This window comes from Saccharospirillum salsuginis (genome assembly GCF_014651855.1).
GTDB lineage: Bacteria > Pseudomonadota > Gammaproteobacteria > Pseudomonadales > Natronospirillaceae > Saccharospirillum > Saccharospirillum salsuginis.
Genome location: NZ_BMXR01000007.1, coordinates 173015 through 285666 on the forward strand (window position 1 = coordinate 173015; position 112652 = coordinate 285666).

A 112652-nucleotide genomic window follows, 5' to 3' on the forward strand; every position below is an offset into this window, starting at 1 on the left:
GGTCCAGGGCACCTGCCTGGCGGAGGCCGGTCACGATGTAATGTGTGTCGACGTGGACGCGAACCGCGTCGAGAAGCTCAAGCAAGGCATTATCCCGATTTACGAGCCGGGCCTGGAGCCCATGGTGAAAGACAACCATCAGTCCGGCCGCCTCAACTTCACCACCGACGCCGCCGAAGGCGTTGCCCACGGCGACATCCAGTTCATCGCCGTCGGCACCCCGCCGGACGAAGACGGCAGCGCCGATTTGAAATACGTGCTGACCGTCGCCCGCTCCATCGCCGAGCACATGGACGGTCACAAGATCATCATCAACAAGTCCACCGTACCGGTCGGCACCGCTGACAAAGTCAAAGCCGCCGTCCAGGAAGTGCTCGATACTCGCGTGGGAGCGCACTCCGTGCGCGACAATCTCACTTTCGACGTCGTCTCCAACCCCGAATTCCTGAAAGAAGGCGCCGCCGTCAACGACTGCATGCGCCCCGACCGTGTCGTCATCGGCACCGACAGCAAAGCCGCCGAAGAAGCCCTGCGCGAGCTTTACGCCCCGTTCAACCGCAACCACGACAAGATCATCGTCATGGACGTGCGCAGCGCCGAACTGACCAAGTACGCCGCCAACTGCATGCTGGCTACAAAAATCAGCTTCATGAACGAGATCGCCAACCTGGCTGAACGCCTCGGCGCGGACATTGAAGCCGTCCGCCAGGGCATCGGCAGTGACCCGCGCATCGGCTATCACTTCATCTACCCGGGTGTCGGCTACGGCGGCTCCTGCTTCCCGAAAGACGTCCAGGCGCTGATCCGCACCGCCGACGGCATCGACTTCAACGCTGAGATCCTAAAAGCCGTCGAATCGCGCAACTACGACCAGAAGACCACCCTGTTCCGCAAGATCCAGGCGCACTACAACGGCGACCTGAACGGCAAGACCTTCGCCGTCTGGGGCCTGAGCTTCAAGCCGAACACCGACGACATGCGCGAAGCCCCGAGCCGGGTGCTGATGGAGGCACTGTGGGAAGCCGGCGCCAAAGTGCAGGCGTTCGACCCCGAAGCGATGGAAGAGACCCAGCGCATCTACGGTGATCGAGACGACCTGATGCTGTGCGGCACCAAAGAAAGCGCGCTGAAAGGCGCCGATGCACTGGTCATCGTCACCGAATGGCAAGCGTTCCGCGCACCGGATTTCGACCTGCTCAAGCAGCAACTGGCCGAGCCGCTGGTGTTCGACGGGCGGAATTTGTACGAGCCGGGGCGGATGAAGAAGAAGGGGTTTACGTATTATTCGGTGGGGCGGCAGGTGGTGTAGGAGCGCACGCCGTGCGCGACCTCTATCATATGGTGCCACGGAACGATGTCGCGCAGGGGCCTGCGCTCCTACAAATCGCGCACGGAGTGCGCTCCTACGGGGGTCACTCCATAGAAATCTCGGGCCCCTCATCCACCCCCTGCAACGCCAAAACCGCCCCGGTCTTCCGCGCCAGGCTCAAATAATGCGCCGTCACTTCCCCATCCGGCTCGGCCACTACCGTCGGCTCACCCCCATCGGTCTGGGTCCGAATCGCGATATCCAGCGGCAGGCTTTCCAGCAAATCCACGTCATAATCCGTCGACAGGCGTGCACCGCCCCCTTCACCGAAAATGTGCTCCACATGCCCGCAGTTGGAGCAGACGTGCATGGCCATATTCTCCACGACACCCAACACCGGAATGTTCACCTTGCGGAACATCTCGATGCCTTTCTGGGCGTCGAGCAGGGCAATGTCCTGGGGCGTGGTCACGATAACGGCACCGGAGACCGGAACCTTCTGTGACAGCGTCAGTTGGATATCGCCGGTGCCCGGCGGCATGTCGATGACCAGATAATCCAGATCGTCCCACAGGGTCTGGGTCAGCAACTGTTGCAGTGCTCCGGAGACCATCGGGCCGCGCCAGACCATCGGCGTTTTTTCGGTGACCAAATAAGCCATGGACATGCTCTGCAGGCCATGGGCTTCGATCGGCAGGAAGAATTTTTCGTCCTTTGTCTTGGGTCGGGTGCCTTCTTTGACGCCCAGCATGGTCGCGACACTGGGGCCATAGATATCCGCATCCAGAATACCGACACGCGCACCTTCGGCTTTCAATGCCAGTGCCAGGTTGACCGCCGTCGTGCTCTTGCCGACGCCGCCCTTGCCGGACGCCACGGCGATGATGTTCTTCACACCATTCATGCCCGGAACGCTGTCGCGCAGGTTTACCGCTTTCACATCGCATTTTACCGTGACCTTGGCGTCCAGGCCGTCGATCTGGGAATCCAGATGGCTCTCGACCAGCATCGCCAGACCGCGCGCGTACTGTTCCGCCGCGTAGGGCAGGGTGATGGTGATGTGGGTCGGCTGGCCTTCCTGAATGTCGATGTCCGCCAGCTCGGGTAATGGGCGGTTGGCATTGGGGTCGGTTAAGGTGGCGAGGGCCTGGTGAATGCGTTCGGTCGACATTGAGGGTCCTTACGTTGGGTTGGAAATTATGGGAGAGAGTGGGGGCGATGGCTGTGATTTAAACGTTGTAGGAGTGCACGCCGTGCGCGATCGGTAGGATGTGGTGCCTCGGAACAATGTCGCGCACGGCGTGCGCTCCTACGGGGCAGTGTAGGTTGGATCGGTCCGACGGTTCGGTAGCGCGTTAGCGCGTGATCCAACCAACTAACCAGTTCCTCTTCATGTAGGAGCGCACGCCGTGCGCGATCAGAGTGTACGTTGCCAGGGTATGATGTCGCGCACAGAGTGCGCTCCTACGAAGTACGTGGTCGACCCCGGATTGATTCAGCTCCGACCATACCGATCCGTAAACCGAACAATATCATCCTCCCCCAAATAGGTCCCCGTCTGCACTTCGATCAACTCCAGCGGGATCTTCCCGGGGTTTTCCAGTGCATGCACGGTCCCGATCGGGATATAAATCGACTCGTTCTCGCTCAACAGCTGCGTCTTCTCGCCGATGGTCACGTTCGCCGTCCCGTGCACCACAACCCAGTGTTCGGCGCGATGATGGTGCATCTGTACGGACAACTTCTCGCCCGGTTTGACGGTGATCCGCTTCACCTGATGACGCGGCCCGGCGTTGATCGTCTTGTACGAGCCCCAGGGCCGATGCACGGTGGCGTGTACATGGTGTTCGCTGCGACCCTGCTCCTTGATCCGGTTCACGATGTGTTTCACATCCTGGGCCCGCTCGCGCGGGATCACCACCACGGCGTCGTCGGTTTCGATAATAGCCAGGTCCTGCACACCCACGGTCGCGACCAGGCGGTGTTCGGCGCGGACCAGGTTGCCGGTCGAATCCAGACTCATGACATCGCCTTGCAGAACGTTGTCGTCCGCGTCTTTCTCGCTCAGATCGTACAACGCCGACCAGGCGCCGATGTCGTTCCAGTCGCCATCGTAAGGCACAACCAAGGCACGGTCAGTGTGTTCCATGATGGCGTAGTCGATCGAGTCCGACGGGCTTTGCGCGAAGGCCTCGGCATCGACGCGGACAAAGTCGAGGTCGGCGTATTTATTCGCCATGGCCTGTTCGACCGCTTTATAAATGGCCGGCTGGCGCTGCTTCAATTCGTCGAGATAGACCCGCGCCTTGAACACGAACATGCCGCTGTTCCAGTAATAGTTACCGGCGGCGACATAGCGTTTGGCGGTCTCCAGATCCGGCTTTTCGCGGAACGCTTTGACCGGGCTGACAGATCCGATTTGTTCGGCTTCGATGTAGCCGTAGCCGGTTTCCGGATAGCTGGGTTTGACGCCGAAGGTGACCAGCTTGTCCTCCGCCGCACCGGCGATGGCTTTGTCCATCGCTTCGGTGAAGGCGTCGATGTTTTCGATCACATGGTCCGCGGGCAGCACCACCAGCGTCGCCTCCGGATCCCGCTCGATCGCCTGAAACGCCGCCAGGGCGATGGCCGGTGCCGTGTTGCGGCCTTCCGGCTCCAGGATAATATCGCTGCGCACGCCCAGATCCGCCAGTTGCTGGGCAATCAAAAAACGGTGCTCGTCGTTGCAGACCAGAATCGGGTCCGCGGAGAGTTTGGCCTTTTGGGCGCGTTCAACCGTTTGCTGGACCAGACTGCGGTCCGGCCGGGTCAGATTAATGCACTGTTTGGGAAAGAGTTCGCGCGATACCGGCCAAAGGCGGGAACCCACGCCACCGGCCAGCAGAACGGGGATGATCACCGTTCGGGTCTCCTCGGAGAAAATTTTGGCAAGAATATCATTTGGCTTGTAGGAGCGCACTCCGTGCGCGACCCGCATTGATGAAGTCTCTGTACCGGTTCCCTAGGGTGGGCACTGCCCACCAATTTATACGGTGGCATCGGCCAGACCATGGTGGGCGGTGCCCACCCTACGAGGCTCTTCGATGTCGTGCACGGAGCCGCGTGCGGACCATGGCTCCTACAGGGTGTCGCGCAAGGGCCTGCGCTCCTACAGCAGGGCGTGCCCGTTTCTCATCCACCCGACATCAGGTAAACTGTCGGGCCCTTTCCGGCGGGCGTTGCCCGTTCGGTCAAGTCCATCCACCTTCGAGGAAGTGCGTACAGATGAGCGAACCCCGCAAGATACTGGTGACCAGTGCCCTGCCATACGCCAACGGCCCGATCCACCTGGGCCACATGCTGGAACATATCCAAACGGACATCTGGGTCCGGTTCCAGAACAGCATGGGCAACATGTGCACTTATGTCTGCGCGGACGATACGCACGGCACCGCGGTCATGCTGCGGGCCGAAAAGGAAGGCAAAACCCCGGAAGACCACATCAAGGCCATGCAGGAAGAGCATGTCCGGGATTTTCGTGGCTTTTTAATCGACCACCACAACTATTACAGCACCCATTCCGAGGAAAACCGCTATTTCGCGGAGCTGATCTACACCCGGTTGAAGACCAACGGCCACATCAGCACGCGGACCATCCGTCAGCTGTTCGACCCGGAAAAAGAGATCTTCCTGGCGGACCGGTTCGTCAAGGGCACCTGTCCGAAGTGTGGTAGCGAAGATCAGTACGGCGACGCCTGCGAAGTGTGCAGCGCGACCTACGAGCCAAACGAACTGGTCAACCCCAAGTCCGTCTACACCGGTGCCACGCCGGTGGAGAAAGAGTCCGAACACTACTTTTTCACGTTGCCCGAGTTCCAGGGCATGCTGCGTGAATGGACCCGTTCCGGCACCCTGCAGGACAGCGTCGCCAACAAGCTGGCCGAATGGCTGGACGCCGAACTGCAGGAATGGGATGTCAGCCGTGACGCCCCGTACTTCGGATTCGAAATTCCCGACGCGCCGGGCAAGTATTTCTACGTCTGGCTGGACGCACCCATCGGCTACATGGCCAGCTTCAAGAACCTGTGCGACCGCCGCGACGACCTGGAATTCGACGAATACTGGAAGAAAGACTCCAAAGCCGAGCTGTACCACTTCATCGGCAAGGACATCATCAATTTCCACGCCCTGTTCTGGCCGGCCATGCTGGACAGCGCCGACTTCCGCAAGCCGGACGGGGTGTTCGCGCACGGCTACATCACAGTCAACGGCGAGAAGATGTCCAAATCCCGCGGCACCTTCATCATGGCCAAGACCTACCTCGAGCACCTGAACCCGGAATACCTGCGGTACTACTATGCCGCCAAGCTGGGTGCCGGCGTCGAGGACATCGACCTGAGCCTGACCGACTTCGCCCAGCGCGTGAATTCCGACCTGGTCGGCAAGGTGATCAACATCGCCAGCCGATGTGCCGGGTTCATCAAGAAGGGCGGTGGTTCGCTAAGCGACAACGTGGCCGAACCCGAGATGCTGGCCGCCTTCCAGCAGGCCGGCATCGACATCGCCGGGGCCTACGAGCGCCGTGAGTTCAGCAAGGCCATTCGCGAGATCATGGCCCTGGCCGACCGTGCCAACGAATACATCCAGTCCAAGGCCCCCTGGGTGATGAGCAAAGAGGAAGGCCGTGAACAGGAAGTTCAGGACGTTTGCTCCATGGGCATTCACCTGTTCCGGTTGATCGCCATCTACCTCGGCCCGGTCCTGCCGGCCATGAGCGACAAGGTGAAGGCGTTCCTGAACGTCGACTCGCTGAATTTCACCGACCGCGAGACCGTCCTGACCGGCCACGCGATCAACAAGTTCAAGCCGTTGCTGACCCGCATCGAGATGACCCAGATCGACGACCTGATCGAAGCCAGCAAGGAAGACGCCGCCGCCGAAGCCAAACCCGGCCCGAAAGCGGCCGAGAAGAAGAAAGCCGAGTCCAAGCAGGACAAGCCGGAAGAGGGAAGCCAGGAGATCGAATTCGGCGACTTCGCCAAGGTCGACCTGCGCGTGGCCAGGGTGATTGAAGCCGATCACGTCGAAGGCGCGGATAAACTGCTGAAACTCAAGCTCGACGTCGGCAACGGCGAGACCCGCCAGGTGTTCTCCGGTATCAAGAGCCATTACCAGCCGGAAGACCTGACTGGCAAGAACGTGGTGCTGGTGTACAACCTCAAGCCCCGGAAGATGCGGTTCGGTGTGTCCGAAGGGATGGTGCTGGCCGCCGGTGGCGGAGATGAGCTTTGGGTGATGGAGGCGGATTCGGCGGTGAAGCCGGGGACGAAGATTAGTTAGGGCTTGTCGCGCACGGCGTGCGCTCCTACGAAAGCCTGGTTCGCGTGCGCTCCTACGGGAAATGTAGGAGCGCACTCCGTGCGCGACCCAATCCCTATTCCCATCCCCCACCCAAATCCGTCATAATCCCGCAACGCAACCGTCATAAGGTTAAGTCTCGAACCCGACCGAACCTTGGACTATAGTGGCTAACCACACTCCCAAAACCTTCAAGGATGAGAGCATGACCGAATCGATGGATTCCCCCTACGAAATCAAAGACCTCGACCTCGCCTCGGACGCCGTTTGGCACAAACACGCCGTCAGCCCCACCGACCGCGCCCGTCTGATGCAACAGACCCCGCGCTGCATCTGGCTGACCGGGCTGTCCGGTTCCGGCAAGTCCACTGTTGCCAACGCCCTCGACGTCGCCCTGCACAGCAACGGCGCCAAGACCTTCCTGCTCGATGGCGACAACGTTCGCCACGGCCTGAACAAGGACCTGGGCATGACCGAGACCGACCGGGCCGAGAACATCCGCCGGGTGGGCGAGGTATCCAAATTGATGGTCGACGCCGGCCTGATCGTGATCTGCGCCTTCATTTCCCCGTATCAGCGCGATCGCCAGATGGTCCGCTCCATCTTCGCACCGGGCCAGTTCCTGGAAGTGTACCTGGATACACCGTTGGAAGTGTGCGAAGAGCGCGACCCGAAAGGCCTGTATAAAAAGGCGAGGGAAGGGGTGATCAAGCAATTCACCGGCGTCAGCGACCCCTATGAAGCACCCGAAGCGGCCGAGGTGGTGATCGATACGTCCAAGGTGAATGTGGAGAAAGCGGTTAAGACCGTACTGAATGCGCTGGCATAGGATCCCAGGTAGGAGCGCACTCCGTGCGCGACCTATATCCAAGGCACCGTATTCTACCGGTCGCGCACGGAGTGCGCTCCTACGATATTAGCCATGACTTTGGAATCAATTCTCACACTCACCGGCCTCATCGCCATCATCATCGGCCTCTATTCCAACCGTGGCCGCCCGGCCTACTGGTTCGTCACGGTCGCGGTTGTCCTGTACCTGGCCGGTGTGCTCACCCTGCCGGAGGTCCTCACCGGCCTGACCAACGAAGGCGTCGTCACCCTGGCGTTGCTGATGATCATCGCCTTCCTGGTACAGGACAGCGGCCTGCTCGAAAAACCCATCGAAGCCATGCTGAACCGCGCCAACCGCAATGGGGCCGGCTTTATCGGGATTCTGGCGCCGGTGGCTCTGGTGAGCGGCTTTCTCAACAACACGCCGATCGTCTCCATGCTGGTGCACCCCATCCGACAATGGGCACTGGACCGGGGGATGGCACCCAGCCAGTTCCTGATGCCGTTGAGCTATGCCGCCATCGTCGGCGGGACCCTGACGTTGATCGGCACCAGCACCAACCTGGTGGTGTTCGGTCTGGTCAAGGATATGGAGCTGGACCATTCGCTTCATTTGCTGTCTCCGGCCTGGGTCGGGCTGCCGCTGACAGTGCTCTTTCTGATCTATTACTGGTTCGCCCGCCATCGGCTGCCTAATCGTACACCGGCGGACACCCGCAGCCAGACGGTGACCCATTTCCAGATCCCGGCGCGGGTGACCGACGCCATCGCCGGCCAGTCCGTGCAGGACGCCCAGTTACGGAACCTGAAACATGGCTATCTCTATCGTCTGGTGCGCGCCACCGACGAGGTGCTGGAAGTCGACAGCCAGACCCGGCTGCATGCGGGGGACCAACTGGTGTTTCTGGGCGCCCCTCAACTGGTTAAGGAGCTGTCCCATCTCAAGGGTGTCGAATTCAGCAACCACGACACACTGGAAGGTGCCGAACCCACCCACCTGGTCGAAGCGGTCGTCCCCATGGGGTCGTCGCTGATCGGTAAAACGGCCAAGGAGGTCGGCTTCCGCAAGCGATTCGGCAGCGTCATCGTCAGCATCGCCCACCAGACCGAGCAGCGTTTCGGCAAGCTGGGGCAATACACGCTCAAGGCCGGCGACCTTCTGTTGCTGGAAACCCAGAACGACCATAAAACCCGCATTGCCGCATCCGACCTGATGGTGCTCAATCGCTACCACAGCGGGCAGCCGCCACAGGCCCGGCGGCGCAGCTACCTGACATTGCTGGCGTTCCCGGCTATGGTGTTACTGGGCAGCGCGCTCGGTTTCCCATTACTCGACATCGCCCTGGTGTTCATCGCGCTTGCGCTGCTCACCGGCCTGGCCCGGCCCAACCAATTGCCCAAGGGCATTGAGCTGGAACTGTTCGCCATCCTCGTCGGCGCTCTGGCCCTGGCCCGAGCGGTTGATAAAACCGGGCTCGCCGACGCCGTTGTCAGCCTGCTGAACGGCCTGCCGCTCACACCGCTGTGGGCCCTGGCCGCGATTTTTATGTTGACCTGGCTGATGACCGAACTGCTCACCAACAACTCCGCCGCCGCCCTGATGCTGCCCTTTGCGTTACCGATAGGCGCTCTGTATGGTTTGAGCGTAAATCAGGTGGCCATCACCGTCATGATTGCCGCCTCCGCCAGCTTCGTGACACCGTTCGGATACCAAACCAACCTGATGGTGCTCTCAGCCGGCAACTACAAACCGATCGACTACGTGAAATTCGGCCTGCCGCTGGTAGTAATATCGGCGGTGACGACAGTAACAATCGTGTATTTATTACTGTAGGAGCGCACTCTGTGCGCGACCAACCAATCTAAAAACGGAACCCAACATGCAAAACATCCCCTTCAACGACGTCATTCAACTCGCCAAGGAAGCCGGCCAGGCCATCATGGCCATCTACGAACGGGACTTCGCCGTCGAAGAGAAGGACGACAAAAGCCCGTTGACCGAGGCCGACCTGGCATCCCACACCGCCATCATCCAGGGGCTTGAACACATCACCCCGGACATTCCCGTCCTTTCCGAAGAAAGCAGCGAATTGCCCTGGAGCGAACGGCAACAGTGGAGCCGCTATTGGCTCATCGACCCGCTGGACGGCACCAAGGAATTCATCAAGAAAAACGGCGAATTCACCGTCAACATCGCACTCATCGACAACGGCGAACCGGTCTGGGGTGTGGTCTATGCCCCGGCGCTGGAGTGGACCTATTACGGCGGCAGCGTCCAGCAGGGCAGCTGGAAAGAGCAGGGCGACAAGGTGCACACCATCGAAGTAACCGAGCTGCCGGAAGACAACACCGGCTGGCGCATCGTCGGCAGTCGCTCGCACCAAAGCGAGGAGTTCAAAACATTCATCGAACGCTTCGACAACCCGACGATTAAAAGCATGGGCAGCTCCCTGAAAATCTGCCTCGTCGCCGAAGGCGAAGCCGACCTCTACCCACGCCTGGGCCCGACCAGCGAATGGGACACCGCCGCCGCCCATGCCGTGCTGACCGGTGCCGGTGGCAAGATCGTCGAAGCCGAAAGTGGGCAGACCCTTCAGTACAACCAGAAAGACTCGGTACTGAACCCGTTCTTCATCGCGGCCCCGGCGGGGTATCACTTGTAGGAGCCATGGTCCGCACACGGGTCCCTGCGCGACATTTGTTCCCTCTCCCGCTGGGAGAGGGGTAGGGAGAGGGGGAAACGGTAATGTAACCCTCCTTGTGACAACCACCCACCAGCCATACACTGTCCCTAAGCCCAACCAGAGCCCGAGCATGCACGATCCTGTCCTGAACAGTCTGATCCGGTTGATCGAGAAAGCGCCGGACGTCACCACGCTGTGGCTGTACGGCTCACGAGCCCGAGGCGACCACCATTCGGGGAGCGACTACGACCTGGCGATACTCTTTCGGGAACCGGTAAAAGACCCACTCGACCGGAGGCTCAGGCCCGAAGAAAAGGCTTTGGAATGGCAGTCGACGCTTAACCTGCCCGAAGACAGACTCAGCGTGGTCGACTTGGCCATAGCACCCATTCCACTGGGCGTCAGCATTCTTGAACAGGGATTGTTGTTGGTCGATAAAGCGCCTGAAGTCCGCATCGTGCTGGAATCCCGCATCCTGTCCAAATGGGAAATCGACTATCTGTACCACCAGAAGAGGTTTGGCTGATGGCCTACCGTGTACCGGCGCAATACCTGGCGTCCATCCAGGAACACGCGAGCGAATGTGAAGCCGATATAGACCGACTGAAAGCGCGGTTAAAAGACCTCCCCTGGGGGCGATTCGAGGAATTAGCCGCAGAACGGACCCTGCAAACCCTGATAGAAGCGGCCATTGGAATCGCCAAGCACTGGTGTAAAGCTGAAACCGGTCACGTGGCCACCGAAGCCCTGCAGGCATTCAAGCGGCTGCAGGCGGAACGATTGATCGAGGAAAGCGACGATTGGCGCAAAATGGTCGGTCTTCGCAATGCCCTGGTACATGACTACCTGGATATTGATGACAGCATCGTCCGTTCCGTTATCGAGGACGGCCACTATCGTAGACCGCTGGCGTTTATCCGTACCGCCATCCAGGCATTGAGCTGAAACAGTTTAATGACCGCCCCAATGGCCTAACACCTGTAGGAACCAAGGTTCTATACTATAGTCCTCGAAAATTCCACCGGATATCACGCATGACGGATGCCGACACCTTGGTTCGCCTGAAGGCGGAACTGGCCGAGTGGCCGAACTTGCAAATGGCGTTGTTGTTTGGGTCCGTGGCCAGGAACCAGGCCACGGCGGACAGCGACCTGGATCTGGCCGTGCAAATGCACAAACCCCTGACGGCTGAACAAAAAATAGCCTTGATTACCCATTTAGCCGAGGTGTTTGGCCGTCCGGTCGATGTGATTGACCTTAGGGAGGCCGGGCAACCCCTATTGAGCGAAATCGTTAGTACCGGGGTTCTGGTACACGGAAGTAGCAAAGAAAAGGGTGATTTGCTCTTCCGGAGTATCATGGATCAGGAAGATTTCGGCGCGAATCAGCAACGCATTTTAAGAGGCCGGCAAAAGCAATGGATAGAGCACTGATCGATCAAAAGCTAGAGTCGCTGCGGCGTTACATTCAACGAGTGAACGACAAGTTGCCCGGAACTGTCGATCAACTTGAAAAGGACTTGGATGCTCAGGATATCGTAGCCTTGAATCTGACCCGTGCTGTACAGCTGTGTGTCGACATAGCGTCTCATTGGCTTGCCGAAAACGCCGGTGTCGCCGCCCCGAAAACCATGGGGCAGACATTTGATGCCTTGAGAGAGGCAGGATTGATTAACGATGATTTGGCATCCCGCCTTAAAAAGGCCGTGGGTTTCAGGAATGTGATGGTGCACAGCTACGATGAAATCGACTGGGCCATTGTACACGCCATTGGCCATCATCATCTTGGTGATTTTAAGGCCTTTGCGCGACTTTTCCTTGAAGACTGAGCACGCGACATCGATGTCTCCTCTCCCATTGGGAGAGGGTTAGGGAGAGGGACAAGTAAAAAAACGCTACGACAACAACCCCACTACATCCAACACCTTACTCCGCCCCCGAATCGCCTCAATCTCCTCAACGAACGCACTGTGCTTCACCAGCACACACACCACATCCGCCTCATCCAGTGCCCGGGCCAGCGGCGTCAGCGTGACATTGTCCCGCTCCAGTCTTGAAGGCAACTTCTTGATGTTCGGTTCGACGATCATGACCTGGCAGCCGAGCCCGGCGATGGATTCGGTAATGGAGAGTGCCGGGCTTTCGCGCAGGTCGTCGATATTGGGTTTGAAGGCCACGCCCAGGCAGGCGACCTTGATATCCTGACGGGTCTTGCCGGGTTCGTCCGCATGAATGCCGTCCAGTTGCTGGCGCACTTTCTCAAGCACCCATTGCGGCTTGTAGTCGTTGATTTCCCGCGCCATGCGGATGATGCGGGCTTCTTCCGGACAGCTGTCGACGATGAACCACGGGTCCACCGCAATGCAGTGGCCGCCCACGCCGGCTCCCGGGGTCAGAATGTTCACGCGCGGGTGGCGGTTGGCCAGGCCGATCATCTCCCAGACGTTGATGTCGAGCTTGTCGCACAGCATCGAGAGTTCGTTGGCGAAAGCGATGTTCACATCGCGGAAGCTGTTTTCGGTCAGCTTGGCCAGTTCGGCGGTGCGGGCGGTGGTGGTAATGCAATCGCCTTGTACAACCTGCTTGTAAAGCCGGGTGGCGACTTCGGAGCATTTGGGCGTCATGCCGCCGATGACCCGGTCGTTCTCGACCAGTTCACGAATCACCTGGCCGGGCAGCACCCGTTCCGGACAATGCGCCATGCGGATGTCCGAACGCTCACCGTGAGTATGTGGGAAGGTGAGATCCGGCCGTTCCTCCGCGAGCCAGGCCGACAATTGCTCGGTTGTACCCACAGGGGAGGTGGATTCCAGAACGACCAGATTACCGGCAGCCAAGACCGGTGCGATCATCTTTGCGGCCGCCTGTATGTAGGACAGATCCGGAACCCGGTCGTCCTTGAACGGCGTGGGTACGGCGATCATAAACGCTTCCGCCGGCTCGGCGTGATTGGTGGCGCGCAGATACCCCTCGGTCACCGCCGCCCGCACGATGATGTCCAATGACGGCTCCACGATGTGGATTTCGCCCCGGTTAATGGTATCGATGGCTTCCTGGTTTACGTCCAGGCCAATCACATTCATACGGCGGGAAGCGAATACAGCGGCCGTGGGCAGGCCGACATAGCCCAGGCCCACAACGGAAATGGTATTGAACGACATGAAAAACCCTCCTTAGTTCGATGGGTCGAGATAAAGCGGTTATAGAGACGTCTCGGATAACGCCTGGATAATGCGACGGCACGCCTGTCCGTCCCCGTAGGGGTTGTGGGAGAGGCTCATGCGTCGATATGCGTTTTCGTCGTCCATCAATTCCTGGACGGCGCTGGTGATCAGGCCCGTATCCGTTCCCACCAGTTTGACGGTACCGGCGGTCACGGCTTCTGGCCGTTCGGTGGTATCGCGCATCACCAGCACGGGTTTGCCGAGTGACGGAGCCTCCTCCTGGATGCCACCGGAATCGGTCAGGATCAGATAGGCGCGGTTCATCAGGTAGACGAAAGGCAGGTAATCCTGGGGGGCGATCAGAAAGACATTGTCGATGTCTTTCAGTAAGCGGTTGACCGGCTCCTGAACATTCGGGTTCAAATGCACCGGGTAGAGCACCTGGGCATCCGGATAGCGCTCGGCGATTTGTCGGAGCGCCTTACAAATGTTCTCGAACCCACTGCCGAAGCTCTCACGGCGGTGGCCGGTCACCAGAATCAACCGCTTGTTCGCGTCCAGGAAGTCAAACTGGCCGGCCAGTTCCGCTTCGAGCTCGGGCTGGCGCCGGATTTTGTCGGTCACATCCAGCAAAGCATCGATCACAGTGTTGCCAGTCAGATGAATCGACTCATTGGATACGCCTTCGTTCAGCAGGTTCTGACGGGCTGTATCCGTCGGCGCGAAATGCAGACGGGCGAGGGTGCCCGTCAGCTTGCGGTTAGCCTCTTCGGGCCAGGGCGAATACAGATTGCCGGTACGCAACCCGGCCTCCACATGGCCGACCGGAATGCGCTGATAAAACGCAGCGAGTGTGGTGATGAAGGTGGTCGTCGTATCCCCGTGTACCAGCACCAGGTCCGGCTTGAAGTCCTCCAGTACGGACTGCAGACCGGTCAGAATCGCGGCCGTCAGCTCAGCCAGCCCCTGGCCGGGCTTCATCAGGTTCAGATCGTAATCCGGAGTGAGGTGGAAGAGCCGCAACACTTGGTCGAGCATATCGCGGTGTTGAGCGGTGACACAGACACGGGCGTCGAAACGGCTGTCATCAGCCAAACGAAGCGCCAATGGCGCCATCTTGATGGCTTCCGGGCGGGTCCCGAATACTGTTAGTATTCTCATGCAGCGCCTTCCTTAGAGCAGGGATCGATTGTCCAACTATTATCGACCCTAAGGCGCCCAACCTTCAAGTACGATTGTGCCAAAACACTGTAGGAGCGCAGTCCCTGCGCGACATATATCCCCTCTCCCACTGGGAGAGGGCTAGGGAGAGGGTCAAACCTCAAAAAACCATAAAGGACCACCCATGCAACCAACCCTAACCCACCACGGCGCCATCACAGGCGTAACCGGCAGCTGCCACCAATACACCCAAACCAACACCAGCTATCTGATCGACTGCGGCCTATTCCAGGGCGCGGAATCCAACCGCCCGCTCAATGCCTTCGACTTCAACCCGAAAACCATAGACGCCCTCATCGTCACCCACTGCCACATCGACCACGTCGGCCGCATCCCCTGGCTCATCGCTGCCGGCTTCCGGGGCCCCATCTTCTGCACCGAACCCACAGCCCAACTGCTGCCCATCGTTCTGGAAGACGCCCTGGGCATTCACATCCCGGACGATCAAGCCCTGGTCGAACGCGCCATCGACCGCATCCGCCGCCAGATCAGGCCCATCCCCTACGGTCACTGGCACGACCTGCCCGGCGAACAACCCGTCCAACTGCGCTTCCAATCCGCCGGCCACATCCTCGGCTCCGCCTACGTCGAATTCGACCACCAGGGCCACCGAACCGTCTTCAGCGGGGACCTCGGCGCCCCCGGCGCCGTCTTCGTCGACCCACCCCAACCCCCGGAGCGGGCGGACATCCTGGTGCTGGAAAGCACCTACGGAGACCGCAACCACGAACACCGGGAAACCCGCAAAACCGAACTGGCCAAAGCGATCGAGCGGTCATTGCGGGATGGCGGGACGATATTGATACCCGCGTTCAGTCTGGGGCGGACACAGGAACTGCTGGCGTTTATTGAAGACCTCACTGTAGGAGCGCACTCCGTGCGCGACATCAAACCCGGGCAAGACACTGTCGCGCACGGAGTGCACTCCTACAAGGACCTCCCAATAATCCTCGACTCTCCCCTCGCCCAAACCCTAACAACAGCCTACCGCCAACTATCAGCTCACTGGCGCGAACCCCTACAAACCAAACGCACCCAAGGCCGCTACCCCCTGGCTTTCGACAACCTCATCACCGTTCAAAACCACCACGACCACCTCAACCTGGTCAACCGCCTCGCCAAAACCGGCCAACCCGCCATCGTCCTGGCCGCCAGCGGCATGTGCCAGGGCGGCCGCATCGTCAACTATCTGCAATCCATGCTCGACAAACCCCAAACCGATATCCTCTTCGTCGGCTACCAGGCCAGAGGCACGCTCGGCAATCGCATCCAGCGGGCGAGGGCAGGGGAGGTGATTGACCTGTTCGGCGAACGCCGCGCCGTCAACGCTCAAATCCACCGCCTGTCCGGCTTCTCCGCCCACGCGGACCAAGCCGGCCTGATCGATTTCGCCACCGGCATGGCCCAGCCCCCGGGCGCCATTCGGCTGGTGCATGGTGACAATGGGGCTAAGCGAGCACTGCAAAACCTGTTGAAACGGGCTCTGCCTGACATAGACCTCACGATTCCATGAGAAACGGGAATGGAATGCACTGCTACAAACCCCCAACATTCACTCAACCACGACATCTTGACCAATCCCTGCAAACCTCCCTACCATGCGTCAGTTCAACAATTGAACGTTCTTGGTGTGCCCTGTACCCGGCCGGGCGGTAGCGTGCCTGAACGACCAATTCAGTTGAGCAGTTCATGACGAACCAACACCGACTCAAGCCTGAAGCACCGTTCGAATGGCGGGTGGTGAAAATGTGACGGACCTCACGTATAGTTGACGGCTATGTCCTTCATAGGTATGAGTAACCAGGAATGCCAGATCAGTCTCGCTTTTGGATTTCAAAGTCCGTTATAGTCCGCCGCCCAAGGCAGTTGCATCGTTTCAAACTAAGGAAGGGCCTATGACCACTTCGCGAAAGACACCTTACGAAATCAAAGATGTAGACTTGGCCTCTTCAGCTGTGTGGCACCACCAAACAGTCTCTCCATTGGATAGAGCCGACCTTTTGAGACAGTCCCCCCGCTGCATCTGGTTAACGGGATTGTCCGGTTCGGGAAAATCCACCGTGGCGAATGCGCTGGACGCAACGCTCCATGCCAATGGCGTAAAAACCTTCCTGCTGGACGGTGACAACGTACGCCATGGGCTGAACAAAGATCTTGGAATGAGCGAGGCCGACCGGGCCGAAAACATCCGCCGGGTAGGGGAAGTCGCCAAATTGATGGTCGATGCCGGCCTTATCGTCATATGCGCTTTCATCTCTCCTTACGCCCGGGACCGACAACAGGTTCGGTCTATTTTTACCCCAGACCAATTTATTGAAGTCTATCTGGATACTCCGCTCGAGGTGTGTGAGCGCAGAGATCCGAAAGGGTTGTACAAGAAAGCCCGTGAAGGCGTGATCAAGCAGTTCACCGGCGTCAGCGACCCCTATGAAATACCGGAATCCGCTGACGTGATCATCGATACGTCGCAATCCAACGTACGCAACAGCGTTTCATCCATCCTCAAAGCACTGGGTTAAGGTTCACACGTGGCACACCAATCCGACCTGATCGGTACCGACATCGAAGCGTACCTGCACCAACATGAACACAAAGGCCTGCTGCGCTTCATCACCTGCGGCAGCGTCGATGATGGCAAATCGACCCTAATCGGCCGTCTGCTACACGACTCCAAGATGATTTTCGAAGATCAGCTTGCCGCCATTACCAACGACAGCCGCACCATGGGCAAGGCCGGTGAAGGCGAGCTGGACCTGGCCTTGTTGGTGGATGGTCTGGCCTCCGAGCGTGAACAGGGCATCACAATCGATGTTGCCTACCGGTTCTTCAGTACCGATCGGCGTAAATTCATCATTGCCGACACACCGGGCCATGAACAATACACCCGCAACATGGCTACAGGGGCATCGACAGCTGAAGCCGCCGTCATCCTGATCGACGCCCGTCACGGTGTGCAAACACAAACTCGCCGCCACAGCTTCATTTGTTCGTTGCTCGGCATACGACATCTGGTGGTCGCCATCAACAAAATGGACCTGGTGGATTTCAGACAGGACCGCTTCAAAGACATTCAGGATGACTACCGCGCCTTTGCCCGGCAACTTGGCATAGAGCAGATCGAGTTCATTCCCATGTCCGCGTTGAAAGGCGACAATGTTGTAACCCCCAGTGAACATATGGGCTGGTACACCGGCCCGACCTTGACCGAATGGCTTGAATCCGTCGATCTCGAAAGCGATTTTCCAACGGACTTCACCCGCCTGCCGGTCCAATCCGTCGTACGGCCGGATCTCTCCTTTCGAGGCTTTACCGGCACCCTGGAAGCGGGTGCGCTGGCCATTGGCGACGAGATCACCGTCTTTCCCGGTGGCCGCAAAACCCGGGTGGCGCAACTCTATCTTGCGGGAGACCCGGTCGAAGAAGCACACACCAACCAGGCGGTGCTGCTGACCACAACGGACGAGGTGGACATTTCCCGTGGCTCCATGATCGTAAAAGGCACTGTGCCCACCCAGGCCAGACGGTCGGAGGCCGATTTGGTCTGGATGACCGATACACCGCTGGTACCCGGCAAGGAATACCTCATCAAGTGCGGCACCCTGGTTACCCCGGGGCGGCTCGAACGTCTGTCTTCCAGGACCGATGTCAATACATTGGAGCGAGCACCGGCCGAACGACTTGAACTGAACGAGATCGGTACAGGCGTATTGAACACCAATGATCCATTGATTTTCGATGCCTACGGTAAGCTGCGCGCGACTGGATCCTTCATCGTGATCGACCGCATGACCAACATTACCGTGGGGGCCGGTCTACTGCGAGCAGAGGCTGAGGACAACGGCGACGCGGAACCGATCGGGCGGGACTACACCGAAGCCGAACGGGCGTTGAACGCCTACATTCGCGAACACTTTCCGGAATGGGGTTGCAAGGCTATATAAATGGACGGGTTCTCAATAGCGATAACCTGTTTCGGCCTGCTCACCGTTCTGGTGGGCTTGTATTCCGGCCGGGGTAAGCCTGCCATCTGGTTTGTGGCTGTAGCCATCGGCCTGTATCTGTCCGGTGTGTTGACCCTGGGGGAAACATTGAGCGGGCTCACCAACGAGGGCGTCGTCACACTGGCGGCGCTATTGGTTATCGCACATCTGGTGCAGCAAAGCGGCCTGTTGGAGCGCCCGATCGAAAACCTGCTGACCCGGGCCAATGGCCAACGAGGCGGGTTTATTAACGTGTTGGCTCCGGTTGCGGTCATCAGTGGGTTTTTGAACAACACACCGATTGTTTCCATGCTGTTGCATCCGGTTCGGGAATGGGCTATTCGACGAAACACTGCCCCCAGTCGCTACCTGTTACCCCTCAGTTTCGCGGCCATCGTGGGCGGAACACTCACATTGGTGGGTACCAGCACCAACCTGGTGGTGTTCGGGTTATTGGGTGATTTGAACGCCGAGCACAGCCTGAGCCTGTTGAGCCCGGCCTGGGTGGGCGTACCTCTGGTGTGTCTGTTTCTGGTGTATTACAGCCTCTCTCACCGCTGGCTGCCCAACCGAACGCCAACGGATACCAGTTCCCATGGGGTGACCCAGTTTCAGATTCCCGCCGCCATCGGTAGGCCCTTGATCGGTAAAACGGTGGAAGCCGCCAAACTGCGTAACCTGAAACACGGCTACCTGTACCGGGTTCGGCGTGGGCCGGAAGAACTGCTGGAAGCCACCGGCGAAACACACCTGAAGGAAGGCGACATCCTCATCTTCCTCGGCGCGCCCCAACTGGTGAAAGAGCTCTCTCACATCAAGGGCATTGATTTTCCCAGCGGTTATTCATTATCCGATGCCGAACCGACCCATCTGGTTGAGGCCGTTGTACCGCTCGGGTCTTCACTGATCGGTAAAACGCCAAAAGAACTGGGGTTCCGGAAACGCTTTGGCAGTGTGATTGTCAGCATCGCTCACCAGACCGAACAACGCTACGGCAAGCTGGGTCAATACCCCCTGAAAGCCGGCGACCTGTTGCTGTTGGAAGCCTTGAACAACCATACCTCAAGCCTGCCGGCCTCTGAACTGATGGTGTTGAACCGGTACCACAATGCCCTGCCGTCCAACACCCGATGGCGCGCATACGGCTTATTGGCGGCGTTTCCGATTATGGTGGTGGGCGGCAGCGCCCTCGGGCTGCCGCTGTTGAACATTGCGCTGGTTTTTATTGGCCTGGCATTACTGATTGGGTTGGCTCAGACTTCCCAACTCAGCGCCGGGCTAGACTTGGAACTGTTTTCGATACTGATCGGCGCGCTGGCGCTGGCAAGAGCCATCGACAAAACCGGGCTCGCCGACCAAGTGATACAGCAAGTGGCAGCGGTACCACTGACCCCGATGCTGGCCATCGCCGCGATCTTTGCGGCAACCTGGCTCGTGACCGAACTGTTGACCAACAATTCAGCCGCAGCCCTGATGTTGCCCTTTGCTTTACCCTTGGGCCAATACTACGGCCTGAACGTGAACCAGATAGCGGTAACGGTGATGATTGGTGCATCCACCAGCTTCATCACCCCCTTTGGCTACCAAACGAACTTGATGGTGCTCTCTGCCGGCAACTACAAACCGCTGGATTACGTAGCGTACGGCCTGCCGCTGGTGGCCATAACGGGAATTACGACCACAACCATGGTCCACAACTTTCTGTAGCAAAAACGCCCTCTCCCTCTGGGAGAGGGCCGAAGCCCAAAAACACTCCTTCTCCCCGGGAGAGGAGAGGGCCGAAGCCTAAACCCCCTCTCCCTCTGGGAGAGGGCTGGGGAGAGGGCAGTACCAAAATGTAGGAGCGCACGCCGTGCGCGACAAAAAACCAACACAGATTAAAAAATGACCAAAAACCTAACCCACCTAAAACAACTGGAAACCGAATCCATCCACATCATCCGTGAGGTGGCGGCCGAATTCGAAAACCCGGTCATGCTCTACTCGGTAGGCAAAGACTCCGCCGTCATGCTGCACCTGGCCAGAAAAGCCTTCCTGCCGGCCAGGCCCCCCTTCCCGTTGATGCACGTGGACACCACCTGGAAGTTCCGGGAAATGATCGAGTTCCGCGACCGCATGGCGGCCGAGATGGGCATGGAACTGATTGTGCATATCAACGAAGAAGGTGTGGAACAGGGCATAGGCCCCTTCACCCACGGCAGCGCCGTGCACACCGATGTGATGAAAACCCAGGCGTTGAAACAGGCCCTGAACAAACACCGGTTCGACGCCGCCTTCGGCGGCGCCCGGCGGGACGAGGAAAAGAGCCGCGCCAAGGAACGCATCTATTCGTTCCGGGACCAAAACCACCGTTGGGACCCGAAAAACCAACGCCCGGAACTGTGGAAACTGTACAACGGCCGCGTGAACCGGGGAGAGAGCATTCGGGTGTTCCCGCTGAGCAACTGGACGGAGCTGGACATCTGGCAATACATTCACCTGGAGAACATCCCCATCGTGCCCCTGTACTTCGCCGCCAAACGCCCCGTGGTGGAGCGGGACGGCACCTTGATCATGGTGGACGACGACCGCATGCCGCTGCACCCCGGTGAAACACCGGAACACAAAATGGTGCGTTTTCGCACACTCGGGTGCTACCCATTGACGGGAGCGATTGAGTCCACCGCGGCCACACTGCCGGAGATCATCCAGGAGATGCTGCTGACTAAAACCAGCGAGCGGCAAGGCCGGGTGATCGACCACGACCAAGCGGCGAGTATGGAAAAGAAGAAGCAGGAAGGGTATTTCTGAGCCATTTACGGACGACGAAGACACCGATGTTAGCGAGCCACACCTATAGACAAGAAATTGGAAACCCATGAACTCATTGCAATTCATCAGTTTGGTGGACACACAGGCCCGTATGGCCTTGAAGGCGGAAGCCTCGAAGCTCTATCTGAGCTACCTTTGGTGGGTGCTGGAACCCATTTTGTTTGTACTGGTCTTTTACTTCGTGTTTGAAGTGTTGCTGAATTTTGGTCGTGAGAATTTCCTGCTGTTTCTGATGTGCGGGAAAATACCATTCCTTTGGTTCTCCAAGTCGGTCAACACCGGGTCGAATAGCATTGTGCAAAATAAAGGGTTGATTAACCAGATAGACATTCCGAAAACCCTTTTCCCGTATACCTCAATTCAAGAAGCTCTGTACAAGCAATGGGTCGTCTTTCTGGTCCTTTTCGCTATGGTGATGTTTTACGGCCATTGGCCTAGCCTTAGCTGGCTATGGTTGCTTCCGGTCATACTGGCTGAGTACCTACTAATATTGCTGTGTACTTTGCTGGGTGCTTACTTGGTGGCTTTCGTAGGTGATTTTCGAATGGTCATTCAAATGGGAACCATGTTCTTGATGTTTTCTTCCGGTATATTCTGGGATATTAACAGTATTGGCGATGGACAGCTCCGAGAGTTATTGATGATATATAACCCTTTGGCATTCCTGATAGACGCCTATCGTCAAGTTTTGATGGAAAATGCCATGTATGATTTACAGCACCTGGCGCTGCTCAGTGCGGGATTGATGGCCGGCATACTGATGGTGCAGATTGTTTATCGTGTCCAAAGCCGGACCATAGCAGCTAAGGTGGTAGCCGGATGAATACGGACAAAAAGACGTTGCTCGCTGCGACGAATCTTTCTATGACTTACAAAACACGTTCCAGAACTTTCCGTTCTTTTGAACACCATGCTTTAAAGGGATTGACGCTAGAGGTAAAGCGCGGAGAGACACTTGGAATTTTAGGTCGCAATGGCTGCGGAAAGAGTTCATTGCTACGGATTCTCGCAGGCATCGTTCATCCTACTAGTGGCCAATTGGAGCTACAGTCCGGGTTAACCCGGTCGTTGTTAACACTGGGGCTAGGGTTCCGACCAGACTTGAGTGGAAGAGACAACGCCATTTTAAGTGCGATGTTGCAAGGAAAGTCAAAAAAGCAGGCGAAAGCAACGCTGGAAACAATTCAGGAATTCGCTGAACTAGGTAAATTCTTTCATCAACCAGTGAGAACATACTCCGCCGGGATGCGCGCGCGATTGGGATTCGCAACCGCATTAAAAACGGATGTGGACGTTTTGCTCATTGATGAAGTGCTGAGTGTGGGTGACACCCACTTCAAGCATAAAGCCGAGCAGGCGATGTTAGAGAAATTGAATGGACACCAAACAGTAGTATTTGTAAGCCATAACGCTGGTCAGATTGACAAAGTATGCAATCGGGCAATCTGGATTGAAGGTGGAGTAATCCGGGGCCAAGGAAACACAAAAGAGGTTGCTAAATCGTATCGGCAATTTATGAATGAACTGGATAAAGAGAAGGGGGTTTAATGAGTGCCGTCACACGAAAAGGGCTTATACTGGCAGGAGGTTCTGGAACACGCCTGTACCCGCTGACCAAAGGTGTGAGTAAACAATTAATGCCGGTGTACGATAAACCGATGATCTACTACCCACTCACCACATTAATGTTTGCTGGAATCAAAGACGTATTGATTATCACAACGCCCCACGATCAAGAGTCGTTTTATCGTTTAATGGGTGATGGTAGCCAGTGGGGCATGAATATTCAATATGTCGCCCAACCTAGCCCCGATGGTTTGGCTCAAGCATTTATATTAGGTGAAAATTTCATAAATGGTGACCCAAGCAGTTTGATTTTGGGGGACAACATTTTTTATGGCCATGGTTTTTTAAAGCTTTTACACAAAGCCAAGAAAAGAAAGTCCGGTGCCACTGTTTTTGGGTATCATGTGGATAACCCTACTAGTTATGGCGTCGCCGAGTTTAATAACGAAGGGCGGGTTGTTAGTTTAGAAGAAAAACCTGATAAGCCAAAGTCAAATTATGCTGTTACCGGATTGTACTTCTATGACAATCAGGTTTGTGATATTGCGAAAAATATAAAGCCCTCCTCCCGAGGAGAGCTTGAAATTACAGATGTGAATATGCATTACCTTAAAGATAATCAATTAAATGTGGAAATAATGGGTCGAGGTTATACCTGGTTAGATACAGGGACGCATGAGAATCTATTGAATGCAGCTCAATTCGTACAGACCATTGAAAAGCGCCAAGGGCTCAGAATTTCTTGCCCCGAAGAAGTCGCATATCGTCAAGGCTTTATAAGCGATACAGAATTGGAGAACTTGGCGGGAGAGCAGATTAAAAGCGGGTATGGAAATTATCTATATAAAATACTTAATGATGGTAAGCGTCCGTGTGGGGATTTGTTGAAACGATTTGAGGGGTGAAAATGAGGATTATTGATACAAAAATACCAGATGTGAAAATTCTGGAGCCAAAAGTGTTTGGCGACGACAGAGGCTTTTTCATGGAAAGTTTTAGAGCTTCATGGTTCCGTGAAAATGTCGCTGATGTGGAGTTTGTTCAGGATAATCATTCAAAATCCAAGAATGGTATTCTTCGAGGTCTGCATGTTCAGAAAAAGCAAACACAGGGAAAATTAGTTCGTGTCACATCAGGTGAAGTATATGATGTCGCTGTTGATATTCGGAAAAATTCAAAAACTTTCGGGCAGTGGGTTGGTGAGTTTTTAAGCTCTGAAAATAAACGGCAATTGTGGGTGCCGGAAGGTTTTGCCCATGGTTTTTTGGTAGTTTCTCAAGATGCAGAGTTCTTGTATAAGTGTACGGATTATTATCATCCAGAAAGCGAAGTAAGTATTCTCTGGAACGATGTTACTCTAAATATCGATTGGCCAATAAATAAAATAGACCAAGTGTCGTTGTCAAAGAAAGACCAAGAGGGAATCAACTTTGGCGATGAGGTTGCTATTGAATGTTGAATAAAATACGATCGAGGCTAAAGCTTCCAGGCATCAAAATCTATCTGGGTGTGAAGTCCTATTTAAACTGGATAAGGTCGCTATTTAAAAGTGACAATGTAATTATTTATTCCGATACTAAAAAGCCCGAAAAGGTTTTGCTGATCGCCTTGTTTGAAAAAGGTGAGGTTAGGCCTGATGTTAAAAGGCTGATTGAATCAGCGAGAAGTAAAGGGTTTTGGATTATCGGTGTCAATACTTTGAAATTGACAAACAAGGAGGAGCTGTCGAAGTTATTTGATGTTTATATACAAAGGTTTAATTACGGAAGAGATTTTGGTTCTTACAAGTGTGGTGTTGAGTACTTGTATAAAAACGCTGTCATAAATGGGGATACAAACCGACTGATAATTCTGAATGACAGTGTTTATTACGATTCTGCCAAGGTTGATGATTTTCTGACCGATCTTTGCAATGCCGACTATGAAGTGCTGGGGGCTACGGAGAATTCCGAGATTCAATATCATATCGGATCCTTTTGTGTCTCTGTTGATGGTGGTATTATTAATTCCAATAAATTTAAGAAATATTGGAGACAATACAAAAATTCGGATATACGACCCAAGGTTATAAAACGCGGCGAGCTTGCTTTGTCTAAGTGTTTGCTTAGCTCGGCGTCTAGCCCAAGTAAAGTTGACGTTATATATAATTCAAGAGTGTTAAGACAAGTACTTCAGGAAGATAATAACCTTGAGGCTGTAATTGCACTCGTAAGAAGAAGTGATCGGGTTCAATGGCCAAGATTTAATCTTAATGCATTTACAAATGCATGGTTGTCCTCTTATATAATGGCTGATATTGATGCTAAATTGGGTGGGAAAACATCCACTCTTGAGATATCAGCAGATATATATCAATCAAGCAAGATGGTTGAACTGAGAACGTTGAATGATGTTGAAAGTTTGTTTGAATACCTCAAGCTTTCTAATGGTTTGTTTCAGGAGTATAAAAGAGATTTGATATCAAATCTGATATCGGTTTCTATTAAAGGAAGTCAGATACACCAGAATGCAATGCTATTTCACTATATGGGGCTTCCAATAATTAAGTTGGACGCGTTATATAGAGGGATGCTCAATGAAAGTGATGTGCACTTGTATTCTAAGAACATGAAGGAAGATTGCTATATTGAGCTAGAGAAAATTTTGTTTTCAAAACCTTATGGTGGTGAGTTTTTATTTGGCTGGCAGCGCATTGCCTTTTTTCATGGTTTGATATGACAGGGTTGTATATGAGAATTGATTATAGTCCTAGTTTTATGATCGGGGGTTATGAAAGAGGGGGGACCACTCTTCTATCTGAATTGTTTAGAAATAATGGTTTTAATTCTGGTTTCGAATGCGGGGTGCTTTTGTGTGAATCACCTTTAAAATTCAAGGACTATAATCCTTATTATCAGATGATGTTATCAGGCTGGGATTTAAGTGAAGAATCCCTTGGCTCTGCATGTGAGGAAGATTTTAAAGGGTTCTATTCTAAAGTTTTTTCATCTGCCTTTGGCGATGTCAATGAATCTCAAGGGTTCTTCGATAAAACACCCGCATACATGAAGAAGCTTGGGTTAAGCTTATACAGAGCATCTCCAATTTTTTCCAAAGCAATTATCATATATAGAGATCCGCGGGCAATCTTTTTTTCTTGGGCGAAGAGAGCTGTAGGAGTTGAAGGTGTCAATGAATATATCATGGACAACATAAAAGCTCTATCAAATAGATATATTTCGTACTTTAACGGCTGTGTTAACCATTTTGATAACCCCGACGTGTTGTTTATTCCGTTTGAAGAGTTTGTTACTAGGGAAGAAGAGTTTCTAACTTACCTAAGCATCTTTTTAGGTTTGAAAATGAAACTGATCAAAAGGGCGAGTAAGCCGAAGTATGGAAATGTGACTGATAATAAAATGGATTTCGGAAAGGTAGAGGGATACTCTGATGTTCTATCAGGAAAGACTCAGGATATTATTCTAAATGATACATCAATTGCTGCTCGGTTTTTTTCCGATACAAGACATCGCATACAATACAGTGGTAAGTACTCAGAATTGGACGAGAAAGTAAAATATTTATTGAGCCACTTCGGTTTAAATGAACGGCACTATTTGGTTGATGGGCATTACTTTGAACCGCGAACCTATTTGTTCAGGTATCCAGATCTGGTGAAGCATAGTGTTAACCCTGTTGAACACTTTAGAAAGCACGGTATAAATGAAGGCCGGGAAGGGTGTTAAAATGAAAAGCGAAACTACTATTACTCAAAAAGAAGTTGATGTGGTGCTTCATGTTGGAGCACCTAAAACTGGATCTTCGGCACTTCAAGTTTTTTTATTGGAGAATGTAGAAGCCTTATTGAAGAGTGGATATTACTACCCAGAACATGGAGTGGATGTTAATAGAGTTTCAGGGGGGCACTCAGATATTGGAGTTTGTTTATTCCAAGGTAAATATAAAGAGGCTGAGGGTAAAATTGCGAAACACTTGGCAGTAGCGCAAAGTAAAAATGCAACTCTTGTGTTAAGCGGCGAGTCATATTATGGATTTCCGGAGTTCTTTAAGAATGCACTTAAAGATTATCGAGTAAAAGTAATTTGCTTTTATAGAAATGTAAAAGATGCAGTGCCTTCATTCTATAATCAGTTGGTGAAAAGGCACTTTTATTCAAAACCTTTTGAGGAGTATATTCTTGCCCCTTCTTCTGTAGCTGAAAATCCTTCAGTTAACGGCGATAATATTTTATTATGGTCTAAAGAATTTAAATCAGACTTTTTGTTGGTACCATATGAGAGACAGCAATTTCCAGATCAATCGATTGAAAAGTTCTTTATGAGCATGATTGGTGTAGCGGGGGGATTTGAGTTTAATCCTGCACATGTAAATAGTAGCTACAATGCGTCATCCTTAGAGCTAAAACGTAGATTCAATTTTCTGTTGTCTCAAAAAGAAATGAAGTTGAATGGTGCTCTTGATCGATCGCTTCAGTGGTTTTCAGATAATTACGAAGAGCCAAGAATGAATTTGTATGCTCTCTTGAACGCTGAGCAATTACAAAAGGTGAATGATGTTTTTAAGGCTATATATGAAAGGGTTTATCAGAATGTCGGAAGTAATTTTCTCTGGGAGCCCGAATTTGTAGTTGAGGCAGTAGTTTCAAGTCACGGTGGGCCAATGCATTATATGTATTCATTTCCATTCGTTGCATTTAGTGCGAAGAGTAAGTTTCCTGAGGAGTATGCCCAGTTAAGGTCTTTTTTAGCTAAAGCCTCAATGGGAAAACGGTCTGACTATAAGGTGAATTCTTTGTGCGAAGCATTTAATTTAGACAGTTCTTCTGTAGATTATTCCGAGTGGGAGTTGTTGGTTGAGAAGTTATTGAAAGATGAAGCAAAAATCCCGGATATGTTAAGGGATGTTGGGAAGTATTCACTAGATATGGGTGATGTTGAAGGTGCATCAAAGCTAGTAAAAAAAGCGCTTGAGAGACGACCGAATGGGAAATATATTCAAAAGTTGGATGCCCATATTGATATGTTGCTGAAAAAAAGTCGTGAACATAATCTAATACGTCAGGAGTAATCTAAGGTATGAGAGTTATGATTACAGGGGGGGCTGGGTTTATTGGCTCGGCTGTGGTGCGTGAACTGAGCAAAAATGCTGATTGTAAGGTTAGTGTCTTTGATGCATTGACTTACGCGGGAAATCTCGATTCTATTGGAGAAGCCCAGAAGATTGGAGATGTAGCGTTCTTTCATTCAGATTTATTGAATGTTGATGAAGTGAGACAGTGTCTGTTTTCAATAAAGCCTAACATAGTGATGCATTTGGCTGCTGAATCCCATGTAGATAGGTCGATTGATGGCCCAAAGCAATTTCTAGAAACTAATGTTGTAGGGACCTTCAACATATTGCAAGTTGCGGTGGAATTCTACAATAGCATATCAGTTGACGACAGAGAGAGATTCCGCTTTCATCATATATCTACAGACGAGGTTTATGGCGATCTGGAAGGAACCGATGAGCTGTTCACTGAAGAAACCCCCTATGCGCCCAGTTCTCCCTATTCGGCCACCAAGGCCGCATCGGATCACTTAGTGCGTGCCTGGGGGCGAACCTACGGCCTCCCGGTCATCATCACCAACTGTTCCAACAATTACGGCCCCTATCATTTCCCGGAAAAGTTGATCCCGCATATGATACTGAACGCACTGGCGGGTAAACCCTTGCCGGTGTATGGAGACGGCTCGCAAATTCGTGACTGGCTCTATGTGGAAGACCATGCGCGCGCCTTGATCCAAGTCGCGACCGAAGCCAAGCCGGGGTCGACCTACAATATCGGTGGGCACAATGAAATCAAGAACATCGATGTGGTCCGTAACATCTGTGAGTTGCTGGAAGAGTTGGCGCCCGAAAAGCCGGCGGGTGTGAACCGCTACGAAGATCTGATTACGTTTGTGAAAGATCGGCCAGGCCATGATACGCGCTACGCCATCGATGCCTCGAAGATCAAGCGGGAGCTGGGCTGGGAACCGCAGGAGACGTTTGAATCCGGGTTGCGGAAAACGGTTCAATGGTATTTGGATAATCGCACCTGGTGGGAGCGGGTGTTGAGCGGGGAGTATCGGTTGGGGCGGCTTGGGGTTGGTGAGAAGTAAGAAGATTGTCCCTCTCCCTAACCCTCCCGAAGCGTCGGACCGCCCTGAGGGAGAGGGGGCTAAAACCCTAGGGACTAAGACCCTATAGGAGGTTTTCTTGTGAAAGTATTGGTAACGGGTTCCGGGCAGTTGGCTTGGGAGCTTGAGCAAACCGTTCCCGCGTCCGTTGAGTTGGTGAAGGCACCTCGGGCTGTGTTGGATATTACGGATGACATGGCGTGTGAGCGTGTGTTGTCCGAGGTACGGCCGGATTGGGTCATCAATGCGGCGGCCTATACCGCGGTGGATAAGGCGGAGACCGAGGTTGAGCAGGCTTACGCCGTCAATGAAACCGGTGCGGCGAATCTGGCTCGGGCGAGTGCGCGGTGCGGTGCCCGGTTGATGCATGTCTCCACGGATTTTGTTTTCGATGGGAACACCAGCCGTCCCTATGAGCCGGGTTCGGACGTCAACCCGCAGAGCGTCTATGGTGCTTCCAAGTTGGCCGGTGAGCGAGCGGTTCTAAAAGAATTGTCGAGCGCTGTCATCGTGCGTACAGCCTGGGTGTATTCGGCGCACGGCCAAAATTTCGTGAAGACTATGCTGCGCCTGATGCGGGAAAAGCCGGAGCTGGGGGTTATCGTGGACCAGGTAGGTACGCCCACCTGGGCCCGAGGCTTGGCGGAGGTGCTGTGGCAAGGGGTAAGCCGTGCCGTACCGGGCGGAGTATACCACTGGTCCGATGCCGGCGTGGCGTCCTGGTACGACTTCGCAGTGGCCATTCAGGATGCCGCGTTGAAGCGCGACCGGTTGCACCAGGCCATTCCCGTAAAGCCGATTCGAACCGAGGCATTCCCCACGCCCGCCAAACGGCCGGCGTACAGCGTGTTGGATAAGGCGTCGACCTGGGAAGCCATTGGTGTGGCGCCGGTTCATTGGCGGCATCAATTGGAAGCGATGATGGATACGCTGGCCGATTAAGGCCGGCGTCGGTCAGAATGGGGCGCGAACCAGCGCCTTGCTACCCTGCAACCAGGTACGCATCCGGACCCAACTGAAACGGACCGCGCTGGTTACATGCCACAGAAGGTAGAGATTGGCCGCCTTGCGGCTGTCCCGGCGGCCGTCGTGGGTCGCCTTGATGTCCGGCAGGTAGTAGGTCGCTTCGCCTTCCAGATGCAGGGCGCGCCAGCAGATGTCGATGTCTTCGCAATACAGGAAGTAACGTTCATCGAAGCCGCCCAGACGCTCGAACAGGTCGGCCCGAAAGGCCAGGAACGCGCCGGATGCCCAATCCACCGATGTCGGTTCGGTTATGGCTTTCCGGTCAACCGTTGTCCGGCGGGACTTGAGCAGAAAAGAAGTGATGAAGTCCCAGGGGTAGGGGAACACCCGGATAGACCCTTCGTAGATGCGGTGGTCCGTATCCTTAAACAAATTGGGAGCGGCCAGTCGAATTTGACGGGAGCGCATGGTGGCGACCATGTCCAGCAAGGTTTCAGGTGCTACGCGGACATCCGGGTTAAGCACGATGAACCAGTCGTCCGGTTTCAGGCCCAGTTGGGAACGACAATAGGTGTAATTGTCATTATGGTTGTGCCCGAAGCCCTGGTCATCGCCGTTCGTCAGGTATTGGATGTTGTGGTGCGCACAATAAGCCTTTAGCCGCGTATCCGGCCGGTTGTCCTTGATGACTACCTGGATGCCCGCCGCCCTTAGTCGGTGCGGTTGCAAGCCATCCAGAATGTCATCGGTATGTTCATGCGATACGATGGATACGTATAGGGCCACAAAATTGCCTGGTTCAAGGTGTGGGTTGCTTGCCCGACCTGCAGCGGAGTAATGCGATACTCAGCCACAACGTCAGCGTTCGACGCGTATCCTTACGTACAGGGTGCCATTTAAGCAGAAAGTACAGACGTTTCAATAGGTTGGAGGGTAATGCTTTACTCAGGGCCGTAAAGAAGGCCTTTTGTTCCTCATTTGTTGCCTCGGCGTAACAGTCGGCATAGGCCTTGGCTTGCAAAAGCACTGTTCGTGCCGCTTCGGACTTATCACGCAAACGGGCCAGCCAGGGGCCGGAGCGCCGGCCTTGCTGGATGCCCACCTGGTTGGCGGAGTGCTGACGGTAGAGCAGAGTCGGCGTGCGAATGATGGAGACCCGGCCTTCGCCGGCGGCGATGAGCCCCATCCACCAGTCGTGCATGGCGATGTCGGGGTGGGGTTTGATTCGGGCGATCAACGCCTGGTTGATGCACACGGAAGCCCCCTGGATGCAGTTGTGGAACGCCAGTTTGCGAGGGTCGTAGGCGTGTTCGGGTACCAGGCCGTCCAGTTTCCAGAACGACTGTCGTTCATGGGTTTCCGGGAACCATACCCAGGCGTCCGAGAAGATCAGGTGGGGGTCCGAAGTCACAATCATCTGCTCACTGAACAAACGCGCTTTGTGCTCAAGCCAAATGTCGTCCTGATCGGCGAGGAACACGTAGGGCGCGCATGTGTGGGTTAATGCAAACAGAACATTCTTGATGATGCCTTCACCAGGCCCGGCGATTACTCGGATGAGGTCAGGGTGCTTCGCCTGATATGAGGCGAGCAGTCGGTGTGTTTCATCCGTCGAGCCGTCATCGCTGATAATGACCCGGCTCGGTTTGGGCCGTTGGGCCAGTATGCTGTCCAGTTGGGCTGCCAGGTACGGAACTCCGTTATGAGTACAGACCACCACCTCATAATCCGGATGGAGATGGTCTGAAGCAGGGCTGTCGATCATGAGGGTGGCTTGGGTCGTTGTTTGCTATGGCTCTAGCATGAGTGATCCGGATGTCTCTGGCAACGACCTACGTTTCCAAAACGGTTCGGTCGTTGCAGTCTCCAGGTCTAACCGGTACTCTATGTTCAATTGTTGAACGCTATGAATGTCCGGTTGGGGCCCACTACATATGACTCTCCGGGAAGACTGTCCATGTGAGAGGCAGCGCGAGCTGTCGAAATGCCCGGGTGCGGCTCAAGGGTGGTATCTGGTCCAATGCAAGCCTCGCGAGGGGTTTAAAGCTGAACAGCATTTGAGGAATCAGGGGTTTCAGTGTTTTCACCCAACCATTCAAAACCAAAGTAAGCGGCGCGGAAAGGCTCGCTGGGTTGTCGAGAGTTTGTTTCCTTATTATTTGTTTTTGCACGTCCGGGCAGGGCAGGCTCTCTCGAATGTTCGCCATACTCGGGGTGTAGTGAAACTTGTTGGGTTCGGGGAGGGGCCGCGTCCGGTGTCTTCGGGCATCGTTCGCAGTCTTATGCGATATTGTCGCGCCATACGGTACGATCAGACCGAGGAGTTATTACACCCTGGGGATTCAGTGCGCATTGTTGACGGATGTTTTAACCAACTGGATGCTGTCGTAAAAGCTGGCAAAGGTGAAGACCGAGTGGTGGTGCTACTGGATATTTTAAATCGACAACAGGAGCTGGAGCTACCCCTATCTGAGGTGCAGCCTAGTTGAACGGATTCTTCTGAATGGAAAACCGTTGGCTACTCGTTGTGGGAGTTTTAAACATTAAACGCTATGCTGAATGATGAAATAAGATACAAGCTCCTTAAGTTACTTGAGTCGAACCCGAATCTCAGCCAGCGGGAGTTGGCAAAAGAGTTGGGGATCAGCCTGGGGAAAGTCAATTATTGTTTGAAGGCTGTTCTGGAGCGAGGTTGGATCAAGGCGGAGAATTTCAAGAGCAGTACTAATAAACTGGCCTATGCGTATGTATTGACACCTCGTGGCTTGGAAGAAAAGGCAGCCGTCACAGTACGGTTTTTGAAACGCAAACTGGATGAACACCAAATGATTGAGGATGAAATCAAACGGCTTCGTTCAGAAGTAGAAGAAACTCGGTCGCAGGTTACTTTCTCTTCCCCTCAAAGAGATGGCTAGGAAGTGGAGTCTGCACTTGGTTATATTTGGTTTGATATAATTCGAAAGACATATAATGTTTTAAAAAGTGGAATTTAATATGCTTAACAATTCAACAATTCTGATAACTGGCGGAACTGGTTCATTCGGCCATACTTTCATTCCGATGACTCTCGAAAAATACAATCCTAAAAAAATCATCGTACTGTCCAGAGATGAAATGAAGCAATGGGAAATGGCAAAGTTGTATCAAGGAGATGACCGCCTGCGTTTCTTCATTGGTGATGTACGGGATCGTGAACGCTTGTATCGGGCGTTGGATGGAGTTGACTTTGTGGTGCATGCCGCAGCGACAAAAATTGTACCGACGGCGGAATACAATCCATTTGAATGTGTGAAGACAAATGTTCTGGGCGCGATGAACCTCATAGATGCCTGTATTGATAAAGGTGTAAAAGGTGTGGTTGCATTGTCGACCGATAAAGCCAGTAGCCCGATTAACCTTTATGGTGCAACCAAACTGGCATCTGATAAGATGTTTGTGTCGGGTAATTCTTATTCAGGCTCTCATAAAACTCGGTTCTCGGTGGTTCGATATGGCAATGTCATGGGCTCTCGAGGTTCAGTTATCCCATTTTTTATGTCCGTTAAGGAGCAAGGGGTTTTACCCATTACAGACAATCGTATGACCCGATTCATGATTTCTCTTGAGCAAGGCGTCGAATTGGTATGGCACGCGTTTGAGGATATGGAAGGTGGGGAGATTTACGTTAAAAAAATTCCTTCCATGAAAGTGACGGATCTGGCACGGGTTGTAGCTCCGGAGGCGAAGCAGAAAGTAGTTGGAATTCGCCCTGGAGAAAAGCTGCATGAGCAAATGATAGGTGCGGAAGATGCTCCTTTTACTTATGAATATAAAGAGCACTTTAAAATTCTCCCTATGATTCACGAATGGGATAAGGATGCAAATCGAATAAAAGATGGTAAGAAAGTTTCCGATGGCTTCATCTATTCAAGCGATACTAATACCGAGTGGATGACGGATGAAGAGCTTCAAAAATGGATTGATGCGAATAGAGATAAGATCGGAGCCATCTAAGTATGATTCCATACGGTAGGCAAGATATTACTCAGGCTGACATAGACGCCGTTATCGATGTTCTTGGTTCTGACTTTTTGACCCAGGGCCCCAAAGTTCCGGCCTTTGAAGCTTCGCTGGCGGAAAAGGTGGGAGTACATCATGCCGTGGCGGTAAATAGTGCTACCTCGGCACTTCACATTGCCTGTCTGGCACTGGGATTGGGCCCAGGGGACCACCTATGGACGAGCCCGGTTACGTTCGTCGCATCGGCTAATTGTGGTTTGTATTGTGGCGCTAGCGTTGATTTTGTCGATATCGATCCCGTTACTTATAATTTGTGCCCAAAGGCTCTGGAGATCAAGCTGATCGATGCCGAGCGGGAAGGATGCTTACCGAAAGTGATCGTGGCCGTACACTTGAGTGGGCAGCCTTGTGATATGGCTGCTATCCAAGAGTTGGCTCAACGCTTTGGTATAAAAATTATTGAAGATGCGTCTCATGCCATTGGCGGTCGCTATCGTGGGGACTATATTGGCAAGTGCCAGTATAGTGATATAACCGTATTTAGTTTTCATCCGGTAAAGATTATCACCACAGCCGAAGGTGGCGTTGCTGTAACCAATGATGACCATCTCGCACAGCGTATGAATTTATTCCGCAGCCATGGTGTGACACGTGATCCGGCTCTTATGACCCATGAATCTGATGGCCCATGGTACTACCAGCAAGTGGAATTAGGATTCAACTACCGTATGACAGAGCTGCAAGCCGCACTGGGGTTGAGTCAATTGGAGCGTTTGGACAGCTACGTCGCTCGTCGCCACAGCTTGGCTAGACGTTATGATCAGCTTCTGGCTGATCTGCCTTTAACATGCCCTTGGCAACATCCGGATAGTTATTCCGGATTGCATTTGTATATTGTTCGGTTGCACCTCGCTGAGATATCCAGGTCTCACAGAGAAGTATTCGAAGCTCTGCGTGAAGCAGGTATAGGCGTTAATTTGCACTACATTCCGGTGCATACCCAGCCGTACTACGCCGCAATGGGGTTCGAATCGGATGATTTTCCGAATGCTATGGCTTATTACCGTGAAGCGATCAGCCTACCGATGTTTCAGACGATGACCGAGCAGCAACAGGATGAAGTTGTTGAAGTGCTGAAACGGGTGCTGACCGCATGAAGCCAAGTCGAATTGCAATCATTCCCGCCCGCGGCGGCAGCAAGCGTATTCCTCGCAAGAATATAAAACCGTTTTGTGGCAAACCTATGATTGCCTGGTCCATTGCAGCAGCCAGAGCTAGCCAATGTTTCGATGAGATTCTGGTATCCACCGATGACTTCGAGATAGCCGAAATAGCGCGACAGTACGGTGCCAATGTTCCATTTATACGCCCGGAAAGCCTGTCAGACGACTTTACCGGGACTATTCCTGTTGTTCGGCATGCAATCGAGTGGTTGCAGGATCAGGGGAATACCATCGATGTCGCTTGCTGTATCTATGCAACCGCGCCTTTCATACAGCCGTCTGACTTGACTCATGGCTTGGAAAAGTTGATGAAGGAGGAGTGTGACTTTGCGTTTTCAATAACCAGTTATCCTTTCCCGATTCAGCGAGCACTCCGCCAAACAGATGAAGGCCGGGTACAAATGTTCAACCCGGACCTATTCGAAACTCGATCTCAGGACTTGGAAGAAGCATGGCATGATGCCGGTCAATTTTATTGGGGAACAACCGAATCGTGGTTGGAAGGTCGACGTATTTTTGATGTTGGCTCAGTCGGAGTGTCCATACCCCGCCATCGTTCCCAGGATATTGACACCCTGGAAGATTGGGAGAGAGCGGAATGGTTGTTTAAGGCATTGCTGGAAGCAGAGCCTTCCTCTGGTGTGTCATGAAGGTTGTATTTCGAACAGATGCAGCAGACTGGATTGGTACTGGGCATGTAATGCGCTGCATTACACTGGCACGTGCTCTGCGCGATGAAGGAGCAACGTGCACTTTTATTTGCCGTGCATATCCGGGAAATCAAATTCAACGTATCAGGGAGCAGGGCTTTGGTGTCCATACCTTGTCGGCGAGCAACCTCAAGACCCTACCGGATTCAGACAGTAGCTCTCAAGATGGACACGAACACGCTCACTGGCTTGGCGGACCCGAGTCAGACGATGCTAATCAATGTAGGGCATTGCTGAATTCAGACCCTCCGGACTGGATCATTGTGGATCACTATGCATTGAGTGCGGAATGGGAGCGTGCGCTGAATGGGTTGGGCAACAAGACCCTGGTAATAGATGATCTCGCCGACCGACAACATCAATGCGACATACTGGTTGACCAAACATACGGACGAAAACAGACAGATTATCAAACTTTGACTCCCGAGCACTGTAGGATCCTGACTGGCTCAGAGTATGCTTTGTTGAGGCCGGAGTTTGTTGTGCTAAGAGATCACAGCCGGAGATCGCCTAATCCACCTGGTACCTTTCAGGTACTTGTTAGCATGGGTGGTGTTGATCAGAGTAACGCTACGGGGCAGGTACTCAAAGCGTTGTCGTCGATAGAGTGGCCTCGTCGAACCATAGTGAAGGTTATAATGGGGTCATTGGCACCCTGGCTGTCAGAGGTGCGTGAACAAGTGGCTGATTTGGCAGTGCATTCGGAAGTTATTGTTGATACTCCTGATATGGCTCACATTATGGCCAAAAGCACAATTGCGATTGGAGCGGCGGGTTCCACGGCTTGGGAGCGTTGTTGCCTTGGTCTTCCTTCGCTGATTGCTGTGTTAGCTAACAATCAAGAACTGGTATCAAAACAATTGACCGAGGCTGGTGCCGCTGAAAAGCTGGACTTGGAAGACACGGAATCCATGGCTGTTCAAATATCTGGTATGTTGCATGATGAACCGAAGCGACTTCAAATGGGAAAAAGAGCTGCTAATCTAGTTGATGGCTTGGGAGTATCTCGCATTATTGAAAGTATGAGGGGGCTCTGAGTGGATAGCAAGCACTATAGGGTTCGGCCCATGGAAGAGCGTGACCTTGAAGAAGTACTCAGTTGGCGGAATCATCCTGATGTTCGTCGATATATGTACTTTCAAGACGAAATTACTTTGGAAAACCATAGAAAGTGGTTTTCTTCAACCAAGCAGGACGCAAATCGGCATTTATTAATATTCGAGACCGACTTAGTACCAATGGGTTTTGCTAACTTGGCTGTACAGAAGCAGCACGGGTTGGTTGCCGATTGGGGGTTCTATGTTGCGCCCGGTACAGAAAAAGGAACGGGCACGTATCTGGGCAAATGCGTCTTGGAGTTTGCCTTTTGCGATCTGGAGCTACACAAAGTATGTGGAGAAATATTGACTTTTAATAGCAAGTCAATTCGATTTCATAAAAAACTGGGCTTTGTGCACGAAGGTACTTTGAGGCAACATCATTTCGATGGAGTGGAGTACCAGGATATCGAGTGTATGGGCTTGTTAAGGCATGAATGGCAACGATTTAAGGGGACGCCCCATGAGTAATATACCAAACATTAAAATTGCAGGCCGCGAAATATCTGCTAGTCAACCTCCTTATATCATCGCGGAATTGTCAGCTAATCATAATGGTAGGTTGGAAACTGCCCTTAAAATAGTGGAAGAAGCAAAGAAAGCAGGTGCGGACGCAGTCAAGCTTCAAACATATACAGCAGACACTATTACTTTAAAATCAGACTCAGATGATTTCCAAATACACGGAGGGCTATGGGACGGAAAGACACTGTATGAATTATATGAACAAGCTCACATGCCATGGGAGTGGCATAAGCCTTTATTTGATCGAGCTCGTGAGTTGGATATTACCATGTTTAGCTCGCCTTTTGATAATACAGCTGTCGACTTGCTTGAAGACTTGAACGCGCCAGCGTATAAAATTGCTTCATTTGAAGCGGTCGATCTGCCACTTATTAAGTACGTTGCATCGACCGGTAAGCCAATGATCATATCAACAGGCATGGCTGATGCTGAAGAAATAGAAGAAGCAATAACAGCTGCGCGAGAAGGAGGTTGTAAGGAGTTGGCAATTCTTCACTGCGTCAGTGGTTACCCCGCTCCTGCGGAAGATTACAATCTAAGAACTATTTCCGATATGAAACAGCGCTTTGGTCTGGTAACGGGATTGTCCGATCATACCCTGGATAATACTACAGCCATAGCAAGCGTAGTACTCGGTGCAGACCTTATAGAAAAACACTTCACATTGGACCGTAATGGTGGTGGTCCTGATGATAGTTTTTCTCTTGAACCACATGATTTGAAAGCGTTATGTCAGGATACGAAAACAGCATGGAGTTCACTGGGGCAGGTAGAATACGGGCGTAAATCAAGTGAAGTTGGTAACGCGCAATTCAGACGATCGCTGTACTTTGTGAAAAGCTTGAAAAAAGGCGAAACAATTACCAGAGATTCAATCAGGAGTGTACGGCCTGGGTTTGGAATGTCTCCCAAAATGCTTGATAGCGTTGTGGGAAGAAAAGTGGCTGAGAATGTACCAGAGAACTCTCCAGTTCTTCCAAGGTACGTTGAATGAGATTTTATTCGAGTACCATGGCAGTTAACAATATGTCATTCAGTAGAAATTCATTGATTCGTAGTGTCAATGTGCTATTGCGTGCAGCCGCAATGATCTTGAAATTTATAATTGTACTGTTCATTGCCAAGTACTTCAGTACAGAGGAGTTGGGCCGGTATAGTTTAATCTCAGCTGGAGTAATGTTTTTCGTGTTGGTTGTCGGAGGGGATTACTACACCTATTCAAACCGGGAATTGATGTCTTCCTCAAAAGAGTTGTGGCCTGAAATACTGAAGAACCAGGCGTACAGCTATGGGCCGCTTTACTTGATTCTATTACCTGTCGCGACCGTGCCATTTATAGTGGGGTTCATTGACAGTAGGTATCTACTGTTTTTTTTAGCCATCTTGGTGTTGGAGCATTTCTCCACTGAATTAAACCGACTTCTAAATGCAATGCAGTTGCAGCTAAAAGCTAGTTTGATTCTCTTTTTGCGTGTTGGCGTATGGGTTCTACCGGCTATATGCATTTTGTGGCTAATGCCTGAGTCTCGCGAGCTGGAATACATTTTAATGTTTTGGATCTCCGGGTGTTTGTTGTCACTTTTAGTTGGTATTTATTTTGTAGCCAAGCACGTTCCGGATATTAAATTTAACAAGCCGAATTACTCGTGGATCATGAAAGGTTATAAAGTAGGTTTTACCTATTTGTCAGGCAGCCTTATCTTAAAGGCTTTGACGACCTTGGATCGATTTTGGCTGCAAAGTTTGTCAGGTGAGTATGCCGTTGGTATCTATGCATTTTTCTTCAGCATCATACTGGGAGTATCTACTTTTTTTCATGCGGCCGTCACTGTTTTTTCGTCTCCGAAAATAGTTCGGAGCTATAGCCAAAAAAACATGAGTGCCTATAAAGCCAATATGAAAGTATTTGGTTTTTTAATGATTGCTTTTTCTATAAGCGTCATTGTTTTACTGCTAGTGTTTATGCCTCACCTGCTTGGTTGGATTGGTAAGTTAGAGTATAAAGAATATTATCCCATATTTTATATTTGTCTTGGTTCTGGAGTGTTGTTGATATTTTCAAATTATCCTCACACATATCTATATGCTGCTCAACACGACCGAATGATATTGTTGTCACATGTAATATCGATTGTCATCTTTTTTTCGGTAATGCTGGCAATGTCTGATTTCATTGGGATTTATCGAGTTTCGTTGTCAGTGCTAGCTAGTATACTGGCTCTTACGGTATCGAAGTTACTTCTTTTTATTACCCTTTCCCGGGTCGATCGCAATTTTCAGGAGGCCGAATTATGAATAGTATTAAATCAGGTAATATGACTGTGCTAGATTGCACGCTTAGAGATGGTGGTTATTATAATAATTGGGATTTCGACTTTGATTTGATCAACAAGTATATTCAGTGTGTTAGTGAAGCTGGTGTGGATGTGATTGAGATAGGATTCCGTTCTCTATCGAAATCAGGATTTAAAGGAGCATGTGCCTACTCGACCGACGAATTTATAGATATATTAAACATACCTGACAACCTAATGATAGGAGTAATGGTCAACGCTTCTGAACTGTTAGTCCGTGATTCAATCGATCAGGTTTTGCCTATATTGTTTCCTAGAAGTCCGGGGGAATCTCGCGTAAACCTGGTTCGTATTGCGTGTCATGCTCATGAGTTTACGGCTGCGTTAGAAGCCGTCCCGTGGTTAAAAGAGAGAGGCTTTAAAGTCGGCTTTAATCTAATGCAAGTCTCGGAGAGGACAGACCAGGAGTTGTATGAATTAGCTGCTAAAGCTTCCGATTTCGATGTGGATGTACTCTACTTCGCTGATAGTCTGGGAAGTATGAAAAGCAAAGATGTAGCCAATGTCATCTCCTCTTTGAAGAAGGGATGGAAAGGTGACATTGGCATTCATGCCCACAATAATATGGGCCAGGCATTGGACAACACGCTCGCGGCGATGGAGTACGGGGCTCGCTGGATAGATGCTACAGTAACAGGTATGGGTAGGGGCCCGGGCAATGCTAAATTAGAAGAGGTATTGTTAGAGCTCTCTAGTCTGGAAGAAAGGCCGATTAGACTGATTCCTTTAACGAACATTGTAAATACTGTGTTCGAGCCTTTAAGGAAACAATATGGTTGGGGAAGTAACTTTTTTTATTTTTTGGCAGGAAAGTACAGTATTCATCCGACATACATTCAGGAAATGATACAGGACGCGAGGTATAGGGAAGAAGACATACTAGCTGTCATTGAACATTTACGTCAAGTAGGGGGTGAAAAATTTAAGTCCGCTACATTAGATGTTGCAAGAAGTTTTTATAACGGTGAAGTATGTGGTAACTGGTCTCCAAAAACATCGTTGAAGGGAAAGGATGTATTGATTCTAGGGGCAGGCCCATCAGTTAGTAAACATAAGAAAGCGATTGAGTCTTTTATTGATAAACACAAACCGGTTGTAATCGCATTGAATACTCAGTCCGTAATTCAATCAGAAAAGGTCGACCTTCGGGCTGCATGTCATCCGGTTAGATTGTTGGCCGATTGTGAATCTCACTTAAGGTTTAAACAACCTCTTATCACACCTTATTCAATGTTACCGGATGATGTTAAAGACTCTCTTATCAACAAAGAGGTGTTTGACTTTGGAATATCAGTAAGCTCTGATGGGTTTGAATTTTTTGATACCTATTGCATTGCTCCGAACTCATTGGTAATGGGTTATGTGTTATCTGTTTGTGTGTCAGGTCAGGCTAGTAAGTTGTATCTTGCCGGGTTTGACGGGTTTAGCGCTGAAGATCCAAGGTATGAGGAAATTCAGTCTATGCTGAGTAAATTCTATGAGTCTGAAAGCACTATTCCTATGGAGTCCATAACACCCACGCGGTTTACCATACCGATGAGATCAATTTATTCATTCTGAGGAGAGAGCAATGAAAGCAGTAGTCATCATTCCTGCCAGATATAAGTCTTCACGATTTCCGGGGAAACCATTGGTTAAATTGCTCGGGAAAGAAATGATTTTATGGGTTTCTGAGGTGTCAGCAGAAGCGGTTGGCAAAGGCAATGTTTATGTGGCCACAGAAAATCAGGACATAGTAGAGGTTGTTGAAGGAGCAGGCTTTAGCGCTATTATGACTTCAGGTGAAGCGCTAACAGGTACGGACAGAGTTGCTGAAGCAGCAAAACACATTGATGCGGATATATACGTCAATGTTCAAGGTGATGAACCATTGCTTGACCCTTCGGATATCAAAAGAGTAATAGAAGAAAAGGCCGAAAAACCCAACTCAGTTATAAATTGCTTCTCTTATGTTTCAGACCGTGAAGATCCTAATAGCGTAAATATTCCAAAAGTAATAACTTCCGAAAGTGGGTATATGGTGTACATGTCGAGATCACCTTTACCTGCGTATAAGGATGTAAAGTTAAAACCCGAAGAATATAAAAAGCAAGTATGTATTTACGCATTCAATAAGAATGAGTTGGACGATTACCTTGCGTTTGGAAGAAAAAGTGTACTGGAGATGTCTGAAGACATTGAAATTCTTAGGTTTATTGAGCTTAAACGCAAGGTCTATATGATAGAAGCCAGCCCAGGTTCTCATGCCGTGGACGTCCCTGAGGATGTAGCTGTAGTCGAACAATACCTTAAGGGAAATTAAGAAATGAAGTTTACTGAATATGATGTCATTTTTTTTGATTGCGATGGTGTCGTTTTAAATTCAAATTCAGTGAAAACGGATGCATTTTATCGCACTGCTCTGCCATATGGGGTCTCAGCAGCTGAAAGGTTGGTAGAATATCATGTTAATAATGGCGGAATATCTAGATATAAAAAGTTTCGTGTGTTCATGGATCAAATATTAGAGCTTGACGGTTGTGATCATGGCTTGGAATATGAGCAGTTATTGAGGAATTATGCCAGCTATGTAAAAGAAGGGTTGTTGTCTTGTGAAGTTACGCCATATTTAGAGCAACTTAGAGAGCTGTCGCCTGGCGCTGAATGGATGATTGTGTCGGGTGGAGATCAAAACGAGTTAAATGATGTTTTTAAAAAAAGAGGATTGATTGACTTATTTGATGGGGGAATATACGGAAGTCCGGACTCAAAGCATGAGATTTTATCCAGGGAATTGTGTAATAGAAAAGAGAATATAAAATCTCTCTTTCTGGGAGACAGCCGGTATGATCATCAAGTGGCCAGAGAATTCGGTGTTGATTTTATCTTCATAAGTGGTTGGAGTGAGTTTTCAGGTTGGGAAGATTACTGCAAAACCAACTCTATATCTCAAGTTGAGTTAGTTAAGGACATAATGGTACCCTGAAATTATGAAGCGTATTTTAATTTATATAAATGATTCTCTGGGAGAGTTGGATTGGATTACTCCTTTTTTACTATCTGATGAAGCATCCAAGTATAAGTTTTTTATTTACTTTAATAATGTAGGCAGTGACTTGGAAGCTAAGAAAAGGATATATTCTGAGTATTCTCTTACTCGTGATAATATCACTCTTCTCAATTCAAAAGAGAACCATTTTCCAAAGTTGAGTAAAATAGACGATTTTGTTAACAGGGCTCTGAATAAAATAAAAGGAATTAACTATCATTTGTTTGAATGGTCTAGAAATGGTATGGATTTTTTGCGTGTGTTTGTAGCTAAATTCATTCCAAATAGCTATCGTTTTGATGTGATATTTAGAGATTATAATCTAAAGGATAGCTTCGCATTAAGAATCCTAGCGAAGAATAGTTCGAATGCTAAGTTTGTGATCTTCCCACATGCGGTTGGCATACAGCGCGTGATACCGGGGCATACTAGAGAACCGATTAAATCCACCAAAGTTGACTTATGGCTAGAGAATACAGAAATTTCAGATTATGCAGCAGAAAAGTATTCCAACCAGCTTTTTGTTTCAGGTGCTCCTGTGTTATCGGATAACTTTAAAAAGGAGAGCATGTTTGATCCCGAATCCAGTCGAATTCTAATATTAACTCGTATTTGTTCTCCGGAATATGGTTTTACTCTTGAAGATTCCTTGAGTGTTTACAGTGACATTTTGTCCTGGTGTAGTGGTAACAGTTTTAATGTGATGGTGAAACACCACCCTAGGGATAAAAATCTAAAAGTGTGGCGAAAAATTCAAGAAAGGTTCTCAAACGTTGAGGAGTATACAGACAGTCTGATGAATTTAAGCGATAAATTTAGTGCCTGTCTGAGTTTTTTTTCAACAGCTGGTCTGTTTTTAACCTCTCGAAGAGTTCCCGTTTTCGATATTAGCCCTTATGAAGAGTTAAAAGAAGCCGTTTCTTATCCTTTTCATTTTAATGGAGAGGACGGTAGATTGACACATGATTTAGTGGAACAGGGTTGTTTTAGTCGTCTGGAAAATTACGATAAAATAAAAGATATCTCCTTTTTAAGTGATTCTTCTCGTAGGCAATATAATTGCTGTAAACAGCTTTTTCCTGAAGAAGCCCATAAAAGAATCCAACTAAAATTAGATGAAGTTTTGGACTGATTTTAAAAACCGGTGATAAACTAGTGAAGAGGCTAAACCTGAAATGGGTATTGATTTACTGCTAATACCACAGAACTCGAGTCATGCTGAGAATTTTGCATTCCTGACAGCTTGGTGTCAGCAGAATCAACTAACATATAAGGTATTGATCTTAGATAAATTGATGAAGCAAGAGACAGTTGGATATTTTGATAAATCTGATTGTATTGTGATCGATGCGGCACCTGAAATGTCTTTTTATAGGATGGGATATTTTGAGAGAATAAAGTTCTTAGTCGGCAATAGAGAGAAAATATTGGAATCCGTACCTATGTCTAAAGTTATTGTTGCCGGAAACGATGGGGCGATTCAGCGATTAATATTTAATAGTAGTGCTGGGACAGATGCCCTGAAAATACTTATGATAGATGGAAACCTGACACCTTTTTGCTCAAATACATTAAAGTGGAAGGCTAAAGCTGTAACATTACTGCACAATGGTCTGGGTTTATTAGGATTGGGTTATTTGTCTCCCAGTCTTGTAGGCCACTCCAAAGTGGATAAAGTATATGTGATGAATAAACATGTAAAAGAAGTTCTTCAAAAACAGGGCAGTAAAAATGATATCGATGTTTTATTGCCGCCGCGCTTTTATAAATTCCTTAGTATTAAGAGTTTACAAAAAAAGCATGGAAGGGTAAAGAATATCCTATATGGGACCACTGCATACTCATGGCATCGATTATGGACGTTTAGCGAATTACAGAAAAAAGAAGTTTATTATCTCTTGAACTGTGCAAATCAATTTCCGGAGAAGCAGTTTCATATCAGAGTTCACCCTAGAGATGATAAAAGTTTTTATGAAAATCTTTCGTTACCGGCGAATGTAAGTGTTGGGTTCTCGGATGTTACGTTGAGCGACGATATAACATGGGCGGATTTGTTATGGATATCGAGATCGAGTTTGGCTTTTGAAGCCAGGCTTGCCGGGTTGCCCTGTATTATTAGTGAGGAGTATTTTCCAAAGCCAGACGTGTATGATTATTTAAGTAATGATGATAATATTACCTATGTCGATGACATTGATGAATATTTAAAAAATATATATATTTCTTTTTCAAAAAGTGTAAGTGAACCTACGGGCGAGAAAGCATATGAGGAATTTAAAAGTTGGTTTCAAGAGAAAGCATAGTTAACGCTCTACTTTATTGTTTTTTAATCTTTGTCTTGTTTTCAGGCTATCTTTTTATTGACTATAGTGACAACAGATTGAATCAAAATTTCACGATCAGAGCTATGGTTCTGATTGGGGTTTTTCTGTATTTAGTTGTCTCTCTTGCCATTGTTAATGCAAGGTTGGATAAACTGCCGATCGAGCTGTATATATTTCTTGCATTCTTTGTATATGTGGTGGGCGTTTCAATTGTATCAAATGCGTTTTTAGAATATATATCACCTGTGATCAGGTATTTGATATATTTTTTGGCATTTTTGCTCGCGTATCAAGCCGGCCGTAGCTATAGCTTGTTGAGAAGCACGGTGCTTTTGGTATCTATTCTCATGTTAATACAGTGTCTGTTAGACATTATTTTAGAGCGCGGTTTAAACATTAATAATGCTTGGCGTATAGGTGGAAGTGTAGGCAGCGCAATAGGCTTCTCTGCGATTTTATACATAATTCTGATTTTTAGTTTTTATTTTCTGATAAGAGAGAAAACTTTTCAATGGATGATTTTGACGCCACTTCTTTTTTTAGGTATTTTGCTAACGGCTACAAGGTCTGTGACATTTGCGTCGTTAGTGAGTTTGCCTGTCATATATATAATGAGTAGAAGAAATATCCAGTCTAAGGTTTTTTCACTACTGGTGGGTTCTATACTGTTTTTCTTGTCGATTTACTTGATACTGCAATTTTCCGAAATAGGGTCTCGTGTTGATGTGGATTCCTTGGATGGGGATTCGTCTACTCTCTACAGGCTTTATATATTTAATACGTATTTTAGCAATGTTTCATTGTTTGACCTGTTTTTTGGTCTTGGACTCGGTGGTTTTCCAGGATGGTTTGAGGTTGTTACTGGTGAATCTGGCATTGCCCCTCATTCAGAGTTGTTGTGGCTTATATCTGAAGGAGGCGTAATTGGGGTTATATTATTGTCAGTCGCATATTTTTCTTTCGTTGTAAGGTTTTTTTTGGAAAGCAAAGCTGTAAAAATTGATAGAGAGCTTGCCTATACAACATTATTTTTGGTTTTTTCTCCCCAGTTAGCCTTTCAATTAGCTAATCCTCTTTATTTCTACCAGGTTAATATTGTAACGGCGGTTCTATTGGGGTTGGTGTATCGCGAATACAGATATCTGAAGTTTCGGCAGGGATAAAATGTCAAATTATAAAAGCATATACGATATAGAGTTGTCAAACGAGAGGCAACGACTTGAGATTCTTGGTTGTCTAGGTAACAGCTCGGAAACTAGACTTGTTACTTTTTTAAATCCTTACTCTATTCAGAAGTTTGAAAGCAAAGAGAACTTGGAATTAATATATCATTTTGACTATATTTTTTCGGACGGGACTCTTTTGGTAAAGTTCTATAACATTTATCGAAAGAATAAAATCATACCCGTCAGTTTTGATTTTTCATCGTTTGCCGTCGATGTATTTGAATTGTGCGATAGAAATAGCCTTAAAATGGCATTGGTTGGTGGTAGTGAGGAAGAAGCTGAACGTTCAATCGAAAGACTTGCTGCTCGGTTTGAAAATATACAATTTGTTTATTATAGGAATGGCTTTTTCTCCAGTTCTGATGATTCAAATGAATGTATTAAAAAAATAAGCTTGGCAAGGCCAGATGTGGTCGTTTGTGGTATGGGCACACCATTGCAAGAAAAGTTTCTTCTTGAGTTATCGAAACACACCGATAACCCGTTTCTTGGTTTTACATGTGGTGCCTTTCTTACTCAAACGGCCTATCGTGATAGCTATTATCCTGGTTATATTAAAAACCTTGGATTGAGGTGGCTCTATAGAGCCATGAAAGAACCTCATGTCAGACAAAGGCTGTTAATAGATTACCCCCGGTTTGTTTTTAAATATGTAAGTCATATGTGGAGTGAAAGATAAGTCAATTAGCTCAATATTGTTTTAAAATTATAAAATGAATTATCTTGTTTTCCTAAAGGTTCTTTTAATCCACTTGGATGCTTTAAAAGAATGCTTTATGAATTCAAGGTAAGCAAAGAATAAAACAGCAAAGAATATAAAGCTGATGTAATCGGAGTGGATTGTTGTTTCAAGAACTACACCTATTGTTACCGCTATTGAATGGAATGCAAGTATTACCAATAAAGTATTTCTTCTTGAAAGGCCAGCTTTCATAAAAATATGATGAACATGGGTTCTGTCTGGATGAAAAGGACTTCTCCCATGTCGAATTCTTCGAATGCATGTAACAAATATGTCCATTAATGGTACGGCTACTAACCATAAACCGGTAACGGGCATCATGATCTCTTTAATACCCTGAGAGTAACGGATCAGGAATGCTGTTATGGTAAACCCTAATACCATGGATCCAGCATCACCCATAAAAATTTTGGGTGTCCACTTAGGAAATATATGTAGGTTCATTATTAGATAAGCTGTTAGCGCACCTATCATGAGTAGAAGTATGTTGCTGGCGCCATCCGCTATTCTATCACCAATCAAAAAGTAGAGGGCCGTAACTGTTATCAAGCTTAATCCACCAGACAATCCATCAATGCCATCAATCATGTTGAACGCGTTAATCATTCCGATGACGGCAACAATGGTTATGGGGATGCTCAGAAAGCCCAGTTTAATATCTCCAAAGCCAAATATGTCACCAAAGCTCAACAAGCTTGTGTTTGCTCCCCATATCATAAGACAGGCTGATAGGGCTTGTACTCCCAGTCGAAGCTGATAGTGCAAGTCGTACCTGTCGTCTATGGATCCGGTCATGGTCAACAACGCACAAGCGGCCAGTAGGAAACCCATCTCACTTGACGCCGGTACAAAAAAAAGTGCCGCGAGCGCAGTTGTGGCGAACATGGCAATGCCACCCACCAGAGGGATATTCCCGTCGTGTAATTTGCGATGGTTTGGAGTATCGACCAATCCAAGTCGATTAGTAATAGGTGTTAATACCAGAGTGGCGAAGAATACTCCAAAAAAAGATACTGATGCTTCAATCATACTTGTCAGCCCTGACTTGAATGTGTAAATGGTTTATTTTTAACCACATCTGGGGAGGTTTGTTGGCTGAGTATGGCTGCATACGGTATTACCAGTGTGACGGTAATAACGTAGATGCCACTCCAGAAAAAGAAGTAACTTTCAAAAAAGTTCATTACCAGCAATAAGGCTATAGAATAGATACTAAATGTCTTTATCCACTGAGGTGAGGTATGGTCTAATCGGTTTATACGCCACAGTAGTTGGGTGAACACGCCTAGAAGCAGAAGTAGGCCAACTAAGCCATATGCTAGGCTGAATTCTAAATAGCTATTATGGAAATGGCCAAATCGATCTCTGACCCATTCAGGGAACCTTTCCGCCTGATCGATAATAACTTTCCTTACATTTCCTCCCCATCCCGTCACTGGTTTATCTGCGATCCAGCGTGTGGCCTCAATCCAGGTGTTGATTCGTATACCTATACTGGTATAAGGGATATTCTCCCAATCGCCACTGATAATGTGGTTCAAGGTGCCCTGTTCGGTCTGAATTCGCTTCACCACAGTATCGCTGAACTGATAACCTATAAAGCCCGATATAGAGGTAAATATCAGAACCGATATTAGGAATTTCCCTCCCGGCTTTTTATACCGGTACCGCCAACCAAGCTGAATGATCCATATGCCGGCGCAAGCCATTAAGGCAAGCCAAGCGGCACGGGTTTGAGTTCCCAGCACCACTGCTATGCAAATAATCAATCCTGCGACATACAATAGTGGTTTCCAGGTGTCTTTGACTGATTTGGTGCTGCTGATGACGAGTTGGGTAACGCTTAACAATCCAATAAAAGCTATTGAAAAATAAAGTGCTACGTGCTGAGCATTCAGGATGTTGAAGTCCACTCGCTTACCTTGCGCCAGTGCTGTTAGGGTGGCCGGTAGGTTTGGATCCAACAGGCAGGCCAATAGCAATCCGCTAAAGGCGGTAGTCAAGTACCACCCTAAGGTTCGGGTGTTGCCACCAAGCCACCAGGCAATCGGCACGAACAAAAACAATCGTGCAAGGTTATCCATTTTCCGGTATTCGAGCGCGGTTTCGGGGTCTTGGAGGTAATGGATGCCAAAGGCGATAACTGGCCACAGCAGGGCAGCGAAGAAGAGCTGGATGATTCGATCTTTTTTCAGCCAGTGGAAATTCTTGTATAGCGCAAAAAAGAACGGCAGGGTATACAGCGCTTCAGGAATGCGATTGATACTGATGGGGGTCCACAGTTTAATGAAAATTGCGATGAAGCTGGACGCAATGCCCAGCCACACTAACCAGTTCGGGCCCCGGTCCCAGGTTGAGGGAAACCAACGGTTAACATCGGTCATGGGCAGACTGGAATACTGCGGCGCCTGACTCACTGTGACGGTCATGCGTGGGCCCTCTGCGGTTCAGGCTGGTCGGGCTGCGGTGTCGTGAACTGGAAGTAGTTTCTCAGCGCATCCCACTGTAGTCGGTTGTGGTCTTCCCGGATGTTGGATTTGGCCAAGGTGACGCTTTGCGTGCCGTGCACGGGAACAGGCTTTTCACCTGGTTGGCCGGCGCGACGGCACAGGGTGCCATTCAGGTACGACATGGCCTTGAACCAGAGGTCGTCCGCCTTGGGGGTCAGTTTCAGGAACAGGTCCGCGTTCGTGGCTTCCGGGCGCAGGCTGTGTGGCGGGTACAGCACGCCGCCGTAGCCGGCCGGCATCAGCGCCAGGCTGCAGGTGCCCGGAGGCACCTGCTTGATCCAGTCCCGGTAGGGCAGGGTGTTGCCGTCGCTGTCGTAGGTGATCAGGTTGCAGCGGTTGGCGATGATGTCGTCCGGGTGGTCTTCATGCTCTCGCCATAGCCGGTCCAGCCAGTTCGAAGGGTACATTACGTCGTCATCTGAGGTGACGATGCACTGGTTCGGAAAGGCCTCCAGGCTGTGAATTAGCTTCCGGTGCGAACAGGTCAGCGGTGAATAACGGATCTCCAGCAGGTCACCGGTCAGGCTCGTCAGGCTCTGGGGAAGTTGGTCTTTCAGGTCTTCATTCAGCCACAGCACAATGGAAATCGGTCGCACGCTTTGCGCCATCAGGCTGCGCAGGGTCAGGTGAATCTGTTTCAGTCGCGATGGAATACTGGTCAGTGAGACGACAACGGGCACCTCGGGCCGTTGCCGGTGGTTCAGGGCGTTGTGGTCGAGCCGTTTCAACTGGGTGGCTCGTTTGATGTACTGAATGTATTCCTTCGGCTTCATGCGCTCTGCGAGTACCGCTGTGGTTGGGGCCGTTTTTGGGTCAGGTCGGCCAGGGCTTGGTACAGATGTGTGTAATAGGTTTCGGCGTCCAGCCAGTGGCGGACGTGCTCCAGCTCCGGCCGTTGGCCGTGTTGGTTCAGGTGGGCCATGAACACCTCGTCGCCGAACCGATGGTGGCCGCCCCACATGGGGTTCAGTTCCAGAAAACACAGGCCGTTCGGGGTCTGGAAGAACTCCACGGCACCGACCTGGGCCCCAAGCACCTGGCAAGCCAGTATAATTTGCCGGCGCAGCTCGGGTGTTTGGATGATGTCCTGAAATGTAGCGTTTTGTTCTACGAAAGCGTCCCAGTGCGTCACGGTCACATCGCGCGCGTGCACCACCGGGCCGGAGCCGACCAGTGCATAGCCCCCCAGTATATTATCGCCCACGACATGTGCGCGGAAGACGTGCGCAACGCCCGATGCCGTTCGGGTGTCGATGGGTTCTACCGCCATCAGGCGGGATTGGCTGACTTTGTTGGTCAGGCTGCGCCAGCGCAGGTGGCGGATGGTGCGTTTCACATCCGCCGAAGTGGCGTCGGCCGGTAGGTAGTGAATGCCTTTGCCGGAATCTTCATTGCTGGTGCGCAGATACAGCCCCTGGTAGCGCTGCAACAATGGCATCAACGTTTCAACCAGACGGTGTTGTGGAGTCCAGGGGGATTTAATATGGAACCCGGGGCAGGGCAGGCCCGCTTCGCGCCAATGGGTGAAGCATTGGGCTTTGTCCGCATAGCGCTCGAAGTGGGTGGCACTGTTCACGATAACGGCTCGTTCGGGCACCCGGGCTTCCGCCCGCTGCACCCGCTTGAGGGCGCGTCGGTTCACCCGTTCCGGGTTGATGCGGGTGTAGACCAGGTCCGCCCGGGAAACGTCATCCGTCTTTTCCAGGCCGGAAGCGGCGAGGCCCGCTTCTTCGCCCTTGCGTGGGCGTTCGAGCGTCCACCCGCCGTCGTATTGGCCGGCCCGACGGTGGTCGGTGCCTTGTTTGCGGCCAATAAAGGCGATGCGGGTGGTGTCGGTCATAGGTTGAGTGGTTCGCTCGGCTGGGTGAATCGGTGAATCGGTGAATGGCGGGCATTTTACGGGAATGTGATGGAATTAACAGGTCTTGACGGGTGGTGGGAGGTGTGGTTTTCGGGTGGGTGTGTTTCGGAGGTGTAGCGCGGGTATTGGGTATAGTTGTGATCGGGTTGGCTTGATCGGTGTTTGGGGGGTCTGTAGGCTGTATGTTTATACAGTCATTGCGGGCGGACCTGCCGAACATGCGGTGGGTGCCGGAAGACAAGTTTCGGGTGTACGCCCAGGCGATTCGGGGGCTGCTGACGTTGGAGCCGGACCCGGAGCGGCAATTGAAGTACATCGACTTCATCGACATCTATTCGACACTGGATGATAATGAAATGCGAGAATATACCGAGAGATACCCTCAGGAGAGTACGGCGATGGCGACTTTGTCCGAGCGGCTGAGGCAGGAAGGGCACCATCAAGGTGAAGTGGATGTCATTATTCGGCAATTAAGCAAGCGTTTCGGTAAGTTAAGCGACTCGGATGTGGCCAGGGTGCGTTCTGCCACACCCGAAGAACTGGCAATCTGGGCCGAAAACCTGCTGGACGCGCGCAGCCTCGAGGACGTCTTCACCCGGCATTGATGGCCGGGTGAGTTGCTTATGGATACCACACCACCGATTTCCGATGGCCAATCTGACCGCCGTATGAAAACTTCCCTGGATCACCTTCCCGAACACAAACAACAGCAGTTGCGTGACGCGACGGACATTATCTTGAAAGCCGTCAAACCCGACCTCTTGATTCTGTTCGGCAGCTACGCCCGGGGTGACTGGGTGGAGGAGCGGGAGGTGGACGGCATTCACTTCCGCTACCAAAGCGATTTCGATTTATTGGCCGTTGTGAAGAACCGGGCCCTCGCCCGGAAGATCGAATGCAAGGATTCTCTGGACACCAAGCTGCTGCGGGAGATCGAGACACCGGTCAGCCTCATCGCCGAGGATATTCATTTCATCAACGCCCGCCTGTCCAAAAATCAATATTTCTTTCTGGATATTGTTAAGGAAGGCGTGCTGCTGCACGATTCCGGCAAGCTGGAACTGGCTGAACCCCAGGAGTATTTGCCACCGGCCGAGCGTCGGCGGTTGGCGCAGGGTGATTTTGATTATTGGTTGAGTGAAGCCATAGAAGACCTGGAAATTTATGAACTGATGATGGTCCGGAAGTCCTACAATCGGGCTGCTTTTTCCCTTCATCAGGCGACCGAACGCCTGTACTCGATGATCCTGCTGGTCTTCACCCGCTACAAGCCTAAGACGCACGACATCAAGAAACTGCGCGCCCTCACCGCCAGTGTGGAACCCGAGTTCCTGTCGGTGTTCCCCCAGGGCACGGTGGAGGAGCGGAAACGCTTCAAGTTGCTGCGCCACGCCTATGTCAGTGCCCGTTACGATCCGAATTACAGCATCACGCCTGATGAGCTGGAGTGGTTGGCGGAACGGGTGCGGGTGTTGCAAACCATGGCGGAGCGGTTGTGCCGGGAGAAGATCGCCGGTTTTCAGTAACGGGTCTTATTCTGGGTCGTCGGCGCTGCCCTTAACAACTCTGTTGTCAGTTTGGCTGGTCGAACTTGTCGCCAAGGTATTCTCGATATTCGTTTTTTGAATCCACTTCCGTAGGCAGTCCACCGACGTGCGCTTCCAGCCACTGTATGACGTGGTCCTGCACGGCGGGCGTTGCCTGGTCCAGGCTTTGGACGCACAGGAAGGCCGTCCGACGGGATCGGCTCAGCCGATGCAGTGCCCAACGGATGCCTGGAACCGTGTAGTTCTCCGCTTTGAGCAGCGCGAGTTTTGGATGTCGGGCGAACATGGCCCGATCGTCCTGTATGGCCTGGTGAGTGGCGAGCGAAAAACTCCATATTTGGTCCGGGTGGCGGAGTTTGTGGCGGATGTTATCTCGCAGCCAGTCAGGGTGGGCTTCGAACAGGGCTTCCATTTGGTGTTTGAATGCCGGGTGGGGCTCGTGCGGGATGTTGAAGTAGCGGCCGTTGAAACCCATGGCGCGGGCGCTCAGTTCCTGCATGCGCAGGTGGTTGGCGCGGTTGGGTCTCAATGGCGTTGGTCGCAGGGCCCGAATGGGGCGGCTACGCTTCAGACGAAACAGCCATTGCTGGTGCGTGTGCCGGGTCCAGTGACCGCGCAGCACCAGTTGGTCGTCTTGAAAGAAATCCGTCGGGTCCACCGGGCGGGTGAGCATCATGTCGTCGTTGAAGTAAATGAACCGGTCCGCCAGTTCCGGTATGCGCCAGAGCACGGTCTCGATAGGGCGGCAACTGAAGACGGGCAGCACATCCTCATAGCCTCGGAATACCGTGGTGTGGTCCACCAGATTGATTTTGTCCGCCAGGGCGCGGCCGGTATCGCCTTCCAGAAACGGAGGTGTCTGGTTATCCGTCACGATGTGGATGGTGCGGACCCAGGGGGCGAACCGCAGGATGGAGGCCACACAATATTCCAGTTCCCCCCGTTCCCGAAAGCGCGTCGGCGCGGCCGAGCCCGGAATGTCGCGGCCCAGCGTCTTAAAATAGGCGTGCAGTTTGGCTTTGTGGGCCGGGTCGTCGCCGTCGACCCAGGTGATGATGGCATCGATGGGGGAGGTGGTGTGAGGCATTGGATAACTTAGAATATTAACGATATGTCTCGATCGGCCGGTAAGACCCTGACTAAGAGCAGCTTGGTAGTCGTAGCTTGGTAGTATAAAACGTACCGCTGGACTGGAAAGCACTTCAGTCCGGAGGCTAGATCTTCCCGATTACGGCCCAGTTCCGGGAATTCTGCCAACTTGAGGGCTTTTTCAAGGAGTTTATCCAGGAACCGGTCTGCATTGATGGGTTGGTCATCGGCAATATAGAGCCAAATATCCAGCAAGTCGTTCTCGGCTTCGGGTGATGTTTCCAGCTCAAGCATCAGTTTGTGGACCCACGAAGCCTGGCACGGCCTTTGGCCTTTATCGCCTCTATATCCAGAGGTTTACCTTCACCATTTTCGAGTGAGCCCAATCCCTTATTGATGTCGTACCGTAATGATTCCAGACGCACGGCTTGCAGGGCGTCCCGCTCTTCCATCAATCGAAGGGCTTCCCTCATCACTTCACTCGCTGAGTTGTACAGACCGGTCTCGACCTTGGATTTTACAAAGCGTTCCAATTCGGCTGTCAAAGAAACATTCATGACGTCACCTCGCATCACATTATTCTGCGGTCGAATTATAACCAAGTATGCTAAAGATTGTTATATCTGGTCGGCGACTCTCTCCTGATTCTTGTTGCATGCTTCTATAAGTGTGATTGAGTCGGCTTGATCGGTGTTTGGCTTCCCAGTAGTCTGTATGTATATACAGTATGTGCTAGGATTGGGAATGGCAAGGATTTGAAGCCGCGCGCAGCCTTGAGGAAGTCTTCACCCGGCATTGAGGCCGGTTGAGTTACTTATGGACAGCCAAGAACCTTCGTTCCTGGCAGATATGATCGTAGTTTTTGCGCGGATAATCGACAAAAAGCCGATTTTATATGTAAAACCTACGCATGAGACTTGAGCAGCAGCTACAACGATTCCAAAGCCTTCCTTTTACCCGCTCTTCGCTATTGTCGGTGCTTCGGGGTTATAGTCGCCCAAACGATAAAATAGCCAAGTTGATTGAGGCGGGCGTACTGGTGCCACTGAAGAAAGGTCTGTACGTCCTGGGTCCGGAATGGCGGCAGGGGCCCCTGAGTCTGCCATTAATTGGCAACCATCTGTATGGCCCATCTTGCGTTTCGCTGGAGTGGGCGCTTGCCTGGCATGGTGTGATTCCTGAAGGGGTTATTAGTGTGACGTCAGTGACTTCACGCCGTGGCAAGCATTATGAAACCCCGGTTGGGCATTTTTCCTACCAGCACGTCCCGGTATCGCTGTTGTTCGTGGGGGCCAGGCTTGAAGAGGTCGACGAACGAACCTTCTGCCTGTTGGCGGGGCCCACCAAAGCGTTGTGCGGCAAGGTGCTGCCTACCCGGAACCTGCGCTTGTTTTCCGCGTTTGGCTTTGAATTGACGCTGTCAGCGAAGAAAAAGAGCGTGCAGACTGAGGTGGAATCGGCTTTTCTAAAGAAGACCTCCAGCCTCTACGACTTGGCTGCTGCGGGAAAGAAAACGATTAAAATCAAGTTGGAAGTCGATAAGGATCCACCACAGGGGTTTGCTACCGAGGAACGTCTGCTTATCCAGCCATTTTCGTTTTACACAAAGTGCTTTGCTTTGCCGGATCTTTTTGCGGATAAAATGCATGCGTTGTTGTACAGACAGTGGAAGAACCGGGTAAAGGGCCGGGATTGGTTCGACTTCGAATGGTATGTCCGGCAGGGAGTTCCATTGGGGTTGAAGCATTTTGTCGAGCGAGGTTGTCAGAGTGAAGACCTGAAGGCTCACAGTCTTTCAACCGATGAGTTTCTGGCACTGTTGCATGAGCGCATAGATTCCCAGGATGTGCGCTCTGCACGGCAGGATGTTATCAGTTTTGTTCCCGATCCGGGCGCTGTTGAGATATGGTCTCGGGATTACTTTCACACACATGCGGATATGGTTCGCTTCGCTTGATGGCCTGGAGCCGTCACAGAACATTCACGTACCTATGGTGAACTGGCCGTTTTCAGAGCAAAACAGGCTGGCTCACCATGACTGCTCGCGCTCGATATCACCACACGGATTTCTGGGGGCTTCTGGTTCGTCGCTGGTATCGGCTGTCCCAACCGCCCAAGCTGCGCCATATGGCGCGAACGCTGCCCTATTTGAAGCTGAAGCCCGCCGGCGATGCCTGGGATGTGTACTGGAAAGGCCGAAAAGTCACCCGGACGGCACCCTGGTCCGAGCTGAAAGCCGGGGCGCCCGAGCGGCTCTACGTGATTGGTAGCGGGCCATCCATTCGGGAGCAATACATTGACCGTTTGGCCGGTGAAGCCTGTGTGCTGTTGAACGGGGCTATCGCTCTGACGTTGGACGGTACTCTGGGCCGGCCCTTTGCCGTGATGGTGGAGGATGCGCGTTTCATCCTGGAGAAGGGCGATATGCTCAAACGCCTGCCCAGAGGGACCCGGTTGTGCCTGGTGGGCAGCGCCTTGCGTGCCCTGGGCGAAGTGGACCCTGAGCTGTTCTCGCATTTTCGGCTCTATTTCATTCAGGGGTTCGAGACGCCCTATGGACGGCCCCGGCGTTCGCTGGAGGCCGTCGACCCGCGTCACTTTCGACAATCCGGCCGGGCCAAGTTGAGCCTGAATATGGAGGAAGGCCATTTCGGGTGCGGCACGGTGATGTATTGTGGCATTCAGTTGGCGTTCTACCTTCGGGTGCGCGCGCTGTTTCTGGTTGGGTTCGATATGACGAATTTCGAGCAGCCCCGGTTTTATGAAAGCGAACGAAACGCCGCCTGGACAGGGTTGGTCAAGGCTTACCACGGCCGGGTTTTGCCGGCGATGGAACTCGCCGCGCACACCGCCCGGGACGTCGGGATGACGATCGAAAACTGTTCTCACACCTCCGCGATTCCGCGCACCCTGTTCCCGTTTAACGACCGGTTGATGTAATCCATGTCCAGAACGCCGCATTTTGTCTGTTTCCGTTGGGGGACACTGTACCCCGCTGTTTATGTCGAACGCTTGTACCGGTCTGTCTGCCAGTGGTTTCCGGAACCGTTCGAGTTTCATTGCTTTACGGACCGCCCGCTGGAACTGCCGTCCGACGTGCATCAGCACGAGCTGGTGCTGGGGCAGCCGTTCAGCGGGAACTGGAACAAGGAACGGGTGTTCAGTCGGGGGTTTCTTGGTTTGGAACCCGGTACGCCGATCATCGTGATGGATCTGGATGTTCTGGTGACCGGGGATCTGGGCTTTCTGGTGAACGATCTACCTGACGAACCTCTGGTGATGGCGCCGGACGGGTACAAACGACGCCAGGGCAAGGGGCATGGTTCGGTGTTTCGGGTGTGGGCCGGGGCCTTTCCCGAGGTTTGGGAGGATTTGCTGGCGGCGGATTATGACGCCCTGACCCGTGAACTGGGTGGCGAGCGGGAGCAGAAGTGGCTGGACCGGTACTTTCCGGCCGGGAAGGTGGCGTTGTATCCGGCCGGGCACGTGGTGTCGTACAAATACCATTGTGGTTCCATGGGCGCGAAGCCTTTGGGAAAACGGGCGGCGCATTGGGGGGTGACCAGTGCCGTGTGGGGGCAGGCGCGGGTGCCGGATGGGGCTCGGGTGGTGTGCTTTCATGGGAAGCCGGATATGGAGGATGTGGCGGATAGGCGTTGGGGGTGGTGGCGGTGGGCGCCGTTTGTGAGGGAGTTTTGGTTGGTTTAGGTCGCGCACGGAGTGCGCTCCTACGGGGTGAAGAGTTGTCGCGCACGGAGTGCGCTCCTACGTGGTAAGGAATTGTAGGAGCGCACTCCGTGCGCGACCGTATTAGAGGCGGGTTTTGAGTTGCCAGGCGGTTAGGCCGACGAAGATTCCATGTGGAAGGAAGGTGGCTAGCCAGGGCATGAGGCCGATGACGAGGGCGAGTGAGCCGGCGGTGTCGATGAGCAGTTGGGCGGCAATGGCGAGGGCGGTGGCGCGGAAGGCGGTGTCGCCCAGGGTGCGTTGGCGGAAGCTGCCCAGGGAGAAGGCGAGGGCCAGGAACAGCATGCCGATGTATTCCAGCGGGAACCAGAAACGGGACCAGAATTGCAGCGACAGATCGCCTTGTTGCAGGTCTTGTTGATAGGAAAAGTTGACCTGGGTGAACAGCTGGCCAAGCGTCAGTTTGTTGGTATCCAATGCGAGGATTTTCAGCAGGTCGGCATCGAAATTGTCGGGGGTCCAGGTCATGTCCGGGCTTTGGCGGTACGACACCTGGTCCGAAAGGAACTCGGTGACGCGGACGTCTTTCAGTTGCCAGTCCCCGTTGTTTGGCGTGGCGGATTGGGCATAGATGGCGCGAGCCAGTTCGTTGTTGTCGAGCTCGAAGAGGGTGAGGCCTTTGATGGTCTGGTCCGGGCCTACGAATTCGGTGTTGATCACCCAATGTCCGTCCCGGTACCACTCGCCTTCCAGGGTCGGCAGCCCCCAGCGTCGTTTTTCGGCGCGGTAGACATCCGCATCGACGGCGAGTTGCGGCGCCAGCCATTCCCCGATGGCGAATACCACCGGCAATAACAGCAACCCCGGTAAGATCAATCGAAACACCAGCCCCTTGGCGCTGCGAGACACCAACTGAATGATGACCAATTCGTTGTTTTTGCCCATGCCACCGACGGCGATCAAGGTGCCGAGCATGACCATGGGGCCGACGAACATGTAGATTTCGGCCGGCATGCCGAGCGCTTTGTAGACGAAGGCGTTCCAGGGCGAATAGCGATCGCTGGCGCGACGGCTGACTTCATCGGCGAAGCCCATCACCAGCAGCAGCCCGCCGATGGCCAGTATTACGATAGCGATGAACAGCGCGGTTCGGCTGATGATGTAGCGGCTGAGGATATGTCGAGTCATCGTGCCGATTTCCTGAGCAGATAGACGCCCACCAGGAACAAGCCAAGGTGCAACCACCAGGGGCTGGCTTCCAGGGGGATTTGTCCTTTGGCGACCGCGGCCTGGGCGGTTCGGTACCCGAAATTGAACAGAATGTAGAGCACGATGCCGAACGCCAGTGCGCCGACCCGGGCTTTACGCGGTTTGACACGCGTCAGCGCCACGGCCCAGATGCACAGAACCGGAATCATCAAACCTTGCAGCGTGCGGTAGACCACTTCACTTTTGGATTTTACCTCTCCCTGCCACAGCTCGGCCGTGCTCCGGGTTTCCAATCGATCCGTCGAAAATTCTTCTTCACTTTGCGGAATGTAGAGGTTGTAGCGTTCGTAGTCGATGCGTGTGGTATTGCTGGGTGCCAGCGAAAATACCTGTTGTTGGCCGTCTTGCAGGGAGAGGTATTGACGGTCGTTTTCGACCTGGATGCGGGCGCGGTCGGCGGTGTTGATGGTGATGCGGTCGTCTTCTGTTCGGGCCATGAAAACGGTAAGCAAGGATTCACGGCCGGTGTCGGCGCTGCGGGCATACAGTGTTGCCTGGCGCTCGGACAGAGTGAAAAATTCACCGGCCTGAACCAGTTCCGTCAGCGGCCGGTTTTGTTGCTGCAGGATGAATTGGGCCAGGCCTTTCTCGGCCATGGGGGCGCCCAGGTGGCTGAACCCGAGCAGCAGCAGTGTGACGGGCACTGCGGTAAACACAAACAGACGCCGGAAGAGGGAAGCGTCGTTGATCCCGATTGCCATCAACACCGTCCGTTCGGATTCCTGGCTCATGCGATTCATGGCGATCAACAACGCCAGGAAGTAGGCTGCGGGCAGCAGCTCGGGCAGCATGATGGGGAGTTGGTAGCCCAGGATGACGGCGATGGCCCAGTCCGAGTATTGGCCGGAGATGGCCTTGGCCAGGACATTGCTCAACTCTTCGGCGATGAACAGCACCGTGAGAATGAGGGTGATCAAGGCGAAGGGTTTTAGGGTTTCTCGGCAAAGATAGCGAGTGATCAAGTCGGGTGCCCCGGGGCTGAATCAACGGGTGGGGATTGTAGCGAATGGGGGAGAGGGGGACTAGTGGGGTGGCGTAGGAGCGCAGGCCTCTGCGCGAGGTTTGTTCCTCTCCCTAAGGGATTGTCGCGCACGGCGTGCGCTCCTACTTGGGTGTGGGTTGCTGCCGGTTTAGGAGTTGTCGCGCACGGCGTGCGCTCGTACGAAGCAGGCGGGTCAGGAGGACGGTTGGGGCGGCCAGGAGCATCATGCCGTCGGCGATGTAGTTGAAGGCGTTGCGGCTGATGCCGGGCCAGGCGAGCCAGGCGAGCAGGGTGGCGATGGTGAGCCAGAACCAGCGGCTGTGTTTGAGTTTGATTGTCAGGCCGGCGCCGAGGAGCAGGAGGAGCCCGGCGGTGCTGTGGTAGCCCCATTCGTAGCCGTTGACCGGCCAGGCGAGGAAGGGCACCAGGATGATGGCGTTGACGAGGGCGAGGCTTGCCCAGGTGCGGGTGGAGAGCGGATGTTTGCCGTCCTGTGCCAGAGCATATAGGGCGACGGCCAGAGTGGGGATGGAGGCCATGCCCAGCCATGCGGCGAAATAAAATATCGCGTTGTGGCCGAACCAGACCGGTGTGGCCAGGATCACGGTGGCGGCGATCAGCCGTGCGGTTCTGGATACGGGCAGGGGGCGCAGCAGGGCGGACAGCAAGGCCAGCCAGACGAGGAATTGGCCGGTCCAGAGGTAGAGGGTAAAACCGTTGATCGTCTGCATCATTCCGTCAGCCCCGCCCAGTTAAAACGCACGTACTGGATGCGTTCGCGTTTGTGGGTGTAAAAGAGGTGAAAAACGCCGTCGTCATCCACGGTGAGGCTGGGGTAGGAAAAGCGCTCACCGTCTTCCCGCACAATGATTTTCAGCGGTTGCCAGCTCTCGCCGCCGTCCCGGGTGTGACTGACGACCAGTGAGTCACGGCGTTTGCCCGGGTTGTGGGCCATCAGCCATTCCTGGTCGTTCAGCGGCAAAACCGCGACCGCGCTCTTGGGGTTTTGCGGCGGGTTGACGGATTCGGGGCGTTCTATCTCGCCGTGTCCGTCGCTTTCGATGTGAAGCACCGGGCCGGTTTGCAAGGGTCGAATCAGCAGGTCGGCCTCACCGGCTGACGACGGCGCGACGGCCGGTTGCAGCCCTTCGACAGGCAGGGTTTCGCTGTAGAGGAACTGGCCGTGGTCGTCAAAGTGCAGCCACATGGGGTTGATGCGACCCTGCTCGAAATAGGCCGGGACGATGAAGCCTTCGCGGGTGACCCGGGGTGTGGTGCGAACCAGAGTACTTTGGTTGAAAAACGGGCTCAGTATGGGTTGCCTGGCGTTATGCCAGTGGTCGCCCAGGTCGTCCGACACCAAATGGCTGACTTGGGCCGTGGCCCAGCCTCCGAGTGCGACGGAGACGACAAAGAGGTGTAGTTGGCCGTTGTGATAGAAGGGGACCGGGTTGCCCAGGTTTTTGACGTAGATGCCCAGCCGGTCGGCCAACTGGTCCGCGCTCAATATCGGTTCGGGTTCGCCCTGGGGTTGGCCGTCTTTCAGGATTTGCCGGTAGATTTGTACATCCCGGTGGCCTTCCTTGGTGCCGCCGAACCAGAACACGGCGATGCGGCCATCGGGCAGAGGGACGGCCTGGGAGGCATGAACGTTGCGGGTGAGGGCCGGTAAGGGTTGGTTCTCGTAAAGGGGTTGTGTGGTGGTTGGGTAGTCGATTGGCTCGGGGGCTACCCATTCGATGGTGGTGGTGGTGTTACGCAGCCACAGTAGGCTGGCTACGGTGAGTAGGGCCAGGAGTTTGGTGGCTGGGTGGTTTAGTTGGTTAGGCATTTGTTTGTTTTTTTTAAGTTTGGCCAGTTCCTATGGAGGAGGAGCTGTCGCGCACGGAGTGCGCTCCTACAGGCGGTATATGGTAGGAGCGCACTCCGTGCGCGATGAGTTTGCTCCCTCTCCCTTCGGGCGGTCCGACGTTTCGGGAAGGAGTGTACTGTTAATCAGTCGTCTTTCCGAATCGCCATCCGCACCAGTGCGATAAACAACCCCAGGAACCCGGCCAGCACCGTGGCCGCGATGGCGATCAGCGGGCGGTTGGGTTTCTCGGCGGAGCTGGGTATCCGGGCGGTGGCGCCGGCATCGAGCAATTGAACGTCGTTGATGTGGAAATTCTGCTCCTGCAAGGCCTTGATTTCACCCTGCAGCTGGCTCGGGGTGGTGACGACCACGGTCAGGTTGCCTTTTTCATCCACCACCTGTTCTTCAATGCCTTCCAGGAACAGTTGGTTGGCGCCATCGCCGTTCAGGCTTTCCAGCCGGGCTTGCAGGAAGCGGGTGCCGTGCAGGAAGAGGTCGTCTTCGGTGGCGGAGGTGTTGACCATCTGGACATTGCCGGCGCCGTGGACCAATGCCTCCCAACTGGTGGGGCTGTCGATATTCAGGGACTGGGCAACCGAGAGCGCCTGGCGAACCCGCTGTTGTTCCCGCATCAGGGTCGCTTCGGCGCTCTTCAGCAATTGCTCGTATTTGGATTCCGCCGTCTGGATACGGATGGACTTGACCGCGTTGATGTCGCTGATGGTGTCTTTCAGGGTCTTTTCTTCCGCCAGGGAGAGCAGTTCGTCGATGAATGCCTTGGCCTTGCGGGGTTGGGATGAGAGCAGGTTGACGCTGATTTTGTTCAGCGGTGTTTTTTCTTCGTTGGACAGTTCATAGAATTCATAGCGAACGGGTTCGACGAGCAGGCTGTCGGAGACGCCGCGAATGGCGGAGAAGGCCTCTTCTTCGGTTTGTGTGCCTCCGGCCGCGTTCTCGCCCATGCCGGTATTGGTATACGCCTGTTCGATCAGGTTCAGTGATTGAACGTTCAGTAAAAAGGTCTGCGTCAGCTCATCCAGCATGATGGGGCTGATCTGCTGCGCGAGGATGGGTTGTACAGCGGCCCGGTTGGGTTGGGTGACAATGGCTTCGACCCGGTATTGGCGTGGCAGTAACAGAGCCACGGCGACGCCGATGATGGCGCCGAGGACGGTAATGCCCAGTATCAACTTCCATTGCTCGATGATGCCCCGGAGCAGTTCGCCCAGATCGATGGTGTCATCGTCCGGGTGGGGGCGCAGGGAAGTCAGGTCCTGCCGGGTGTCCTTTGATGTCATGGTGGCCTCAGTACTGCGGATTCAAAGCGCGAGAGTATAGGGGAACGGCGTTTTCGCGCCAAGCGGGGAGAGGAGTCGTTCTCGTTTTGGGGGCACAGCTTGCGTTTCGCGATTGTTGGCGGATTGTAGGAGCGCAGTCCCCTGCGCGATGGTTTTGGCTCTGGTCCATTGTCTGTCGCGCACGGAGTGCGCTCCTACAGTATTGGAATGCGGTTGTGGTACGCATGCTGCCGCATAGGGACCATAGCCTTTGCGATGTATCGGTGCTAAGGGTCAAAAAAGGGCTGCAACTCCCCCCTTATGCTGCCTATAATCGACTCAAAGACCTAAGGGAGCGACTGATGACCACTTTGACCTGTTTTGGGGCGTACGACATTCGCGGTGAATTGGGTGTCGAACTGAACACGGACATTGCCTACCGCATCGGGCGGGCCTTTGCGGCCTATTTGAAGCCCAAGACCGTGGTGGTGGGGGGCGATGTTCGGGAGACGTCTCCTGAACTCAAAGAGGCCTTTGCCCGGGGGGTGATGGATTTCGGGGCGGATGTGATCGATATCGGCCTGTGCGGCACCGAAGAGGTGTATTTCGCGACCAAGCACCTGAAGGCCGATGGCGGCTGCATGGTGACGGCGAGCCACAACCCGATCAACTACAACGGCATGAAGATGGTTCGGGACGATTCCAAGCCGATCTCCCGGGATACCGGCCTGGACGACATCCGCACCATGGCCGAGGACGAGAGCTACGGCGAGAAGGCCGGCCAGCCCGGCACGCTGAAAGCCGTCGACAACAGCCAGGCCTACACCGACCATCTGGTCAGCTACCTCGACCTGTCCGATCTGCGTCCGACGAAACTGGTCACCAACGCCGGCAACGGCGCCGCCGGGCCGTCGCTGGACCGTCTGGAGGCCGCCTTGCAGGCCAAGGGCGCGCCCATTGAATTCGTGAAGATCAACAACGAGCCGGACGGCACCTTCCCGAACGGCATTCCCAACCCTCTGTTGCACGAGCAGCAACCGGTCACCAGTAAAGCCGTGCGCGATAACGGCGCGGACATGGGCATCGCCTGGGACGGGGATTTCGACCGCTGTTTCCTGTGGGATGAAGACGGCAATTTCATCGAAGGGTATTACATTGTCGGCCTGCTGGCCGAAGCCTTCCTGGTCAAGGAGCCGGGCTCCAAGATCGTCTATGACCCGCGTTTGACCTGGAACACCGTTGAAATAGTGGAATCGAACGGGGGCCAGGCGGTGATGTGCAAATCCGGCCATGCCTTCATCAAAGAGAAGATGCGCAAGGAAGACGCCATTTACGGCGGCGAGATGAGCGCACACCATTACTTTCGGGATTTCGCCTATTGCGACTCCGGCATGCTGCCCTGGCTGTTGGTTGTTGACCTGCTGAGCAAGAAGAAGTCCACGCTCAAGACGCTGGTCAGCGAGCGCATGTCCATGTACCCCTCGCCGGGGGAAATCAACAGCAAGGTGGCGGACGCCGACGCGACCATGACGCGTGTGTATGAAGCCTACAAGGCCGATGCGGTCTCCGAGGATCGGATCGACGGGCTGTCGCTGGAATTCGAGAATTGGCGTTTCAACCTGCGCAAATCCAACACCGAGCCGGTGATTCGACTGAATGTTGAGACCCGAGGCGATAAAGACTTGATGGATGAGAAGACGCAGGAGTTGTTGGCTTTGATTCGGCAGTGAGATTGGCTGGGCTTGGCCTTCTTATTATTTGACATTGTAGGAGCGCAGTCCCTTGCGCGATGGGTTGCCTGCGAGTGATCGGTCGCGCACGGAGTGCGCTCCTACATATATATTGCTTGAAAACGTTTTCAATGGTAATTTTGACGGATATTCACCACTTTTAGGGAGCTTCCCTCCATGACGGTTCTCGTCACCGGTGGCGCCGGTTACATCGGCAGTCACACCTGCATCGAACTGATTCAGGCCGGGCACGACATCCTGGTTCTGGACAATCTCGCCAACAGTTCTCCCGAATCCCTGCGCCGTGTCGAGGCCATTGTTGACAAGCCGATTCCGTTCGTGGAAGGAGACATTCGCGACGCGGACCTGCTGGACCGGTTATTTCGTGAGCACACTATCGATTCCGTCATACACTTCGCCGGCCTGAAGGCGGTGGGGGAGAGCACGGAGATTCCTCTGGATTATTACGAGAACAATGTCTGGGGTACCGTGAACCTGTTGCAGGTGATGAAGCGCCATGACATCACCAACATCGTGTTCAGCTCGTCGGCGACGGTCTACGGGGACCCGCATACGGTCCCGATCCAGGAAGATTTGCCGCTCAGCGCGACTAACCCCTATGGCCGCTCCAAGCTGATGATCGAGGACATACTGCGTGACCTGGCCAAGTCCGACGATCGCTGGCAGGTAGCGCTGTTGCGGTACTTCAACCCGGTGGGGGCGCACAAAAGCGGTACCATTGGCGAAGACCCGAACGGACGCCCCAACAACCTGATGCCGTTCATCACCCAAGTCGCCATTGGCAAATTGCCCGAGTTGAATGTGTTCGGCAGTGACTACGACACACCGGACGGTACCGGCGTGCGGGATTACATTCACGTGGTGGACCTCGCCAAGGGGCACGTCAAGGCGATCGAGAAGCTGACCAGCAAGCCTGGGTGTGTGGCATATAACCTGGGGACCGGTATCGGGTACAGCGTGTTGCAGATGGTGAAGGCGTTTGAGGAGGCGTCTGGTCGTGAGGTGCCGTATAAACTGGCCGATCGCCGCCCCGGGGATATCGCCTGTTGTTATGCCGACCCGGCGTTTGCCGAACGGGAGCTGGGTTGGAAAGCCGAGAAAGGGTTGAAGGAGATGGTCGAGGATTCGTGGCGGTGGCAGAGTGAGAATCCGCGGGGGTATAGAGAGTAGGTTTTTGTAGGAGCGCACGCCGTGCGCGACAGGATGGTGAGTTTGGCGTAGGGATGTCGCACACAGAGTGCGCTCCTACAGTAGGGAGACATCAATGAGGGATCGACGAAAGGGGTACCATTCACTACGAAAACATCGGTTTTCGCGTTCGAATCACTGTTATCACCTGGTCTTTAATACGAAATCAACTTTAAGGCCTTTCGAGTGTTTTGAAACAGCTCGTTCCTTTGTGCGGATCCTGAAGGGGCATGAGGAGGCTGGGAAGGCCCATACTCTGGCTTATTGTCTCATGCCAGACCATGTCCATTGGTTGGTTAAATTGGGAGACGATGAATTATCCACGCTGGTGAAGCGTGTTAAGTCTATGTCCACTTTGAGTATGGGGGTGTCGGTTTGGCAGCGTGGCTATTATGATCATTTGATCCGGGGAGAGGAGAGCTTGGTCAATGTTGCTCGCTATATCGTTCGGAATCCTTTGGCGGCGGGGTTAGTGGACTCCGTAGGGGACTATCCCCATTGGGATTCCGTTTGGTTGTAGGGGGGCTTTGAAGTTTATCCTGGCTTTCCATTTGCGGGAGCGCACTCCGTGCGCGACAGCCCTATACCAATAGTCTCATTCTGTCGCGCACGGAGTGCGCTCCTACGGGAGTCATGGGTGCGCCCCTGCCTGTTTAATCCACCAGTTTCAATTCCAGTTTCTGTCCGTCGTTTTTCGCGATCTTCACTTGGACCGGTTGGTTCAGCACGAACGATCGCTTCTCTCCTTTCATCATCATCCGCAGCGGGTCGTAGCTGTATTTCTCGTCGCCGCCTCGAAGGTCGATGAAGCCGCTGGCGCCGTTGTCGTCCAGTTGGGCGATGAGGCCGCCTGAGTTGATGTGGACGATGGTGGCCTGCCAGGTTTGATCCGGTTGGTCGGCGAGCCATTGCAGGCGCAGGCGGTTTTCGACGTCGTTGGCGGCTTTTCGGCTGTTGATCAGGCGGTCATTGAGGTCGTCGACCAGTTCCTGGGGGATCTCGTAGGCTTGGTCCGCGAGTTTGGCGTGGATCAGCCGGTGCAGGGTGAGGTCGGTGTATTTGCGGATGGGGCTGGTGACGGTGGTGTATTGCTCAAAACCCAGGCCGTAGTGCGGTGCGGCTTTCGCGGACCAGGCGCCGCGTTCGAGGCGTTTTTGCAGGACGGTTTGCAGTGGAAAGTCGTCCTTCTGGCGGGCGGTCCGCATGATGGTTTTGTAGCCTTCGAAGTCGTTGCCGTCGGTCTCGGCGATGTCGCGTGCGAATTCGCGCAGCAGGCCTTTGAGCTCGTCTTCGCGTTCGGCGCGGAAGCCCGGGTGGGTCATGAACAAGGCCTCGTCCTCGACCAGCCAGGCGGCGGCGATGCGGTTGGCCGCGAGCATGCATTCCTCGACCAGGTTGTGGGCCGTGGTGCGTTCTTCTTTCTCGACACCGGTGACGTTCAGGTCGTCATCGACCCGGATGCGGTAGTCCGGCCGGTCGTTCATTACCAGGGCGTGATTGTGGCGCCACTCGTTCAGGGCCTTGCAGCACTGCTTCAGGGTTTCCAGATGCCAGTGCGCGGCGGGGATGGGTTCGCGTCCGTCCAGCCAATTGCTGACCTGGGTGTAGCTGAGCTTGGCGGTGCTGCGAATGACCGCCGGGGTGACGGCCAGTTTGCTCAAAGCGCCGTCGGTGGCGACGCGGATGTGGAACACCAGGGCCAGTCGGTCTTTCTCGGGGACCAGCGACGCCAGATCGTGAGCCACCCGCTCGGGCAGCATGCCGATCGGCCGGCCGGGCAGGTAGGTGGTGGTCAGGCGTTCGCGGGCGCCCTGGTCGAGCGCGGAATCGGCACCGAAGAGGGCGGCCGGGTCGGCGATGGCGATGCGCAGCAGCCAGCCGTCGTCGGTCTCCTCGGCGAAGAGGGCGTCGTCCATGTCCTGGGTCGTGTCGGCGTCGATGGTGACGAAGGGAATCTCGGTCAAATCTTCCCGCCCCTTGGCTTGCTCGGCGATGGTGTCTTCGCTGAGTTCATGGGCGGCGTCGACCAGTTTCTGTTCGAACTCCGGCTTCAAACCGTGTTTTTCGATGGCCAGCGCGTGCCAGGTGCCCCCTTCCTGTTCGGAGCCCATGATGGCGACGATTTCGGCCTGGGCCTTGCCGGTTTCCCAGGGGTGGCGGGTGACCCGGGCCTTGACCCATTGACCGTCTTTGGCCTCGCGGGTTTTCTTAGGTGGCACAAACAGCCATTTACTGTGGCCGGATGCTTCCGGCTCCACGCCCTGGGCTTTACCGCGTTCGACGTAGCGGCCGACAAATTCGGAAAACGGACTGTCGACGAGTTTTTCCAGAGTCGCGCGGACCTTGCCGTCGCTTTGCTCCTCGACCGTGAATTCGACCCGGTCGCCGGGGAACACTTTGCTCATGCCTTCGGGGGGCAGGAAATATTCCAGGTCGTCATCGGCGACGACAAAGCCGAAGCTGCGCCCAGTCCCCTTGATGGTGCCGGTATGCACCGGCTTGCTGGATTTGATGTCGGTCTTGAGGGATTGCAGCTGCGCGAGGGAGTTGGCGTCAAGCATAGATAACCTGGTTGCACACGTTTCAGTCTTAAGTGGCCGCGCAGTATAACGGAATCGGCCGCGGATTTTGATAAGCTGAGGGCGGAAAAAAACACGGCGGAGCCTATCATGGCCGATGTTCGATCACTGGATGCCTTTCGAAAACGCAAACGCAAGGAAACCGCCTCGGGGAAGACCTTGTGCCGGAACGGGCGGCACAAGTGGGTGGTGGACCGTAAGGCTGAGTTTGATGTGAAGCGGGGGCGGTTGGTGACGCGGTATCGGTGTGAGCGGTGTGGGGAGGTGAAGGTTAGGGCGGAATAAAAGGGTCGCGCACGGAGTGCGCTCCTACGTGAGAGCGCACGTTGTGCGCGACCTGATCAATCCCCCCACCGATCCAGATTCTTCAAAAACGTCTCGGCCCGCTGGGCGCTGGCCTGCAGTTCCGGGTCGTCGGGTTTGAGCTGCAAGGCTTCCTGCCAGACTTCCAGGGCTTCCTGCAGGAACCCCTGGCCGTACAGTAATCGACCCCGCTCAAGCAGCGCATTGGCTTCCCGGTCGATGCGTTCCTGCAGTTGTTCGTCGAACGGTTCGGCGGCGTCGGAGTTGATCTCTTTCATTTCCGATACCAGGCGGCGTGCGCCGAGCAGGTCGTTGAGTTGGAGGGCCTGACGAAAGCTGGATTCGAGCACGGGCCATTGGCGTTCGGCCACGGCGGCCTGCTCCTCGCGGGCGGCGGTGCGGTCGGCCCGGGCGGCCTGCTGGATACTGGTCAGCAGTTCCTGGCTGAGGTCGTTGGGGGCCAGCCTGTTGGACAGCGACAGGGCCTGGATGGCGGTGGGCGTGTCGTTTTCGTACAGCGATTGTTTGCCGACGACGTATAGCTCGCGGGAGACTTGTTTGAGGTCCTCCTGAAACCGACGATAACGCTGTTGGGCGAAGAAGTTGTCCGGGTTGGCCTTGAGCAGGTTTTCCTCGCTGTCGCGAATCGCCAGCAGGTAGCGGCCCCGCGCGAGGAGAATGGATTGTTCGCTCTCGTGAACACTGGCGAGACGGCGCTCCTCGTATTCCTGGCGCTGGGCACGCAATTCCGGGGCTTCGGGCAGATTGAACAGCGCCCGATCCAACACCTTGACCGCCTCGGCCCATTCCTGTTCGCGCTCGAATTGCTGGGCTTCATCCAGCGTCTCCTCGATGTACTGCTCGCGCTTGGCTTCGATGACGCCGGTGCGCTGGCGTAATTCGGTGTACTGCTCGTGCTCCGGCTCCAGCGCGGCGATGGTGTCGAGGGCTCTGTCGTATTGGTGGTTTTCAACCCAGAAATCGATCTGGGCGTCGACGTTGCCCTGGCGGGCGTAGAACTGGGCGCAGCCCGAGAGCACCAGGGAAAACGCGATCAGCGCGAGTAAGGTGAGCCGTTTCAACATCATAATCAGGATCCGGTCTTCTCGTGGCCCAGGCTTGGAAGGCTGGATTCTTCAGGCCAGTTGTCGATGGTCAGAGTTTCGATGGGGGTCTGAAAGCCCTTAACCTGGATGCTCTGGGTTTCGTGCGCCTGGAGCGGGTGCCTGCGGGTCAGGGCGGCATAAAACGCCTTGTCTGTCATGACCTGGCCGGGCGCGGCCAGGTCGCACAGACGCGAGGCGAGGTTGGCCGGTTCGCCGATGACGGTGTACTGCATCCGTTCGTGCGAGCCGAGCAGGCCGGCGAGCACGGTGCCACCGCTCAGGCCGATGCGAATGTCGAGGCAGGGGTCGCCCGCCTTGGCCCGCAATTCGTTCAGGGTGTGTATGCGTTCGCGAATCTGGAGCGCGCACTTCATGGCGTGGTAACGGTGTTCCGGGTCCGGCTGGGGACAGCCGAAAATCAGCATGGCGCAGTCGCCGATGTATTTGTCAACATTGCCGTTGAATTGGTGGCAGGTATTGGCGAATTCGGTGAAGTAGAGGTTGAGCACCTCGGCGATTTCCTCCGGGTGACGCCCTTCGCTGAAGGCGGTGTAGCCGACCAGGTCGACGAAGACCACGCTGGCGTCCACCCGCTTGCCTTCCTGCTTCAGTTCGACGTTGTCCTGGGCCATGTAGCGGGCGGCCACCGGGTCGCTGACGAAGCGGGAAAACAACCGTTCGACCCGTTGTTTCTCTTCCAGCCCCTTGGCCATGTTGTTGAACGCCTTGGTCAGGTCGCTGAATTCCCCCCGATGCGTACCGCGAATGCGAAAACCATAGTGGCCGGACTCGATGGCGCGGGTCCCCTGGATCAAATCCCGGACCGGCTTGCCCAACGACTGACCGAGGCGGACGGCCACCAGGGTGATGGACAGAACCAGTAATGTGACCACGATGATGCCGGACTGAATGACACCCTGCTGGCTGGCCAGCAGGTGGGATTTGTCCATACCCACCCAGGCCGCGCCGCCGCTGACGCCGCGAAAAACGACCGGCGCATAGAACCAGACAATGTCATTGTCGGCGGTCAATGAGCCGGCGTTCTTGAAGGCGTTGACGTCGGACAGGGTCGGTAGGCTGCGACCGGCGTCCGCAAGAATGTCGCCATCCTTGTTTATAACGGCAGCCGAGACGACCGACGGTTGGTCGGACAGCGAGAACACCAGGTTGCCGAGCGCCAACTGGTCTTCGGTGAACATGGGTTCGACCGAAGCCGCGCTCAACTGGGAGGCGAGGGTGGCGCCGGTGGCGTTGAACTGGGATTCCATCATCGAAAACTGGCGGTATACCAGGGTATACCCCAGGATGCACGACGCCACCAGAACCAGTAGCGTCATAAGCAGCGCCAGTTTATGGCCAAAGTGCCATTTCATTCGGTAATCCGTTGTCTGGAATACGGGGTGTACAGACTAGCACGAGACGTCAGCAGGCGGGGAGGTACTGCGGCATCCTCCGGGAGCTTCAACGTCCCGGTTGGTCTTTGCTGGAAAGCATTATAATGTGGTCTGTTTGGCATTTTTAAGGAAAAACTGAAAACTTCCCGTCAAAGTGTGGGGCAGTTATCGGATTTCTCGCACTAAAGTCCTATCCTTGTGGCTCGATAGCCGTTAGAATTCGTGGCCATGAGTGAATCCTTTTCATTAGTCAGTTTCTTTTCAACCGCCCAATGGGTGGTTGCCTTTCTGTTTGTACCGCTGGTGTGCTGGTACGAATGGTCGCGCTCGACCCTGGTTTGCCGCTGGTGCGCTCTGGTTACCGGCTATACCGTGCAGATGGGGCTGGTGGTTGCGCTCATCGACAGCGGTTTTTCTCTGCAAGCGGTGATTATGCTGGCGTCTGTGGCGGCTTATGCCTGGATCAAGCTGATGACCGGGTGGTTGCCGACCGAGCGTAAGGCGTCTGTTTCTTCCTGATTGGTTAGACCCTCTCCGATGTGTCGGATCACCCCTGCCTTGACTGATTTCCTGTAGGAGCGTACTCCGTGCGCGATTTGATTAACCTGTGGCTCTATTGTGTCGCGCACGGAGTGCGCTCCTACAGCTGCCAGGGCCACGGCCAGTGGCTGAACGCCACCCATCCGATATACCCGAACGTCATCACCGCCAGCACAAACGCCAGCCCCTGAAACCAGGCCGGGCCGCGTTGCTTGATGACCAGGGTCCCCAGCCCGATGTAGACCACCAGAGCGACCACCTTGGCCGTCAGCCAGCCGTGGACGAACGGGTATTGCTGGATCATAAACGCCAGTACCAGGGCGGCGATCAGCAGCAGGGTGTCGTTGATGTGCGGTGCGACCCGGACCCATTTCCTGTGCATCACCGGATGCTTCATCCATGTCAACACGGCGCGGGCGATGAACCCGGTGATGGACAGGGCGGCCAGTGTCATATGAAAATGCTTGATAATCATGTACATAGTGTGGACCTGTTGGACGTCTGACGATTTCCGACCAGTGTATCATGGGTTGATCGTCGGTCTTCGCACGGGTTCGCAATCGATAAAGGGGAAAAGGCATGGAAGAGAATGTCAACGGAGCGGTCAACTGGTTGGCGCGCTTGTTGAGTTTGAGTCAGGAACACACCTGGATCATGCAGGCCTTCGTGATCGTGTTGCTGACGCTGATTGTCAGTTACATCGTCAAGAAGGTGTTCGACCGTCTGGAGACAGCCTCCCAGAAGACCAAGACCTTCTGGGATGACCTGCTGATCCGGTCCGCCCGCAAGCCGGTTCGGCTGTTTATCTGGTTGAACGGTTTGCTATGGGCCACGGACGTGGTCAAGAAGGTCTCCGAGGAGCCTATTTTCGACTTTGTCGATCCGGTGCGGGAGGTGTCCTTCATCGTGATCTTCGCCTGGTTCATGGTCAGCCTGATCCATAAAGGCGAAGAGACGGTTCAGGACCCGGCTAACGTGAAAAAGCCGCTGGACGCCACCACGGCCTCGGCGCTGGGCAAGTTGCTGCGTTTCTCGGTGTTGATTACCACGGCGCTGGTTGTACTGCAGTCGCTGGGTTTTTCGGTTTCTGGGGTGCTCGCGTTCGGCGGTATCGGCGGCATCGCGATCGGTTTCGCGGCGAAGGATCTGCTGGCCAACTTTTTCGGCGGCCTGATGGTGTATCTGGATCAGCCGTTTAAAGTTGGCGACTGGGTGCGTTCGCCGGACAAGGAAATCGAGGGCACGGTGGAAAACATCGGCTGGCGCTTGACGCGCATTCGCACCTTCGACAAGCGACCGCTGTACGTACCCAACGCGACCTTCGCCAGCATTTCCGTGGAGAACCCGTCCCGTATGCTGAACCGGCGGATATTCGAGACCATTGGTGTGCGATACGAGGACGCGACCAAGGTGGCGACCATTGTCGCGGAAGTGAAGGAGATGCTGCAGAACCATGAAGAGATCGACACCACTGCGACCCTGATCGTCAACGTGAATAAGTTCGCGGCGTCATCGATCGATTTCTTCGTGTACACCTTCACCAAGACAACGGAGTGGGTGAAGTTTCATGAGATCAAGCAGGACGTGATGTTGCAGATCATCGATATTATTGATCGGAATGGAGCGGAGATCGCGTTTCCGACTCAGACGATTCATATGGCGCCTGGGGAGGAGCCGGAGGAGTAGGAGCGCACGCCGTGCGCGACTTGGTGTATGCGGCCGTCTCTCCTTTTTGTGCCCGAGTCGATTCGGTGGCTTGGACTACCGGTCGCGCATGGCGCCGCGTGCGGACCATGGCTCCTACAGGGAATCCGGCGTGCGCTCCTACACGTGCGTACTCTTCTTCGACAGCCAGAACTCATACTCCTCCTGCCCCAGGGCCCGTGCCTCGTCCTCCAGCATCACCGGAATCCCGTCGCGGATGGGGTAGGCCAGTTTGGCGGCGGTGGAGATCAGTTCATTTTTCTCGCGGTCGATCTGCAGCGGTGCCTTGGTGACCGGGCAGACCAGGATGTTGAGCAGTTGTTTATCGATCATCATGACGACAGTCCTCGTTGCTGTCTGAATCTTCAGTGCTGTCTGTATCGTTGTATTCGGGCAGTGGCACGCCGGGTACCGGGTCGATGCCGCCTTCGCAGCCCGGGTGGCACCGGGCGATGCGTTTAATCGCCAACCAGCCGCCTTTGATGGCGCCATGGTGTTTGAGCGCGATCATGGCGTATTCCGAGCAGGTCGGGTAGTAGCGGCAGCGCGGGCCCAACAGCGGGCTGATGAGCCAGCGGTAGAGTTGGACCAGGGCGATCAGGGGGTATTTCATCGTTCGAGTGCCCATGTTTGTTGGATTACGGCCTTCGGCCTAATCCAACCTACGTGCTGCAGTGGCTGCATTGAACTCGTGGTTCGGATGCCCAATTTACCCTTCCCGCGACCAACGTGTTCCTTCCCTTGTATCCTGAATCACCACTCCTTTTTCCTTCAATTCGTCCCGAATCGCATCCGCACGGGCAAAGTCTTTGGCTTTCTTGGCATCCTGCCGTGCTTGAATCAGCGCTTCAATCTCGTCCTCGGTCAGGCCGCCTTCGCCGCCATCTCCCTTGAACCAGCTTTCCGGGTCTTCCTGCAGCAACCCGAGCACGCCGCAAACACTGATGATCTCACCCTTGATGCGCGCGCGTTCGGCTTTGTCTTCGGTCTTGAAGAATCGACCGGACGCTTCGTGCAGCGCGGCCAGCGCCTTGGGCGTATTCAGGTCGTCGAGCAGCGCCTGGATGGCCTCGAGGGACAGCAGGTCGGCTGGCATATCCGGCTCCAGGTCTTCGCTGTCGCGCAGAACAGTGTAGAGCCGGTCGAGCGTCTGACGGCTCTGGTGAATCAGCTGTTCGGACCAGTTCAGGTTGGACCGGTAGTGGGCCGAGAGCAGCGCCAGGCGCACCAGTTCGCCCGGGAAAGCATCCAGAACGTCGCGCAGCAGCGTGAAATTGCCCAATGATTTGGACATTTTCTCGCCTTCGACGTCGAGCATGGCGTTGTGCACCCAGTACCGGGCATAACCGTGGCTGTCCGGTACGCAGCACTTGCCTTGCGCCATTTCGTTCTCATGGTGCGGGAAGACAAGATCGCTGCCGCCGCCGTGAATGTCGATGGTCTCGCCCAGGTGGTGCATGATCATCGCGGTGCACTCGATGTGCCAGCCGGGGCGGCCTCGCCCCCAGGGGCTGTCCCAGCCGGGCAGGTCGTCGCTGGAGGGTTTCCAGAGTACGAAGTCCATCGGGTTGCGTTTGTAGTCGGCGACTTCAACGCGGGCGCCGGCGAGCATGTCGTCCAGGTTGCGGTGCGACAGGCGGCCGTAGTCGTCCATGGATTCGACGGCGAACAGAACATGCCCTTCGGATTCGTAGGCATGGCCGCGCTCGATCAACCGCTGGATGATGTCGATGATCTGCGGGATGTGTTCGGTGGCCTTGGGTTGCAGCGTGGGGACCTGGTTGCCCAGGCGCTGCATGTCGTCGGCATAGGCTTCGGTAAACCGCTCGGCATACTGTTTGATGTCGACGCCTTCTTCTTTGGCGGAAGCGTTGATTTTGTCGTCCACGTCGGTGATGTTTCGGGCGAAGATGACGTTGGGGTAGAGCTTCTGCAACAGGCGGTTCAACAGGTCGAAGACGACGGCGGAGCGGCCGTTGCCGACATGGACGTAGTTGTAGACGGTCGGACCACAGGCGTAGAAGGTGACTCTGTTCGGATCTTGAGGTTCAAAGACTTCTTTCTTTCCGGACAGGGTATTGTAGAGATAAAGCGTCATTCTATGGTTCCGACGGTTGGGTTGGTTACTGTGGTTTGTTGGGGTGGTGGTTGAACCCGCGCCCGCTACAGGGGGTGCTCATTCGGGGTCGCCGTGAATACGTCCATGTAGGCTTGGCCTCGGCATCCATGCCTCAGACACCCCCGACTGAGCACCCCCTGCATCGGTCGCTAGCCCTACCGGCCATGACCGTATGCTAACAAACATGTTTGTTGCATATATCTCAAGTTTCTTAGGTCGGATCGATCCAACGGTTTGGTAACCGCAGGCGTAATCCAGCATTCGATATTGTGGCTCTCAAACCTAAGCGGGTTGATCTTGTTGGATTACGCCTTCGGCTAATCCAACCTACCTACTATCCACTATGTCCACTTAGGCTAGCGCAGGGGGCCGGGTAGACCCAGCCAGGGATGTCGGCAGCATGGATGCTGCCGCCAAGCCCCCATGGATGGGTTCACGGCGACCCTGGATGGGTCTACCCGGCCGCCTGTGCGGGTTTTGGCACAATAGTGTACTTAGTCAATGTAACCCTAAGTCTACCATTCGCAGGACGAGCGGTCATGGCCGGTGTTCGGCGATGGCGCCTTTCATGACCCCTTCGTAGGCTTTGACGGTCCAGCGGTCGTTCGGGTATTCGCGTCCGAGTTCGGTGGCGATGTAATGGGCGATAAGTTCGACCGTGGTGTCCGTGTCTAACGTGCAGGTGTGGTCTTCGGGCAGCCAGACGTCGAAGCGGCCTTGTTCGGCGTCGTAGCCGACGTGCGTGAGGCCGGGCAGGTCGCTGTCCTGAAGGTCTTCGCGGGTGATGAGGTAGATGTCCTGGAAACGGGCGGCCCAGTCGCGTTCGATGTCGTGGTCGCGGGTGCCGTTGCGACGAATGTCGATCCGGGAGCGGTGGCCGTGGCAAATGCGTTGGCAGTCGCCCTGGTGTTTTTTCAGGCCGTGGGAGTAGTGGTAGAACGCCGTGTCGATCTCCTCCACACGGAGGTTCAGGCGAACCCGGGTGACGTTGTCGGGGACGAGGGTGTTGAGGTGCGCTTCGAGCATCGGCGCGACGCTGTCGATGCTGATGTCGTCGGTCTCGACCAGGAAAACGGCTTCGCGCGGGCTTTGGTAACGGAAGTGGACACGGTCATTCACGACGTATTCGGCGTGGATGCGTTCCCGGTTGTCGGGCTCCTCGATCGTCAGGCCCGGCAGGTTGGCGGGCAGGACGAGGGTGTGGTCCATGCCGGAGTCGAGGGCCTGTTTGAGCAGTTTTTTGACATGGCCGAAGTCGAAGACCATGCCTTCGTCGTTGAGGTCGCCATCGAGTTCGACATCGACGATCCAGCTTTCCCCGACGACACCGCGTTTGGGGTGGAAGTAGCTGAAGTCGAGGACGGTGAGGTGGTCGACAAAAAGGCGGCTCATAGTGGGTCCGGTGTTGAATTGGGCGTGAATTTTAGCAGGTTGGTAGAGGGTATGGCACCTGGTTGGCTTTGTAGGAGCGTACGCCGTGCGCGACATGGAGCCGGTGGAACCTTGTTAATGTCGCGCACGGAGTGCGCTCCTACGGGGAGAGTATGGCGCGCGCTGTTGCAGGGAGAGCCTGGCTTTGGTTGTCGCGCACGGCGTGCGCTCCTACAATAAAGGGGCACCCCCACCAGGACGCCGCCGTGAAAAAAGTCGACCGTTACCTGCAAGCCGGGCTGAAGGCGCGTGAGATGCGCAAGAGCCTGGGCTATTCCTACCTGGCGGCGGAAGAGATCATCCGCTCGATGCGGGCTCTGCGCGAGGCCTTGCCGAAGCCGGATGCGAAGTCGAAATCCCTGCCTAGTCCTCCTTTGGAGGACCCTGATAGCTGATATCGGTGATCCAGTATTCGGTCTCGCCCTTGGGCGTTCGGACGACGATTTCGTCGTCGACCTGCTTTTTCAGCAGTGCCCGGGCCATGGGTGAGTCGATGCTGATGTAGCGTTTGTCGGCGTCGAATTCGTCGGGGCCGACCAGGCGCAACACCTGCGGGGTCTCGTCTTCGTCGACGATGCGGACCCAGGCGCCGAAGAAGACGCGGTCGGCGTTGTCCGGCAGGCTGTCGACCACTTTCAGCGATTCCAGTCGTTTGCTCAAAAACCGCACCCGGCGGTCGATTTCGCGCAGGCGCTTCTTGCCGTAGATGTACTCGGCGTTCTCGGAGCGGTCGCCCTGTTTGGCGGCGTCGGAGACTTCCTGGGTGACCAGCGGGCGTTCCACTTTCCACAGTTGATGCAGTTCCTCGCGCAGTCGGGCTTCGCCTTCGGGCGTGATGTAGGGGCTGCTGCGGGGACGGGGTGGTCGATATCGGCTCATCGTTTGCCTCGAATCATCGATCGGATCGCAAAGCGATTGGGGTTCAGGTGGTTGGCCAGGCTGTGCGGTACCGGCATGGGTTCGCCGTTCAGCCAGGCGGCCAGCAGTTTGGCGGTCAAGGGTACGGAACACAGGCCCTTGGATCCATGGCCGATGTTGATCCAGAGCCCGTTGTGCCAGGGAGGTGGCGGCAATCGCCGGGTCAGTCGTTTTTGCAGCGGGACGCGGTATAGGGCGTCGAACGCCTCCGCGTCGAGCAGGGGGCCGACCATGGGCAGGTAGTCCGGTGAAGCGCAGCGGACGCCGGCGCGGGCCCCGGTCACGGTCTCAAAGGGGCCTATGACACCGGGCAGGCGGTCCTGCAGAGCGTTGAGGTTGTCCGCGTCGTCTTCCGGCCGGGTCTCGGTGCCGGTGTCTTTCAGGTGGAAGGTGGCACCGAGACAGTGCTGGCCGTCGTGCGCCGGGACCAGGTAGCGGTCGGAACACAGAACGGTTTTCAGGTCGCTGACGGCGCCCTGGCTTGAGATCCGGGTGACCTGGCCGGCGATCGGGCGGACCGGCAGGTAGGCGCTGGCCGGCAGTCGAGCGCTTTCCCAGGCCGTGGCCAGGATGACGGTCGGGCTGTCGAATGTAATGGAGCCCCGATGGGTATCGCAGGTCAGTTGCCATCCCGTGGTGGTCTGTAACAGACCGGTAAGTCGATGACCGGTCAACACGCGGATGTTGGGGTGGTCAAGCCGGTCCGCGACCAGATCGGCCGGGCTGACCCAGCCGCCGCCGGAAAAATACAGCGCCTGCGCACCCAGCCGGACGCCGGCCCGTGTTTCGGCGGTTTCCGTGTCGATGAGGGACACCAGGCTGTCCGGAAAGGGGTTGTGCGCCTGAAAGCGGTCGAAGCGAGCGGCTTCCTTGGTACCCTGATTCAGTTGCAGCAACCCGCAGGTTTGATGCGCCACGTGCTCGGGCAGGCGGGCCAGTCGCGCCTGGGCCAGTTCCAGCGCCTGGGCATAGAAGCGATTGCTGGCGGAGTCGTCATGGGACAGACGGGCGTAGACCGCTCCCTGGGCGTTGCCGGAGGCGCCGGCGGCCGGGGATTCGGCCTGTTCCAGGACGGTCACGGTCCAGCCGCGCCGGGCCAGTTCCCAAGCCGTGTGCGCCCCGGCGAGCCCCGCACCGACGACTACAACTTCGCGTCGTGTTCCAGGTTCCGGCCAGGCCCATTCGTTGCGTGGCCACAGGCCCGGTTGAGGCGGCCCGCAGCGGCCGGTAAACCGAGCCTGCACCATGTTGCGCTTGCGGCCGTAGCCTTTCACCCGTTCCACCTCGAAACCGGCCCCGGCCAGGCCTTCGCGCACGACTCGGGCCGACGTGAAGGTGGCCGCTGTGGCGCCGGGCTTGCTGAGCCGGGCCATGGCCTCGAACACAGGGGGTTGCCAGAGTTCCGGGTTTTTCGAAGGGGCGAAGCCGTCCAGAAACCAGGCGTTCACGTGGGCGTTCAGGTCGGCCAGGGTGTCGTTGGCATCGCCGAACAGCAGCAACAGATCGACCCGGTCGTCCAGTTCGACGCAGTGGTGGCCTTCGAATCGATGCGGGTAACGTTCAACCAGTCGCGCCAGCAGCGGTGACAGTTCCGGCCAGTGATCGAGACTGGTGCCGATTTCCTCGCGGCTGAGCGGGTATCGCTCGGTGCTGACGAAGACCAGACGGGCGGATGCCGGCGCGCACTCGCGAAACCGTTGCCAGGTCGCCAGACAGTTCAGGCCGGTACCGAACCCGGTTTCGACGATGGTGAACACTTCGCCTGGCCGCATGGCGCGAAAACGCTCGGTCAGCCGGTTGTGGTCCAGGAACACAAAGCGACTTTCCGCCAGGCCGTCATCGCGGGAGAAATAGACGTCGTCGTATCGGGCCGAGCGGGGTGTGCCGTCCGGCGTCAGTTCCAGTTCGGGCGTGTCCATCAGTGGGTTGTGGGCAGGTCCAGCAGGTGGTTGAGCCAGGTTTCGAACAATTGTTTGGGCAGGACCACATCGCCCAGCGAAAAGCGATTCAGCTCTTCCAGGGTGTACTGGGTGGCGAGGTAGAGTTCCCACTGCACAACGACATCGTCGGCGATGTCGAGAGCCTGTTCGGGCGTCGCGGGCAGTTCGTTGTCCGGTTCGCGGTCATAGTGTTCGGCGAAGCGGGCGCACCACTCGACGATCTGGAAGTGACTGAATCGGGACATGGAACCCAGCAAGCCCTGACTCAGCAGATCCGCCAGATTGGACAGGGTGTAGGCTTTATCGATGGGTTCGTTGGACCAGGCCATGGTGTCATCCGTTGAATTTTCGACGGAGTTTATCACGCGGGGAGGACCGGGGTGTAGGAGCCATGATCCGGACCGGCGCTGTGCGCGACATGAGGGTGGAGGCGTTGTCCCAATTGTCGCGCACGGCGTGCGCTCCTACCCATTTTATGCCCAGCTGTCGCGACGCTTGGAGCGCATTCTCGGCAGCAGCAGACCCAGGATGGTGCCCAGGACGATCAGTCCGCCACCGGCCATCAGCATGCGGCTTTCCCGGCTTTCCTGGAGGTTGCTGAGTTTGGATTGGGCCAGGTCGAGGTCGTTTTTCAGGCTGGCGTTTTCCTGCGCCAGTTCCTGGTTGTGCTGGTCCAGTTGAATGGCGTTTTCACTGACCTGTTTGATGCTTTGCAGTTCGTCGCTCAGGCGGGCGTTTTCCGAACGCAGGGTTTCCAGTTCCCCGTTTACATCGCCCTTGTCGGCGAGTAGATCCTTGTATTTGGTGTCCAGCTCTTCGAGTTGGCGCTGGAGCTCGTCCCGTTCGGCCTGCACATTGGCGATGCGGATTTCGGAGGTGGGTTCGTCCTGCAGGAAGCGTTCGGGAACCCAGCCTTCGATGCCTTCTTCGGTGCGAACGTGCAGGTAGCCGTTGTTCGGCTCATCCTCCAGCGTTTCCATGCGGGTGCCGGAAGGAATGGTTTTCAGAATGCGGAACTGATCGCCCGCTCCGGTTCGAACGTTGACCCAGAGTTCATCGCTGAGCCAGTAGGTGGCGCTGAATGCGGAGCCGCTGATCAGGGCCGTTGCGATCAAGCCAAGAATCGGTTTCAGGAAGGTGGAGCGTGTCATTGCGTTGAATTCTCGTCGATTTTCAGGTGCCCGGGCGGGGCCTTGGGTTTTTGGAATCGTGTCTGCGCCGGGGTCGTGGCTATTGTTTAGCCAAGCGTTAAGTGTAAAGGCTTTGATAGCGTAAGTTCAGAGGCGCAGTTCACCTTTTACATGGTCTTTAATCCCCTCTCCCAGAGGGAGAACCTCTAAGGCAATACCTTTTTAAACGGCTTCACAGTCACACCACGATACACCCCGGCCGCCACATAGGGGTCTTCATCGGCCCATTGTTGTGCCGCTTCCTGCGATGCGAATTCGGCGATCACGATCGAGCCGGTGAACCCCGCGTCACCCGGGTTTTCGGCATCCACGGCGGGGTTGGGGCCGGCGAGCAGCAGGCGGCCTTCGTCTTTCAGAGCCTCCAGTCGGGCGAGGTGCTCCGGGCGGGCTTTCTGGCGCAACGGCAAGCTGTCCTGCACGTCTTCGGAAACAATGCTGTACCACATGGTTGTTCAATCCTCGGTGACTCGATGAATGATGTCCGTTGAAGGAGCTGGCATAATACGGGAAGCGCAAATTCTACAGCAACAGGCTTCTGATTGAACTCCAACATCGCTCACACCTGGGAAATGCACTGCCACAGTGATTTTTCCGACGGCGCACTCTCTCCGCAAACCCTGTACGACCGGGCACTGGAACAACAGCTGGATCACCTGGTATTGACCGACCACGATACCGCGGCCGGCTTTCGCTGGCTGACGGAATCCGGACAGCTGTCGGACGATCTCAAGCTCTGGTCCGGCGCGGAGTTGTCGTCCATCTGGCAAAAACGATCGATTCACGTGGTCGGCATCGGCATGGATGTATTCAGCGACGACTGGCGGGCCGTGGAGGCACGCTACGATCATATCCGGGAGCAACGCCTGGAGCGCTTGTTGTTCGTATTGCGACGGGAAGGGCTGAGCATCGACGAACAGGCGGTGCGCGACCAGGCTGGCGAAGGCACGCTCGGTCGGCCCCACATCGCCCGTCATCTGGTCGAGACCGGTCAGGCAAAGAACAGCGCTCAGGCATTCAAACGCTGGCTGGGGCAGGGCAAGGTTGGCGACGTCAAACAGAACTGGCCGGAGTTGGAACGCGCGGTCGACGATATCCGTCGCTGTGGCGGGGTGGCGGTTCTGGCCCATCCGCACCGCTACAAACTGACCTGGCGTAAACTGGACCAGTTGCTGACCGACTTTCAACTGGCCGGGGGGCAAGCGGTCGAGGTGAGCTGTCCGGCCATGCCGCCCGAACTGCGCAAGCGACTGGTCGACTACTGCCGCGAGCAGGATCTGTTCATTGGCGGCGGCAGCGATTTCCACCTGCCGGACACGCCCTGGGCGCGACTGGGGTTCTATCCGCAGTGGCCCAACGATGGCCAGCGTCTGACCGACCTGCTTGAAAGCGGAACACTGCGGGTTTTCTCGCCCGATGACCGGTGCTAAAGTGAGCCGCGTTCCTCAACCCTTGGCGGGAGCCAACATATGAGCCAGTTTTTTGTGATCCACCCCGAAAACCCGCAGCCACGCCTGATCAAACAGGCCGCGCAAATCGTGCGTGAGGGTGGCGTCATCGCCTACCCGACGGACAGCGCCTACGCCCTGGGCTGCCATATGGACGACAAGCAGGCCGTCGACCGCATTCGCCGGATTCGCAATCTGGACGACCGCCACCACCTGACGCTGGTGTGCCGCGACCTGTCCGAATTGTCCAATTTCGCCAAGGTCGACAACGTCGCCTTTCGGCTGATCAAGAACAACACCCCCGGCCCCATTACCTTTATTTTGTCCGCCACCCGGGAAGTACCGCGTCGGTTGATGCACCCGAAAAAGCGCACCATCGGTTTGCGGGTGTTGGCCAACCGGATCGCGGCGGCCTTGCTCGAAGAATTGGGTGAGCCGATGATGAGCACAACCCTGATCCCGCCCGGCGAGACCGAACCGCTGAACGATGCCCATTACATCCGGGACGTGCTCGAGCACGAGCTCGATCTGGTTATCGACGGTGGCTTCTGCGGGTTCGAGGAATCCAGTGTCGTCAGCCTGTTGGACGAAACCCCCGAGATTCTGCGCGAGGGCGCCGGCGATGTCAGTCCTTTCAAAGTCTGAGCGCCGCCCGGGGTCTCGCGGTACCGTGGAGACATAACCATGGCGGATACACCCGACACGCCTTCGACCCCGAAAGACGCTACCGATCGATCCAACGCCGACGAGCGCGTCGGGCAGGCGCCCGTGCCCACGCGGGAAAATGCCCGGACGCTGTTCGAGCCGACCGAGATTCCGGTGATTCACCACGTTCAATCACCCAAGGAACGCGCGCTGCAACGCCTGCGCGACCAGGCGAAGGCCGAACAGAAAGAGATGCCGTTCGCGGTGATCGAAGGTGAGGCGATGACGCAGATCCCCATGGATCTCTACATTCCGCCGGATGCGCTGGAAGTCTTTCTGGATGCCTTCGAAGGCCCACTCGACCTGCTGTTGTACCTGATCAAGAAGCAGAACCTGGATATTCTCAACATCAACGTCTTCCAGATCACCGAGCAGTACATGGAATACGTCGAGTTGATGCACGCCTTGCAGCTCGAGCTGGCGGCGGAATACCTGGTGATGGCGGCCATGCTGGCGGAAATCAAAAGCCGGATGCTGCTGCCGCGTTCCAAGGACGAGGACGACGAGGAAGAGGAAGACCCGCGCGCGGAACTGATTCGGCGCCTGCAGGAGTACGAACAGTTCAAGACCGCCGCCGAGAACCTGGACGAGATTCCCCGGGTTGGACGCGACATCTTCACCACATCGGAACATCAGCCCGATTACGAAAGGCCCCGGCTGCACCCGGATGTCGACATGCGTGAGATGCTGCTGGCGCTCAAGGAAGTGTTAGCGCGGGCGGATATGTTCGAGGAACACGAGATTCAGCGCGAGACGCTGTCCACCCGTCAGCGCATGGGCGAGGTGCTGGAGCGCCTGAACGGCACGGCGTTTGTGCCGTTCATCACTTTGTTCGACCCGCGCGAAGGACGCCTGGGCGTGGTGGTGACCTTCCTGGCGGTGATGGAATTGACCAAGGAATCCCTGATTGACCTGATTCAGAACGAGGCGTTCGCGCCCATTCACGTTAAGGCTCGCAGTGCATGACGGACTTTGATGATCAGAAGAATGAGATGAACGAGGCCGACCAGAGTGAGGAGGCCTTGAACGACGATCGCGCACGGAGTGCGCTCCCACAGGAGGGCGATCGGGAAGCCGAGGGGGCCGACAGTCGCGCACAGCGTGCGCTCCCACAGGAGGGCGATCGGGAAGCCGAGGGGGCCGACAGTCGCGCACGGAGTGCGCTCCCACAGGAGGGCGATCGGGAATCCGAGGGGGGCGATAGTCGCGCACGGAGTGCGCTCCCACAGGAGGGCGATCGGGAATCCGAGGGGGCCGACAGTCGCGCACAGCGTGCGCTCCCACAGGAAGGTGATGGCGAATCCGAGGATTCTGGTGGGAGCGCACGCCGTGCGCGACAGGAAGACAGCGATGCCACGGAAGCTGACGCTTCCGCTCCGGATACGGACCCGGCCGCCCACGACGACCCCGATGCGCTCGGCGCGGATGAAGCCGACGGTGAAGACGAGGAAGAGGTCACCGAAAAGGGCGACCCCTACGGCGGCCACTCCCCGGAAGCGGTCAAGCGCATTCTGGAAGGGGCTCTGTTCGCGGCCGGTACGGCGCTGTCCATTGTCCAGCTGGCGGCTCTGTTCGAGGAGCACGAACGCCCGCATCGCAAGATCCTGCGCAGCCTGGTGGCCGAATTGATGGCGCATTACCAGGGCGGTGGATTCGAGCTGATCGAAGTGGCCAGTGGTTACCGCTTTCAGACCCGTTCCGATGTCGGTCACTGGATCAGTCGGTTATGGGAAGAACGCCCCGCCCGCTATTCCCGGGCCATGCTCGAGACGCTGGCGCTGATTGCCTATCGCCAGCCCATCACCCGGGGTGAGATCGAGGACGTCCGTGGTGTTTCCGTCAGTTCTAGCATCGTTAAAACGCTTCAGGAGCGTGAATGGGTCCGAGTGGTCGGTCATCGGGACGTGCCGGGACGACCGGCCATGTACGCGACCACCCGCCAGTTCCTCGACTACTTCGGACTGCGCAGCCTGGACCAATTGCCGAGCCTGGGCGAGATCCGGGATCTGGACGATATAAACCCCCAGATGGGGCTGAACGAATCGGGGCCGGACGGGCAGAACCCGGACAGTGCCGGTTCGGTCGACCAGCAGGCGGAAATCTCTTTCAGCGCCATGGTCGACAAGCTGCGTGAAGGCGAACGCACCGGAAAGACCGGGAACGAATTCATCGACGAACAACTGGACGGTCAGTTGTCGGAGATGGATGCCGTCAACGAAGCGATCGAGCAAGCCTTCGATGCCCAGCGCGCGAATCACAATCAGCCGGGGTTGGAGTTGTCCGATGAGGATGAGGGCAGCGAGGGTGAGGTCGACGAGGGTCGCGCACGGAGTGCGCTCCTACAGGGAGGCGACGAGTCCGGGGACGGCGGGGGTGCGCCCACCCAGGAGAGTGACGATTCCGAAGACAGTGGGAGCGCACTCCGTGCGCGACAGGATTCGGATGAAGCCTCCGAAAATAACGAATCCACAGACGATACGCCCTTATCCGAAGAAGAGCAGTGGCGCATCATTCAGGAAAAACTGGCTCAACAACAAGCCTTGCTGGACGGGCGTGAGAACGACCAGTCGGGCGGAGACGATACCGATGAGTAACGAACGCGTTCAAAAAGTGCTGGCCAAGGCCGGCAAGGGTTCCCGCCGCGATATGGAGCGGGCCATCGAGGAAGGCCGGGTCAAGGTCAATGGTGAACTGGCCAAGCTGGGCGACCGGGTCGGAGCGTCCGATACGCTGGAACTGGATGGCAAACCGATCAAGGTCGAGGAAACCCGGGTACGCCGGGTGTTGGTGTACAACAAGCCCGAAGGCGAGGTATGCACCCGACGCGACCCCGAAGGGCGGCCCACCGTCTTCGATCGACTGCCCCAGCTCGAAGGCGAACGCTGGATTGTCGTCGGTCGACTCGATTTGAACACCTCGGGCCTGCTGCTGTTCACCAACGACGGTGAACTGGCCAACCGCCTGATGCACCCGTCCCGACAGATCGATCGCGAGTACGCCGTGCGCGTGCTTGGCGAAGTGACCCCGGAGCATGTGGAAACCATGCACGCGGGCGTCGAACTGGAGGACGGCCCGGCGCGTTTTACCGACATTCAGGAATTCGGCGGCAGCGGCGCCAACACCTGGTACCACGTTGTGATTCTGGAGGGGCGCAACCGGGAAGTGCGTCGGTTGTGGGAAAGCCAGGGGCTGAAGGTGTCGCGCCTGAAGCGGGTGCGTTACGGCTCGGTGTTTCTGGATGCCGACGTTCGCGCCGGGACCTGGAAAGAACTGCCCAAGGCGGAAATCGACAAGCTGGCACGGCAAGTGGAACTGGAGCCGGCGCCCTGGAAATCGATTGTACAGGGTCAGCATGACCCGAATCGCCGCAAGATGCAGCGTCAGCGGACTCGAAGAGCCGTGCGTGGACGCAAGGGCAGCTTGGCGCGGCCGGTTCGCAAGTCGGTGTAGAAAGCCCTCACCCCCGACCCCTCTCCCAGAGGGAGAGGGGAGCAAACAGTTCCCTCTCCCTCTGGGAGAGGGTTAGGGAGAGGGAGAACTTACAACAACCACTCTCCGTCAACAGACCGCACATGGCTCGCCACAACTCGGTTGCGCCCCGCCTGTTTCGCCTCATACAAGGCCTGATCGGCCCGGTTCACCAACTCGGGCCAATCCACTTCATTTTCGTAGTGCGCGACTCCAATGCTGACGGTGATCGGGTTGTTCGGATCCGGTGACCGTGTCTCGTTATAGACGGTCTGCCGCAGTCGTTCGGCCACCAGTCGGGCCAGCGGCAGGTTGGAGTTGGACAGTACGATCAGGAATTCCTCCCCGCCGAACCGGAAGCAGGCGTCGCAGCCGCGAATCGCGCCGTCCATCAGTCGCGCCACCTGGCGCAGCACATCGTCGCCGGTCAGGTGGCCGTAGCGGTCATTCAGCGCTTTGAAGTGGTCGATGTCGATCATCAGGATGCTCATGTCCTGGTGATGTCGGCGCGAGCGGTCGATTTCCCGATTCAGGGTCATCGCCATGGCGCCCCGATTGCTCAGACCGGTCAGCGGGTCGATCATGGCGGTGTCGATGGCGCGGCGGTAGCTCAGGGCGTTGCGCAACGGGTAAATCAGCAGCCCCATGACCGACTCCAGCAACGTCAGTTCCCGCTCCTGAAAGCGACGGTTGCGGGTAAAGGCGATCTCCCCGTAATCCTCATCGTTCAGCGACAGCTGGTAGCTGCACCGGTGCCGTCCGGTATCACCCAGGTTCAGGCTGATGCTTTGGCCGGGCAGGTGGTAATCGCAACCGGCGAGAGGCACCAATTGTTGCAGTTCCGCATGGAAGATTCGCAGGATCTGTTCAACGTCCAGGGTCGTTTGCAACTGGGTCAAAACCTGGAGACGAAAGTCTTTTAGCTGATCCGCGTCGCCGGGTGTGGACTGCAGGTGTTTGCGTTCCTGCCACTTGTGGCTCTGTCCGATGCTGGTTGGCATGGTGTTTACCGCTTATTGCCGCTTTTCAGAGGTATTAGCGATATCCGTGCCAATATGGAAAACTCTGTTAAATCAAGGGGTTGGAGAAGATGGCGGCGGAAAATCGGCGGGGCGGACAGGGTTTGCCGGTGGGTGGGGAGGGGCCGGAGTCAGAAATTTGTCGTTTGAGTTGGCGTGCTGGCCGAGCGCGTATCAGGTAGGGTGGGACGGTCCGACGTTTCGGTCGCCCACCATGACCTTTAGAGTTAAGCCGTCAACCATCCAAGTCGTCAGAGTCAGTAGGTAGTATTACTTCCATGGTGGGCACTGCCCACCCTACAGAAAGTCCCGCGCATCCACGGACAGACCATGCAACCCCTGACTCTCCGGACTCATCAAATACCGATACAGGGGCATGTGCTCTTCCGGCGCCGGTACGCTGGCCGGGTCTTCGCCGGGGTAGGCCTGGGCGCGCATGGCGGTGCGGGTGCCGCCGGGGTTGATGCAGTGGGTGCGGACCTTGGAGATGTTCTTCAACTCGTCGGCCAGGATCTGCATCAGCCCTTCGGTCGCGAACTTGGACACGGCGTAGGCGCCCCAGTAGGCACGGCCCTGACGGCCGACGCTCGAGGTGGTGAATATCAGGCGGCCATGTTCTGCCGCTTCCAGCATCGGCAGCAGGGCCTGGGTTAAATAGAAGCAGCTGTTGACGTTGACCTGCATGACCTTGTCCCAGATGTCCGCCGGGTATTGGGCGATCGACATCTTGGTGCCGAGCAGGGAGGCGTTCAGCAAAACACCGTCGAGTCGGCCGTAGTTCTGTTCGATGCCGTAGGCCAGCTCGCGGGCGTTCTCGATGGTCAGTTCCGCCAGGTCGATCGGCAGGATGATCGGCTGGGTGTCGGTTTCTTCCTCGATCCGGTCGTAGACCGCCTCCAGCTTGGATTGGGTGCGGCCAATCAGGACGACGTGGGCGCCGGCTCGGGCGAAATCCAGCGCGGCGGCCTGGCCGATGCCGTCACCGGCGCCGGTGACCAGGATAACCTGATCCTTGAGGGCGTCCGTCGTTTGGGAGCGGTCGAGATCGGCGCGGGTCAGTGTAGGGGTTGAGGAGGTGTCAGCCATTGCAGTGCCTTTTCGGTCAATTCGTGCGGGGTGTGGACCAGATCGTCCGCGCCCCAGTGTTCGGGGGTGTCATTGTCGTGCAGATAGCCGTAAGTGCAAGCCAGAGAATGCATGCCCGCTGCTTTGGCGGCCTGGATGTCGCGCAGGTGATCGCCGGCGTAGAGGCAGTGGCTGGCATCCAGATTCAGCGCTTCGGCGGCCGCCAATAACATCGCCGGGTCCGGCTTGATCGTCGGCAGGTCGCCCTGGCAAACCAGGCTCGGTGGCGGTGTGTCGGCCAGCAGGTGGGCGAGCACCGCCTCGGTGTGCGGCCTGGGTTTATTGGTGACGATGCCCCAGGGCACCCCGTCTTCGGTCAGACGCGTCATCAGGGCTTCGACGCCCGGGTACCAGCGGTTCAGCGTGACCGGAATGTCGAGATAGACCGACAGGAAATCGGCCCGGTGCCGCTCGAAGTCCGGATGATCGGCGGTGATGTTGTACAGCTCGGCCACAGCGGCCCGGGCGCCGGCGGAGGCATAATGCTCGCGGTGCTCGGTGATGCGCGGCCGGCCGACTTGGTCGCAATAGGTGTCCAGTGCTGTCAGGAAGGCCGGAGCCGAATCCAGCAAGGTGCCGTCCAGGTCGAACAACAGGGCGCGGGGCGATGACTGGGCGGTCATACGTCCTCGGGCTTGCGGCTGGCCATCAGGTAATTGACCGACACGTCGGCGTTCAACGAGCAGTTGCGAGAAAAGGGGTTGTAGTGCATGCCCTTGAACTCCGTAACTTGCAATCCGGCGGTCTCGGCCCAGCGCTTGAGCTCGCTCGGGCGAATCAGTTTGCGGTATTCGTGGGTGCCTTTGGGCAGCAGTCTCAAGACGTATTCAGCGCCAACAATGGCCATGGCCCAGGCCTTGGGGTTGCGGTTGATGGTGGAGAAAAACGCCAGGCCGCCGGGCTTGAGCAGGGTATGAATGGCCTGGATGACGGACATTGGGTCGGGTACGTGCTCGAGCATTTCCAGGCAGGTGATGACATCGTATTGGCCTGCCTGTTCCTCGGCGAGGGACTCGGCCGTGATTTGCCGGTAGGTCACGCCCTCGAGCTCACTGTCCAGTGCATGCAATTGAGCCACCTTGAGCGGGGCTTCGGTCATGTCGATGCCGGTCACCCGGGCGCCGCGCTGGGCCAGAGCCTCGGTCAGGATACCGCCACCACAGCCAACGTCGAGCACGTCTTTGCCGGCCACGTTGATATGCTGGTCGATGTAGCCGGCCCGGGCGGGATTGATATCGTGCAGCGGCTTGAATTCTGAATTCGGGTCCCACCAGCGGCTGGCCAGGGATTCGAACTTGGCGAGTTCAGCAGGGTCGATGTTTTGAGTCACTCGGACGTACCTGTGCAATTGAATGGGGTTCGTGTCATGAGCCTGGGTGTAAGGTCTCGATGCGTGAATTGTTCCAAGACCGAGTGGCGGATGCCGGGTGGTCTCATGAAGGGGTGTCGGCAGCATGGATGCTGCCGCCAAGCCCCCATGGACGGGTTCATGGCGACCCTTCAGGAGACCACCCGGCAGCCGGCGCGGATTCCAGGCGCTAGTCTGGACTAGCCCTTCTGTATACGGTCCCGCCACTGGCGCGTATTACTGATGATACCGTCCTTATCCAGAGTCGTCAGCTCGCGATCGGCCAGCAACTGCTTGCCGTCGACCCAGACGTTGCTGACCTGGTCTCGGGTGGAGGCGTAGACAATGTGGGAAACCGGGTCGTAGACCGGCTGGCTTTCCAGGTCGTCGAGGCGGATGGCAGTGATGTCCGCGCGCTTGCCAACTTCGAGGCTGCCGATCTCGCTGTCCCAGCCCATGGCGATGGCACCGTTGACGGTGGCCATGGCGAGCGCTTCCATGGCGGGCAGGGCGACGGCGTTCTGGCCGACGGCTTTGGCGAGCATGGCGGCGGTGCGCATTTCGCCGAGCATGTCGAGGTCGTTGTTGCTGGCAGCGCCGTCGGTGCCGAGGGCGACGTTGACGCCTTTCTTCTGCAGGGTGTCGACGGGGCAGAAGCCGCTGGCGAGTTTCAGGTTGGATTCCGGGCAGTGAACGATGTGGGCGCCGGTTTCGATGACGTCCGCGATGTCGTCTTCGTTCATGGCGGTCATGTGAACGGCTTGGAACCGGTCGTTGAGCAAGCCAAGTTCCTTGAGGCGACGGACCGGGCGGTTGCCGCGTTTTTCGAGCTCGCCGTCGACTTCGGTCTGGGTCTCGTGGACGTGCATCTGGATCATCAGATCGTGCTTTTTGGCGAGATCGCGGATGCGGATTAGCGGCTCGTCGGAGCAGGTGTAGGGTGCGTGCGGGCCGAACATGACCTTGAGCTGGTCGTTGCCCTTGTACTGTTCGACGACTTTCATACCCAGGTCGATGTGTTCGTCCGGGGTTTTCGCCCAGTTGGTCGGGAAGTCGATGGTCGGGAAGCAGAGCTGGGCGCGGACGCCGGCTTTCAATACGCGTTCGGCGGCGGCGGCCGGGAAGAAGTAGTTGTCGGAGAAGGTGGTGGTGCCGGAACGGATCATTTCGGCGATGGCCAGTTCGGTGCCGTCGCCGACGAAGTCGTCGCTGACCCAGGCGCCTTCGGCCGGCCAGATGTGGTCGTTGAGCCAGGTCATCAGTTCGAGGTCGTCGCCCAGGCCGCGGAACATGGCCATGGCGGCGTGGCCGTGGGCGTTCACGAAACCGGGGATCAGGGCCTGGTCGCCAAGGTCCATCGTGTTGCTCGCCTGGTATTGGATCTTGGCGGCATCGGTCGGCAGGATGTCGACGATGCGGCCGTCGCGAATGGCGAGGCTGTGGTCGGTGAGGACGTCGCGCTTGGCGTTGACCGGGACGATCCACCGGGCGTGGATCAAGGTGTCGATGGTTTCCATGTGAGCCCTTTGATTTGTTGAATGATCAGTCAGGGTCGCCATTCTAGTGGGTGGCGGCCGGGTTAACCAGTGCGCCTGTGCTCCCCGCTATCTATCTCATTGATTTGTGGTATGATTTCGCCCCTGTTTTACGCCGGTTTCGGCACCCCGAGACCGGTTGTTAAGGCGTCTGCGAACATTGATCGACAGGCTCCCAGAGCATAAAGGATACCGAACCGCATGGGTGAGTTAGCCAAAGAAATCCTCCACGTTAATATTGAGGAGGAACTGAAACAGTCCTACCTCGATTACGCGATGAGCGTCATTGTCGGCCGGGCACTGCCTGACGTCCGTGATGGCCTGAAGCCGGTGCATCGCCGCGTGCTGTACGCGATGAGCGTGCTGGGCACCGACTGGAACAAACCGTACAAGAAGTCGGCCCGTGTCGTGGGCGACGTCATCGGTAAATACCACCCGCACGGGGATTCGGCCGTCTACGACACCATCGTGCGCATGGCCCAGCCCTTCAACATGCGCTACACCCTGGTCGACGGTCAGGGGAACTTCGGTTCCATCGACGGTGACTCCGCCGCGGCCATGCGTTACACCGAAATCCGCATGGACCGTCTGGCCCACGAGCTGCTGGCCGACCTGGAAAAGGAAACGGTCGATTACGTCGAGAACTACGACGGCACCGAACTGATCCCGGACGTACTGCCGACCAAGGTGCCGAACCTGCTGGTCAACGGGGCCTCCGGTATCGCCGTGGGCATGGCGACCAACATCCCGCCGCACAACCTGAATGAAGTGATCGATGGCTGTCTGGCGCTGATCGACGACCCGGACCTGACCGTCGACGATCTGATGCAATACATCCCGGGGCCGGATTTTCCGACCGGGGCCATCATCAACGGCCGCAAGGGCATCGTCGAGGCGTACCGGACCGGTCGCGGCCGCATCTACATCCGTGCCCGGGCCGAAGTGCTGGTCGACCCGAAAACCAGCCGCGAAAGCATCATCGTCCACGAGATTCCCTACCAGGTGAACAAGGCCCGCTTGATCGAGAAGATCGCGGAACTGGTCAAGGACAAGAAGATCGAGGGCATCTCCGAGCTGCGTGACGAGTCGGACAAAGACGGTCTGCGCATCGCCATTGAGATGAAGCGCGGCGAGTCCGGCGATGTGGTGCTGAACAACCTCTACGCCCAGACCCAGCTCGAATCCGTCTTCGGCATCAACACCGTGGCCCTGGTCGACGGTCAGCCGAAGACGCTGAATCTGAAGGAAATGCTCGACGCCTTTATCCGTCACCGCCGCGAGGTGGTGACCCGGCGTACCATTTACGACCTGCGCAAGGCACGCCAGCGCGGCCATATCCTCGAAGGTCTGGCCATCGCTCTGGCCAATATCGACCGGATGATCGAGCTGATCCGGGGCAGTGCCACCGGCGCCGAAGCCAAAGAGCGCATGCTGGCGCAAAGCTGGGAGCTGGGCGACGTCTCCGCCATGCTGGAACGCGCCGGCGCCGATATTTCCCGCCCGGAAGACCTGGAAGACCAGTACGGCGTTCACGACGAGCGCTACTTCCTGTCGCCAGCCCAGGCGCAACAGATTCTCGACATGCGTCTGCAGAAGCTGACCGGCCTGGAGCACGAAAAGCTGATCGGCGAATACAAGCAGATCATCGACGACATCGGCGAGTACCTGCGCATTCTGGACAGCTATGAGCGGCTGATGGAAGTGATCTGTGAAGAGCTGCGCGAAGTGAAGTCCCAGTTCGGCGATGAGCGCAAATCCGAAATCATCGCCAGCCGTCTCGACCTGTCCATGGAAGACCTGATCACCGAGGAAGACATGGTGGTCACCATCTCCCACGGCGGCTACGCCAAGACCCAGCCGCTGACCGATTACGAGGCGCAACGTCGTGGTGGCCGCGGCCGGTCGGCGTCGGCATTGAAAGACGACGATTTCATCGAACACCTGCTGGTGGCCAATACTCACGACACCATTCTGTGCTTCACCAGCCGAGGTAAGGTGTACTGGCTGCGTGTGTTCGAAGTTCCGCAGGCGAGCCGTAACGCCCGGGGGCGGCCGATGGTGAATTTGTTGCCGCTCGACAACGATGAGCGGGTGACAGCGATTCTGCCGATCCGCGAGTACGATCCGGATCACTACATCTTCATGGCAACAGCCAACGGTACGGTCAAGAAAACGTCGCTTGAGGCGTTTTCCCGGCCCCGTACGTCCGGCCTGATCGCCCTGTCGGTGGACGAGGGCGACCGCCTGGTCGGCGTGGCGCTGACCGACGGCAAGCGTGAAGTGATGTTGCTGTCCGATGCCGGCAAGGTGGTGCGTTTTGAAGAGTCGCATGTCCGCGCCATGGGCAGGACCGCACGCGGCGTGCGCGGTATCAAGCTGCAACCGGAGCAACGGGTGATCTCGCTGATCATTCCGCAGCAGGACGGCACTATTCTGACCGCCTCCGAACGCGGCTACGGCAAGCGTACCGATGTCACCGAGTTCCCGACCAAAGGACGCGGCACCCAGGGTGTGATCGCCATGGTGACCAACGACCGAAATGGTCCTCTGGTGGGCGCCAAGCAGGTGTTCGAAGGGGACGAGGTCATGCTGATCAGCGACCAGGGTACGCTGGTGCGGACCGCGGTCGAGGGCATATCAGTGCTCAGCCGCAACACCCAGGGTGTGAAATTGATTCGCCTGGCGGAGGATGAGCGTCTGGTCGGTATCGAGCGCATCGAAGAGCCGGACGAGGACGAATCGGTTCTGGACAAGGCCGAGACACCGGACGCCGAGCACGAACCGGCGGCACCCGGTCAGGACGCTTCCGGTGAGGAAGCGGCCGACGACGGTGACGAGTCCGACTCCGACACTGAGTGAACGGTTCGACAGACGATAACGCAGGAAACCTTGAGACCAATGACGCGCGGATATAATTTTTGTTCCGGCCCCGCCATGTTACCCGGGGCGGTCATGCAACGAGCCCAGGAAGAACTGCCGGACTGGCAGGGAACCGGCATGTCGGTGATGGAATTGTCCCATCGGTCCCCGGAATTTGTCAGTGTGCTGGAAGGCGCGGAAGCCCGCTTGCGTACGCTGATGAACATCCCCGAGGACTACGCCGTGCTGTTCATGCAGGGGGGCGCGACGCTGCAGTTTTCCTGCGTGCCGATGAATCTGATGTCACGCGGTGGCGCTGCCGAATTTCTGGATACCGGAGCCTGGTCGGTCAAGGCGATCAAGGAGGCCGGTCGCTATGGCGAGACGCGCGTTCTGGCGTCCACCAAAGACGAAGGCTATCGCCGCGCGGTCCGTGCCGACGAATTCTCCGTCGGTGCGGATGCCGCCTACCTGCATTACACGCCGAACGAGACTATCGGTGGCGTGGAGTTCAATTACGTCCCGGAGACCGGCGACGTGCCTCTGGTGGCCGATATGTCCTCCTGCATCCTGTCCCGCCCGATCAATGTCGAGGACTTCGACCTGATTTACGCCGGTGCCCAGAAAAACATCGGCCCGGCCGGCCTGACTCTGGTCATTGTGCGTAAGTCGCTGCTGGGCGAGGTGATGCACGACACACCGTCGCTACTGAACTATAAAGCGCAGGCGGATAACGGCTCCATGGTCAACACGCCGCCGACATTTGCCATCTATCTGGCCGGTCTGGTGTTCGATTGGCTCGAAGGGCAGGGCGGTGTGCGCGCCATCGAAGGTATTAATGCCGAAAAAGCGGCCCTGTTGTACGATGCCATCGATCGGAGCGAGTTCTACCGCAACCCCATCGCTTTGGAACACCGGTCACGCATGAACGTGCCTTTTATACTGGCCGACGAACAGTTGAACGATCGATTCCTGGCCGAGGCCGGAGAAGCCGGTCTCTATAACCTGCAGGGTCACCGCAGTGTCGGTGGCATGCGCGCCAGCATCTACAATGCCATGCCGCTCGCCGGTGTGCGGGGGCTGGTGGACTTCATGAAGGATTTCGAGCAACGCCATGGCTGATCAGGACGCTCCCAAACCCGTCAATCCCGACAACATGGACCTCGCCGATCTGCGCGATGAGATCGACCGGCTCGACGGCGAGATCCTGCAGCTGATTTCCCGCCGCGCCCAGTGCGCTCTGAAAGTGGCCGAGGTCAAAATGAAAGCCGCGCCGGATACGGCCGTTTTCTATCGCCCCGAGCGCGAAGCCCAGGTGCTGACCCGGGTGATGGAGCGCAATATTGGTCCGCTCGGCAACGAGGACATGGCCCGCTTGTTCCGGGAGATCATGTCCGCCTGTCTGGCGTTGGAGAAGCCGCTGGAAGTGGCCTATCTGGGCCCCGAAGGCACTTTCACCCAGCAGGCCGCCGTCAAGCATTTCGGCCGTTGGGTGCATTCCAAGCCGATGCCGGCCATCGATGAAGTCTTCCGCGAAGTCGAGGCGGGGGCCTGCACCTACGGTGTGGTGCCGGTGGAAAACTCGACCGAAGGTGTGGTCAACCACACCCTGGACAGTTTCATCAACTCCAACCTGCGCATTTGCGGCGAGGTGGAGCTGCGCATTCATCATAATCTGATGGCCGGGCCGAATACCCAGCGGGACAAGATTTCCCGCGTATACAGCCACCAGCAGTCGCTGGCGCAATGCCGCAAATGGCTCGATGCCCATATGCCGATGGCCGAACGCATCGCCGTGAACAGCAACGCCGAGGCGGCGCGTCGGGTGCACGGCGAGTGGAATTCAGCCGCCATCGCCGGTGAAATGGCCGCCCAGTTGTACGACCTGGACATCATCGAACACAAGATCGAGGATGCGCCGGACAATTCGACCCGTTTCCTGATTATCGGCACCCAGGACGTCGGCGTCTCCGGCGACGACAAGACCTCCGTCGTGGTTTCGATGCGCAACGAACCGGGTGCGCTGTATCACCTGTTGCAGCCGTTCAGCGACCACAACGTGGACATGACGCGTCTGGAAACCCGGCCGTCGCCCTCCGGAAACTGGACCTATGTCTTTTTCATCGATTTCGCCGGCCATGTCGAGGACGTCAATGTCCGGCAGGCCCTGGATGAAATCCGCAAGAAGGCGGTTGAAGTGAAGGTGCTGGGGTCCTACCCGAAAGCGGTGTTGTAATGGACCCCAGGGCCGCGAGTCGTCGAATCAACAGGATCCGCTATGAGTTGTGATTACATCGCACTGGCTGTCCCCGGGGTTCAGGAACTGAGCCCCTATGTCCCGGGCAAACCGACGGATGAATTAAAACGCGAGCTGGGCGTTGAAGACGTCATCAAGCTGGCCAGTAACGAGAATCCACTCGGGCTCTCGCCCCGGGTGCAGGAAGCCATCGAGGGCACGCTGGCCGATTTGTCCCGCTACCCGGACGGCAGCGGCTATCGTCTGAAAGAGGCGCTGGCCACCCGGCACAGCATCGACGCCGAACAAATCACTCTCGGCTGCGGATCCAACGAGTTGTTCGAACTGGTGGCCCGCGCTTACCTGCAACCCGGGATGGAAGCGGTGATGAGCGAATACGCCTTCGCCGTCTATCCGCTGGTGGTTCAGGCGGCCGGGGCCAAGGCCGTGGTGACACCCGCCCGCAATTGGGGGCACGATCTTGATGCCATGGCCGAGGCGATCAACGAACGCACCCGTGTGGTGTTCATCGCCAACCCCAATAATCCCACCGGCACCTGGATCAGCAAGGGCGAACTGAAAGCCTTTCTGAAATTCGTGCCGGAACATGTTCTGGTGGTGCTGGACGAGGCCTATGCCGAATACGTCGACCAGGACAACTACCCGAGCGGCATCAAACTGCAGCGCAAGTACCCGAACCTGATCGTCACCCGAACCTTTTCCAAGGCGTACGGTCTGGCCGGGTTGCGCATCGGTTTCGGCGTATCCCACCCCCAGGTGGCGGACGTGCTGAACCGGGTACGCCAACCGTTCAATGTGACCAGCCCGGCGCTGGCGGCGGCCGAGGCGGCCCTGGGCGATCAGGCGTTCCTGGAATCCAGCCTGAGCCTGAACGAGCGCGGTCGCGAGCAGTTGAACGAAGCCTTCGACCGGCTGGGTCTCGATACCATTCCGTCGGTCACCAATTTCATCACGTTCAAGGTGGGTTCGTCGGAAAAAACCGCCGCCCTGCATAATGGCCTGTTGAAATCGGGCATCATTGTGCGTCCGCTCGCCAGCTACGGCATGCCCAAGCATTTGCGGGTATCCATCGGGCTGGAGGCGGAGAACAAACGCTTTATCGAATCCCTGGAACGCGAGCTGGTCTTTCTATGACGGCGACGGCTCTGCCCCGGGTGCTGGTCGTCGGCCTGGGTCTGATCGGTGCTTCCTTTGCCAAGGCGTTGCGCCTGTCCCAGTCCGCCCATGTATTGGGTATGGATGCCGCACCCGGTGTCGCCGAGCGTGCCCTCGAACTCGGCATCATCGACGAGGTCGTGGCCGATACCGACCGGGTGCCTCCGTTCGATGTCTTGCTGATCGCCGTGCCGGTACTGGCCATGCGCTCGGTACTGGCCGATTTCAAACCCCATCTGACCGAACGTACTGTCATTTCCGACGTCGGCAGTGTCAAAGGTGTGGTGGTCGAGGCCGCGCGCGAGGTCTTGGGTGCGTTGCCGGCCGGTTTCGTGCCGGGTCACCCGATTGCCGGCGCCGAACGTTCCGGGGTCGAGGCGGCCAAATCGGATTTGTTCGACCGCCACATGCTGATTCTGACGCCGTTGCCGTCTTCCTCAAACGACGCCGTGGCCACGCTGACCAAACTCTGGCAGGCCGTGGGTGCCGAAGTGGTCACCATGCCAGTGGCCCGCCACGATGAAGTGCTGGCGGCGACCAGTCATCTGCCACACCTGCTGGCGTTTTCCCTGGTCGATACACTGGCGCGGGAGTCCGAGAACCGTGAGATCTTCCGCTACGCCGCGGGCGGGTTTCGCGATTTTACCCGCATCGCCGCCTCGGACCCGACCATGTGGCACGACATTTTTCTCGCCAACGGCGAGGCGACTCTGGGCATTCTGCGGAAATTCCAGGCGGATCTGGACGAACTGGCCCAGGCCATCGAGCACCACCAGGGCGACCGGCTGCTCGATGTCTTCGGTCGTGCCAAGTCCGCTCGTGACTACTTCACTCAGATACTGCAAAGCCGCCAGCGTCATGGTGACGATGTCCGCAAGAACCTGATCACCGCGCCCATGCACCGCGGCCTGTCCGGTACGCTGAGCCTGCCGGGCGACAAGTCGATTTCCCATCGGGCCGTGATTCTGGCGGCTCTGGCCGAAGGCGAGAGTCACATACGCGGTTTCGGCGAGGGCGACGACAACCGCACGACCCTGGAAGCTCTGCGTAAACTGGGAGTCGACATCCAGGACGACGATTCCGGTGAAGTGCGCGTGACCGGCCATGGACTCAAAGGTTTACGACAGGCCGACAGTCCGCTGTACATGGGATGTTCCGGCACCTCGATGCGGCTGCTGGCCGGTGTGCTGGCCGCTCAGGGTTTCGCCAGTGAGCTGATCGGCGATGCGTCGCTGAGCCAGAGACCCATGGATCGCATTCAGAAGCCGCTGGAAACCATGGGCGCCCGGCTGGAGCTGACGCCTCGGGGTACCGCGCCGATTCTGATCCGACCGGTCGATTCACTGCACAGTATCGATTATGAATTGCCAATGGCCAGCGCCCAGGTGAAGTCCGCCGTCCTGCTGGCCGCACTGTGCGCCGGGGTGCCGGCCCGTATGAAAGAGCCCACAATCAGCCGCAATCATACCGAACGACTGTTGGCCGGGCTGGGATGCGATATCGACACTCGGGACGGCTGGCTGAGTTTTACACCCCCCAAGCGATTGCCGGCGCTGGATCTCGACATTCCCGGTGACTTTTCCCTGGCGGCGTTTCATATGGCGGCCGCGACCCTGGTTCCCGGTTCGGACATCCGGCTGGACGGCATCGGTGTCAACCCGACCCGGACCGGCTTTCTGGACATCCTGCTTGACATGGGCGGGTCGGTCGAGGTGTTGAATGAACGCGAACAGGGGGGTGAGCCGGTGGCCGATCTTCGGGTAAGATACGCGCCCCTCGGCGCCGGGGTGTATGGAACCGACTACAGTGGCCGCACCATCGACGAATTTCCGGTGTTGTTCGTCCTGGCGGCCCGTGCCGAGGGCGAGACCCGTATCGAAGGGGTTCGCGAGCTCCGTTACAAGGAGACCGACCGCCTCAAGCGCATGATCGAAGGCCTGACTGTGCTGGGCGCTGACATAGAACTGAAAGGTGATGACGTCATCATCCGCGGCCGTGCGGACCGGCGATTCGACGGCGGCATCGTCGACTGCGCCGGTGACCATCGTGTCGCACTGGCTTTCATGGTGGCCGCCCAGGTGGCGAGTCGCCCTGTCATCATCAGACATTCCGGGCGTGTTTTGGGCGCCTATCCCGGGTTTGCCGAGCACGCCAGCCGGCTCGGATACTCGGTGACCGTAGAGGACTGAATTATGCAAACCAAAGCACCCGTCATCACTCTGGACGGACCGGGTGGCGTCGGCAAGGGGACCATCAGCGGTCTGCTGGCCAAGCGATTCAACTGGCACTACCTGGATTCCGGGGCGTTATATCGACTGGCCGCCCTGGCCGCGATGAACCACGGTGTCGATTTCAGCAACGAATCGGCCCTGTCGGTGATCGCCGAGCATCTGGATATTCAATTCAAGCAACAGGAAGACGCCGTGGTCATTCTGTTGGAAGGGGATGACGTGACCCGTCAGATCCGCTCCGAGGAGGTCGGCTCCAACGCCTCGCGCGTGGCGGCGTTCTCGCGGGTGCGCGATGCGTTGCTCAAGCGCCAGCGCGCCTTTCGCACCGAACCGGGGCTGATCGCCGATGGCCGCGATATGGGGACGGTTGTCTTCCCGGACGCGCCGTTGAAGGTGTTCATGACCGCATCCGCGGAAGAGCGTGCCCATCGTCGCCTGAAACAGTTGCAAGACGGCGGTGTCGTCGCCACCTACGAGAAAGTGCTGCAAGACATCGAAGAGCGCGATGACCGGGACCGCAACCGCTCGGTGGCTCCGCTGGTACCGGCGGAGGACGCCGTCGTCGTCGATACCACCGATAAAAATATCGATGCCGTTCTGGATGAAGTGTTGAGTCTGGTGGCGGATCGCGGAATTGTGGCCTAACTTGGGGGAAAATTACGCAAACCCCTTGGTTCTCATAGTCTAATCCGTATAATACGCGCTCCTAAAACGCGTGATTGTGTTCTTTTTGACCGCTTTCACAAGGCTCCCGGGGCAGTCGCAAGTACCAGCAGCGCGACGCCGGGATATGTTGGATTGACCCGTGCGGGCTGGCGTGCGGTAAAGCCCGAAACGCACTGAACCCTATGCAAACAGGGCGTCGGGCCGTTAATCACTGGGATTATTATTCGAATGACTGAATCTTTCGCTGAACTTTTTGAAGAAAGCTTAAAAACGATCGAGATGGAGCCGGGCTCCATTGTTACCGGCGTCGTCGTCGACATCGACTCCGACTGGGTAACGGTTCACGCTGGCCTGAAATCCGAAGGCATCATCCCTCGTTCACAATTCCTGAACGAAGAGGGCGAACTGGAAATCGCCGTGGGCGACGAAGTCAAAGTGGCTCTGGAAGCGGTCGAAGACGGCTTCGGTGACACTCGACTGTCCCGCGAGAAAGCCAAGCGCGCGGAAGCCTGGTCCGAGCTGGAAAAAGCTTACGAAGCGGAAGAAGTGGTCAAAGGTGTTATCAACGGCAAGGTCAAGGGTGGCTTTACCGTCGACATCAGCTCTGTACGCGCCTTCCTGCCGGGCTCTCTGGTCGATATCCGTCCGGTACGCGATACGACCCACCTGGAAGGCAAAGAGCTGGACTTCAAAGTCATCAAGCTCGACCGTCGTCGCAACAACGTCGTCGTTTCCCGCCGCGCCGTTCTGGAAGCCTCCAACAGCGCCGAGCGTGAAGAACTGCTGGCCAGCCTTCAGGAAGGCCAGGTCGTCAAGGGTATCGTCAAGAACCTGACCGACTACGGTGCCTTCGTGGATCTGGGCGGCGTCGACGGCCTGCTGCATATCACCGACATGGCCTGGAAGCGCATCAAGCACCCGAGCGAAATCGTTCAGGTCGGCGACGAGATCGAAGTCAAGGTCCTCAAGTTCGACCGCGAGCGCAACCGCGTTTCCCTGGGTCTGAAGCAACTGGGCGAAGATCCCTGGGTCGACATCAAGGGTCGTTACCCGGAAGAGTCCGTGGTCAAGGCGCGCGTTACCAACCTGACCGACTACGGCTGCTTCGCCGAACTGGAAGAGGGTGTCGAAGGTCTGGTTCACGTTTCCGAAATGGACTGGACCAACAAGAACATCCATCCGTCCAAAGTGGTCTCCGTCGGCGACGAGATCGACGTGATGATCCTGGACATCGACGAAGAGCGTCGTCGTATCTCCCTGGGCATCAAGCAGACTGTTGTCAATCCTTGGGAAGACTTTTCCAACAAGTACAACAAGGGCGACAAGGTTACCGGCAAGATCAAGTCCATTACTGACTTCGGTATCTTCATCGGTCTGGAAGGCGGCATCGACGGTCTGGTTCACCTGTCCGACATCAGCTGGAACGAATCCGGCGAAGATGCGGTTCGCAAGTACAAGAAAGGCGATGAGCTGGAAACCATCATCCTGTCCATCGACCCGGAACGCGAGCGCATTTCCCTGGGCATCAAGCAGCTGGACAGCGACCCGTTCGCCGAGTTCGTCTCCCTGAACGACAAGGGCTCCCTGGTCACCGGTACCGTTAAAGAAGTGGATGCCAAGGCGGCCACGCTCACCCTGTCCGACGAAGTCGAAGGCATTTTGAAGGCCTCCGAAATCTCCCGCGACAAGGTCGAGGACGCGCGCAACGTCCTGAACGAAGGTGACGAAATCGAAGCCAAGATCGTCAGCGTTGATCGCAAGAACCGCGTCATCAGCCTGTCCATCAAGGCGAAGGACGTTCAGGAAGAGAAAGCCGCTGTTCGCGAATTGAAAGAGAAAGCGGCCGAAGCTTCCGGTCCGACCACCATTGGCGACCTGATCAAGCAGAAGATGGAGCAGGGCAGCGAGTAATCGTTGAACCCCGAGTTCCAGTGAAGAAAGCCGGCCTTGCGCCGGCTTTTTTGTGGGCATCCCCTCTACCTCCGGGAGAGGGACAACAAAAAAACGTTAAAAAATAAACACTTGTGTTATTTTCAGGGCTGATTTAGTCTAATTCCGGAACGCAAAGGTGTCTTGCGGGGCTTTTCCCCAGGATTCCTTCGGTACGCCCGACCGGGGAGGTTCAGATGACCAAGTCCGAACTCATAGAACGCATCGTCGATCGACAATCCCAACTGTCGGTCAAGGATGTCGAGCTGGCCATCAAGACCATGCTCGATCATATGGCGGAAAGCCTGGCCGACGGAGAACGGATCGAAATCCGGGGTTTTGGCAGCTTTTCGCTGCATTATCGCTCCCCACGGGTGGGTCGTAATCCGAAAACCGGTGAATCCGTATCCCTGGAAGGTAAATACGTACCGCACTTCAAACCCGGCAAGGAACTGCGCGAATCCGTCAACGTAGGCATCATCGACAAATAAGCGCTCACCTTCCTTGCCTGAGCCGGGAGGCCAAATTCGTCCATGATCGCTCGATCATTCAAGATCCTCATCGCGCTGACCCTGTTTGTGTTGGCCTGGCTGCTCGCCTTCGGTAACAACCAAACCGTCTCACTCGCCTTCATGGCCTGGAACACGCCGGCATTGCCGCTGTTTATCTGGCTGCTGATAACCCTGTTTCTGGGCATCCTCATCGGGTTGATCCTGGGCCGGTTTTCAAAACGGAAGCGTTCGGGTAGCGCCTGATGCTGACCGCTGTTAAATCGCTCTGGCGTCGACTGACCACGTCGATCAACGGAACACCGCGTTTCCGCCTGGACCCGTTCGAACCCCTGTCGCCGCAACCGGATCGCGAGCTCGATGTACTCCTCGAGCGGTTACCGGTGGATGCGGACACCCTGGAGACGCATTTGGCCCTGGCCGAGCTGTTCCGCAAGCGCGGCCAGACCGATCGGGCGATTCGCGTCCATGAAACGCTGCTTGAGTCCGTTCTGGAACGGGAAGAGCGAAATCGCATTCGGGTCGAGCTGGCACAGGACTACTTTTCCGCCGGCTTCCTCGGGCGGGCCGAGTCGGTGCTCGAGGAAATGATTCTCGGCGACGGCGAACTCTATTCCGCCCAGGCCTTTCGGCTCTGGCTCACGGTGCTGGAGCGAGAGCATGAGTGGGGCAAGGCCATCGCTCTGGTGCGTAAATACGGTGATCCCGGTTCCGGTAATATCCGTTTGGCCAATCTGTACTGCGAGCAGGCCCACCTGCTGAAAAGTACCGGCGATGAAGCCGGTGCCCGTGCCGCTCTGAAAGAGGCACGTAAACTGTCGAACAGCGCGCGAACCTTCATCGTCAGTGCCGAAGTCGAAACCGCGATGGGGCACTATCATCGTGCGATTCGTTTGCTGAAAGAAGCGCTCAACCGCGATGTGCGGCGCATCGATGTCGTGTTACCCGCGCTCAAGAGCCTGGTGCGACTGACGGGCGGGGAGGCCGGGCTGCGGCGCTATCTGGAAGAGTTGTACGATCGTCACCCGAGTCATCGGGTACTGGAATCCCTGCTGGACCTGGTTGGACCGAACGATCCCAAAGCGGACATCTGGCAGAAAGAGCTTGAAGACATCGTCAACTCCGGTGCCTCGTTCGGCCTGATGCAACGCTGGCTGGAGCAGCGCGAAGATATCGGAGAGCGGGCGAGGGGCGTTTTGGTCGAGTCCCTGCAGCGTCTGAAGTTGCGCCTGTCGGATGTGTACCAGTGCAACCACTGCGGATTCGAGTCCGCTACCATGCTGTGGTTCTGCCCCCAGTGTGAACGCTGGGAGACGGCGTATTCCCGCCATGAACAGCGGGTCTATAAAAACGAGATCGACATCGCCGAACCTTAATGTGTTGATTTCTATAAAAAAATTCTTGATCTCGATAAAAATCTTGCTATCATGCGCTCCGCTTTCGACGGAAACGCGTCTTTGCAACGTCCCGTTCGTCTAGTGGCCTAGGACACCGCCCTTTCACGGCGGTAACAGGGGTTCGAGTCCCCTACGGGACGCCACTTCCGTTTTATATGTGTCGAAGCTTCGTATTCAGCGGGAATAGCTCAGTGGTAGAGCACAACCTTGCCAAGGTTGGGGTCGCGAGTTCGAATCTCGTTTCCCGCTCCAAATCAAAAAGCAGCCAATCGGCTGCTTTTTGTGTTTTCGGCACACCAAAAAAGAAACCGGAGCTCTCACGGGAACTCCGGTCTGTCTTTTACACCCAACTCCCTGGTGGCCTCCTGGCCGTGTCATCCTTTTACGTCACTCCCCGAGCATTCCCGCTTGAGGATGGCCGCGTCCCTGGCGTACTGCTCCTGTGCACCCTCACAGTGCCATGCCCCTGTGCCTTCCTGGCGGGTCGCAGTACATCCTGGCCGTCCTGGCAGTACAACATCCAACGCCTTCCTGGCTGTCTTTGTCCTGACCGTCCTGGTGCTACCACTCCTGCTTCTTCCCTGGTCTGCGTTTCCTGGCCATCCTGGCAGTGGCATCCCTTTTAACATTCCCTGACGTACGGTTCCTGTCCTTCCTGGAAACAGCTATCCGACCTCTTCCGTGAGCGTTTGCTCCATGGCCTTCCTGGCGTTACGTCTCCGTTCTTCCGTGAGGTACCGTACTCCGCCCTCCTGGCGGCTTTCCTGCATTTCCCTGTAGTCCCTGTATTCCGTCGGTCGTCCCTGACGGTGCATGTCATCCTGAACGGCCGTCCGTGGCGGCGAGTCCATGAAAACTCAGCGGATCAGCCTTCCACCATGCCGACGCGAATGCGCTCCCGGTTCTTCTCCAGGGTGGCGGGGCCAATGCCTGGTACGTTCATCAAGTCTTCCGGTGCGATGAAGGGGCCGTTCTCTTCCCGATAGGTGACAATGGCTTCGGCGCGACTGGTACCGACACCGTCCAGGATGTCCGCCAGCTTTTCGGCGCCGTCATTGTTGATGTCGACGTAGAGAATGGCGGCCTCTTCTTGAGTCGTTTCGGTGTTTCCTTCGGCGGCGTAGGCGTTCGGCAGCAACATCATCAAGGCCAGACCCGCGCTGAGGATTCCCTTTTTCAACATATCCTTTTTTCCTTCTGTCAGTTCGATTTCAGTTCGTAATGTGTGTTGCCATCACTGCTGGCACGAGAAAAGGTACCCAAGAGAACCCCGGATAAAAACCAAAACCTGCGAAGTATCCTTATAGTGTTCTCAGGGTGGCATCAGATAAGACCGCTGTTCGAGGCGGTGTGCGGTCGATCACAAAAATGCGGGTGTTCGCATACTGTAAAAAGACGGTCCGGCGGCGGATGAGGTCGACGGCATCTTACTTTATAATGCCGCAAATCTTTGCAGGGCCCATGCATGCGTAACCCATTATACGGTCGCGATATCGTATCGATCGGTGACCTCTCCAAGTCTGACCTGGAATTCATCATCGAACGGGCTGCCAAGCTCAAGGCGTCCGGACCCCAACCTCTGCTCAAGGATCGACTCATCGCCAGTTGCTTCTTCGAAGCATCCACCCGCACCCGTCTGTCCTTCGAAACAGCGGTTCAGCGCCTGGGTGGGACCTTGATCGGTTTTTCCGACAGCGGCCATACGTCGTCCAAAAAAGGCGAGACCCTGTCCGACAGTATCCGCATGATCGCTTCCTATGCGGATGCCATCATCATGCGTCATCCGCAGGAAGGTTCGGCCCGGCTCGCGGCCGAAGTGGCGGATATCCCGGTCATCAATGGCGGGGACGGGGCCAACCAGCATCCGACCCAGACACTGTTGGACCTGTTTTCCATCGCCGAATGTCAGGGGCGCCTGGAAGGGCTCTCGGTGGCGCTGGTGGGCGACCTGAAATATGGCCGGACGGTGCATTCGCTGGCCCAGGCGCTCGGGCATTTCAAGCCGCGCTTTTATTTTGTCTCGCCCAAGGCGCTGGCCATGCCGGCCTACATCGAAGACAGCCTGACCGAAGCCGGTATCCAGTTCGAATACATTGATCAGTTGGAGGATGTCATCCCTCTGGTCGACGTGCTCTACATGACGCGGGTACAAAAAGAACGCTTCGACCCGACCGAATACATGCATCTGGCTTCCCAGTTCATCCTGAAGCCTGAAATGCTGGAGCGGGCGGCGGAACATTTACGGGTGATGCACCCCTTGCCACGCGTCGACGAGATTCATCCCGCGGTCGACCGCACACCCCATGCCTACTACTTCCAACAGGCCGAGAACGGCGTCTATGCCCGTCAGGCGCTGTTGTCACTGGTCATGAACGAAACCGTACTGGACTCTGTCGAGGGAGACCCTGCCGATGTCTGAACCCAGACGCGAAACCATGCTGGTCGAGGCCATTCAATCCGGCACGGTCATCGACCACATTCCGGCCGGCAAGGGGCTGGTGATACTCGGGCGGCTGCAAATCAAGAACGCGCAGGCCCGATTGACCGTGGGTCTCAACCTGCCCAGCAAGGGCAGTGGCCTGAAAGACCTGGTCAAGGTCGACGAGTGGCCCTTCACCGAACAGGATGCCGCCGAGTTGGCGTTGTTCGCCCCGGATGCCACGGTCAACATCATCGAAGACTATCGGGTGGTCCGTAAATTTCCGATCAGCCTGCCGGAGGTCTTTGTCGGCGTCTTCCCGTGCCCGAATTCGAACTGCATCACGCACAACGAGCCGGTGGAGACGCGATTCACAGTCCTCACCCAGGGCGAACGGGTGCAATTGCGCTGTCATTACTGCGAGCGCAGTTTCGCCGATACATTGTTTACGGAAAATTGATCGGTGTTTTGTGGGAGCGCACTCCGTGCGCGGCCTGGGGTATAAGCCACCTAGAAGGTCGCGCACGGCGTGCGCTCCTACAAACCCCAACTTTCCCTTAGCAATCAGTTGCTTATTTCAGCCCCATCCTTATAGTGAGGGCTTTTTCCAGCGAGTCTCGACGGGAGTTTCAACTGTCCATGGATACCCTATCTCAACTGCACTCCAGAGCGTTAGAAGCCGTCCGGAACGCCGGCAACCCGCAGGAGCTTGAAGACCTGCGCGTTCGCTTTCTGGGCAAAAAGGGCGAGATCACCGCTCAGCTGAAGGGGTTGGGGGCTCTATCTCCCGAAGAACGTCCCGCGGCGGGCGCCAAGATCAACGAAGTGAAAACGGCCGTGGCCGATGCCATCAGTGCCCGCAAGGCGGAGCTCGAAGAGCAGGCACTGGCCGCCAAAGTCGCCCAGGAGAAGATCGACGTGACCCAGCCGGGGCGTCGTCAATCCCTGGGCGGGCTGCATCCGATCACTCAGACCCTGCGCCGCATGGACTCCTTCTTCACCAACATTGGCTACGATGTCGCCCTGGGGCCTGAGATCGAAGACGATTACCACAACTTCGAAGCGCTCAACATCCCGTCGCATCACCCGGCCCGTGCCATGCACGACACCTTTTATTTCGACGCTGGCACCCTGTTGCGGACCCATACCTCGCCTGTGCAGGTGCGGACCATGGAGCACCAGGAACCGCCCATCCGGGTCATCTGCCCGGGCCGCGTCTACCGGTGCGATTCCGACCTGACCCACACGCCCATGTTCCACCAGATGGAAGGTTTGCTGGTCGATACCGAAGTCAGTTTCGCGGACCTTAAAGGCACCGTGGAAGAATTCCTGAGGGTCTTCTTCGAAAAAGAGCTGGCGGTGCGCTTCCGGCCGTCCTATTTCCCGTTCACGGAGCCATCGGCCGAAGTCGATATCGAATGCGTCATCTGCGGTGGCGACGGCTGTCGCGTCTGCAGCCACACCGGCTGGCTGGAAGTGATGGGCTGCGGCATGGTGCACCCGAACGTACTGGAAGCCTCCAAGGTCGATTCCACCCGGTATCAGGGCTTCGCGTTCGGCATGGGAGTCGAACGCCTGGCCATGCTGCGTTATGGCGTCAACGACTTGCGTCTGTTCTTCGAGAACGACCTCAAATTCCTGCGTCAGTTCAACTGAGACCCGACATACAGAATAGGATGATTGGACACAGCTTATGAAATTCAGCGAACAATGGCTGCGTGAATGGGTTAACCCGGATATCGGCTCCCAGGCGCTGATGGATCAGATCACCATGGCGGGTCTGGAAGTGGACGGCGCCGAACCCGTGGCCGAAAGCTTCGAAGGCGTGATCGTGGCCGAGGTCACCGAGTGCGAACAGCACCCGAACGCCGATAAACTGCAGGTATGCCACGTCAATACCGGCACCGAGACCGTTCAGGTGGTCTGCGGCGCCCCTAACGCCCGGGCCGGCATCAAGGTTGCCCTGGCCACGGTCGGTGGCGTGCTGCCGGGCGACTTCAAGATCAAAAAGGCCAAGCTGCGCCAGGTGGAAAGCCATGGCATGCTGTGCAGCGAAAAAGAACTGGGCCTGTCGGACAACCACGAAGGCATCCTGGAGTTGGCCGAGGACGCACCGGTCGGCGAAGACCTGCGCGATGTGCTGGGCCTGAACGATCTGGCTATCGAAGTCGATCTGACGCCGAACCGGGCCGACTGCCTGAGCATCGCCGGCATAGCCCGCGAAGTGGGTGTGCTGAACCAGACCCCCGTCAGTGCGACTGACCTCAAACCGGTTGCCCCGGTGCACGACGATACCTTCCCGGTGACCCTGGAAGACACCGCCGGTTGCCCGCGATACGCCGGTCGGGTGCTGAACAACGTCAATGTCGCCGCACAGAGCCCGATCTGGATGGTCGAGCGCCTGCGTCGCTCCGGCATCCGGTCGATCGACCCGGTGGTCGACGTCACCAACTACGTGATGCTGGAGCTGGGTCAACCGCTGCACGGTTTCGATCTGGACCGCCTGAAAGGCGGCATCGTCGTACGTCGGGCCAAAACGGGAGAAAAACTGGAGTTGCTCGACGGCCAGACCATCGACCTGACCGACGACGTCCTGCTAATTACCGATGGCAACGGCCCGCTGGCCATGGCCGGTGTCATGGGGGGTGAGCAGAGCGGTGTGAACACCGATACTCGCCGGGTCTTTCTGGAAAGTGCCTTCTTCGCACCGATCGAAATTGCCGGCCGCGCCCGTCAATACGGCTTGCACACCGATGCCAGCCACCGTTTCGAGCGGGGTGTCGACCCCAGCCTCCAGGAGTCGGCCGTCGAGCGCGCCACCCAATTGCTTATGGACATCTGCGGTGCCGAGCCCGGTCCGCTGGTTGTCGAAGAAGATCGCAGCCAGTTGCCGGAGCCGGCGAAGATCGAGCTGAGCGCCGATACCGCAACCTCCAGCCTGGGGCTGAACATCGACGTCGCCGAGATCGAGCGAATTCTGACCGGCCTGGGCTTCGAGGTCTCCGCAAGCGGCGAGGGCCGTTGGGCCGTAACCGCGCCGAGCTGGCGCTTCGATATGGAGATCGAGGCCGACCTGATCGAGGAAATCGCCCGCATCTACGGGTACAACCGTCTGCCGGTGACCGTACCCAAGGCCGCCTTGGGGCCGCGCGGTCGTGCGGAGCAGAAGGTCTCCACCGACTTGCTGGTCGACCGTCTGGCCAGCCTGGGATATCAGGAAGCCATCACCTACAGCTTTGTCGAACCGGGCCTGCAAGCCGCCATGTTCCCGAAAGAGCACGGCATCGAACTGGCCAACCCGATTTCAGCCGATATGTCGGTCATGCGCGTTTCGCTGTGGCCGGGCCTGCTGAAGGCGGTGAGCCACAACCTGAACCGCCAGCAGGAACGGGTGCGTCTGTTCGAAACCGGTTTACGTTTTCGGGCGACGGACAACGGCACCGAGCAGGTGCCGATGCTGGCGGGCATTGCCACCGGCAGCCGTCTGCCGAAGGGCTGGTACGAGACCGGCGAAGCGCTTGATTTCTTCGATGTCAAAGGGGATGTCGAGCAGGTCCTCGGACTGATCAAGGGCGTCGGTTTCGAATTCGTGCCGGGCCAGCACAGTGCCTTGCACCCGGGGCAGTGCGCCCGGATCGAGCGCAACGGCAAGCTGGTGGGTTACATCGGCGCCTTGCACCCGAACCAGGCCCGTCAGCTCGAGATCAAACAGCCGACGTTCATGTTCGAACTGCGGTTGGACAAAGTGCTGAAAGCCGAATTGCCGTCCTTCACGCCGCTGTCGCGGTACCCGGCCTCAACACGGGATCTGGCCGTGGTGGTGGACGAGGATACCCCGGTTTCCGAGCTCGTGAACAGTGTTCGGGAGAAGGCTGGAGAAGACCTCGAGAATCTCACACTTTTTGACATCTATCGCGGCAAAGGCATTGATTCGCAACGAAAAAGCGTTGCGTTAGGCTTGACCTGGCAGAATCCTTCGCGCACTCTTACTGATGACGAAATAAACAACCTGATGGATTCGATCATCACCACCTTGCAGACGAGGTTCGATGCTGCGCTGAGGAGCTGACAATGGCCCTGACCAAAGCGGAGATGGCTGAACGCTTGTACGAAGAGCTTGGCCTGAACAAGCGCGAAGCCAAGGAAATGGTGGAAATCTTCTTTGAAGAGATCCGCGATTGTCTGGTACACAACGAGCAGGTGAAGCTCTCCGGGTTCGGCAACTTCGATCTCAGGGACAAACGCCAAAGACCGGGCCGGAACCCGAAAACCGGCGAGGAAATTCCCATTTCCGCGCGCAGGGTCGTCACGTTTCGTCCCGGTCAGAAGCTTAAGGTAAAAGTAGAGGCCTATGCTGGAACCGAGCCAGAACGATGAGTTGCCTCCTATTCCAGGGAAGCGTTACTTTACAATTGGCGAAGTCAGTGATTTATGTGCGGTAAAACCGCATGTGTTGCGTTACTGGGAGCAGGAATTCCCTCAACTCAGTCCGGTAAAGCGGCGGGGTAACCGCCGGTACTACCAGCGCGACGATGTCGTCCTCATTCGCCAGATCCGCCATCTTCTCTACGAAGACGGCTTTACCATTGGTGGCGCCCGCCAAAAGCTCTCCGAGCCGGAAGAGGGCAACGCCATGCGTGAACAGCATAAGGCGCTGATCCGTGACATGATTCGCGAGTTGGAAGCCGTCCTCAAGTTGCTCTCCGAGGAATAGTCGATTCACACTGCTAGTCCTCAAAAAAGGCTTGATTTTTCAATCGCTTAGCGTATTATTCGCAACGTTTTCGGGCATTAGCGCAGTCTGGTAGCGCATCGTCATGGGGTGGCGAGGGTCGCAGGTTCAAATCCTGCATGCCCGACCAATTTCAAAGAACCGGCCATCTGGCCGGTTTTTTTACGCCTGAATGATAAAAGTGTGGGGTGGCTCGGGCCGCAGCCGGAGTGCCGGCCAGATCAAATCCTGCATGCCCGACCAATTTCAAAGAACCGGCCAACTGGCCGGTTTTTTTACGCCCGAATGAAAGAAGTGTGGGGTGGCTCGAGCCGCAGCCGGAATGCCGGCCAGATCAAATCCTGCATGCCCGACCAATT

General features: G+C 55.7%; 108 protein-coding genes and 3 tRNA genes (1 of these 111 cut by a window edge). 74 read left to right on the forward strand and 37 right to left on the reverse strand.

Annotation, left to right across the window (positions count from 1 at the left end):
• On the forward strand, window positions 1-1309 hold the 3' portion of the coding sequence (locus IE111_RS14815; RefSeq protein WP_189610116.1) for a UDP-glucose dehydrogenase family protein. Its footprint begins 38 nt before the window's first position; 1309 of the gene's 1347 nt are visible here — the last part of the coding sequence; the start codon falls outside the window, past its left edge; the stop codon is at window positions 1307-1309.
• A gap of 103 nt (window positions 1310-1412) precedes the next feature.
• Here the strand turns inward: IE111_RS14815 and apbC are convergent, their stop codons facing one another.
• Together apbC and IE111_RS14825 are read right to left on the reverse strand one after the other, a co-directional pair.
• Entirely contained in the window at window positions 1413-2480 is a 1068-nt protein-coding gene (gene apbC / locus IE111_RS14820; protein WP_189610117.1) for an iron-sulfur cluster carrier protein ApbC, read from the reverse strand.
• Window positions 2481-2804: 324 nt separating this feature from the next.
• The gene (locus tag IE111_RS14825) at window positions 2805-4208 is read right to left on the reverse strand and encodes a mannose-1-phosphate guanylyltransferase/mannose-6-phosphate isomerase (RefSeq protein ID WP_229805374.1); all 1404 of its coding nucleotides are present in this window, start codon (window positions 4206-4208) and stop codon (window positions 2805-2807) included.
• Window positions 4209-4573: 365 nt separating this feature from the next.
• Between IE111_RS14825 and metG the strand changes: the two genes are divergently transcribed.
• The 8 genes from metG (at window position 4574) to hepT (IE111_RS14865) (ending at window position 11989) form a co-directional block, all read left to right on the forward strand.
• Entirely contained in the window at window positions 4574-6628 is a 2055-nt protein-coding gene (metG, locus tag IE111_RS14830) for a methionine--tRNA ligase (RefSeq protein ID WP_189610122.1), read from the forward strand.
• Between the two features lie 223 nt (window positions 6629-6851).
• Complete coding sequence (gene cysC, locus IE111_RS14835) at window positions 6852-7475, forward strand: adenylyl-sulfate kinase (RefSeq protein ID WP_229805375.1); 624 nt, start codon at window positions 6852-6854, stop codon at window positions 7473-7475.
• Window positions 7476-7568: 93 nt separating this feature from the next.
• On the forward strand, window positions 7569-9311 hold the full coding sequence (locus IE111_RS14840) for an SLC13 family permease (RefSeq protein ID WP_189610123.1): 1743 nt from the start codon (window positions 7569-7571) through the stop codon (window positions 9309-9311).
• A gap of 46 nt (window positions 9312-9357) precedes the next feature.
• Window positions 9358-10140 carry a 3'(2'),5'-bisphosphate nucleotidase CysQ gene (gene cysQ, locus IE111_RS14845; RefSeq protein WP_189610124.1) on the forward strand — a complete coding sequence of 261 codons (783 nt, stop codon included), beginning with the start codon at window positions 9358-9360 and terminating at the stop codon, window positions 10138-10140.
• A 151-nt stretch (window positions 10141-10291) separates the two neighbouring features.
• Window positions 10292-10687, forward strand: coding sequence for a type VII toxin-antitoxin system MntA family adenylyltransferase antitoxin (gene mntA, locus IE111_RS14850; protein ID WP_189610125.1), 396 nt, complete (start codon window positions 10292-10294; stop codon window positions 10685-10687).
• A complete protein-coding gene (hepT, locus tag IE111_RS14855; RefSeq protein ID WP_189610127.1) occupies window positions 10687-11106 on the forward strand; it encodes a type VII toxin-antitoxin system HepT family RNase toxin in 420 nt (139 codons plus the stop codon). The genes mntA (IE111_RS14850) and hepT (IE111_RS14855) overlap by 1 nt, the downstream gene beginning before the upstream one ends.
• Before the next feature lie 89 nt (window positions 11107-11195).
• Window positions 11196-11594 (forward strand): type VII toxin-antitoxin system MntA family adenylyltransferase antitoxin, encoded by a 399-nt coding sequence (gene mntA, locus IE111_RS14860; protein ID WP_189610129.1) that lies wholly within the window; start codon window positions 11196-11198, stop codon window positions 11592-11594.
• Window positions 11579-11989: a type VII toxin-antitoxin system HepT family RNase toxin gene (gene hepT / locus IE111_RS14865; RefSeq protein WP_189610131.1), complete on the forward strand. Its 411-nt coding sequence runs from the start codon at window positions 11579-11581 to the stop codon at window positions 11987-11989. Before mntA (IE111_RS14860) ends, hepT (IE111_RS14865) begins: the two co-directional genes overlap by 16 nt.
• Before the next feature lie 66 nt (window positions 11990-12055).
• Here the strand turns inward: hepT (IE111_RS14865) and wecC are convergent, their stop codons facing one another.
• A complete protein-coding gene (gene wecC, locus IE111_RS14870; RefSeq protein WP_189610133.1) occupies window positions 12056-13321 on the reverse strand; it encodes a UDP-N-acetyl-D-mannosamine dehydrogenase in 1266 nt (421 codons plus the stop codon).
• Window positions 13322-13360: 39 nt separating this feature from the next.
• Window positions 13361-14485 (reverse strand): non-hydrolyzing UDP-N-acetylglucosamine 2-epimerase, encoded by a 1125-nt coding sequence (gene wecB, locus IE111_RS14875; RefSeq protein WP_189610135.1) that lies wholly within the window; start codon window positions 14483-14485, stop codon window positions 13361-13363.
• 184 nt (window positions 14486-14669) lie between these two features.
• Between wecB and IE111_RS14880 the strand changes: the two genes are divergently transcribed.
• The 14 genes from IE111_RS14880 (at window position 14670) to rfbD (ending at window position 30005) form a co-directional block, all read left to right on the forward strand.
• A complete protein-coding gene (locus tag IE111_RS14880) occupies window positions 14670-16058 on the forward strand; it encodes an MBL fold metallo-hydrolase (protein WP_189610137.1) in 1389 nt (462 codons plus the stop codon).
• A gap of 382 nt (window positions 16059-16440) precedes the next feature.
• Entirely contained in the window at window positions 16441-17064 is a 624-nt protein-coding gene (cysC, locus tag IE111_RS14885) for an adenylyl-sulfate kinase (protein WP_189610138.1), read from the forward strand.
• 9 nt (window positions 17065-17073) lie between these two features.
• Window positions 17074-18486: a sulfate adenylyltransferase subunit CysN gene (gene cysN, locus IE111_RS14890; protein ID WP_189610139.1), complete on the forward strand. Its 1413-nt coding sequence runs from the start codon at window positions 17074-17076 to the stop codon at window positions 18484-18486.
• Entirely contained in the window at window positions 18487-20232 is a 1746-nt protein-coding gene (locus IE111_RS14895; RefSeq protein WP_189610140.1) for an SLC13 family permease, read from the forward strand.
• 177 nt (window positions 20233-20409) lie between these two features.
• Window positions 20410-21315: a sulfate adenylyltransferase subunit CysD gene (gene cysD, locus IE111_RS14900; protein WP_189610141.1), complete on the forward strand. Its 906-nt coding sequence runs from the start codon at window positions 20410-20412 to the stop codon at window positions 21313-21315.
• 67 nt (window positions 21316-21382) lie between these two features.
• Window positions 21383-22159, forward strand: coding sequence for an ABC transporter permease (locus IE111_RS14905; protein WP_189610142.1), 777 nt, complete (start codon window positions 21383-21385; stop codon window positions 22157-22159).
• Window positions 22156-22884 carry an ABC transporter ATP-binding protein gene (locus IE111_RS14910; RefSeq protein WP_189610143.1) on the forward strand — a complete coding sequence of 243 codons (729 nt, stop codon included), beginning with the start codon at window positions 22156-22158 and terminating at the stop codon, window positions 22882-22884. Before IE111_RS14905 ends, IE111_RS14910 begins: the two co-directional genes overlap by 4 nt.
• Complete coding sequence (rfbA, locus tag IE111_RS14915) at window positions 22884-23807, forward strand: glucose-1-phosphate thymidylyltransferase RfbA (protein WP_189610145.1); 924 nt, start codon at window positions 22884-22886, stop codon at window positions 23805-23807. The genes IE111_RS14910 and rfbA overlap by 1 nt, the downstream gene beginning before the upstream one ends.
• Before the next feature lie 2 nt (window positions 23808-23809).
• A complete protein-coding gene (gene rfbC / locus IE111_RS14920; RefSeq protein WP_189610147.1) occupies window positions 23810-24361 on the forward strand; it encodes a dTDP-4-dehydrorhamnose 3,5-epimerase in 552 nt (183 codons plus the stop codon).
• The gene (locus IE111_RS14925) at window positions 24355-25620 is read left to right on the forward strand and encodes a rhamnan synthesis F family protein (protein WP_189610149.1); all 1266 of its coding nucleotides are present in this window, start codon (window positions 24355-24357) and stop codon (window positions 25618-25620) included. Before rfbC ends, IE111_RS14925 begins: the two co-directional genes overlap by 7 nt.
• Window positions 25621-25631: 11 nt before the next feature.
• Window positions 25632-26627: a sulfotransferase gene (locus tag IE111_RS14930; protein ID WP_189610151.1), complete on the forward strand. Its 996-nt coding sequence runs from the start codon at window positions 25632-25634 to the stop codon at window positions 26625-26627.
• A gap of 1 nt (window position 26628) precedes the next feature.
• Window positions 26629-27969: a sulfotransferase family protein gene (locus IE111_RS14935; protein ID WP_189610155.1), complete on the forward strand. Its 1341-nt coding sequence runs from the start codon at window positions 26629-26631 to the stop codon at window positions 27967-27969.
• Between the two features lie 8 nt (window positions 27970-27977).
• Complete coding sequence (gene rfbB, locus IE111_RS14940; RefSeq protein WP_189610157.1) at window positions 27978-29045, forward strand: dTDP-glucose 4,6-dehydratase; 1068 nt, start codon at window positions 27978-27980, stop codon at window positions 29043-29045.
• Window positions 29046-29144: 99 nt separating this feature from the next.
• Complete coding sequence (gene rfbD, locus IE111_RS14945) at window positions 29145-30005, forward strand: dTDP-4-dehydrorhamnose reductase (protein WP_189610159.1); 861 nt, start codon at window positions 29145-29147, stop codon at window positions 30003-30005.
• Between the two features lie 12 nt (window positions 30006-30017).
• On the opposite strand, the gene IE111_RS14950 is transcribed toward rfbD, so the two are convergent.
• The gene (locus IE111_RS14950) at window positions 30018-30815 is read right to left on the reverse strand and encodes a glycosyltransferase family protein (RefSeq protein ID WP_189610161.1); all 798 of its coding nucleotides are present in this window, start codon (window positions 30813-30815) and stop codon (window positions 30018-30020) included.
• Between the two features lie 13 nt (window positions 30816-30828).
• Complete coding sequence (locus IE111_RS14955) at window positions 30829-31794, reverse strand: glycosyltransferase family 2 protein (protein WP_189610163.1); 966 nt, start codon at window positions 31792-31794, stop codon at window positions 30829-30831.
• A gap of 169 nt (window positions 31795-31963) precedes the next feature.
• Here IE111_RS14955 and rfaH point away from each other — a divergent pair, with 169 nt between their 5' ends.
• The 16 genes from rfaH to IE111_RS15035 all read left to right on the forward strand — a co-directional run bounded on the left by rfaH (window position 31964) and on the right by IE111_RS15035 (window position 47194).
• Window positions 31964-32518, forward strand: a complete 555-nt coding sequence (gene rfaH / locus IE111_RS24810; protein ID WP_189610165.1) for a transcription/translation regulatory transformer protein RfaH — start codon at window positions 31964-31966, stop codon at window positions 32516-32518.
• Between the two features lie 63 nt (window positions 32519-32581).
• Window positions 32582-32944 (forward strand): MarR family EPS-associated transcriptional regulator, encoded by a 363-nt coding sequence (locus IE111_RS14965; RefSeq protein WP_189610167.1) that lies wholly within the window; start codon window positions 32582-32584, stop codon window positions 32942-32944.
• A 79-nt stretch (window positions 32945-33023) separates the two neighbouring features.
• On the forward strand, window positions 33024-34022 hold the full coding sequence (gene pseB / locus IE111_RS14970; protein ID WP_189610168.1) for a UDP-N-acetylglucosamine 4,6-dehydratase (inverting): 999 nt from the start codon (window positions 33024-33026) through the stop codon (window positions 34020-34022).
• 2 nt (window positions 34023-34024) lie between these two features.
• Window positions 34025-35185, forward strand: coding sequence for a UDP-4-amino-4,6-dideoxy-N-acetyl-beta-L-altrosamine transaminase (gene pseC / locus IE111_RS14975; RefSeq protein WP_189610169.1), 1161 nt, complete (start codon window positions 34025-34027; stop codon window positions 35183-35185).
• Window positions 35182-35901, forward strand: a complete 720-nt coding sequence (gene pseF, locus IE111_RS14980) for a pseudaminic acid cytidylyltransferase (RefSeq protein WP_189610170.1) — start codon at window positions 35182-35184, stop codon at window positions 35899-35901. Before pseC ends, pseF begins: the two co-directional genes overlap by 4 nt.
• Window positions 35898-36998: a UDP-2,4-diacetamido-2,4,6-trideoxy-beta-L-altropyranose hydrolase gene (pseG, locus tag IE111_RS14985; RefSeq protein WP_189610171.1), complete on the forward strand. Its 1101-nt coding sequence runs from the start codon at window positions 35898-35900 to the stop codon at window positions 36996-36998. Before pseF ends, pseG begins: the two co-directional genes overlap by 4 nt.
• 30 nt (window positions 36999-37028) lie before the next feature.
• Window positions 37029-37529, forward strand: coding sequence for a UDP-4-amino-4,6-dideoxy-N-acetyl-beta-L-altrosamine N-acetyltransferase (gene pseH / locus IE111_RS14990; protein ID WP_189610172.1), 501 nt, complete (start codon window positions 37029-37031; stop codon window positions 37527-37529).
• Window positions 37522-38577 (forward strand): pseudaminic acid synthase, encoded by a 1056-nt coding sequence (gene pseI, locus IE111_RS14995; RefSeq protein WP_189610173.1) that lies wholly within the window; start codon window positions 37522-37524, stop codon window positions 38575-38577. The genes pseH and pseI overlap by 8 nt, the downstream gene beginning before the upstream one ends.
• A gap of 53 nt (window positions 38578-38630) precedes the next feature.
• On the forward strand, window positions 38631-39878 hold the full coding sequence (locus tag IE111_RS15000; protein WP_189610174.1) for a lipopolysaccharide biosynthesis protein: 1248 nt from the start codon (window positions 38631-38633) through the stop codon (window positions 39876-39878).
• Entirely contained in the window at window positions 39875-41497 is a 1623-nt protein-coding gene (locus IE111_RS15005) for an aldolase catalytic domain-containing protein (protein WP_229805376.1), read from the forward strand. The genes IE111_RS15000 and IE111_RS15005 overlap by 4 nt, the downstream gene beginning before the upstream one ends.
• A gap of 10 nt (window positions 41498-41507) precedes the next feature.
• Complete coding sequence (locus tag IE111_RS15010; protein ID WP_189610176.1) at window positions 41508-42239, forward strand: 3-deoxy-manno-octulosonate cytidylyltransferase; 732 nt, start codon at window positions 41508-41510, stop codon at window positions 42237-42239.
• 3 nt (window positions 42240-42242) lie between these two features.
• Complete coding sequence (locus IE111_RS15015; RefSeq protein ID WP_189610178.1) at window positions 42243-42902, forward strand: HAD family hydrolase; 660 nt, start codon at window positions 42243-42245, stop codon at window positions 42900-42902.
• Window positions 42903-42906: 4 nt separating this feature from the next.
• A complete protein-coding gene (locus IE111_RS15020) occupies window positions 42907-44097 on the forward strand; it encodes a polysialyltransferase family glycosyltransferase (protein WP_189610180.1) in 1191 nt (396 codons plus the stop codon).
• A 43-nt stretch (window positions 44098-44140) separates the two neighbouring features.
• Window positions 44141-45268 carry a glycosyltransferase family protein gene (locus IE111_RS15025; RefSeq protein ID WP_194523971.1) on the forward strand — a complete coding sequence of 376 codons (1128 nt, stop codon included), beginning with the start codon at window positions 44141-44143 and terminating at the stop codon, window positions 45266-45268.
• Window positions 45247-46452, forward strand: coding sequence for an O-antigen ligase family protein (locus IE111_RS15030; protein ID WP_189610184.1), 1206 nt, complete (start codon window positions 45247-45249; stop codon window positions 46450-46452). Before IE111_RS15025 ends, IE111_RS15030 begins: the two co-directional genes overlap by 22 nt.
• Window position 46453: 1 nt before the next feature.
• Window positions 46454-47194: a WecB/TagA/CpsF family glycosyltransferase gene (locus IE111_RS15035; RefSeq protein ID WP_189610186.1), complete on the forward strand. Its 741-nt coding sequence runs from the start codon at window positions 46454-46456 to the stop codon at window positions 47192-47194.
• Window positions 47195-47233: 39 nt separating this feature from the next.
• On the opposite strand, the gene IE111_RS15040 is transcribed toward IE111_RS15035, so the two are convergent.
• The 4 genes from IE111_RS15040 to IE111_RS15055 are packed head-to-tail and all read right to left on the reverse strand — an operon-like array spanning window position 47234 to window position 51607.
• On the reverse strand, window positions 47234-48286 hold the full coding sequence (locus IE111_RS15040; RefSeq protein ID WP_189610188.1) for an undecaprenyl-phosphate alpha-N-acetylglucosaminyl 1-phosphate transferase: 1053 nt from the start codon (window positions 48284-48286) through the stop codon (window positions 47234-47236).
• A 5-nt stretch (window positions 48287-48291) separates the two neighbouring features.
• Window positions 48292-49686 (reverse strand): O-antigen ligase family protein, encoded by a 1395-nt coding sequence (locus IE111_RS15045; RefSeq protein WP_189610190.1) that lies wholly within the window; start codon window positions 49684-49686, stop codon window positions 48292-48294.
• Window positions 49683-50540, reverse strand: coding sequence for a glycosyltransferase family 2 protein (locus IE111_RS15050; RefSeq protein WP_189610192.1), 858 nt, complete (start codon window positions 50538-50540; stop codon window positions 49683-49685). The genes IE111_RS15045 and IE111_RS15050 overlap by 4 nt, the downstream gene beginning before the upstream one ends.
• Window positions 50537-51607 carry an ATP-grasp domain-containing protein gene (locus IE111_RS15055; protein ID WP_189610195.1) on the reverse strand — a complete coding sequence of 357 codons (1071 nt, stop codon included), beginning with the start codon at window positions 51605-51607 and terminating at the stop codon, window positions 50537-50539. Before IE111_RS15055 ends, IE111_RS15050 begins: the two co-directional genes overlap by 4 nt.
• A gap of 203 nt (window positions 51608-51810) precedes the next feature.
• On the opposite strand from IE111_RS15055, the gene IE111_RS15060 reads away from it, so the two are divergent.
• Both IE111_RS15060 and IE111_RS15065 read left to right on the forward strand, forming a co-directional pair.
• Window positions 51811-52233 (forward strand): DUF4351 domain-containing protein, encoded by a 423-nt coding sequence (locus IE111_RS15060; protein WP_189610197.1) that lies wholly within the window; start codon window positions 51811-51813, stop codon window positions 52231-52233.
• 63 nt (window positions 52234-52296) lie between these two features.
• Entirely contained in the window at window positions 52297-53154 is an 858-nt protein-coding gene (locus IE111_RS15065; protein ID WP_189610199.1) for a HEPN domain-containing protein, read from the forward strand.
• A 46-nt stretch (window positions 53155-53200) separates the two neighbouring features.
• Here the strand turns inward: IE111_RS15065 and IE111_RS15070 are convergent, their stop codons facing one another.
• Genes IE111_RS15070 through IE111_RS15080 form a run of 3 tightly spaced genes read right to left on the reverse strand, consistent with a single transcriptional unit; the run spans window position 53201 to window position 54821 of the window.
• The gene (locus tag IE111_RS15070; protein ID WP_189610372.1) at window positions 53201-54262 is read right to left on the reverse strand and encodes a stealth family protein; all 1062 of its coding nucleotides are present in this window, start codon (window positions 54260-54262) and stop codon (window positions 53201-53203) included.
• A gap of 8 nt (window positions 54263-54270) precedes the next feature.
• On the reverse strand, window positions 54271-54558 hold the full coding sequence (locus IE111_RS24815) for a type II toxin-antitoxin system RelE/ParE family toxin (RefSeq protein ID WP_189610201.1): 288 nt from the start codon (window positions 54556-54558) through the stop codon (window positions 54271-54273).
• Window positions 54558-54821, reverse strand: coding sequence for a type II toxin-antitoxin system ParD family antitoxin (locus IE111_RS15080; RefSeq protein WP_189610203.1), 264 nt, complete (start codon window positions 54819-54821; stop codon window positions 54558-54560). The genes IE111_RS24815 and IE111_RS15080 overlap by 1 nt, the downstream gene beginning before the upstream one ends.
• A 353-nt stretch (window positions 54822-55174) precedes the next feature.
• On the opposite strand from IE111_RS15080, the gene IE111_RS15085 reads away from it, so the two are divergent.
• From IE111_RS15085 to IE111_RS15095, 3 genes are all read left to right on the forward strand, one after another.
• Window positions 55175-56221 carry a nucleotidyl transferase AbiEii/AbiGii toxin family protein gene (locus tag IE111_RS15085; protein WP_189610205.1) on the forward strand — a complete coding sequence of 349 codons (1047 nt, stop codon included), beginning with the start codon at window positions 55175-55177 and terminating at the stop codon, window positions 56219-56221.
• A 77-nt stretch (window positions 56222-56298) separates the two neighbouring features.
• Window positions 56299-57204 carry a hypothetical protein gene (locus tag IE111_RS15090; protein WP_189610207.1) on the forward strand — a complete coding sequence of 302 codons (906 nt, stop codon included), beginning with the start codon at window positions 56299-56301 and terminating at the stop codon, window positions 57202-57204.
• Between the two features lie 3 nt (window positions 57205-57207).
• On the forward strand, window positions 57208-57972 hold the full coding sequence (locus IE111_RS15095) for a hypothetical protein (RefSeq protein WP_189610209.1): 765 nt from the start codon (window positions 57208-57210) through the stop codon (window positions 57970-57972).
• A 102-nt stretch (window positions 57973-58074) separates the two neighbouring features.
• Here the strand turns inward: IE111_RS15095 and IE111_RS15100 are convergent, their stop codons facing one another.
• The 5 genes from IE111_RS15100 to IE111_RS15120 all read right to left on the reverse strand — a co-directional run bounded on the left by IE111_RS15100 (window position 58075) and on the right by IE111_RS15120 (window position 63352).
• On the reverse strand, window positions 58075-59139 hold the full coding sequence (locus tag IE111_RS15100) for an LptF/LptG family permease (protein ID WP_189610212.1): 1065 nt from the start codon (window positions 59137-59139) through the stop codon (window positions 58075-58077).
• Complete coding sequence (gene lptF, locus IE111_RS15105; protein WP_189610213.1) at window positions 59136-60182, reverse strand: LPS export ABC transporter permease LptF; 1047 nt, start codon at window positions 60180-60182, stop codon at window positions 59136-59138. The genes IE111_RS15100 and lptF overlap by 4 nt, the downstream gene beginning before the upstream one ends.
• A 142-nt stretch (window positions 60183-60324) precedes the next feature.
• The gene (locus IE111_RS15110) at window positions 60325-60936 is read right to left on the reverse strand and encodes a hypothetical protein (protein WP_189610215.1); all 612 of its coding nucleotides are present in this window, start codon (window positions 60934-60936) and stop codon (window positions 60325-60327) included.
• Window positions 60933-62033, reverse strand: a complete 1101-nt coding sequence (locus tag IE111_RS15115; protein ID WP_189610217.1) for an exo-alpha-sialidase — start codon at window positions 62031-62033, stop codon at window positions 60933-60935. The genes IE111_RS15110 and IE111_RS15115 overlap by 4 nt, the downstream gene beginning before the upstream one ends.
• 164 nt (window positions 62034-62197) lie before the next feature.
• Window positions 62198-63352 (reverse strand): Wzz/FepE/Etk N-terminal domain-containing protein, encoded by a 1155-nt coding sequence (locus tag IE111_RS15120; RefSeq protein WP_189610219.1) that lies wholly within the window; start codon window positions 63350-63352, stop codon window positions 62198-62200.
• 341 nt (window positions 63353-63693) lie between these two features.
• Here IE111_RS15120 and IE111_RS15125 point away from each other — a divergent pair, with 341 nt between their 5' ends.
• The 3 genes from IE111_RS15125 to IE111_RS15135 all read left to right on the forward strand — a co-directional run bounded on the left by IE111_RS15125 (window position 63694) and on the right by IE111_RS15135 (window position 66790).
• Window positions 63694-65061: a phosphohexomutase domain-containing protein gene (locus tag IE111_RS15125; protein WP_189610222.1), complete on the forward strand. Its 1368-nt coding sequence runs from the start codon at window positions 63694-63696 to the stop codon at window positions 65059-65061.
• Window positions 65062-65238: 177 nt separating this feature from the next.
• A complete protein-coding gene (gene galE / locus IE111_RS15130; RefSeq protein ID WP_189610223.1) occupies window positions 65239-66252 on the forward strand; it encodes a UDP-glucose 4-epimerase GalE in 1014 nt (337 codons plus the stop codon).
• A gap of 94 nt (window positions 66253-66346) precedes the next feature.
• Window positions 66347-66790, forward strand: coding sequence for an REP-associated tyrosine transposase (locus IE111_RS15135; RefSeq protein ID WP_189610225.1), 444 nt, complete (start codon window positions 66347-66349; stop codon window positions 66788-66790).
• A gap of 133 nt (window positions 66791-66923) precedes the next feature.
• Here the strand turns inward: IE111_RS15135 and IE111_RS15140 are convergent, their stop codons facing one another.
• From IE111_RS15140 to IE111_RS15150, 3 genes are all read right to left on the reverse strand, one after another.
• Complete coding sequence (locus tag IE111_RS15140) at window positions 66924-68831, reverse strand: ribonuclease R family protein (RefSeq protein WP_189610227.1); 1908 nt, start codon at window positions 68829-68831, stop codon at window positions 66924-66926.
• A gap of 359 nt (window positions 68832-69190) precedes the next feature.
• The gene (locus IE111_RS15145) at window positions 69191-70240 is read right to left on the reverse strand and encodes a tetratricopeptide repeat protein (RefSeq protein ID WP_189610229.1); all 1050 of its coding nucleotides are present in this window, start codon (window positions 70238-70240) and stop codon (window positions 69191-69193) included.
• A 2-nt stretch (window positions 70241-70242) separates the two neighbouring features.
• Window positions 70243-71631 (reverse strand): adenylate/guanylate cyclase domain-containing protein, encoded by a 1389-nt coding sequence (locus IE111_RS15150; protein ID WP_189610232.1) that lies wholly within the window; start codon window positions 71629-71631, stop codon window positions 70243-70245.
• A gap of 249 nt (window positions 71632-71880) precedes the next feature.
• On the opposite strand from IE111_RS15150, the gene IE111_RS15155 reads away from it, so the two are divergent.
• Window positions 71881-72171: a hypothetical protein gene (locus IE111_RS15155; protein ID WP_189610234.1), complete on the forward strand. Its 291-nt coding sequence runs from the start codon at window positions 71881-71883 to the stop codon at window positions 72169-72171.
• A gap of 121 nt (window positions 72172-72292) precedes the next feature.
• On the opposite strand, the gene IE111_RS15160 is transcribed toward IE111_RS15155, so the two are convergent.
• A complete protein-coding gene (locus IE111_RS15160; protein WP_189610236.1) occupies window positions 72293-72673 on the reverse strand; it encodes a SirB2 family protein in 381 nt (126 codons plus the stop codon).
• A 98-nt stretch (window positions 72674-72771) separates the two neighbouring features.
• On the opposite strand from IE111_RS15160, the gene IE111_RS15165 reads away from it, so the two are divergent.
• Window positions 72772-73878 carry a mechanosensitive ion channel family protein gene (locus IE111_RS15165; RefSeq protein WP_189610238.1) on the forward strand — a complete coding sequence of 369 codons (1107 nt, stop codon included), beginning with the start codon at window positions 72772-72774 and terminating at the stop codon, window positions 73876-73878.
• A gap of 138 nt (window positions 73879-74016) precedes the next feature.
• Here IE111_RS15165 and IE111_RS15170 read toward each other — a convergent pair whose 3' ends face one another.
• From IE111_RS15170 to IE111_RS15185, 4 genes are all read right to left on the reverse strand, one after another.
• Window positions 74017-74229 (reverse strand): Trm112 family protein, encoded by a 213-nt coding sequence (locus IE111_RS15170; protein WP_444544502.1) that lies wholly within the window; start codon window positions 74227-74229, stop codon window positions 74017-74019.
• Complete coding sequence (gene yidD, locus IE111_RS15175) at window positions 74219-74509, reverse strand: membrane protein insertion efficiency factor YidD (protein ID WP_189610239.1); 291 nt, start codon at window positions 74507-74509, stop codon at window positions 74219-74221. The genes IE111_RS15170 and yidD overlap by 11 nt, the downstream gene beginning before the upstream one ends.
• 96 nt (window positions 74510-74605) lie before the next feature.
• Entirely contained in the window at window positions 74606-75994 is a 1389-nt protein-coding gene (gene cysS / locus IE111_RS15180; RefSeq protein WP_189610241.1) for a cysteine--tRNA ligase, read from the reverse strand.
• Between the two features lie 558 nt (window positions 75995-76552).
• Entirely contained in the window at window positions 76553-77407 is an 855-nt protein-coding gene (locus tag IE111_RS15185; RefSeq protein ID WP_189610243.1) for a 6-carboxytetrahydropterin synthase, read from the reverse strand.
• Window positions 77408-77652: 245 nt separating this feature from the next.
• Between IE111_RS15185 and IE111_RS15190 the strand changes: the two genes are divergently transcribed.
• On the forward strand, window positions 77653-77841 hold the full coding sequence (locus tag IE111_RS15190) for a hypothetical protein (RefSeq protein WP_189610245.1): 189 nt from the start codon (window positions 77653-77655) through the stop codon (window positions 77839-77841).
• Here the strand turns inward: IE111_RS15190 and greB are convergent.
• From greB to IE111_RS15215, 5 genes are all read right to left on the reverse strand, one after another.
• A complete protein-coding gene (greB, locus tag IE111_RS15195; protein ID WP_189610247.1) occupies window positions 77810-78325 on the reverse strand; it encodes a transcription elongation factor GreB in 516 nt (171 codons plus the stop codon). The two genes, IE111_RS15190 and greB, sit on opposite strands and share 32 nt — an antisense overlap.
• Window positions 78322-80283, reverse strand: a complete 1962-nt coding sequence (gene mnmC / locus IE111_RS15200; protein WP_189610249.1) for a bifunctional tRNA (5-methylaminomethyl-2-thiouridine)(34)-methyltransferase MnmC2/FAD-dependent 5-carboxymethylaminomethyl-2-thiouridine(34) oxidoreductase MnmC1 — start codon at window positions 80281-80283, stop codon at window positions 78322-78324. Before mnmC ends, greB begins: the two co-directional genes overlap by 4 nt.
• The gene (locus IE111_RS15205) at window positions 80283-80633 is read right to left on the reverse strand and encodes a hypothetical protein (RefSeq protein ID WP_189610252.1); all 351 of its coding nucleotides are present in this window, start codon (window positions 80631-80633) and stop codon (window positions 80283-80285) included. Before IE111_RS15205 ends, mnmC begins: the two co-directional genes overlap by 1 nt.
• Window positions 80634-80777: 144 nt before the next feature.
• Window positions 80778-81455: a TIGR04211 family SH3 domain-containing protein gene (locus tag IE111_RS15210; RefSeq protein WP_189610254.1), complete on the reverse strand. Its 678-nt coding sequence runs from the start codon at window positions 81453-81455 to the stop codon at window positions 80778-80780.
• 185 nt (window positions 81456-81640) lie between these two features.
• The gene (locus IE111_RS15215) at window positions 81641-81940 is read right to left on the reverse strand and encodes a YciI family protein (RefSeq protein WP_189610256.1); all 300 of its coding nucleotides are present in this window, start codon (window positions 81938-81940) and stop codon (window positions 81641-81643) included.
• 93 nt (window positions 81941-82033) lie between these two features.
• Between IE111_RS15215 and IE111_RS15220 the strand changes: the two genes are divergently transcribed.
• From IE111_RS15220 to rluB, 5 genes are read left to right on the forward strand one after another with little or no spacing between them, the layout of a single operon-like run.
• Window positions 82034-82921 carry a PHP domain-containing protein gene (locus tag IE111_RS15220; RefSeq protein WP_189610258.1) on the forward strand — a complete coding sequence of 296 codons (888 nt, stop codon included), beginning with the start codon at window positions 82034-82036 and terminating at the stop codon, window positions 82919-82921.
• A gap of 39 nt (window positions 82922-82960) precedes the next feature.
• Window positions 82961-83584, forward strand: coding sequence for an L-threonylcarbamoyladenylate synthase (locus IE111_RS15225; protein WP_189610260.1), 624 nt, complete (start codon window positions 82961-82963; stop codon window positions 83582-83584).
• Window positions 83585-83623: 39 nt separating this feature from the next.
• On the forward strand, window positions 83624-84610 hold the full coding sequence (locus IE111_RS15230) for a segregation and condensation protein A (RefSeq protein ID WP_189610262.1): 987 nt from the start codon (window positions 83624-83626) through the stop codon (window positions 84608-84610).
• Entirely contained in the window at window positions 84607-86238 is a 1632-nt protein-coding gene (gene scpB / locus IE111_RS24730; RefSeq protein WP_308427544.1) for an SMC-Scp complex subunit ScpB, read from the forward strand. Before IE111_RS15230 ends, scpB begins: the two co-directional genes overlap by 4 nt.
• Entirely contained in the window at window positions 86231-87094 is an 864-nt protein-coding gene (rluB, locus tag IE111_RS15240) for a 23S rRNA pseudouridine(2605) synthase RluB (protein ID WP_189610263.1), read from the forward strand. Before scpB ends, rluB begins: the two co-directional genes overlap by 8 nt.
• A gap of 89 nt (window positions 87095-87183) precedes the next feature.
• Here the strand turns inward: rluB and IE111_RS15245 are convergent, their stop codons facing one another.
• The 5 genes from IE111_RS15245 to IE111_RS15265 all read right to left on the reverse strand — a co-directional run bounded on the left by IE111_RS15245 (window position 87184) and on the right by IE111_RS15265 (window position 92121).
• Window positions 87184-88113, reverse strand: coding sequence for a GGDEF domain-containing protein (locus IE111_RS15245; protein ID WP_189610265.1), 930 nt, complete (start codon window positions 88111-88113; stop codon window positions 87184-87186).
• Window positions 88114-88428: 315 nt separating this feature from the next.
• A complete protein-coding gene (locus IE111_RS15250; RefSeq protein WP_189610267.1) occupies window positions 88429-89217 on the reverse strand; it encodes a YciK family oxidoreductase in 789 nt (262 codons plus the stop codon).
• Complete coding sequence (locus IE111_RS15255; RefSeq protein WP_189610269.1) at window positions 89187-89879, reverse strand: HAD family hydrolase; 693 nt, start codon at window positions 89877-89879, stop codon at window positions 89187-89189. Before IE111_RS15255 ends, IE111_RS15250 begins: the two co-directional genes overlap by 31 nt.
• Complete coding sequence (gene ubiG / locus IE111_RS15260) at window positions 89876-90586, reverse strand: bifunctional 2-polyprenyl-6-hydroxyphenol methylase/3-demethylubiquinol 3-O-methyltransferase UbiG (RefSeq protein WP_229805377.1); 711 nt, start codon at window positions 90584-90586, stop codon at window positions 89876-89878. The genes IE111_RS15255 and ubiG overlap by 4 nt, the downstream gene beginning before the upstream one ends.
• Window positions 90587-90804: 218 nt before the next feature.
• Window positions 90805-92121 (reverse strand): TRZ/ATZ family hydrolase, encoded by a 1317-nt coding sequence (locus IE111_RS15265; RefSeq protein WP_189610273.1) that lies wholly within the window; start codon window positions 92119-92121, stop codon window positions 90805-90807.
• A gap of 219 nt (window positions 92122-92340) precedes the next feature.
• On the opposite strand from IE111_RS15265, the gene gyrA reads away from it, so the two are divergent.
• The 12 genes from gyrA to IE111_RS15325 all read left to right on the forward strand — a co-directional run bounded on the left by gyrA (window position 92341) and on the right by IE111_RS15325 (window position 105394).
• Window positions 92341-94998: a DNA gyrase subunit A gene (gene gyrA, locus IE111_RS15270; RefSeq protein WP_189610275.1), complete on the forward strand. Its 2658-nt coding sequence runs from the start codon at window positions 92341-92343 to the stop codon at window positions 94996-94998.
• 39 nt (window positions 94999-95037) lie between these two features.
• Entirely contained in the window at window positions 95038-96120 is a 1083-nt protein-coding gene (gene serC / locus IE111_RS15275) for a 3-phosphoserine/phosphohydroxythreonine transaminase (protein ID WP_189610277.1), read from the forward strand.
• The gene (gene pheA, locus IE111_RS15280; protein ID WP_229805378.1) at window positions 96113-97234 is read left to right on the forward strand and encodes a prephenate dehydratase; all 1122 of its coding nucleotides are present in this window, start codon (window positions 96113-96115) and stop codon (window positions 97232-97234) included. Before serC ends, pheA begins: the two co-directional genes overlap by 8 nt.
• A gap of 42 nt (window positions 97235-97276) precedes the next feature.
• Complete coding sequence (gene hisC, locus IE111_RS15285; protein WP_189610279.1) at window positions 97277-98389, forward strand: histidinol-phosphate transaminase; 1113 nt, start codon at window positions 97277-97279, stop codon at window positions 98387-98389.
• On the forward strand, window positions 98386-100599 hold the full coding sequence (aroA, locus tag IE111_RS15290) for a 3-phosphoshikimate 1-carboxyvinyltransferase (RefSeq protein WP_189610281.1): 2214 nt from the start codon (window positions 98386-98388) through the stop codon (window positions 100597-100599). The genes hisC and aroA overlap by 4 nt, the downstream gene beginning before the upstream one ends.
• 3 nt (window positions 100600-100602) lie before the next feature.
• Complete coding sequence (gene cmk, locus IE111_RS15295; RefSeq protein WP_189610282.1) at window positions 100603-101286, forward strand: (d)CMP kinase; 684 nt, start codon at window positions 100603-100605, stop codon at window positions 101284-101286.
• 249 nt (window positions 101287-101535) lie between these two features.
• A complete protein-coding gene (gene rpsA / locus IE111_RS15300; protein ID WP_189610283.1) occupies window positions 101536-103218 on the forward strand; it encodes a 30S ribosomal protein S1 in 1683 nt (560 codons plus the stop codon).
• 215 nt (window positions 103219-103433) lie between these two features.
• A complete protein-coding gene (gene ihfB / locus IE111_RS15305; RefSeq protein ID WP_189610284.1) occupies window positions 103434-103727 on the forward strand; it encodes an integration host factor subunit beta in 294 nt (97 codons plus the stop codon).
• 42 nt (window positions 103728-103769) lie between these two features.
• Window positions 103770-103991: a lipopolysaccharide assembly protein LapA domain-containing protein gene (locus IE111_RS15310; protein WP_189610286.1), complete on the forward strand. Its 222-nt coding sequence runs from the start codon at window positions 103770-103772 to the stop codon at window positions 103989-103991.
• Window positions 103991-105121, forward strand: coding sequence for a tetratricopeptide repeat protein (locus IE111_RS15315; protein ID WP_189610287.1), 1131 nt, complete (start codon window positions 103991-103993; stop codon window positions 105119-105121). Before IE111_RS15310 ends, IE111_RS15315 begins: the two co-directional genes overlap by 1 nt.
• Window positions 105122-105209: 88 nt before the next feature.
• Window positions 105210-105285: transfer RNA gene (locus IE111_RS15320), tRNA-Glu, on the forward strand.
• A 34-nt stretch (window positions 105286-105319) separates the two neighbouring features.
• Window positions 105320-105394, forward strand: a tRNA-Gly gene (locus tag IE111_RS15325).
• A gap of 613 nt (window positions 105395-106007) precedes the next feature.
• On the opposite strand, the gene IE111_RS15330 is transcribed toward IE111_RS15325, so the two are convergent.
• Window positions 106008-106325, reverse strand: a complete 318-nt coding sequence (locus IE111_RS15330; protein ID WP_229805379.1) for a ComEA family DNA-binding protein — start codon at window positions 106323-106325, stop codon at window positions 106008-106010.
• A 282-nt stretch (window positions 106326-106607) separates the two neighbouring features.
• On the opposite strand from IE111_RS15330, the gene pyrB reads away from it, so the two are divergent.
• The 7 genes from pyrB to IE111_RS15365 all read left to right on the forward strand — a co-directional run bounded on the left by pyrB (window position 106608) and on the right by IE111_RS15365 (window position 112423).
• On the forward strand, window positions 106608-107561 hold the full coding sequence (pyrB, locus tag IE111_RS15335) for an aspartate carbamoyltransferase (RefSeq protein WP_189610290.1): 954 nt from the start codon (window positions 106608-106610) through the stop codon (window positions 107559-107561).
• Window positions 107554-108021, forward strand: coding sequence for an aspartate carbamoyltransferase regulatory subunit (pyrI, locus tag IE111_RS15340; RefSeq protein WP_189610292.1), 468 nt, complete (start codon window positions 107554-107556; stop codon window positions 108019-108021). Before pyrB ends, pyrI begins: the two co-directional genes overlap by 8 nt.
• 179 nt (window positions 108022-108200) lie before the next feature.
• Window positions 108201-109217, forward strand: a complete 1017-nt coding sequence (pheS, locus tag IE111_RS15345; RefSeq protein ID WP_189610294.1) for a phenylalanine--tRNA ligase subunit alpha — start codon at window positions 108201-108203, stop codon at window positions 109215-109217.
• Window positions 109218-109254: 37 nt separating this feature from the next.
• Window positions 109255-111630 carry a phenylalanine--tRNA ligase subunit beta gene (pheT, locus tag IE111_RS15350; RefSeq protein ID WP_189610296.1) on the forward strand — a complete coding sequence of 792 codons (2376 nt, stop codon included), beginning with the start codon at window positions 109255-109257 and terminating at the stop codon, window positions 111628-111630.
• Window positions 111631-111632: 2 nt separating this feature from the next.
• Window positions 111633-111938 (forward strand): integration host factor subunit alpha, encoded by a 306-nt coding sequence (ihfA, locus tag IE111_RS15355; protein ID WP_189610298.1) that lies wholly within the window; start codon window positions 111633-111635, stop codon window positions 111936-111938.
• Window positions 111913-112275: a MerR family transcriptional regulator gene (locus IE111_RS15360; protein WP_189610300.1), complete on the forward strand. Its 363-nt coding sequence runs from the start codon at window positions 111913-111915 to the stop codon at window positions 112273-112275. Before ihfA ends, IE111_RS15360 begins: the two co-directional genes overlap by 26 nt.
• A gap of 71 nt (window positions 112276-112346) precedes the next feature.
• Window positions 112347-112423: transfer RNA gene (locus IE111_RS15365), tRNA-Pro, on the forward strand.
• The last annotated feature ends 229 nt before the right edge of the window (window positions 112424-112652 follow it).

What these genes read in the sequence shown, in the direction of transcription:
- apbC (WP_189610117.1), bottom strand. Translation starts at nt 2,480, where the DNA reads ATGTCGACCGAACGCATTCACCAGGCCCTCGCCACCTTAACCGACCCC.
- metG (WP_189610122.1), top strand. Translation starts at nt 4,574, where the DNA reads ATGAGCGAACCCCGCAAGATACTGGTGACCAGTGCCCTGCCATACGCC.
- cysC (WP_229805375.1), top strand. Translation starts at nt 6,852, where the DNA reads ATGACCGAATCGATGGATTCCCCCTACGAAATCAAAGACCTCGACCTC.
- IE111_RS14840 (WP_189610123.1), top strand. Translation starts at nt 7,569, where the DNA reads ATGACTTTGGAATCAATTCTCACACTCACCGGCCTCATCGCCATCATC.
- cysQ (WP_189610124.1), top strand. Translation starts at nt 9,358, where the DNA reads ATGCAAAACATCCCCTTCAACGACGTCATTCAACTCGCCAAGGAAGCC.
- mntA (WP_189610125.1), top strand. Translation starts at nt 10,292, where the DNA reads ATGCACGATCCTGTCCTGAACAGTCTGATCCGGTTGATCGAGAAAGCG.
- hepT (WP_189610127.1), top strand. Translation starts at nt 10,687, where the DNA reads ATGGCCTACCGTGTACCGGCGCAATACCTGGCGTCCATCCAGGAACAC.
- mntA (WP_189610129.1), top strand. Translation starts at nt 11,196, where the DNA reads ATGACGGATGCCGACACCTTGGTTCGCCTGAAGGCGGAACTGGCCGAG.
- hepT (WP_189610131.1), top strand. Translation starts at nt 11,579, where the DNA reads ATGGATAGAGCACTGATCGATCAAAAGCTAGAGTCGCTGCGGCGTTAC.
- wecC (WP_189610133.1), bottom strand. Translation starts at nt 13,321, where the DNA reads ATGTCGTTCAATACCATTTCCGTTGTGGGCCTGGGCTATGTCGGCCTG.
- wecB (WP_189610135.1), bottom strand. Translation starts at nt 14,485, where the DNA reads ATGAGAATACTAACAGTATTCGGGACCCGCCCGGAAGCCATCAAGATG.
- IE111_RS14880 (WP_189610137.1), top strand. Translation starts at nt 14,670, where the DNA reads ATGCAACCAACCCTAACCCACCACGGCGCCATCACAGGCGTAACCGGC.
- cysC (WP_189610138.1), top strand. Translation starts at nt 16,441, where the DNA reads ATGACCACTTCGCGAAAGACACCTTACGAAATCAAAGATGTAGACTTG.
- IE111_RS14895 (WP_189610140.1), top strand. Translation starts at nt 18,487, where the DNA reads ATGGACGGGTTCTCAATAGCGATAACCTGTTTCGGCCTGCTCACCGTT.
- cysD (WP_189610141.1), top strand. Translation starts at nt 20,410, where the DNA reads ATGACCAAAAACCTAACCCACCTAAAACAACTGGAAACCGAATCCATC.
- IE111_RS14905 (WP_189610142.1), top strand. Translation starts at nt 21,383, where the DNA reads ATGAACTCATTGCAATTCATCAGTTTGGTGGACACACAGGCCCGTATG.
- IE111_RS14910 (WP_189610143.1), top strand. Translation starts at nt 22,156, where the DNA reads ATGAATACGGACAAAAAGACGTTGCTCGCTGCGACGAATCTTTCTATG.
- rfbA (WP_189610145.1), top strand. Translation starts at nt 22,884, where the DNA reads ATGAGTGCCGTCACACGAAAAGGGCTTATACTGGCAGGAGGTTCTGGA.
- rfbC (WP_189610147.1), top strand. Translation starts at nt 23,810, where the DNA reads ATGAGGATTATTGATACAAAAATACCAGATGTGAAAATTCTGGAGCCA.
- IE111_RS14925 (WP_189610149.1), top strand. Translation starts at nt 24,355, where the DNA reads ATGTTGAATAAAATACGATCGAGGCTAAAGCTTCCAGGCATCAAAATC.
- IE111_RS14930 (WP_189610151.1), top strand. Translation starts at nt 25,632, where the DNA reads ATGAGAATTGATTATAGTCCTAGTTTTATGATCGGGGGTTATGAAAGA.
- IE111_RS14935 (WP_189610155.1), top strand. Translation starts at nt 26,629, where the DNA reads ATGAAAAGCGAAACTACTATTACTCAAAAAGAAGTTGATGTGGTGCTT.
- rfbB (WP_189610157.1), top strand. Translation starts at nt 27,978, where the DNA reads ATGAGAGTTATGATTACAGGGGGGGCTGGGTTTATTGGCTCGGCTGTG.
- IE111_RS14955 (WP_189610163.1), bottom strand. Translation starts at nt 31,794, where the DNA reads ATGATCGACAGCCCTGCTTCAGACCATCTCCATCCGGATTATGAGGTG.
- rfaH (WP_189610165.1), top strand. Translation starts at nt 31,964, where the DNA reads ATGACTCTCCGGGAAGACTGTCCATGTGAGAGGCAGCGCGAGCTGTCG.
- IE111_RS14965 (WP_189610167.1), top strand. Translation starts at nt 32,582, where the DNA reads ATGCTGAATGATGAAATAAGATACAAGCTCCTTAAGTTACTTGAGTCG.
- pseB (WP_189610168.1), top strand. Translation starts at nt 33,024, where the DNA reads ATGCTTAACAATTCAACAATTCTGATAACTGGCGGAACTGGTTCATTC.
- pseC (WP_189610169.1), top strand. Translation starts at nt 34,025, where the DNA reads ATGATTCCATACGGTAGGCAAGATATTACTCAGGCTGACATAGACGCC.
- pseF (WP_189610170.1), top strand. Translation starts at nt 35,182, where the DNA reads ATGAAGCCAAGTCGAATTGCAATCATTCCCGCCCGCGGCGGCAGCAAG.
- pseG (WP_189610171.1), top strand. Translation starts at nt 35,898, where the DNA reads ATGAAGGTTGTATTTCGAACAGATGCAGCAGACTGGATTGGTACTGGG.
- pseH (WP_189610172.1), top strand. Translation starts at nt 37,029, where the DNA reads ATGGAAGAGCGTGACCTTGAAGAAGTACTCAGTTGGCGGAATCATCCT.
- pseI (WP_189610173.1), top strand. Translation starts at nt 37,522, where the DNA reads ATGAGTAATATACCAAACATTAAAATTGCAGGCCGCGAAATATCTGCT.
- IE111_RS15005 (WP_229805376.1), top strand. Translation starts at nt 39,875, where the DNA reads ATGAATAGTATTAAATCAGGTAATATGACTGTGCTAGATTGCACGCTT.
- IE111_RS15010 (WP_189610176.1), top strand. Translation starts at nt 41,508, where the DNA reads ATGAAAGCAGTAGTCATCATTCCTGCCAGATATAAGTCTTCACGATTT.
- IE111_RS15015 (WP_189610178.1), top strand. Translation starts at nt 42,243, where the DNA reads ATGAAGTTTACTGAATATGATGTCATTTTTTTTGATTGCGATGGTGTC.
- IE111_RS15020 (WP_189610180.1), top strand. Translation starts at nt 42,907, where the DNA reads ATGAAGCGTATTTTAATTTATATAAATGATTCTCTGGGAGAGTTGGAT.
- IE111_RS15025 (WP_194523971.1), top strand. Translation starts at nt 44,141, where the DNA reads ATGGGTATTGATTTACTGCTAATACCACAGAACTCGAGTCATGCTGAG.
- IE111_RS15035 (WP_189610186.1), top strand. Translation starts at nt 46,454, where the DNA reads ATGTCAAATTATAAAAGCATATACGATATAGAGTTGTCAAACGAGAGG.
- IE111_RS15040 (WP_189610188.1), bottom strand. Translation starts at nt 48,286, where the DNA reads ATGATTGAAGCATCAGTATCTTTTTTTGGAGTATTCTTCGCCACTCTG.
- IE111_RS15045 (WP_189610190.1), bottom strand. Translation starts at nt 49,686, where the DNA reads ATGACCGTCACAGTGAGTCAGGCGCCGCAGTATTCCAGTCTGCCCATG.
- IE111_RS15050 (WP_189610192.1), bottom strand. Translation starts at nt 50,540, where the DNA reads ATGAAGCCGAAGGAATACATTCAGTACATCAAACGAGCCACCCAGTTG.
- IE111_RS15055 (WP_189610195.1), bottom strand. Translation starts at nt 51,607, where the DNA reads ATGACCGACACCACCCGCATCGCCTTTATTGGCCGCAAACAAGGCACC.
- IE111_RS15060 (WP_189610197.1), top strand. Translation starts at nt 51,811, where the DNA reads ATGTTTATACAGTCATTGCGGGCGGACCTGCCGAACATGCGGTGGGTG.
- IE111_RS15065 (WP_189610199.1), top strand. Translation starts at nt 52,297, where the DNA reads ATGAAAACTTCCCTGGATCACCTTCCCGAACACAAACAACAGCAGTTG.
- IE111_RS15070 (WP_189610372.1), bottom strand. Translation starts at nt 54,262, where the DNA reads ATGCCTCACACCACCTCCCCCATCGATGCCATCATCACCTGGGTCGAC.
- IE111_RS24815 (WP_189610201.1), bottom strand. Translation starts at nt 54,558, where the DNA reads ATGCTTGAGCTGGAAACATCACCCGAAGCCGAGAACGACTTGCTGGAT.
- IE111_RS15080 (WP_189610203.1), bottom strand. Translation starts at nt 54,821, where the DNA reads ATGAATGTTTCTTTGACAGCCGAATTGGAACGCTTTGTAAAATCCAAG.
- IE111_RS15085 (WP_189610205.1), top strand. Translation starts at nt 55,175, where the DNA reads ATGAGACTTGAGCAGCAGCTACAACGATTCCAAAGCCTTCCTTTTACC.
- IE111_RS15090 (WP_189610207.1), top strand. Translation starts at nt 56,299, where the DNA reads ATGACTGCTCGCGCTCGATATCACCACACGGATTTCTGGGGGCTTCTG.
- IE111_RS15095 (WP_189610209.1), top strand. Translation starts at nt 57,208, where the DNA reads ATGTCCAGAACGCCGCATTTTGTCTGTTTCCGTTGGGGGACACTGTAC.
- IE111_RS15100 (WP_189610212.1), bottom strand. Translation starts at nt 59,139, where the DNA reads ATGACTCGACATATCCTCAGCCGCTACATCATCAGCCGAACCGCGCTG.
- IE111_RS15110 (WP_189610215.1), bottom strand. Translation starts at nt 60,936, where the DNA reads ATGATGCAGACGATCAACGGTTTTACCCTCTACCTCTGGACCGGCCAA.
- IE111_RS15115 (WP_189610217.1), bottom strand. Translation starts at nt 62,033, where the DNA reads ATGCCTAACCAACTAAACCACCCAGCCACCAAACTCCTGGCCCTACTC.
- IE111_RS15120 (WP_189610219.1), bottom strand. Translation starts at nt 63,352, where the DNA reads ATGACATCAAAGGACACCCGGCAGGACCTGACTTCCCTGCGCCCCCAC.
- IE111_RS15125 (WP_189610222.1), top strand. Translation starts at nt 63,694, where the DNA reads ATGACCACTTTGACCTGTTTTGGGGCGTACGACATTCGCGGTGAATTG.
- galE (WP_189610223.1), top strand. Translation starts at nt 65,239, where the DNA reads ATGACGGTTCTCGTCACCGGTGGCGCCGGTTACATCGGCAGTCACACC.
- IE111_RS15135 (WP_189610225.1), top strand. Translation starts at nt 66,347, where the DNA reads ATGAGGGATCGACGAAAGGGGTACCATTCACTACGAAAACATCGGTTT.
- IE111_RS15140 (WP_189610227.1), bottom strand. Translation starts at nt 68,831, where the DNA reads ATGCTTGACGCCAACTCCCTCGCGCAGCTGCAATCCCTCAAGACCGAC.
- IE111_RS15145 (WP_189610229.1), bottom strand. Translation starts at nt 70,240, where the DNA reads ATGATGTTGAAACGGCTCACCTTACTCGCGCTGATCGCGTTTTCCCTG.
- IE111_RS15150 (WP_189610232.1), bottom strand. Translation starts at nt 71,631, where the DNA reads ATGAAATGGCACTTTGGCCATAAACTGGCGCTGCTTATGACGCTACTG.
- IE111_RS15155 (WP_189610234.1), top strand. Translation starts at nt 71,881, where the DNA reads ATGAGTGAATCCTTTTCATTAGTCAGTTTCTTTTCAACCGCCCAATGG.
- IE111_RS15160 (WP_189610236.1), bottom strand. Translation starts at nt 72,673, where the DNA reads ATGTACATGATTATCAAGCATTTTCATATGACACTGGCCGCCCTGTCC.
- IE111_RS15165 (WP_189610238.1), top strand. Translation starts at nt 72,772, where the DNA reads ATGGAAGAGAATGTCAACGGAGCGGTCAACTGGTTGGCGCGCTTGTTG.
- IE111_RS15170 (WP_444544502.1), bottom strand. Translation starts at nt 74,229, where the DNA reads ATGATCGATAAACAACTGCTCAACATCCTGGTCTGCCCGGTCACCAAG.
- yidD (WP_189610239.1), bottom strand. Translation starts at nt 74,509, where the DNA reads ATGAAATACCCCCTGATCGCCCTGGTCCAACTCTACCGCTGGCTCATC.
- cysS (WP_189610241.1), bottom strand. Translation starts at nt 75,994, where the DNA reads ATGACGCTTTATCTCTACAATACCCTGTCCGGAAAGAAAGAAGTCTTT.
- IE111_RS15185 (WP_189610243.1), bottom strand. Translation starts at nt 77,407, where the DNA reads ATGAGCCGCCTTTTTGTCGACCACCTCACCGTCCTCGACTTCAGCTAC.
- greB (WP_189610247.1), bottom strand. Translation starts at nt 78,325, where the DNA reads ATGAGCCGATATCGACCACCCCGTCCCCGCAGCAGCCCCTACATCACG.
- mnmC (WP_189610249.1), bottom strand. Translation starts at nt 80,283, where the DNA reads ATGGACACGCCCGAACTGGAACTGACGCCGGACGGCACACCCCGCTCG.
- IE111_RS15205 (WP_189610252.1), bottom strand. Translation starts at nt 80,633, where the DNA reads ATGGCCTGGTCCAACGAACCCATCGATAAAGCCTACACCCTGTCCAAT.
- IE111_RS15210 (WP_189610254.1), bottom strand. Translation starts at nt 81,455, where the DNA reads ATGACACGCTCCACCTTCCTGAAACCGATTCTTGGCTTGATCGCAACG.
- IE111_RS15215 (WP_189610256.1), bottom strand. Translation starts at nt 81,940, where the DNA reads ATGTGGTACAGCATTGTTTCCGAAGACGTGCAGGACAGCTTGCCGTTG.
- IE111_RS15225 (WP_189610260.1), top strand. Translation starts at nt 82,961, where the DNA reads ATGAGCCAGTTTTTTGTGATCCACCCCGAAAACCCGCAGCCACGCCTG.
- IE111_RS15230 (WP_189610262.1), top strand. Translation starts at nt 83,624, where the DNA reads ATGGCGGATACACCCGACACGCCTTCGACCCCGAAAGACGCTACCGAT.
- scpB (WP_308427544.1), top strand. Translation starts at nt 84,607, where the DNA reads ATGACGGACTTTGATGATCAGAAGAATGAGATGAACGAGGCCGACCAG.
- rluB (WP_189610263.1), top strand. Translation starts at nt 86,231, where the DNA reads ATGAGTAACGAACGCGTTCAAAAAGTGCTGGCCAAGGCCGGCAAGGGT.
- IE111_RS15245 (WP_189610265.1), bottom strand. Translation starts at nt 88,113, where the DNA reads ATGCCAACCAGCATCGGACAGAGCCACAAGTGGCAGGAACGCAAACAC.
- IE111_RS15250 (WP_189610267.1), bottom strand. Translation starts at nt 89,217, where the DNA reads ATGGCTGACACCTCCTCAACCCCTACACTGACCCGCGCCGATCTCGAC.
- IE111_RS15255 (WP_189610269.1), bottom strand. Translation starts at nt 89,879, where the DNA reads ATGACCGCCCAGTCATCGCCCCGCGCCCTGTTGTTCGACCTGGACGGC.
- IE111_RS15265 (WP_189610273.1), bottom strand. Translation starts at nt 92,121, where the DNA reads ATGGAAACCATCGACACCTTGATCCACGCCCGGTGGATCGTCCCGGTC.
- gyrA (WP_189610275.1), top strand. Translation starts at nt 92,341, where the DNA reads ATGGGTGAGTTAGCCAAAGAAATCCTCCACGTTAATATTGAGGAGGAA.
- serC (WP_189610277.1), top strand. Translation starts at nt 95,038, where the DNA reads ATGACGCGCGGATATAATTTTTGTTCCGGCCCCGCCATGTTACCCGGG.
- pheA (WP_229805378.1), top strand. Translation starts at nt 96,113, where the DNA reads ATGGCTGATCAGGACGCTCCCAAACCCGTCAATCCCGACAACATGGAC.
- hisC (WP_189610279.1), top strand. Translation starts at nt 97,277, where the DNA reads ATGAGTTGTGATTACATCGCACTGGCTGTCCCCGGGGTTCAGGAACTG.
- aroA (WP_189610281.1), top strand. Translation starts at nt 98,386, where the DNA reads ATGACGGCGACGGCTCTGCCCCGGGTGCTGGTCGTCGGCCTGGGTCTG.
- cmk (WP_189610282.1), top strand. Translation starts at nt 100,603, where the DNA reads ATGCAAACCAAAGCACCCGTCATCACTCTGGACGGACCGGGTGGCGTC.
- rpsA (WP_189610283.1), top strand. Translation starts at nt 101,536, where the DNA reads ATGACTGAATCTTTCGCTGAACTTTTTGAAGAAAGCTTAAAAACGATC.
- ihfB (WP_189610284.1), top strand. Translation starts at nt 103,434, where the DNA reads ATGACCAAGTCCGAACTCATAGAACGCATCGTCGATCGACAATCCCAA.
- IE111_RS15310 (WP_189610286.1), top strand. Translation starts at nt 103,770, where the DNA reads ATGATCGCTCGATCATTCAAGATCCTCATCGCGCTGACCCTGTTTGTG.
- IE111_RS15315 (WP_189610287.1), top strand. Translation starts at nt 103,991, where the DNA reads ATGCTGACCGCTGTTAAATCGCTCTGGCGTCGACTGACCACGTCGATC.
- IE111_RS15330 (WP_229805379.1), bottom strand. Translation starts at nt 106,325, where the DNA reads ATGTTGAAAAAGGGAATCCTCAGCGCGGGTCTGGCCTTGATGATGTTG.
- pyrB (WP_189610290.1), top strand. Translation starts at nt 106,608, where the DNA reads ATGCGTAACCCATTATACGGTCGCGATATCGTATCGATCGGTGACCTC.
- pyrI (WP_189610292.1), top strand. Translation starts at nt 107,554, where the DNA reads ATGTCTGAACCCAGACGCGAAACCATGCTGGTCGAGGCCATTCAATCC.
- pheS (WP_189610294.1), top strand. Translation starts at nt 108,201, where the DNA reads ATGGATACCCTATCTCAACTGCACTCCAGAGCGTTAGAAGCCGTCCGG.
- pheT (WP_189610296.1), top strand. Translation starts at nt 109,255, where the DNA reads ATGAAATTCAGCGAACAATGGCTGCGTGAATGGGTTAACCCGGATATC.
- ihfA (WP_189610298.1), top strand. Translation starts at nt 111,633, where the DNA reads ATGGCCCTGACCAAAGCGGAGATGGCTGAACGCTTGTACGAAGAGCTT.
- IE111_RS15360 (WP_189610300.1), top strand. Translation starts at nt 111,913, where the DNA reads ATGCTGGAACCGAGCCAGAACGATGAGTTGCCTCCTATTCCAGGGAAG.